The sequence below is a fragment of the Pseudomonas sp. WS 5503 genome (assembly GCF_012985385.1).
GTDB classification, from domain to species: domain Bacteria; phylum Pseudomonadota; class Gammaproteobacteria; order Pseudomonadales; family Pseudomonadaceae; genus Aquipseudomonas; species Aquipseudomonas paracarnis.
Genome location: NZ_JAAQWI010000011.1, coordinates 170754 through 268696 on the forward strand (window position 1 = coordinate 170754; position 97943 = coordinate 268696).

At 60.7% G+C, this 97943-nt stretch carries 81 protein-coding genes and 2 riboswitches (1 of these 83 only partly in view); of the genes, 49 read left to right on the plus strand and 32 right to left on the minus strand.

The genetic code is table 11. The features are described from left to right. Positions 1–469, plus strand: partial view of a serine/threonine-protein kinase gene (locus HBO10_RS25705; RefSeq protein WP_080757681.1) — the 3' portion only. Its footprint begins 374 nt before the window's first position; only the last 469 of its 843 coding nucleotides appear in the window; its start codon lies beyond the left edge, outside the window; it ends in the stop codon at positions 467–469. Between the two features lie 8 nt (positions 470–477). Here the strand turns inward: HBO10_RS25705 and HBO10_RS25710 are convergent, their stop codons facing one another. Together HBO10_RS25710 and HBO10_RS25715 are read right to left on the minus strand one after the other, a co-directional pair. Then, positions 478–807 (minus strand): DUF6388 family protein, encoded by a 330-nt coding sequence (locus tag HBO10_RS25710; RefSeq protein ID WP_034126094.1) that lies wholly within the window; start codon positions 805–807, stop codon positions 478–480. An 11-nt stretch (positions 808–818) separates the two neighbouring features. Further along, positions 819–1097, minus strand: coding sequence for a hypothetical protein (locus HBO10_RS25715; RefSeq protein WP_034126093.1), 279 nt, complete (start codon positions 1095–1097; stop codon positions 819–821). Between the two features lie 320 nt (positions 1098–1417). Here HBO10_RS25715 and HBO10_RS25720 point away from each other — a divergent pair, with 320 nt between their 5' ends. From HBO10_RS25720 to HBO10_RS25765, 10 genes are all read left to right on the plus strand, one after another. Next, entirely contained in the window at positions 1418–3487 is a 2070-nt protein-coding gene (locus tag HBO10_RS25720; RefSeq protein WP_034126092.1) for an EAL domain-containing protein, read from the plus strand. A gap of 363 nt (positions 3488–3850) precedes the next feature. Beyond that, a complete protein-coding gene (locus HBO10_RS25725; RefSeq protein ID WP_164919364.1) occupies positions 3851–4882 on the plus strand; it encodes an HOASN domain-containing protein in 1032 nt (343 codons plus the stop codon). A 39-nt stretch (positions 4883–4921) separates the two neighbouring features. Then, on the plus strand, positions 4922–5908 hold the full coding sequence (locus tag HBO10_RS25730) for an HOASN domain-containing protein (protein ID WP_034126090.1): 987 nt from the start codon (positions 4922–4924) through the stop codon (positions 5906–5908). Positions 5909–5937: 29 nt separating this feature from the next. Continuing rightward, positions 5938–7371, plus strand: coding sequence for an adenylosuccinate lyase (gene purB, locus HBO10_RS25735; protein WP_034126089.1), 1434 nt, complete (start codon positions 5938–5940; stop codon positions 7369–7371). Then, positions 7371–8819, plus strand: a complete 1449-nt coding sequence (locus HBO10_RS25740) for an adenylosuccinate lyase family protein (protein ID WP_034126088.1) — start codon at positions 7371–7373, stop codon at positions 8817–8819. The genes purB and HBO10_RS25740 overlap by 1 nt, the downstream gene beginning before the upstream one ends. A 38-nt stretch (positions 8820–8857) precedes the next feature. Next, entirely contained in the window at positions 8858–9931 is a 1074-nt protein-coding gene (locus tag HBO10_RS25745) for a class I SAM-dependent methyltransferase (protein WP_014718237.1), read from the plus strand. Positions 9932–10041: 110 nt separating this feature from the next. Continuing rightward, positions 10042–10371: a hypothetical protein gene (locus HBO10_RS25750; RefSeq protein WP_003191756.1), complete on the plus strand. Its 330-nt coding sequence runs from the start codon at positions 10042–10044 to the stop codon at positions 10369–10371. 96 nt (positions 10372–10467) lie between these two features. Continuing rightward, on the plus strand, positions 10468–10914 hold the full coding sequence (locus HBO10_RS25755) for a GNAT family N-acetyltransferase (protein ID WP_034126087.1): 447 nt from the start codon (positions 10468–10470) through the stop codon (positions 10912–10914). 4 nt (positions 10915–10918) lie between these two features. Next, the gene (locus HBO10_RS25760) at positions 10919–11179 is read left to right on the plus strand and encodes a hypothetical protein (protein WP_034126086.1); all 261 of its coding nucleotides are present in this window, start codon (positions 10919–10921) and stop codon (positions 11177–11179) included. Between the two features lie 401 nt (positions 11180–11580). Further along, complete coding sequence (locus HBO10_RS25765; protein ID WP_034126085.1) at positions 11581–11829, plus strand: DUF1652 domain-containing protein; 249 nt, start codon at positions 11581–11583, stop codon at positions 11827–11829. Positions 11830–11844: 15 nt separating this feature from the next. Here HBO10_RS25765 and HBO10_RS25770 read toward each other — a convergent pair whose 3' ends face one another. Continuing rightward, positions 11845–12207 carry an NUDIX domain-containing protein gene (locus HBO10_RS25770; RefSeq protein WP_034126084.1) on the minus strand — a complete coding sequence of 121 codons (363 nt, stop codon included), beginning with the start codon at positions 12205–12207 and terminating at the stop codon, positions 11845–11847. Positions 12208–12333: 126 nt separating this feature from the next. Between HBO10_RS25770 and HBO10_RS25775 the strand changes: the two genes are divergently transcribed. The 3 genes from HBO10_RS25775 to HBO10_RS25785 all read left to right on the plus strand — a co-directional run bounded on the left by HBO10_RS25775 (position 12334) and on the right by HBO10_RS25785 (position 15166). Beyond that, on the plus strand, positions 12334–13311 hold the full coding sequence (locus tag HBO10_RS25775; RefSeq protein WP_034126083.1) for a Gfo/Idh/MocA family oxidoreductase: 978 nt from the start codon (positions 12334–12336) through the stop codon (positions 13309–13311). 45 nt (positions 13312–13356) lie between these two features. Further along, a complete protein-coding gene (locus HBO10_RS25780; RefSeq protein WP_034126082.1) occupies positions 13357–13986 on the plus strand; it encodes a ribonuclease T2 in 630 nt (209 codons plus the stop codon). A gap of 592 nt (positions 13987–14578) precedes the next feature. Continuing rightward, entirely contained in the window at positions 14579–15166 is a 588-nt protein-coding gene (locus HBO10_RS25785; protein WP_054897493.1) for a LysE family translocator, read from the plus strand. Here HBO10_RS25785 and HBO10_RS25790 read toward each other — a convergent pair. From HBO10_RS25790 to gloB, 8 genes are all read right to left on the minus strand, one after another. Next, positions 15108–16001, minus strand: coding sequence for an AraC family transcriptional regulator (locus HBO10_RS25790; protein ID WP_034126080.1), 894 nt, complete (start codon positions 15999–16001; stop codon positions 15108–15110). The two genes, HBO10_RS25785 and HBO10_RS25790, sit on opposite strands and share 59 nt — an antisense overlap. 35 nt (positions 16002–16036) lie before the next feature. Beyond that, entirely contained in the window at positions 16037–17638 is a 1602-nt protein-coding gene (locus HBO10_RS25795) for an ABC transporter ATP-binding protein (RefSeq protein ID WP_034126079.1), read from the minus strand. Between the two features lies 1 nt (position 17639). Beyond that, entirely contained in the window at positions 17640–18659 is a 1020-nt protein-coding gene (locus HBO10_RS25800; RefSeq protein ID WP_003190688.1) for an ABC transporter permease, read from the minus strand. A gap of 1 nt (position 18660) precedes the next feature. After that, positions 18661–19734, minus strand: coding sequence for a microcin C ABC transporter permease YejB (locus HBO10_RS25805; RefSeq protein WP_034126078.1), 1074 nt, complete (start codon positions 19732–19734; stop codon positions 18661–18663). Continuing rightward, complete coding sequence (locus tag HBO10_RS25810; RefSeq protein ID WP_034126077.1) at positions 19735–21567, minus strand: extracellular solute-binding protein; 1833 nt, start codon at positions 21565–21567, stop codon at positions 19735–19737. Further along, positions 21564–23393 carry an extracellular solute-binding protein gene (locus HBO10_RS25815; RefSeq protein ID WP_034126076.1) on the minus strand — a complete coding sequence of 610 codons (1830 nt, stop codon included), beginning with the start codon at positions 23391–23393 and terminating at the stop codon, positions 21564–21566. The genes HBO10_RS25810 and HBO10_RS25815 overlap by 4 nt, the downstream gene beginning before the upstream one ends. Positions 23394–23629: 236 nt before the next feature. Further along, positions 23630–25030, minus strand: a complete 1401-nt coding sequence (locus HBO10_RS25820; protein ID WP_003190692.1) for a transglycosylase SLT domain-containing protein — start codon at positions 25028–25030, stop codon at positions 23630–23632. A 98-nt stretch (positions 25031–25128) separates the two neighbouring features. After that, on the minus strand, positions 25129–25896 hold the full coding sequence (gloB, locus tag HBO10_RS25825; RefSeq protein ID WP_034126075.1) for a hydroxyacylglutathione hydrolase: 768 nt from the start codon (positions 25894–25896) through the stop codon (positions 25129–25131). 65 nt (positions 25897–25961) lie between these two features. Here gloB and HBO10_RS25830 point away from each other — a divergent pair, with 65 nt between their 5' ends. Together HBO10_RS25830 and rnhA are read left to right on the plus strand one after the other, a co-directional pair. After that, the gene (locus HBO10_RS25830; RefSeq protein WP_034126074.1) at positions 25962–26720 is read left to right on the plus strand and encodes a methyltransferase domain-containing protein; all 759 of its coding nucleotides are present in this window, start codon (positions 25962–25964) and stop codon (positions 26718–26720) included. Positions 26721–26751: 31 nt separating this feature from the next. After that, positions 26752–27204, plus strand: a complete 453-nt coding sequence (rnhA, locus tag HBO10_RS25835; RefSeq protein ID WP_003173571.1) for a ribonuclease HI — start codon at positions 26752–26754, stop codon at positions 27202–27204. Positions 27205–27339: 135 nt separating this feature from the next. On the opposite strand, the gene HBO10_RS25840 is transcribed toward rnhA, so the two are convergent. Next, entirely contained in the window at positions 27340–27645 is a 306-nt protein-coding gene (locus tag HBO10_RS25840; protein WP_014718258.1) for a DUF2388 domain-containing protein, read from the minus strand. A gap of 202 nt (positions 27646–27847) precedes the next feature. Here HBO10_RS25840 and dnaQ point away from each other — a divergent pair, with 202 nt between their 5' ends. The 3 genes from dnaQ (at position 27848) to HBO10_RS25855 (ending at position 32030) form a co-directional block, all read left to right on the plus strand. After that, the gene (gene dnaQ / locus HBO10_RS25845) at positions 27848–28588 is read left to right on the plus strand and encodes a DNA polymerase III subunit epsilon (RefSeq protein ID WP_164692278.1); all 741 of its coding nucleotides are present in this window, start codon (positions 27848–27850) and stop codon (positions 28586–28588) included. Between the two features lie 596 nt (positions 28589–29184). Beyond that, positions 29185–31440: an Orn/Lys/Arg decarboxylase N-terminal domain-containing protein gene (locus tag HBO10_RS25850; RefSeq protein WP_034126073.1), complete on the plus strand. Its 2256-nt coding sequence runs from the start codon at positions 29185–29187 to the stop codon at positions 31438–31440. Between the two features lie 20 nt (positions 31441–31460). Beyond that, positions 31461–32030 (plus strand): GNAT family N-acetyltransferase, encoded by a 570-nt coding sequence (locus HBO10_RS25855; protein WP_019820276.1) that lies wholly within the window; start codon positions 31461–31463, stop codon positions 32028–32030. A 99-nt stretch (positions 32031–32129) separates the two neighbouring features. On the opposite strand, the gene HBO10_RS25860 is transcribed toward HBO10_RS25855, so the two are convergent. Further along, complete coding sequence (locus tag HBO10_RS25860; protein WP_034126072.1) at positions 32130–33038, minus strand: LysR substrate-binding domain-containing protein; 909 nt, start codon at positions 33036–33038, stop codon at positions 32130–32132. 183 nt (positions 33039–33221) lie between these two features. Here HBO10_RS25860 and HBO10_RS25865 point away from each other — a divergent pair, with 183 nt between their 5' ends. Then, positions 33222–33560 (plus strand): hypothetical protein, encoded by a 339-nt coding sequence (locus tag HBO10_RS25865; RefSeq protein ID WP_034126071.1) that lies wholly within the window; start codon positions 33222–33224, stop codon positions 33558–33560. Positions 33561–33609: 49 nt separating this feature from the next. On the opposite strand, the gene HBO10_RS25870 is transcribed toward HBO10_RS25865, so the two are convergent. Continuing rightward, entirely contained in the window at positions 33610–33846 is a 237-nt protein-coding gene (locus HBO10_RS25870; protein WP_032874044.1) for a hypothetical protein, read from the minus strand. 227 nt (positions 33847–34073) lie between these two features. Here HBO10_RS25870 and HBO10_RS25875 point away from each other — a divergent pair, with 227 nt between their 5' ends. Beyond that, positions 34074–34631, plus strand: coding sequence for an NAD(P)H-dependent oxidoreductase (locus tag HBO10_RS25875; protein WP_003190705.1), 558 nt, complete (start codon positions 34074–34076; stop codon positions 34629–34631). 123 nt (positions 34632–34754) lie between these two features. Here the strand turns inward: HBO10_RS25875 and poxB are convergent, their stop codons facing one another. The 8 genes from poxB to metH form a co-directional block, all read right to left on the minus strand. Then, positions 34755–36479 carry a ubiquinone-dependent pyruvate dehydrogenase gene (gene poxB, locus HBO10_RS25880; RefSeq protein ID WP_034126070.1) on the minus strand — a complete coding sequence of 575 codons (1725 nt, stop codon included), beginning with the start codon at positions 36477–36479 and terminating at the stop codon, positions 34755–34757. A gap of 78 nt (positions 36480–36557) precedes the next feature. After that, positions 36558–37790 (minus strand): NADH:flavin oxidoreductase/NADH oxidase family protein, encoded by a 1233-nt coding sequence (locus HBO10_RS25885; protein ID WP_034126069.1) that lies wholly within the window; start codon positions 37788–37790, stop codon positions 36558–36560. A 208-nt stretch (positions 37791–37998) separates the two neighbouring features. After that, positions 37999–38493, minus strand: a complete 495-nt coding sequence (locus HBO10_RS25890; protein ID WP_034126068.1) for a DUF934 domain-containing protein — start codon at positions 38491–38493, stop codon at positions 37999–38001. After that, entirely contained in the window at positions 38477–40135 is a 1659-nt protein-coding gene (locus tag HBO10_RS25895) for a nitrite/sulfite reductase (protein WP_034126067.1), read from the minus strand. Before HBO10_RS25895 ends, HBO10_RS25890 begins: the two co-directional genes overlap by 17 nt. 178 nt (positions 40136–40313) lie before the next feature. Further along, positions 40314–40589, minus strand: coding sequence for a hypothetical protein (locus HBO10_RS25900; RefSeq protein WP_169922147.1), 276 nt, complete (start codon positions 40587–40589; stop codon positions 40314–40316). Positions 40590–40632: 43 nt separating this feature from the next. Beyond that, positions 40633–40851: a DUF2970 domain-containing protein gene (locus HBO10_RS25905; protein WP_034126066.1), complete on the minus strand. Its 219-nt coding sequence runs from the start codon at positions 40849–40851 to the stop codon at positions 40633–40635. Between the two features lie 52 nt (positions 40852–40903). Further along, positions 40904–45748, minus strand: coding sequence for a DUF6543 domain-containing protein (locus HBO10_RS25910; protein WP_034126065.1), 4845 nt, complete (start codon positions 45746–45748; stop codon positions 40904–40906). A gap of 138 nt (positions 45749–45886) precedes the next feature. Further along, positions 45887–49597: a methionine synthase gene (gene metH / locus HBO10_RS25915; protein ID WP_034126064.1), complete on the minus strand. Its 3711-nt coding sequence runs from the start codon at positions 49595–49597 to the stop codon at positions 45887–45889. Positions 49598–49764: 167 nt separating this feature from the next. Between metH and HBO10_RS25920 the strand changes: the two genes are divergently transcribed. From HBO10_RS25920 to nfuA, 3 genes are all read left to right on the plus strand, one after another. Continuing rightward, positions 49765–52056: a fatty acid cis/trans isomerase gene (locus HBO10_RS25920; protein WP_034126063.1), complete on the plus strand. Its 2292-nt coding sequence runs from the start codon at positions 49765–49767 to the stop codon at positions 52054–52056. Between the two features lie 85 nt (positions 52057–52141). Then, a complete protein-coding gene (locus tag HBO10_RS25925) occupies positions 52142–53167 on the plus strand; it encodes an acyltransferase (protein ID WP_034126062.1) in 1026 nt (341 codons plus the stop codon). 59 nt (positions 53168–53226) lie between these two features. Beyond that, a complete protein-coding gene (nfuA, locus tag HBO10_RS25930; RefSeq protein ID WP_034126061.1) occupies positions 53227–53811 on the plus strand; it encodes a Fe-S biogenesis protein NfuA in 585 nt (194 codons plus the stop codon). 191 nt (positions 53812–54002) lie between these two features. Here the strand turns inward: nfuA and cobM are convergent, their stop codons facing one another. The 4 genes from cobM to HBO10_RS25950 form a co-directional block, all read right to left on the minus strand. Next, positions 54003–54749 carry a precorrin-4 C(11)-methyltransferase gene (cobM, locus tag HBO10_RS25935; protein WP_034126060.1) on the minus strand — a complete coding sequence of 249 codons (747 nt, stop codon included), beginning with the start codon at positions 54747–54749 and terminating at the stop codon, positions 54003–54005. Between the two features lie 70 nt (positions 54750–54819). Next, the gene (locus HBO10_RS25940) at positions 54820–55212 is read right to left on the minus strand and encodes a cobalamin biosynthesis protein (RefSeq protein WP_169922155.1); all 393 of its coding nucleotides are present in this window, start codon (positions 55210–55212) and stop codon (positions 54820–54822) included. Beyond that, positions 55209–55913: a CbtA family protein gene (locus HBO10_RS25945; RefSeq protein WP_034126058.1), complete on the minus strand. Its 705-nt coding sequence runs from the start codon at positions 55911–55913 to the stop codon at positions 55209–55211. Before HBO10_RS25945 ends, HBO10_RS25940 begins: the two co-directional genes overlap by 4 nt. Before the next feature lie 11 nt (positions 55914–55924). Next, positions 55925–56113 (minus strand): CbtB-domain containing protein, encoded by a 189-nt coding sequence (locus HBO10_RS25950; protein ID WP_003190735.1) that lies wholly within the window; start codon positions 56111–56113, stop codon positions 55925–55927. 96 nt (positions 56114–56209) lie between these two features. Then, a riboswitch (cobalamin riboswitch) is annotated at positions 56210–56424 on the minus strand. A 41-nt stretch (positions 56425–56465) separates the two neighbouring features. Next, positions 56466–56666: riboswitch (cobalamin riboswitch) on the plus strand. A gap of 92 nt (positions 56667–56758) precedes the next feature. On the opposite strand from HBO10_RS25950, the gene cobW reads away from it, so the two are divergent. The 4 genes from cobW (at position 56759) to HBO10_RS25970 (ending at position 63410) form a co-directional block, all read left to right on the plus strand. Beyond that, complete coding sequence (gene cobW, locus HBO10_RS25955; protein WP_034126057.1) at positions 56759–57820, plus strand: cobalamin biosynthesis protein CobW; 1062 nt, start codon at positions 56759–56761, stop codon at positions 57818–57820. A 2-nt stretch (positions 57821–57822) separates the two neighbouring features. Beyond that, complete coding sequence (cobN, locus tag HBO10_RS25960; protein WP_034126056.1) at positions 57823–61584, plus strand: cobaltochelatase subunit CobN; 3762 nt, start codon at positions 57823–57825, stop codon at positions 61582–61584. A gap of 165 nt (positions 61585–61749) precedes the next feature. Continuing rightward, on the plus strand, positions 61750–62754 hold the full coding sequence (locus HBO10_RS25965) for an AAA family ATPase (protein ID WP_034126055.1): 1005 nt from the start codon (positions 61750–61752) through the stop codon (positions 62752–62754). A 53-nt stretch (positions 62755–62807) separates the two neighbouring features. Continuing rightward, on the plus strand, positions 62808–63410 hold the full coding sequence (locus HBO10_RS25970) for a VWA domain-containing protein (protein ID WP_034126054.1): 603 nt from the start codon (positions 62808–62810) through the stop codon (positions 63408–63410). Positions 63411–63650: 240 nt separating this feature from the next. Here HBO10_RS25970 and HBO10_RS25975 read toward each other — a convergent pair whose 3' ends face one another. Further along, on the minus strand, positions 63651–64598 hold the full coding sequence (locus tag HBO10_RS25975; protein WP_034126053.1) for a DUF1853 family protein: 948 nt from the start codon (positions 64596–64598) through the stop codon (positions 63651–63653). Positions 64599–64742: 144 nt separating this feature from the next. Here HBO10_RS25975 and HBO10_RS25980 point away from each other — a divergent pair, with 144 nt between their 5' ends. The 6 genes from HBO10_RS25980 to pepN are packed head-to-tail and all read left to right on the plus strand — an operon-like array spanning position 64743 to position 71243. Next, the gene (locus HBO10_RS25980; RefSeq protein WP_003217892.1) at positions 64743–65633 is read left to right on the plus strand and encodes an NAD(+) kinase; all 891 of its coding nucleotides are present in this window, start codon (positions 64743–64745) and stop codon (positions 65631–65633) included. Then, positions 65630–66604: a metallophosphoesterase gene (locus tag HBO10_RS25985; RefSeq protein WP_161793215.1), complete on the plus strand. Its 975-nt coding sequence runs from the start codon at positions 65630–65632 to the stop codon at positions 66602–66604. The genes HBO10_RS25980 and HBO10_RS25985 overlap by 4 nt, the downstream gene beginning before the upstream one ends. Next, positions 66601–67470: a rhomboid family intramembrane serine protease gene (locus tag HBO10_RS25990; RefSeq protein ID WP_034126052.1), complete on the plus strand. Its 870-nt coding sequence runs from the start codon at positions 66601–66603 to the stop codon at positions 67468–67470. Before HBO10_RS25985 ends, HBO10_RS25990 begins: the two co-directional genes overlap by 4 nt. Before the next feature lie 14 nt (positions 67471–67484). After that, a complete protein-coding gene (locus tag HBO10_RS25995; RefSeq protein ID WP_005788688.1) occupies positions 67485–67745 on the plus strand; it encodes a DUF1315 family protein in 261 nt (86 codons plus the stop codon). Then, the gene (locus tag HBO10_RS26000) at positions 67742–68572 is read left to right on the plus strand and encodes a DUF2797 domain-containing protein (RefSeq protein ID WP_003190752.1); all 831 of its coding nucleotides are present in this window, start codon (positions 67742–67744) and stop codon (positions 68570–68572) included. The genes HBO10_RS25995 and HBO10_RS26000 overlap by 4 nt, the downstream gene beginning before the upstream one ends. A gap of 13 nt (positions 68573–68585) precedes the next feature. Then, on the plus strand, positions 68586–71243 hold the full coding sequence (gene pepN / locus HBO10_RS26005) for an aminopeptidase N (RefSeq protein WP_034126051.1): 2658 nt from the start codon (positions 68586–68588) through the stop codon (positions 71241–71243). Between the two features lie 137 nt (positions 71244–71380). Here the strand turns inward: pepN and HBO10_RS26010 are convergent, their stop codons facing one another. The 3 genes from HBO10_RS26010 to HBO10_RS26020 are packed head-to-tail and all read right to left on the minus strand — an operon-like array spanning position 71381 to position 74664. Then, positions 71381–72223, minus strand: coding sequence for a metal-dependent hydrolase (locus HBO10_RS26010; RefSeq protein ID WP_034126050.1), 843 nt, complete (start codon positions 72221–72223; stop codon positions 71381–71383). Between the two features lie 15 nt (positions 72224–72238). Beyond that, entirely contained in the window at positions 72239–73129 is an 891-nt protein-coding gene (locus tag HBO10_RS26015; RefSeq protein WP_034126049.1) for an SDR family NAD(P)-dependent oxidoreductase, read from the minus strand. Then, a complete protein-coding gene (locus tag HBO10_RS26020; RefSeq protein ID WP_034126048.1) occupies positions 73126–74664 on the minus strand; it encodes an NAD(P)/FAD-dependent oxidoreductase in 1539 nt (512 codons plus the stop codon). The genes HBO10_RS26015 and HBO10_RS26020 overlap by 4 nt, the downstream gene beginning before the upstream one ends. A 287-nt stretch (positions 74665–74951) precedes the next feature. Here HBO10_RS26020 and HBO10_RS26025 point away from each other — a divergent pair, with 287 nt between their 5' ends. The 10 genes from HBO10_RS26025 (at position 74952) to HBO10_RS26070 (ending at position 88586) form a co-directional block, all read left to right on the plus strand. Then, the gene (locus tag HBO10_RS26025; RefSeq protein ID WP_034126047.1) at positions 74952–75950 is read left to right on the plus strand and encodes an alpha/beta hydrolase; all 999 of its coding nucleotides are present in this window, start codon (positions 74952–74954) and stop codon (positions 75948–75950) included. 307 nt (positions 75951–76257) lie between these two features. Further along, on the plus strand, positions 76258–77538 hold the full coding sequence (locus HBO10_RS26030; protein ID WP_034126046.1) for an alkane 1-monooxygenase: 1281 nt from the start codon (positions 76258–76260) through the stop codon (positions 77536–77538). A 125-nt stretch (positions 77539–77663) separates the two neighbouring features. Continuing rightward, a complete protein-coding gene (praA, locus tag HBO10_RS26035; protein WP_034126045.1) occupies positions 77664–78158 on the plus strand; it encodes an alkane oxidation protein activator PraA in 495 nt (164 codons plus the stop codon). Positions 78159–78292: 134 nt separating this feature from the next. Then, positions 78293–78796 (plus strand): alkane oxidation protein activator PraB, encoded by a 504-nt coding sequence (gene praB / locus HBO10_RS26040; RefSeq protein ID WP_034126044.1) that lies wholly within the window; start codon positions 78293–78295, stop codon positions 78794–78796. A 125-nt stretch (positions 78797–78921) separates the two neighbouring features. After that, entirely contained in the window at positions 78922–80331 is a 1410-nt protein-coding gene (locus HBO10_RS26045) for an outer membrane protein transport protein (RefSeq protein ID WP_034126043.1), read from the plus strand. Between the two features lie 249 nt (positions 80332–80580). Continuing rightward, the gene (locus HBO10_RS26050) at positions 80581–83091 is read left to right on the plus strand and encodes an acyl-CoA dehydrogenase (protein ID WP_169922156.1); all 2511 of its coding nucleotides are present in this window, start codon (positions 80581–80583) and stop codon (positions 83089–83091) included. A gap of 227 nt (positions 83092–83318) precedes the next feature. After that, complete coding sequence (locus HBO10_RS26055) at positions 83319–84662, plus strand: 3-oxoacyl-ACP reductase (RefSeq protein WP_034126041.1); 1344 nt, start codon at positions 83319–83321, stop codon at positions 84660–84662. Positions 84663–84665: 3 nt separating this feature from the next. Continuing rightward, entirely contained in the window at positions 84666–85556 is an 891-nt protein-coding gene (locus HBO10_RS26060) for a MaoC/PaaZ C-terminal domain-containing protein (RefSeq protein ID WP_034126040.1), read from the plus strand. After that, a complete protein-coding gene (locus HBO10_RS26065; protein WP_034126039.1) occupies positions 85553–86851 on the plus strand; it encodes an acetyl-CoA C-acetyltransferase in 1299 nt (432 codons plus the stop codon). The genes HBO10_RS26060 and HBO10_RS26065 overlap by 4 nt, the downstream gene beginning before the upstream one ends. A gap of 31 nt (positions 86852–86882) precedes the next feature. After that, entirely contained in the window at positions 86883–88586 is a 1704-nt protein-coding gene (locus HBO10_RS26070; protein ID WP_034126038.1) for an AMP-binding protein, read from the plus strand. Positions 88587–88699: 113 nt separating this feature from the next. On the opposite strand, the gene HBO10_RS26075 is transcribed toward HBO10_RS26070, so the two are convergent. Next, positions 88700–89815: a Gfo/Idh/MocA family oxidoreductase gene (locus HBO10_RS26075; protein ID WP_034126037.1), complete on the minus strand. Its 1116-nt coding sequence runs from the start codon at positions 89813–89815 to the stop codon at positions 88700–88702. 431 nt (positions 89816–90246) lie between these two features. Here HBO10_RS26075 and HBO10_RS26080 point away from each other — a divergent pair, with 431 nt between their 5' ends. From HBO10_RS26080 to HBO10_RS26100, 5 genes are all read left to right on the plus strand, one after another. Further along, the gene (locus HBO10_RS26080; RefSeq protein WP_080757686.1) at positions 90247–91284 is read left to right on the plus strand and encodes a YCF48-related protein; all 1038 of its coding nucleotides are present in this window, start codon (positions 90247–90249) and stop codon (positions 91282–91284) included. A gap of 18 nt (positions 91285–91302) precedes the next feature. Continuing rightward, complete coding sequence (locus HBO10_RS26085; RefSeq protein WP_034126035.1) at positions 91303–93678, plus strand: RND family transporter; 2376 nt, start codon at positions 91303–91305, stop codon at positions 93676–93678. Between the two features lie 490 nt (positions 93679–94168). Continuing rightward, positions 94169–94456 carry a DUF5629 family protein gene (locus tag HBO10_RS26090; protein WP_034126034.1) on the plus strand — a complete coding sequence of 96 codons (288 nt, stop codon included), beginning with the start codon at positions 94169–94171 and terminating at the stop codon, positions 94454–94456. After that, positions 94446–95618, plus strand: coding sequence for a lactonase family protein (locus tag HBO10_RS26095; protein ID WP_034126033.1), 1173 nt, complete (start codon positions 94446–94448; stop codon positions 95616–95618). Before HBO10_RS26090 ends, HBO10_RS26095 begins: the two co-directional genes overlap by 11 nt. A gap of 156 nt (positions 95619–95774) precedes the next feature. Beyond that, positions 95775–95954 carry a hypothetical protein gene (locus HBO10_RS26100; RefSeq protein WP_034126032.1) on the plus strand — a complete coding sequence of 60 codons (180 nt, stop codon included), beginning with the start codon at positions 95775–95777 and terminating at the stop codon, positions 95952–95954. Positions 95955–96011: 57 nt separating this feature from the next. Here HBO10_RS26100 and HBO10_RS26105 read toward each other — a convergent pair whose 3' ends face one another. Continuing rightward, positions 96012–97571, minus strand: a complete 1560-nt coding sequence (locus HBO10_RS26105; RefSeq protein WP_034126031.1) for a hypothetical protein — start codon at positions 97569–97571, stop codon at positions 96012–96014. Positions 97572–97943 lie beyond the last annotated feature (372 nt).

Genomic DNA, 97943 nt, shown 5'->3' on the forward strand with positions numbered 1-97943 from the left:
ACCCATCGCCGTGCAGTTGCTGGATGCCTTGGTCTACACCCACCAGCAAAACGTGCTGCACGGTGACGTCAAACCAGCCAATGTCATGGTGGGCGAGGAGGGCGTGCGCTTGTTCGACTTCGGGCTGGGCCATGCCGCCGGGCAGGCTGGGGTGGGTTTGCCGAGTGTCAGCCGCAGTCGTTTCAATGCCTGGACACCTGCCTACGCAGCCCCGGAACTGTTGGCCGGCGGGGCGTTGACCGCGGCCGCCGACTTGTACGGCGTGGCCTGCATCCTATACGAACTGGCCCATGGCAAGCGTGTTGGCGAACGTTGCGCAATGGACCGACTGTCCCGGCCTGCGCAGTTGCCCAGGCATTGCTGGGCGGCGTTACAGGCTGCGCTCGCGGTGGACCCGCAGCACCGAAGCATAACGGTCGCCGAGTTGCGCCAAGTCATGGGGCGCAACCGGCCACGCTGGCGCTTGTAGGGTAGAGGTCAAACGGCCAATCCGTGCAACTGGCAGTACTCCAGCCAGTCCATGCCCGCCATCTGTGCGACTTCTTTATGCACTTCACGGCGCTGGGCCTCGAAGGCTTCGGTGGAATCGGCCGTCAGCTTGAGGGTCAATTCCCAGGCGAACAGCTGTTGCTGTTCAGCGTGTGCCTCGAAAGCCTCATGCAGGCGTTCTGCGCGATACTGCGCCAGGGTTTCGCCCCTGGCCTGGGCTACCAGCGGGTTAAGACTGTCCAGCTCGGCAGCGACCTGCGGTTGTTCGCGCAGAAACCTGTCCAGTGCAAGCTGATAAGTATCGTTAAGCGTCGACACAGGTAGACACCTTAACGAGAAGGATGAGAGCTGCTATCGGACGTGCGTGCGTTGAGGTGATGGCGGGCACGCTTGCGCGACCTGCGTCGCATCCAGTTCTGCAACGGCGCCAGCAAGAAAAACATCAGATAGGCGATCAGCACCAGCGTCAGGTCTACCCAGGTTTCAGCCACAGGCCCGGTAAACAATTCAATGATGTTCTTGATCACAAACAGCAACACCACGCTGCACAACCACAGCACAATGGTGACGAATAGAGGACGCATGTTACTTGAGCGCTTGTCTTGCATAGTGAGGTTCTCTCCTTTGGCCTGTTGTCGTTCCAGGCAAGATTCCCTGAGTGCGTACCCATTATCAGACAGGTTGTAACATCGTTTAACACGCACAAACCGTGCGGATGATACCGACTCAGACAGCCTTAGGGGATGATTCAAGTCAGAAAGTTCGATAAATCTGTAGGGATTTAGTCTAGCAGCCAGGCATTCACTGGTAAAAAGCCGGGCTGGGGCGGGGATAAAGGCTTTCGCTTCGGCTATCAGGGCGTGTAGCGTTAGCGGTGTTTCCGGCCGCTGATCTTCAGCGGCAGTCGGTGACAGGCAGAGGACGGCCCATGGCGCACACCCTGTTCAAACTTTTCCTGACCCAGCGCCTGGCGGTCCTGGCCAGCACGGAGTCGTTGCGTGCGATTCGTGAGGGGCTGCTGTGGATTCTGCCGTGCCTGTTGGTGTCCGCCGGCTTCCTGATTCTGTCCGAATGCGCCCTGGCGCTGGGGTTCGATCCCCAAGTGGTGAGTTTCCTGGCGGGGTTGCATAAACAGATCAGTTCGGTGATCCCACTGCTGGTCGCGGCCTCCATCGGTTATATGTTGGCGATTCAACACCGTCTGCCACAGCTGCCGGTTGCCTTCCTGTGCCTGGCCCATGTGGTGGTCGCCACCTTCGTGCTGCGTGATTACCCGCGTGCTTCGGCCACGTTCCTGCTGTTTATTGCCATTGCTTCGCCCTTGATCAATGTGCCGGCCATTGCCTGGCTGCACCGCTTTCGCTGGACACGCCTGGTCAACCAAGACCTGGTCGGCCATAACCTCAAGGGCACCATCAACATGGTGATACCCGGCGCACTCACGGCCTTGTCGTTGGTGACGGTGTTGTCGTTGCTGCTGTTGATCCCCCATGTGGCGCAAATCCAGGGTCCGCAGGTGCTTGATGCGTTGCAGACGCCTTACGGCAGCGGGTTGTTTGTGACACTGATGAATTCGCTGCTGTGGTTCTTCGGCATTCACGGCGTGTATGCCATGCAGCCGTTATTCGATGCCCTGGACCAGGCAGTGGCGCTCAATGGCGCAGCGTTGGCGGCGGGGGAGCCGGTGCTGTACTTGCTCAATAACGGCTTGCTGGGCAGTTTTGCGTTTATCGGTGGTTCGGGGGCAACCTTATGCCTGCTGCTGGCGATCCTGCTGTTTTCCAAAAGCCAGTCCATGCGCTTGCTGGCGGTAGCGAGTTTGCCGTTGTCGTTATTCAATGTCAGCGAGGTGCTGTTGTTCGGTTTGCCGATCATCCTCAACCCGCGCCTGTTTATACCGTTTCTCTTGGTACCGGCGTTCAACGCGATGGTGGCGTTGATGGTGGTACAACTGGGCTGGGTGTCGCCGGCGGTGGCCAGCGTGCCGTTTACCGCCCCGGTGCTGCTCAATGCATACCTCAGCACCCATGGCGACGTGGCGGCGGTGGTGTTGCAGATCGTTCTGCTGGGGGCCGGGACGCTGGTGTATGCGCCCTACGTGAGAGCGATTCATCGCCAGTCCAGCGATGGCGGCACGGTGTATCTCAAATCTTTGGACATGACCTTTCGCGGCCTTGAGGAAAAAGGCCGTCTGCTAGAGTTCGACCCGGTGCTGGCCACCCACCAGACATTGGCCCGCCAGGCGGCTGAGTTGAACCGCATCCAGCAGATCAGCGATTACGAGTTCTATCTTGAGTTTCAACCCCAAGTCTCCACCCGCACCGGTTTGTGCACCGGGTGCGAGGCGCTGATGCGCGCCCGGGACAGCCAGGGCACGGTGCATTCGCCGTGGGAGTTCCTGCAATGGCTGGCGCACGCCAGGCTGATGCCGGACGTGGATGTGTGGGTGGCATCCCAGGCCGTGCGCCAGTATCAGAAATGGCAGAAGATGGGTTTTGAACTGCCGATGACCATCAATATTTCCAGTACCACACTGAAGGACGCCGCCTATGGCGACCGCCTGGTGGAAATTCTTGGCCAGGCCCGTGGGCAAGTTTCAGTGGAAATTACCGAAGACGCGCTGGTCAGCGACATCCCGGCCACCCGCCAGACCATCCAGAAGTTGCAAGCCATGGGGGCCAAGGTCTATCTGGATGATTTTGGCACTGGGTTTTCTGCGTTGAGCTATCTGCACCAGTTTCCTGTGGATTTCATCAAGATCGACCGCAGTTTTGTGGTTGCCCAGCACGACCCTAAAGGCGCCCAGGTGCTCACCGGTATGTTGCGCTTCTGCGAGGCCCTGGACCTGGGCGTGGTAGTGGAAGGGGTCGAGACGGCTGAGCAATTGGCCTTTTTGAGTAACGGGCCTGAGTTGTTTATCCAGGGCTGGTATTTCAGCAAGGCACTGCCTGGGGATCAGTTGCCGCGCTTTGTGCTTGAGCGCAGGGCGTTGGTCTGATGACCGACCCTATCTACCTGGCACCCCGATCCAACCGTGGGCGCTGGCTCGCCGGCGATGGCCATAGGTAACTACACAACTTTGGTGCGACGCTAGACCTGTGGCGAGGGAGCTTGCTCCCGTGACGGACTGACAGCCGACGCTGATCTAACTGACGCACCGCGATCTAAATGTGGGAGCTGGCTTGCCTGCGAAGACGGCCTGACAGCCGATACAGTTGGATCGTGTACATATCCATTCTTGCGGTAACGGCTACTTAGGGCTCCGCCCTGACGCCATCACCTCCCATCGCCAAGCCTTGAAAGAATTTTCCTACAGGTGTTGACCTTGCCACTACGGGAACCTTTAGGCTTTTTTCCGAGTATGTCCAACCACAAAAACAAAATTCAGGGGTTATCAATGGATACTGCTGCCCTGCAACAACGCTCGGATTCCGATCTGTTCACCACCGCCTCGCGGCTGATGACGAATGCCTTGGAACCCGGCGCCAACTACACCCAGGTCACCCGCGCGCTGGAAGCGCTGCTCGCACTGACTCGGCAAGGCCTGGCGGGAGACGCTGGCGCCTACGCGCACTACCAGTCAGCCCTGCTGCAACTTCACATTCCAGGTGACCCGCGCACCGAGCCGACCCGGCGCTGGATGGCCAGCGAGGTCTACCGCGTCGAAGATGAGTTCGCCGCCGACGTGCCGGGCTTCACCGCGTTGCCGGTGGAGGAGTTCCGTCAACAGGTCGACGCTGAAATCGCCGCACGCAGCCGGGTCAACCACCCGATGTCGGTGCACCTGTTCCAAGGTACGCCGCCGGTGCAGGATGTGCGCTTCTTCCTGGAGCATCACTGGACCCGTTCCTACAACTTCTACAGCCTGCTGGCCGAACTGGCTTTTCGCTTCGAAGCCATCGAGGACGCCTCGGTGTTTTACCGCAACCTGTACGGCGAAGCAGGGGCTGAGACACCGGAGCGTTCGCACCCGGCGATGCTCGCCCATCTGATGGAGTATTTCGATATTCCGCTGGCCATCGACTTTCCCGCGCTGCATCCGCTGGAAAAGGCCTACCTGAATAATCGTATTCGCTGTGTGCGCCACACGGATGTCGCCTGGGGCCTTGCGCTGCTGTATGCGGTGGAGTCTGTCAGTTGCGTCAACCATCGGCGCATCTACGAGCTGTTGCAGCGCCTCGACGTTCCAGAGCAGCCCAGCGAATTCCACCGCTTGCATGGCACCCAGGATGAAATCGACACCGAGGAAATGTGGGCACTGATTGCCAAGTTTGCCAGCGAGGAGGGCTTTCAGCGCACGTTCATGCGCGCACTCAAGCGCCACTTCGAAATCAACAAAGCCTACTTCGACAGCCTGTGGCAGCAGATGCAGGCCCAACGCCTGTCTGCCTGAACGACCTGCGATCCGAAAACAAAAATAATGGAGCACATGATGAGCCCACGTAATTTTTCCCTGCCGCAATTGCAGAATATTCACACGGCCGAAGCCCGTCTGTTGGCGGAAGCCTTGAAGCCGGACGCGACGTTCAATCGCATCGAAATTGCTGCCAATATGCTGCGCGCCCTGTGCGAGACCGGCCAACGTGGCGACGCCGCGAATGCAGCGCAGTGCCAGCAATTGCTGTACATCCTGTCGCTGAGCGATGACGTGGCCACCGCCTCGACCCGGCGCTGGCTGGCCAATGCCGTCTATAGCGTACAAGAGCGTTTCATGCCGTCAGCCGACCTGGCATCACCCTTGTCCGAGGCCGGTTTCCAGCAACGCCTGGAAGAGCAGATTGCCGCGCAGTCGCGGGAAAACCATCCGATGTCGCAGTATGTATTTGAAGGCAAAGCCTCTCGCGAGCAACTGCAGGTGTTTTTGCGCCATCAATGGTTCCGCACGTACCGCCTGTACCGGGATGCCGCCGACCTGCTGGTCAACCTGAGCGACGTGGACGAAGCGGCCGCCCTGGCGCGTTATCTCTACGGCGAGTTGGGCGAAGAAGACGAGCGGCGCTCCCACCCCCGCCTGTTAGCCAAGCTGCTTGCCGCCGTGGGCCTGAATGCCGATTTCGAGGCGCTCTCGACGATGCCCGAGGAAATCGCCTACCTCAACAACCGCGCACGCTGTTTCCGCAACCCCGATGTCGGCTGGGGCCTGGCGGTGTTCTACATCACCGAACTGGTGGTGCCGGGCAACCACGGCAAGCTGTACAACGCCCTGCGCAACGCGGGCTTGAGCCAGGATGACGCGGAGTACTACGAAGTGCATATCAGCCTGGTGCCGCCGCGGGCCAAGCGTGAATGGGCGCTGATCTCACGGCGTATTCCGGACCTCGGGTTTCAGAATGCGTTCCTGACGTCTTTGGCCGAGCACTTCCGGCTGGAGCGGGCTTATTACGATGCAGTCTGGGAAGAAGTACAACGCGTGAAGTAGCCCTCCCTGGACAACCCGAGTAACCCGACATGCCAAGTCATATCACTGAATCCCGTATCCACGGGGGCGCTTACTCGTCCCCGGAATTTGCTGCGATCTTCTCTGATGCCAATCAGGTGCAGAAGTGGCTCGATGTTGAAACAGCGCTGGCGGCGACCCAGGCGCAGATGGGCCTCATCCCCCACGAGGCCGCCCGGGAGATTGCCCGGGTAGCCAGCGTGGAACTGCTGGACCTCGACGCGTTGGGGCGCGAAGGCCTGGAAACCGGGCATATCCTGGTGCCGACCCTGCGCGCATTGCAGGGGTTATGCGCCGATGGGCTGGGCGAATACGTGCATTACGGCGTGACCACCCAGGACATCCTCGACACCGGGCTGATCCTGCAAATCCGCGATGCCTGGGGCCTGGCGGTGCAGCGCTTGCGCGGGATCCGTGGGCATCTGCTCACGCTCGCCCTGCGCCATAAGCACACGCCGATGGTCGCCAGGACCCATGGTCAACACGCACTGCCCACCACGTTCGGCTACAAGGTGGCGGTGTGGGTCGATGAGATTGATCGACACCTTGAACGCTTTGACGAAGCCTACGCCCGGGTGATGGTCGGCAACCTGACCGGCGCCGTGGGCACCCTGGCCGGGCTTGGCCCGCAGGGTTTGGAAGTGCAGCGCCGCACCCTGGAAAGCCTCGGCCTGTCGGCACCGTTGAGCAGTTGGCACAGCGCCCGCGACCGCATCCTGGAAGCAGCGTGGTTGCTGGTGCAGGCGTCGGCGACGTTAGGTCGTGTCGCCAATGAGATCTACCACCTGCAGCGCACCGAGATCGACGAAGTGCGCGAGGGGCGGCGAGCAGGGCAAGTGGGAAGTAGCACCATGCCCCACAAGCAAAACCCATCGACGGTGGACCTGATCAGCGCGCTGTCGCGGCTGGTGCGCGCGCAGATGGTTGCGCTGACGGACGCCGCTTTCCAGATGCACGAGCGTGACGGCACCACCTGGCGCATCGAATGGGCGGCCTTACCCGAGCTGTTCATTTACGCCGGTGCGTTGCTCGCTCGTATGGAAGGCTTGCTGCAGGCTGGGCTGCAGGTGCGTGAAGCGCGCATGCGCAGCAACCTGGACTTGCTGGGCGGGCTGATCCTGTCGGAGCGCGTGATGCTTGCGCTGGCGCCTCGGTGTGGCAAGCAGACGGCCCATCATCTGGTGCACGACATCGCCCTGCAGGCCCAGGACGCGGGCGTTTGCTTTCGCGATGCGCTGCTTGGCGACCCTCGGCTGCGCGGTTGTTTCAGCGCGCAAACGCTCGATGACTTGCTTGACCCGACAGCCTACACAGGGCTGGCGGCCGAGATGGTCGATCTGGTGGCAACTAAAGCAAGACCTCGCGCTTCAGGCGATGGCGCTGAAGCGGTGATGGCAACCCAAGGCAATACCAGTCAGTCCCTGTACGCTACGGAGGGTATGTGATGGATGCGCAAACATTGGAAGTGACAGCCCGTGCGTCTTGCACCGCACGTTCGGACCACCCGGGCTTTGATCATGACGGCGAGCAATGCCGCCACGAACACAGCCACATCCTCGATTCGAAAACCCACGGTTCGGGTTATGCCGGCCCGCAGAGCCGCAAGATCTTCTGCAGTCATTGTCGCCTGCAACGTTGGCTGGATGTGGAAGCTGCGCTGGCCATGGCCCAGGCCGATGTCAACATCATCCCGCGCGAGGCGGCCCTGGAGATCGAAAAGGCCGCGTTGCTATCGGGCATCAATGTGCGCCAACTGGCCGAGGGCGTGGCTGCCACTGGGCATTCGCTGATGCCATTGCTGAGCGCCCTGCAAAAAAATTGTAGCCCCAGTGCCCGTGAATACGTGCATTACGGCGCTACCACCCAAGACATCCAGGACACCGCCCAATCCCTGGAGATGCGCGATGTGCTTGATGCGATGGATCAGGCCCTGGAGACTTTGCTGGGCAAGTTGTCGACCCTGGCCGATGCGCACCGTGACTCGCTGATGGTCGCCAGGACCCACTCGATTCCCGCTTTGCCGACCACCTTCGGGCTGAAGGTCGCCGGCTGGATCGATGAGCTGTTGCGCCACCGGCAGCGCTTGGCCGAAGCCCGCCAGCGTGTACTGGTGGTGCAACTGTTCGGCGGGGTCGGCACCATGGCGGCGTTCGGCCCGGACGCCATGCCGATGCTGGAGCGTTTTGCCCAGCGCTTGTCGCTGCAAGTGCCCCTGACGGGCTGGCATGTGTCCCGTGACCGCGTTGCGGAGTTCGTCAGCACCCTGGCCATGGTCACCGCCTCGTTGGCCCGCGTAGCCGATGAAATCCGTACGCTCAATCGTTGGGAAATCGCTGAAGTGGAAGTGGGCTGGAGCGACCAGCAGATCGGCAGCAGCACCATGCCGCACAAACGCAACCCCGAAGGCTGCGAGCAGGTGGTGGTGTTGGCACGGCTGGCCAAGGCCCAGGTCATGCTCGCGCTGGACGCGATGATTCTTGAGCATGAGCGCGATTACCGCGGTACGCGGTTGGAGTGGTGCGCGGTCGCGGACGTTTCCCACTATGCACTGATGGCGCTCTCGATTCTGACCGAGACCATCGATGGGCTCACCGTGAATGTGCAGAAAATGGAATGCACCGCCCAGGCCTATGGCGATGCCATCTGCACCGAAGCGGTGGTGTTCGAAATGGCGCGCAAGCTGGGCAAGAGCAGCGCCTACCAGATCATCTTCGAGGTATCCCAGGCCAGCCAGCGCAACCACGTGTCGATCCGCGAGGCGATCGAGGCCGATGCGCGGGTGCTTGCGGTCATGAATGACGGCGCCCTGGCCCGACTGTTCGAACCTCGGACTCACCTGGGCATGTCCGAACGCATCGTTGACAACGTGCTGGCCAAACTCGCCGGCCACTGATCCCTTAACAGATTTGCATATTCATCAAGGAGCGACAGATGTCCAACGTTATGGAAGTTGATAAAGCCAAGGTCCAGCAATTTTCGGCGCGCATCATGGAGGATTACGGCAACACGCTGCGCGGCGCCATGCTCTACATCGGCGACCAGCTCGGTTTGTTCAAGGCTTTGGCCGACGGCCAGGCGGTGACCCTGGAAGAGTTGGCGCACAAGACCGGCTACAACGCACGTTACTTGCGCGAATGGCTGGGCAGCATGGCCACCGGCAATTATGTGACCTACGACGCGCAAACCCGCCGTTACCAAATGCCCGCCGAGTTTGTGCCGGTGCTGGCCGATGAAGATTCGCCGTATTTTGCCGGTGGCATTATCCAGCTGAGCGTGCCGTTCGTGAGCATGGCGCCCAAGGTCATCGAGGCCTTCCGCCATGGTGGTGGTTGCGCTGAAGAGGCGTTCCCGCTGGAAACCTGGAAAGGCATGGAGCGCATGACCATGCCCTGGTACAAGCACTACCTGGTCCAGCACTGGATTCCATCCCTGGACGGCGTCGAAGAGAAGCTCAAGACCGGCGGCAGTGTGCTGGATTTCGGCTGTGGTGCTGGCCTGGCGGCGATCACCATGGCCAAGGCCTATCCTGAGGCGCGCATTGTCGGCTGCGACTTCCACCTGCCTTCCATCGAGTTGGCGCGGGCCAACGCCGAGGCGGCTGGTGTGGGTGACCGGGTGCAATTCGAGGTGAACGACTCCGATGCGTTGCGCGGCCAGCAATTCGACTTCGTGACCACCTTTGTGGTGATCCACGATGCCACCGACCCTCAGCAGATGCTCAAGGATTTGCGCGCCGCCACGGCCGAAGACGGTACCTACCTGATGGTGGAGCTCAACCTGTCCGAGGAATTGCACGAGAACATGAACCTGTTCGGGCGCGTCATGTACCCGCAGAGCACCCTCTATTGCATGACCTGTTCGCTGTCCCACGGTGGGGCAGGGCTGGGGGCGTTCATGGGCGAGAAGCGTGCCCGCCAGATGGCTGAGGCAGCCGGGTTCAGCCGCTTTCGTAAAGTGCCTTCGCAGTGGCCACCGATGCCGGCGCTGTTCGAACTCAAGCCTTGATAGGAAGCATCCGCGAGTCGCTTTGCGCAGTAAGGCAATTTAATGGCCCCTTTGTAACAAAATCCTCGCCAAAATCACTTTTATTTTCAGGTGGTTAGGTGAGGATGCAAATGCGCTCTGTGGGAATGATGCTGATTGCCTGCTCCCTGGCCGGCGGCGCGACTGTCGCGCAGGCCAGGGAATTGCGCGAGGGTGACAAGTACATGTGCAGTTGGGGCGCAGGCACGGCCGCCAGGGCCCAGGAGCTAAAGTTATCCGGCGTTTCGCTATACGCGGCCCGGCAGAAGATCCAGACCCTCAAGTTCAGCAAATCGTGGATGCGCATGATGGCCATGGGCATCACCGAGCAGACCTATGACAGCCGCTCAAGGCTCAAGCCCGAGGCGATTCGTCAAAGCTTTTACCAGGATTGCCTGCGCTACAAGGTCGCGCGCAAGTAATCCGTAGCCCGCACCAGCCGTGGGGCCTTTACAAATCCACGACAAACCCCATGTGAGTATTTGCATACAATTGCGCACTTCTTGATGGAGGCGGGTATGCAAGTGCTGATTCGAACGGCGACACCTGATGACGTCGACACGCTGTGCGCGATTCGCACCTCGGTGGTGCAAAACCACCTGAGCCTTGAACAGATGGCTGGCCTGGGGATTACCCCGCAGGTATTGAGCGATACGTTGCGCGCAGCACCTTGCGGCTGGATCGCGGAAGTGGACGGCCAGGCGGCGGGGTTTTCCATGGTCGACCTGGATGAAGGTGAAGTGTTCGCAATGTTCGTGCTGCCCTCGCACGAGAAGCTTGGGCTGGGCCGTCAACTGATGGCGGTGGCCGAGGCGGCTCTGTTTGAGCACCACGACACGCTCTACCTGGTGACTGATGGGCGTGATGAAATCCGCGCCAATGGGTTCTATCAGCGCCTGGGCTGGTCCGTAGTGGGGCCGGTCGATGGTGATGACGTTCGTTATGAAAAGAGCAGGGCGCCATAAGGCCATGAATGCCCCAGAGCCTCCATCGTCCAACGGCTTGCGCTACCTCGCGGTGGGTGTGCTGGGCATCGCGGTGCTGCTGGGGTTCTATTTCATTCAACTCAACGCCAAGGTCGACCGCCAGCGCGAAGAGGCGGCTGAACGCCTGACGCTGTGTCGTCATCTGGAGGCCGTGGTGGGCGCCACTGCTTCCAGTCGAGAGGCCCTTCAAGAAACATGCAGGCAGTTAAGTGAACAGTTACTTGAAAGCGCTACGCCCGATTAATAACCATTTTTAATACAGGGACTTACTGTCGTTACTTGCACCAAAAAGTAGCACGACTACTGCCTTCTACCTTAAAAAATATGTGGTTATTGAATGACTTACGACGCTTTCAATCCGACGAAAGGATTAAAATAATCTTGTTACATGTTTTTACAATCGCTACTATAGCTGGGCGTTCACCTCCCACGGTTTATGCATTTTTAAATCCCAAGTTTCCATCAGCTACTTGGGATTTTTTTTGCCCGCGATTTAATCTCGGCCTGTCGTTCATTGCCGGTGACGCCCTACTAAAGTGAGGGCTGGCTAACACTTTTGCATTAATTGTCCGGCGGCCGGCAAAACCTTATCTATGCTGCTTGCATCACCTCAATCGGGTAGAACCCAGGGACGGGGGGCTGATCATGATTTCCATCACCGAATTCAACCGCATCATGGCCTCAGGCTTCCTGCCGCTTGCGTGTGAGTGCTGCCTCAATAGCGACGGCTCGCTGCGCATCAGCGTGTTCGAGCCTGCGTCCGGTCGTGTCGACTTGCTGCTGACCCGCGTATCACTCGAAGGCCTGGACAGCATCCGTGCCATCTCCAACCTGATTGGTGAGTTGCGTACCGAGATAAAGGCCGGGCGCCGTGGGTTTGCTGCGGTAGGTTAGCGGCCGTCCAGCGCGTCAGAGGCGCCGCAGGAAGGATTTGACGATGTGGCGGGTGGCGTCTGTGGTGTCCAGCTTGTCCAGGGCGCTGTAGGCATACCACTGGCAATCGACAATCTCGTTGCACGGCCGCGCCTCGTCGATATTGACCACCGAGGCCTCGAACACATGGTGGACGGTGTCGCGGGCCTTGAGCTCCTGCAGGTACAGCAAGCCGTCCACGTTTAAACCGGTTTCTTCTTCCAGCTCGCGTTCCGCCGCGCCTACCGGGCGCTCGTGCGCTTCTACTTTCCCGCCGGGCAATGCCCATTTTGATCTGGCCTTGCGTACGAAGAGGATATGCCCCTCATGTTCGCAAATGACGGTCGCCCTAATTTTCATCGAATGTGCCCCCGCGCCGGATGAATGTCATAAAAGTGTAATGCAATTGTCATGCTAAGTGGTTATGGCGCGCCAGGGCCTGTATGTGGATACTGCCCGATTGACGAATACGACCGAGGACATTAGATGAAGACCATACGCTGGGGCATGATCGGCTGTGGCAGTGTCACTGAATTGAAGAGTGGACCGGCTTTCTATAAAGCGCCAGGTTCGGCATTGGTCGCCGTGATGGGGCGGCGTGCCGAGGCGGTGTGCGATTATGCGGCGCGCCATGGCATTGCCCGTTGGTATACCGATGCCCAGGCCTTGATCGATGACCCCGAGGTGGATGCGGTCTACATCGCCACTCCGCCCGACAGTCACCTTGAGTACGCCCTGAGAGTGGCCGCGGCGGGCAAACATTGTTGCGTCGAAAAGCCGATGTCGCTGAATGCTGAACAGAGCGCGTTGATGCAGCGCACATTCGAGCGCGCCGGGCTGCACCTGTTTGTCTCCTACTACCGGCGTTCTTTGCCGCGCTTCCAGCAAGTGCGCACCTGGCTGCAGGAAGGCCGTATCGGTGAGTTGCGCCACCTGACCTGGACCTTGTGCAGACCCGCTGCCGTAACAGACTCCGACGCCACCAATTGGCGCACCGATCCGGCCATTGCCGGTGGCGGTTACTTTGCCGACCTGGCGAGCCATGGGTTCGACCTGTTCCAGTACCTGGCCGGGGACATCGTCGAGGTCTCAGGCTTTTCGGCGCGACAGGCTGGGCGCTACGCGGCAGAAGATGCCGTGACGGCCTGCTGGACATTTGCCAGCGGTGCATTGGGCATGGGCTGCTGGAATTTTGTGGCGGACCGACGCGAAGACCGGGTCGAACTGATCGGCAGTCGCGGTCGTATTCAGTTTTCGGTGTTCGAGGACCAGCCGCTGCGTCTTGAAGGCGAGACCACCGAGGTGTTGGACGTGCCGTGTCACACCCATATTCAATGGCACCACGTCCTGAACATGAACGCGCATATTCGTGGCGAGGCCGAGCATCCGTCGCTGGGCATCGAAGCGCTGAAGACCGATATCATCCTGGACAAGGTGTTACACCGTTACTCCCAGCATCCCTAGGCGTGGCGATAGCGTAAGGCTTTACTTTTTTAAAGGAATACCGGGATGAAATACTGGATGGTGGTGTGGCTGCTGATGGCCACCGCGGCAACGGCGGCGCCACGCAGCCAAGGGCAGGCGGGTGAGTTTGATTTCTATGTGCTATCGCTCTCGTGGTCACCCACGTTTTGCCTCACGCACCCAGGCAACGAGCAATGCTCAGGTAAAGGCTACGGCTTTGTGCTGCATGGTTTGTGGCCGCAATACGCGCGGGGAGGGTGGCCGGCGTCTTGTACACCGCAGACGCGCTTGAGCGAGGCAGAAATGGACAAGGGCGCGGCGCTGTTTCCCACCCGCACGCTGCTCAAGCATGAGTGGGCCAAGCATGGCACCTGCAGTGGGCTGGAGCCGTTGGAGTATCTGGAGAAGACCGATGTGGCGCTCGGTGCGGTTGCCATTCCGCAGCAACTGCAGCCGTTCAATACGCCGCCGTCATTGCAGGCCAACGAGATCGAGGCGCTGTTTCGCGAGAGCAACCCACGCATGGGCAACCACGGTATGGCGGTGATCTGCAAGGGCAAGGTGCTGTCGGAAGTGCGGGTGTGCCTGACCAAGGATCTCGCGTTCGCCGGTTGCCCGCGCAGTGTGAAGAGCCAGTGTCGGGGGGGCGATATTCGTATTCCCACCCAGCGCTGAGAGGTGCCCTGGATCCCACTATGAAAGCTGGCTTGTTGGGTCGCCGTATCGCTGCGATGGCGACGTGCCAGCCGATGGCTATCTACCTGACGCCCCCGCGATCCAACTGTGGGAGCTGGCTTGCCTGCGAAGACGGCCTCACAGTCGACACAGTTATACCGAGTACATATCCATTCCTGCGGTAACGGCCACTTAGGGTTCCGCCCTGACGGCGTCTCACTTTTGAAAAGCCGGAATGCCTGCCCAGACAAAAGTAAGCAAAACGCTCTTGCCCCACCACGTTACCCACGAATTCAAGCCTGCGTTCGGCCAGCGTGGTTTAACGGGGCGCCTGAGATCAAGATCACAAGCAGATCAAGATCAAGAGCGGCTGGCTCGCTTCGCATCGTGGTTACCTGTGGGCGGCACATTCGACATCTCTGTCGATTGAACGGCCGCCATCGCAGGCAAGCCAGCTCCCACAGTTGATCGCGGGGCACTAATCAGATAAGCGTCCGTTTCTGAAGTACCCAGGGGCATTTTCTTCAATACCCTCGTGTCCCTGCGCGGTACCGTGATCTAAAGATCGTTTGGGATCACAAAAGGAACTGCAATGAGCTTGATTCTCTCCATGGCCGCCTTTGCCCTGGCCACGTCCATCACGCCGGGACCGGTGAATGTGGTCGCTTTAAGTTCTGGCGCACGTTTTGGTTTCGTCGCCAGCCAGAAACATGTCTTTGGCGCCGCCGTGGGTTTTACCTTGTTGTTGGTGTTGATCGGCCTGGGTTTGCATGAAGTATTGGTGCGCTGGCCGATCCTGATTCAATTGATCCGCTGGGGCGGCGTGGCGTTCTTGTTGTATATGGCTTGGAAGCTGGCGGTGGATGATGGCCGGCTGGACGCTGACGGTGCGCACACAGCGCCGTCGATGCTGTATGGCGCGATCATGCAGTGGCTCAACCCGAAAGCCTGGCTGGCGTGTGTGGCAGGCATGGGGTTGTTCGTGGCCGATGGCGATGCGGCGCAGGTATGGTTGTTTGCCGCGCTTTACCTAGTGATCTGCTACCTGTCGGTGGCGTGCTGGGCGTATGCGGGGACGTTTTTGCGCCGCTACTTGAACAACCCCAAAGGTGTGCGCCTGTTCAACCGCTCAATGGCCGCGTTGCTGGTGGCCAGTGTGGGTTATTTGCTGATGGCTTGAGGTTCTCGCGGTATTGCCCCGGCGTGGCCGCGAAGTGTTGTTTGAAGGTGCGCTGGAAGTGTGCCTGGTCGGCAAAGCCCGCGGCCAGGGCGACGTCTGCAATCAGTGCGCCATTGCGCAGTTGGCTGCGGGCGAACTGGATGCGTCGGTTGACCATGAAGGCGTGGGGCGTCAAGCCGTAATAGTGCTTGAATGCGCGGATCAGATAAGACGGCGACAGTTCGGCGGCCTGGCAGATGTCTTCGAGTTTCAAGGCCTGCGTGCAGTGGGCGCGGATGTAGTCGGCGGCGCGTTCCAGTTTGTGGTTGACCTCGCGTACCGGCGTCAGCGAAGGGTTCAGGCGCTGTTGCACCTCGGTGAAGTAACTCACTAGCGCGCTCTGTTTTTGCAGCAGTTCGGCCTGTTCATCCACTAGCGTGCGGTACAGGTCGAGCAAGCCGTGGTACAGCCCGGTGTCGCGAGTATGGGGAGTGTCGAATGGCCGGTAGCCCTGGTCGGTACTGAACCCCAGCTGGTATTGCAGGTCGGTCAGCCAGGGCGTGTCGAGGTACAGCATGTGGTAGGACCAGGGCTGGTCATGGATGGGGTTGCACGCATGCACATCGCCGGGGTTCATCAGCACCACGGTGCCGGCGCTGATTTCGAAGGTGTGCGCGCCGTAGTGGTAATAGCTGCAGCCCGTGGTGATCGCGCCGATGGAAAAATGCTCATGGGCGTGTCGGGTATAGGTGACCTTGCGCCCGTCGGCGATGCTGCGGGCTTCGATGAACGGCAGGCGTTCGTCGCGCCAGAAGCGCGGCGTGTCTGCGGGACGGGTGATCGGGCTGAGCGACATGGCGTTATTTCTCCTGCATTCTCACCCGCGTTACCTCAGGCCGGTACCAAAAAAGCGGCCTTGAGCAACTGCCGGGTATAGGCATGTTGCGGGTCGGCAAAAATAGCCTGGGCATCGCCTTGCTCCACCACCTGGCCTTGCTTGACCACCATCAATTGGTGACTCAGCGCCTTCACCACCGCCAGGTCATGGCTGATAAACAGGTAGGTCAGGTTGTACTTGGCCTGCAAGCCGCGCAGCAACTCTACCACCTGGCGTTGTACCGTGCGGTCCAGGGCCGAGGTGGGTTCGTCCAGCAGGATCAGGCGCGGCTTGAGCACCAGCGCTCGGGCGATAGCGATGCGTTGGCGCTGGCCGCCGGAGAATTCATGGGGGTAGCGATGCCGGGATTCGGGGTCCAGGCCCACTTCCTTGAGCGCCGCGATAATCGCCGCTTCCTGTTCGGCGGGCGTGCCCATCTTGTGGATACGCAGGCCTTCGCCAACGATCTCGCTGACGCACATGCGCGGGCTCAGGCTGCCGAACGGGTCCTGGAACACCACCTGCATTTCCCGGCGCAACGGGCGTACCTGTTGTTGGCTCAGGCGATCCAGTTGCTGACCTTCGAAGCGAATCCCGCCCTGGCTGCCGATCAGGCGCAAAATTGCCAGGCCCAGGGTGGACTTGCCCGAGCCACTTTCACCAACGATGCCCAGGGTTTGGCCCTGAGGCAGGCTGAAGTTGATGCCGTCCACGGCCTTGACGTAATCCACGGTATTGCGCAAAAAGCCTTTCTTGATCGGAAACCAGACTTTCAGGTCGTCCACTTCCAGCAGCGGAGGGCCGACATCATTGTTGGCTGGCCCACCGCTGGGCTCCGCCGCGAGCAACTCCTGGGTATAGGGATGCTGGGGCGACTGGAACAGTATCTCGCAATCGGCCTGTTCAACGATGCAACCTTGCTGCATCACACACACACGGTGGGCGATGCGCCGTACCAGGTTGAGGTCATGGCTGATCAGCAGCAGCGCCATGCCCAGCCGCGCCTGCAGCTCCTTGAGCAATTCCAGGATCTTCAACTGCACGGTGACATCCAGCGCCGTGGTCGGCTCGTCGGCAATCAACAACTCCGGCTCGTTGGCCAGGGCCATGGCGATCATCACCCGCTGGCGCTGGCCGCCGGACAGCTCGTGGGGCAACGCCTTGAGGCGTTTGTGTGGCTCGGGGATACCCACCAGCTCCAGCAATTCCAACGTGCGCTGGGTGGCGACCTTGCCGGTCAGGCCCTTGTGCAGGCCGAGCACTTCGTTGATCTGTTTTTCGATGGAATGCAGCGGGTTCAACGAGGTCATCGGCTCCTGGAAGATCATCGCAATGCGGTTGCCGCGTATATGCCGCAGGGTTTTCTCTTTGAGCGTCAGCAGGTCTTGCCCTGAATACTCGATAGTGCCAGACGGATGCCTGGCCAACGGGTAGGGCAGCAGGCGCAGGATCGAATGGGCGGTGACCGATTTGCCTGAACCGCTTTCACCCACCAGCGCCAGGGTTTCGCCGCGCTTGATGTCGAAACTGACGTGGTTGACCACGCGGTGATGATGCTCGCCGGTGACGAACTCGACACTGAGGTCGCGGATTTCGATCAGATTGTCCGGATTCATCTCATTTCCTCGGGTCGAACGCATCGCGAGCGGACTCGCCGATAAACACCAACAAGCTCAACATGATCGCCAGCACCGCAAAGGCACTCATGCCCAGCCACGGCGCTTGCAAGTTGGATTTGCCCTGCGCCACCAGCTCACCCAGCGACGGCGAACCTGCCGGCAGCCCGAAGCCGAGAAAGTCCAGGGCGGTCAGGGTGCCAATGGCGCCGGTAAGGATGAAGGGCAGGAAGGTCATGGTCGAAACCATCGCATTGGGCAGGATGTGGCGGAACATGATCGCGCCGTTCTGCATCCCCAGCGCCCGCGCCGCGCGCACGTACTCCAGGTTGCGCCCGCGCAGGAACTCGGCGCGCACCACATCCACCAGGCTCATCCAGGAAAACAGCAGCATGATCCCCAGCAGCCACCAGAAGTTGGGTTGCACGAAGCTGGCCAGGATGATCAGCAGGTAAAGCACCGGCAAGCCGGACCAGATCTCCAGGAAACGTTGCCCGGCCAGGTCGACCCAGCCGCCATAAAAGCCCTGCAAGGCGCCGGCAATCACGCCGATGATCGAGCTGAGTATGGTCAGGGTCAGGGCGAAGAGCACCGATACACGAAAGCCGTAGATCACCCGCGCGAGCACATCGCGCCCTTGGTCATCGGTGCCCAGCAGGTTGACCGAGGACGGCGGCGCCGGGGCCGGGACTTTCAGGTCGTAATTGATGCTCTGGTAGCTGAACGGAATCGGCGCCCACAAGGTCCAGGCGTCCTTGGCCTTGAGCAGTTCCTGGATGTACGGGCTCTTGTAGTTGGCTTCCAGCGGGAATTCACCGCCGAAGGTAGTCTCCGGGTAGCGCTTGAGCGCCGGGAAGTACCAGCCGCCGTCGAAGTGCACCGCCAGGGGCTTGTCGTTGGCGATCAACTCGGCGCCCAGGCTCAGCACGAACAGCACCAGGAACAGCCACAGCGACCACCAGCCACGCTTGTTGGCCTTGAACCGCTCGAACCGGCGGCGATTGAGGGGGGACAGGTTCATCTCAATGCTCCCGGCTGGCAAAGTCGATACGCGGATCGACCAGGGTGTAGGTGAGGTCGCCGATCAGTTTCACGATCAGCCCCAGCAGGGTGAAGATAAACAGCGTGCCGAACACCACCGGGTAGTCACGGTTGATCGCCGCTTCAAAGCTCATCAGGCCCAGGCCGTCGAGAGAGAAGATCACCTCCACCAGCAACGAGCCGGTAAAGAAGATGCCAATGAAGGCCGAAGGGAAACCGGCGATCACCAGCAGCATGGCGTTGCGGAACACGTGGCCATACAGCACGCGGCGGTTGGTCAGGCCCTTGGCCTTGGCGGTGACCACGTACTGCTTGTTGATCTCGTCGAGAAAGCTGTTCTTGGTCAGCAGGGTCATGGTCGCGAAGTTGCCGATCACCAGGGCGGTGACGGGCAGCGCCAGGTGCCAGAAGTAATCGAGGATCTTGCCGCCCCAGCTCAACTCCTCGAAGTTGTTGGAGGTGAGCCCGCGCAGGGGGAACCAGTCGAAATAACTGCCACCGGCAAACACCACGATCAGCAGAATCGCAAACAGGAACGCCGGTATCGCGTAGCCGACGATGATCGCCGAGCTGGTCCACACATCGAAATGGCTGCCGTGGCGCGTGGCCTTGGCGATCCCCAGGGGGATGGACACCAGGTACATGATCAAGGTGCTCCACAACCCGAGGGAAATGGACACCGGCATCTTCTCCTTGATCAGGTCGATGACCTTGGCGTCTCGGAAAAAGCTGTCACCGAAGTCCAGTTGGGCGTAGTTCTTGACCATGATCCACAAGCGTTCCGGCGCCGACTTGTCGAAGCCGTACATCTTTTCGATTTCCTTGATCAGCGCCGGGTCCAGGCCCTGGGCGCCACGGTAGCTGGAACCGGCCACCGCGACTTCGGCGCCGCCGCCAGCAATGCGGCTGGTGGCGCCGTCGAAGCCTTCGAGCTTGGCGATCATCTGCTCCACCGGGCCGCCGGGAGCGGCCTGGATGATGACAAAGTTGATCAACAAGATCCCGAACAGCGTGGGAATGATCAGCAACAGGCGGCGAACAATATAGGCCAGCATTTAATCGCCTCCGCTCGCCGCATCGGCGCGTGTGTCCAGGGGGACGGCAGGTGTGACGTCGGGTTTGCTCCACCAGGTCGCGGTGCCGACGTCGTAGCGTGGCGAGACCTTGGGGTGGCCCAGGTGGTCCCAGTACGCGACGCGAAAGGTCTTGATGTGCCAGTTGGGAATCACGTAGTAACCAAACTGCAGCACACGATCCAGCGCCCTGGCGTGGGCGATCAGGCTTTGCCGCGAACCGGCGTCGATCAGCTCTTCCACCAACTGGTCGACCGCGGGGTCCTTGAGGCCCATGTAGTTGCGGCTGCCGGGCTTGTCGGCGCTGGAGGATTTCCAGAACTCGCGCTGCTCGTTACCCGGCGAGGTGGATTGCGGGAAGCTGCCCACCAGCATGTCGAAGTCGCGCGAGCGCAGGCGGTTGACGAACTGCGAGACGTCCACGCGACGAATCACCAGGTCGATGCCCAGGTCTGCCAGGTTGCGCTTGAACGGCAGCAGGATGCGCTCGAACTCGGTCTGGGCCAGCAGGAACTCAATGGTCACTGGCTTGCCGGTGCTGTCGACCATTTTGTCGTCAACAATCTTCCAGCCCGCTTCCTGCAGCAGTTGGTAGGCCTCGCGTTGCTGGGTGCGGATCATGCCGCTGCCGTCGGTGTGGGACGGTTCGAATGCCTGGGTGAAGACTTCGCCAGGGATCTTGTCGCGCAGCGGCTCGAGAATCGCCAGCTCGTCCGGACCGGGTAGGCCGGTGGCGGCCATTTCCGAGTTTTCGAAATAGCTGCGGGTACGGGTGTAGGCACCGTTGAACAGTTGCTTGTTGCTCCACTCGAAATCCAGCAGCAGGCTGATGGCCTTGCGCACCCGCACGTCCTGGAACATCGGCTTGCGCATGTTGAACACAAAACCCTGCATGCCGGTGGGGTTGCCGTTGGGAATTTCTTCCTTGATCAATCGGCCTTCTTTCACCGCTGGAATGTTGTAGGCATTGGCCCAGTTCTTGGCGCTGAACTCCAGCCAGTAGTCGAACTGCCCGGCCTTCAAGGCTTCCAGGGAGACAGTGCTGTCGCGGTAGTAATCGGTGATGCGGGTATCGAAGTTGTAGAAGCCCTTATTGACCGGCAGGTCCTTGGCCCAATAATCCTTGACCCGCTCGTAGCGAATCATGCGGCCCGGCTTGACCTCGGTCACCTGGTAAGGCCCGCTGCCCAGGGGAATTTCCAGGTTGCCCTTGGAAAAATCCCGGCTGGCCCACCAGTGTTTGGGCAGTACTGGCAGCTGCCCAAGGATCAACGGCAACTCGCGGTTGTTGGTGCGCTTGAACTTGAACAGCACGCGCAACGGGTCTTCGGCCACCACCTCATCGACGTCGGCGTAGTAGTTGCGGTACAGCGGGTTGCCTTCCTTGATCAGGGTCTGGAAGGTAAACACCACGTCTTCGGCGCGTATCGGGTGGCCGTCATGGAAGCGCGCTTCGGGGCGCAGATAGAAGCGCACCCAGCTGTTGTCCGGGGCTTTTTCGATCTTGCCGGCCACCAGGCCGTATTCGGTGATGGGTTCGTCCAGGCTTTGCATGGCCAGGGTGTCGTAGATCAGTGGCAGGTTGTCTGCCGGTACGCCCTTGCTGATATAGGGGTTGAGGCTGTCGAAGCCGCCCATGGCCGATTCGCGGAAGATTCCGCCCTTGGGGGCGTCGGGGTTTACATAGTCAAAATGCTTGAAGTCGGCGGGGTACTTGGGGGGCTCGTTGTAGAGAGTCAGCGCATGCTGAGGCGCGGCGTGCGCCGCGGTGCACAGCAACAGGCTGGCGAGCAGGGTAGTACGCAAGGACATCATTGGGCTTTCTCCGAAGCTTTCAGCCACCATGCGCTCAGGCCCAGGCTGTAGGGCGGCGTGGTGACGAAGGCGAACCGGTTGCGGTACGCCAGGCGATGATAGTTGAGGTACCAGTTGGGGATGCTGTAGTGCTGCCACAGCAGCACCCGGTCCAGGGCGCGGCCGGCAGCCAGTTGTTCTTCGCGGGTCTGCGCCGCCAGCAGTTGGTCCAGCAGGTGGTCGACCACCGGGTTGGCGATACCGGCGTAATTCTTGCTGCCTTTGATTGCGGCCTGGCTGGAGTGGAAGTACTGCCACTGCTCAAGGCCGGGGCTCAAGGTCTGGTTGAGAGTCATCAGAATCATGTCGAAATCGAATTGATCGAGGCGCTGTTTGTACTGTGCGCGGTCAACGGTGCGCAAGCGGGCGTCGATGCCGATGCGGGTCAGATTTTCGACATAGGGTTGCAGGATGCGCTCAAGGTTCGGGTTGACCAGCAGGATTTCCAGGCGCAGCGGTTGCCCGTCCTTATCGAGCAGGCGCTGCCCCGACAGTTTCCAGCCGGCCTCGCTGAGCAGGGCCAGGGCCTGGCGCAGGGTTTCGCGAGGGATGCCGCGACCATCGGTGTGCGGCAGGCTGAACGGTTGGGTAAACAGCGCAGCCGGCAGTTGGTCGCGGTAGGGCGAGAGCATCAACCACTCATGGCCCACGGGCAGGCCGGTGGCCGAGAATTCACTGTTGGGGTAATAGCTCATCGAACGCTTGTAGGCGCTGCTGAACAGCGTGCGGTTGGTCCATTCAAAATCGAACATCAACCCCAGGGCTTCACGCACTTTGGCCTGGCTGAATGCCGGTCGCCGGGTATTCATGAACAGGCCCTGGCTCTGGGTGGGGATCTGATGGGCGATCTGCGCCTTGATCACATCGCCTCGGTTGACCGCCGGGAAGTTGTAGCCGGTGGCCCAGTTCTTGGCCTGATGCTCGATATAAATGTCGAATTCACCGGCCTTGAAGGCTTCAAAGGCCACGTCGCTGTCGCGATAGAACTCCACTTCGACCTTGTCGTAGTTATAGAAACCCTGGTTGACCGGCAGGTCTTTGCCCCAGTAATCCTTGACCCGTTCAAACACCAGTTGCCGCCCAGGCGCAACCTTGGTGATGCGGTAAGGCCCACTGCCCAGGGGCGGCTCGAAGGTGGTTGCCTTGAAATCACGGTTTTTCCAATAGTGCTGGGGCAGCACCGGCAACTCGCCCAGGCGCAGGATCAGCAAGGGGTTGCCGGCGCGCTTGAACACAAAGCGGATACGGTGAGGGTTGAGGATATCGACCCGGGCCACTTCCTGCAGGTTGGTGCGGTACTGCGGGTGGCCTTCGGTCAGCAGGGTGCGATAGGAAAACGCCACGTCAGCGGCGGTGATCGGCTTGCCGTCGTGAAAGCGTGCTTCGGGGCGCAGGTTGAACACCACCCAACTGCGGTCTTCGCTGTATTCCACCGATTGGGCAATCAGGCCGTAGCTTGAGGTGGGTTCATCGCCCGACGGCGCGTATTGCCCGGTGCCCACCATCAAGGGTTCATTGAGCTCGTTGACGCCGTACTGCAGGAAGTTGGCGGTGGAAACCGGGCTTGAACCTTTGAAGGTGTAGGGGTTGAGCGTATCGAAGGTGCCAAATGCCATCACCCTCAATGTCCCGCCTTTGGGCGCTGCAGGGTTTACCCAATCGTAATGGGTGAATTTGGCCGGGTACTTGAGTGTGCCGAACTGCGCATAACCGTGGCTTTCGGTGATCGTCGCGTTCGCCGCAAAGCTCAAGGCCAGACTTATTAGTAGAAGGAGGGGACGCTTCAAGTCAGAGATCCGATCCAGGCGGCTTGGGCTTTATGATCGGTACAGTAACAGCTTGTTCCGGTTGGAAAAAGGCTGTCGGGAAGGCCATTTTGCGGACTGCAAGCTATTGGACGGTGTGAAGGTCAAATGTGGGAGCTGGCTTGCCTGCGATAGCATCACTGCGGTCTGACTGATAGACCGAGGTGCCTGCATCGCAGGCAAGCCAGCTCCCACACAAGCCAGCTCTCCCCGAGGTATTAGCGCGGCCCGGAAACCACCAGCATCTGCCCTGGTTTCAATGCCTGGCCGGTGCGCGGGTTCCAACGCTTGAGATGTTGCATCTCGACGTTGAAGCGTTTGGCCACCATGTACAGCGAGTCACCTTTCTTGACCTTGTACTGCACCGGTTTTTTCGCCGCGACTTTACGCGTGTCCTGCATCACCAGGGTCTGGCCGACCTTGAGGGCCTGGCCGTTGAGCTTGTTCCAGCGCTGCAGGTCATGCACATCGACCTTGTTGGCCTTGGCGATCAGCGTGAGGTTGTCGCCACTGCGTACCTTGTAGCTTCGGGTACGCCCTGCGACCGCCTTGGTCTCGACTTCGTCGAATACCGGCTTCTTGGGGCGCATGCTCAGCAATTCTTCCGGCTTCATCGTCGAAAGGGTGCTGGTCAGCAGTTGGGCCTTGGAGGTCGGCACCAGCAGATGCTGGGGGCCGTCCAGGGTGGTGCGTTGTTTCAAGGCCGGGTTGAGCTGAAACAGTTCGTCTTCGTCGATCTCGGCCAGCGCGGCAACCCGTGACAGGTCCATGCTTTGCTTGACTTCAACGACCTCGAAGTACGGCGTGTTGGCAATCGGGTTCAGGTTGACGCCGTAGGCTTCGGGCGCCAGTACCACCTGGGACAAGGCCAGGAACTTGGGCACATAGTCCTTGGTTTCCTGGGGCAGGGGCAGGTTCCAGTAGTCGGTGGGCAGGCCGAGCTTTTCGTTGCGCTCGATCGCCCGGCTGACGGTGCCTTCGCCGGCGTTATAGGCCGCCAGGGCCAGCAGCCAGTCGCCGTTGAACATGTCATGCAGACGCGTCAGATAGTCCAGGGCGGCGGTGGTGGAGGCGGTGATGTCGCGGCGGCCATCGTAGGCGCGGGTCTGGCGCAGGTTGAAGTAGCGCCCGGTGGAGGGAATGAACTGCCACAAGCCCACCGCATCGCTGCGCGAATAGGCCATCGGGTTGTAGGCACTTTCAATCACTGGCAGCAGCGCCAGTTCCAGGGGCATGTTGCGTTCTTCAAGGCGTTCGACGATGTAATGAATGTAGAGGCTGCCGCGTTCGCCGGCATTCTCCAGAAAGGAGGGGTTGCTGGCGAACCACAGGCGCTGTTGCTCGATGCGCGGGTTGACGCCGACACCGTCCTGCAATTGAAAGCCCCGACGCATGCGTTCCCAGACGTCCTGGGGTACTTCGGGGCTGGGCTTCTCTGATAGCCAAATAGGTTTTTGCTTGATCTTGGCAGCAAGATTCGGTTTGGGTTGCACGGTGGATTGTGCAGCGTAATGAGTCGATTGGCAGCCCGCCAGAGTTGCGGAAACGGCCACCGCCACGGCTTGAGCCAGGCGGGTCAATGCGTCTGAAGAAATGGATTTACGAATAGATGACGACATTGGCTGGAAGTAAGTTCCGGGCAAAAATGTCGGGCGATTCTAGAAAGCGCTTTGGTTCCGGTCAACCATTCAGAAATTACGTATCAGATTGCATCTGGTTAGAACTTATCTTTCCAAGCCCTCAAGCTAGCAAACACCTCGGCCCCAGAGCGGTTGTCGCGGCCGTTCCGTTCGTCCGCTTTTTGTTTAACGGATGTTTCAGCGGTGCGCAGAAAAGGGTTAGTACGTTTTTCCAGGGCCAGGTTGGAGGGCAGCGTCATCTCGCCACGGGCGCGAAGTTGGGCGACATTTTCCACACGTTCGGCGATGTCGGCATTGTGCGGTTCCACGGCTTGGGCAAATTTCAAGTTACTTTGCGTGTATTCATGGGTGCAGTACACCTGCGTATCGGCGGGCAGGGCGGCCAGGCGTTCCAGAGAGTTGTACATCTGTTCGGGTGTACCTTCGAACAGGCGACCGCAACCGGCGGCGAACAAGGTATCGCCACACAGCAATACGCCTTGGTGATAAAAGGCGATGTGGCCGAGGGTGTGGCCTGGCACGGCGTACACGTCGAAGTCCCAGCCCAGCACGCGGATATGGTCGTTATCGTGCAAGGCCACATCCCGCGCCGGGATCTTTTCGTTGGCAGGGCCATAAACCTTGGCGCCGGTGGCATTTTTCAGTTGCTCGACACCGCCTACATGATCATGGTGATGATGGGTAACCAGTATGTCGCTGAGGCGCCACTCGGCATTCTGCTTGAGCCAGGCCAGCACTGGCGTGGCATCGCCGGGGTCGACCACGGCGCAGCGCTGGGTCGTAGGGTCTTGTAACAACCAGATGTAGTTGTCGGTAAAGGCGGGTAGGGCACTGATCTGTATCATTCTTCGATTCGCCAAGCTGAACACATTGGTGCATCTTAGAACGTCTAGGCGAGTTGGAGAATGCAATGACTGATAAAGCGTTCGCCCAGGCCGATCCTGAGTGGCTGGCCCTGATCAGCGCGGCCCGCGAATGGTTGTCCGGGCCGATTGGGCAGTTTTTGCTGGAAGAAGAGCGGCGCATGCTCGAAGACGAGCTGGGCCGGTTCTTTGGTGGCTACCTGGTGCATTACGGACCGTCGGCCGACACGCCTCCATCGGCGCCGCAGGTGCAACGCAATGTGCGCCTGGGTGCACCGTTGCCGGGCGTGGAGATCGTCTGCGAGGAACAGGCCTGGCCCTTGAGCGAACACGCCGCCGATGTGGTGGTGTTGCAGCACGGCCTGGATTTCTGCTTGTCACCCCACGGTTTGTTGCGCGAAGCGGCGAGCAGCGTGCGCCCTGGTGGCCATTTGCTGATTGTCGGCATCAACCCCTGGAGCAGTTGGGGCCTGCGCCGTGTGTTCGCCCATGACGGACTGCGCCAGGCGCGTTGCATCGCGCCATCGCGTGTGGGCGACTGGCTCAACCTGCTGGGCTTCGCGCTGGAGAAACGCCGCTTCGGGTGCTATCGTCCGCCGCTTGCGACTGCCAAGTGGCAGGGCCGTCTGGCCGGTTGGGAACGCCGGGCAGGAGCCTGGCAGCTGTCGGGTGGCGGCTTCTATTTATTGGTCGCACGCAAGATCGTGGTCGGGCTGCGACCGTTGCAGCAAGTGCGCCGCGAGCCGATCGGCAAGCTCGTGCCGATGCCGTTGGCCAAGGTCAACCGCGAACAAGGCGAACCGTAAAACCTCTTTTTGATTTCAGGCCGAATAACCGATGACCGATAGCGTAGAACTCTTCACCGATGGCGCCTGCAAAGGCAACCCGGGCCCAGGCGGCTGGGGCGCCTTGCTGGTGTGCAAGGGCGTGGAGAAGGAACTGTGGGGCGGCGAAGCCAATACCACCAATAACCGTATGGAATTGATGGGCGCCATTCGCGGCCTCGAAGAACTCAAGCGGCGTTGCAACGTACTGCTGGTGACCGACTCGCAATATGTGATGAAGGGCATCAACGAGTGGATGGTCAACTGGAAAAAACGCGGCTGGAAAACGGCGGCCAAGGAGCCGGTCAAGAACGCCGACCTGTGGCAATTGCTCGATGAACAGTGCAACCGTCACGACATCACCTGGAAATGGGTACGCGGGCACATCGGCCATCCTGGCAACGAGCGCGCCGACCAGTTGGCCAACCGTGGCGTGGATGAAGTACGCGGCTACAAGCAGAGCTGAGTCAGCGACACCGCAGCGGCCCTTCGAGCCGCTGCTTCACTGCCGCCATCGCGTGGGGCGAATCTACCAGCACGGCATTGAGCTTCAGGCAGGCAGACGTTGGCCTGATCACAAACATCCCGTGATTGTTGACGCTTACAGAGCCAGGATCGCACGGGCGAGTTGTTCGTCCGTGTATCGCAGATCCACTCTCGTCTGGCGAATATGCCGCAAGGCTGACTCTAGTTGAGCACCGCGTATTGCACCTTCGCTTGCGACAAACGATGCGGCATCGGCCTTGGCCGCCAGCACAATCTTGTCGTCCTTGAAGCTGCTGCTGGTGCCGCCCGTGGCACTCATCGACAGGCTCACCAAGGCGTCAGTGGTCATCACGAAACTGGTGGCTTGCGCACCGGCAGCGCTGAACAGGCAGGGGATGAACAGCCATTTCAGGTTGAACATGAGTCAGTGAATTCCGTATCTGGAGGAGGCGCGCAGGTTAGCGACGAGGGACGTAGAAAACCGCAGCAAGTTTGCGAAACGTTGTAAATAACTGTTGGGTGTCCACCGGTGATTGGGTGCCATGGGCGCTTCGTTTACAGAGCGTGCTAATATCCCGCCCCTTGAACTGTACCGAACCGTTGAGAGCTGAACCCTGATGGCCATCCGATCTGTTGTACTCGATACCGAAACCACCGGCATGCCGGTGACCGATGGTCACCGGATCATCGAAATCGGCTGTGTCGAACTGATGGGGCGCCGCCTGACCGGCCGCCACTTCCACGTCTACCTGCAACCGGACCGCGACAGTGACGAGGGCGCGATTGGCGTCCACGGCATCACTGACGAATTCCTCAAGGGCAAGCCGCGCTTCGCCGAAGTGGCCGATGAGTTCTTCGAATTCATCAATGGCGCCCAGTTGATCATCCATAACGCGGCGTTCGACATCGGTTTCATCAACAACGAATTTGCCCTGATGGGGCAGACCGACCGTGCGGACATCTCCCAGCACTGTACGATCCTCGATACCTTGATGATGGCCCGCGAGCGTCACCCGGGCCAGCGCAACAGCCTCGATGCCTTGTGCAAGCGCTATGGCGTCGACAACTCCGGCCGTGAACTCCACGGCGCCTTGCTTGACTCCGAGATCCTGGCCGACGTTTACCTGACCATGACCGGCGGGCAGACCAGCCTGTCCCTGGCCGGTAATGCATCCGATGGCAGCGGTTCGGCGGAAGGGTCGGGCAACCGCCCTTCGGAAATCCGCCGCTTGCCAGCTGATCGCAAGCCGACGCCGATCATCCGTGCCAGCGAGCAGGACCTGGCCGAGCATGCGGCAAGGCTGGAGGCGATTGCCAAGGCAGCCGGTGCGCCGGCGTTGTGGACTCAACTCACTCAGCAATAACCGCTCATGTAGGAGCAGGCTTGCAGCCATGGGTACTTACACAGTTGCATCTGTGGCGAGGGAGCTTGCTCCCGGCCAGCCAACACCTATCTACCTGACGCTGCGCGATCAAACTGTGGGAGCTGGCTTGCCTGCGATAGCGGCCTGCCAGCCAACGCCTATCGACCTGACGCCCCGCGATCAAATTGTGGGAGCGGGCTTGCTCGCGAATGCGGCCTGACAGTCAACACGGTTGGATTGAGTACATATCCATTGCTGCGGTAACAGCCATTTAGCGTTCCGCTTTTACAGCGGGTCACTTTGGAAAAGCCGGAATGCCGGCCCAGCCCACCCACATTTGGATTGCGGAGCCTCAGGTAGATAAGTGTCGGCTGGCAGGCCGTCATCGCAGGCAAGCCAGCTCCCACAGTTTGATCGCGGGGTGTCAGGTAGGTATGGCCCGGCAGGCGGGCCGTCACAGGAGTAAGCTCCCTCGCGACAGGTTCAGCCCCGTACCGAAGTTATATAAATACCTCTCGACCACCTGTGAAATCTTCATTCGCCACTTTTGCTTCCAGCTTCTACCCTTGTGCAAAGCCTCCGGAGTAAGAGTGCTCATGTACAAAGACCTGAAGTTCCCCGTTCTGATCGTGCACCGTGACATCAAGGCCGACACCGTTGCCGGTGACCGGGTTCGAGGCATCGCCAGGGAGTTGGAACAGGAGGGCTTCAGTATTTTTTCTGCGGTGGACTACGCTGAGGGGCGGCTGGTGGCCGCTACCCATCACGGTCTGGCCTGCATGCTGATAGCCGCCGAAGGCGCCGGGGAAAACACCCATCTGTTGCAGAACATGGTGGAGTTGATTCGCTTGGCGCGCCTGCGCGCACCCAACCTGCCGATCTTTGCGCTGGGCGAGCAAGTCACCCTGGAAAACGCGCCCGCCGATGCCATGAGCGAGCTCAACCAGCTGCGCGGCATTCTTTATCTGTTCGAAGACACCGTGCCGTTTCTGGCGCGCCAGGTCGCCCGCGCCGCACGCACGTACCTGGATGGCCTGTTGCCGCCGTTCTTCAAGGCGCTGGTGCAACACACCGCCGATTCCAATTATTCCTGGCACACCCCCGGTCATGGCGGTGGCGTGGCCTATCGCAAAAGCCCGGTGGGGCAGGCGTTTCATCAGTTCTTCGGGGAAAACACCCTGCGCTCTGACTTGTCGGTATCGGTGCCCGAACTGGGCTCGCTGCTCGATCACACCGGGCCTTTGGCCGAAGCCGAGGCACGCGCCGCGCGCAACTTTGGCGCCGACCATACGTTCTTCGTGATCAACGGCACGTCCACCGCCAACAAGATCGTCTGGCATTCCATGGTGGGGCGCGATGACCTGGTGCTGGTAGACCGCAATTGCCACAAGTCGGTGTTGCATTCGATCATCATGACCGGCGCGATCCCGCTGTACCTGTGCCCGGAGCGCAACGAGCTGGGGATCATCGGCCCGATCCCCCTGAGCGAATTCAGCCCTGAGTCGATCCGCGCCAAGATCGACGCCAGCCCCTTGACCCGTGGGCGACCACCGAAAGTGAAATTGGCGGTGGTGACCAACTCCACCTATGACGGCCTGTGTTACAACGCCGAACTGATCAAGCAGCAACTGGGCAACAGTGTCGAGGTGCTGCATTTTGATGAGGCCTGGTATGCCTACGCCGCCTTTCACGAGTTCTTCGCCGGGCGTTATGGCATGGGTACCTCGCGCACGCCGGACAGCCCCTTGGTGTTCACCACCCACAGTACGCATAAGTTGCTGGCGGCATTCAGCCAGGCGTCGATGATCCACGTACAGGACGGCGGCGCACGGCAACTGGACCGTGACCGCTTCAATGAAGCCTTCATGATGCATATCTCCACCTCGCCGCAATACAGCATCATCGCGTCGCTGGATGTGGCCTCGGCAATGATGGAAGGCCCGGCCGGACGCTCGCTGCTCCAGGAAATGTTCGACGAGGCCTTGAGTTTCCGTCGCGCCCTGGCCAACTTGCGCCAGCATATCGCGGCCGAAGACTGGTGGTTTTCCATCTGGCAGCCACCTTCGGTCGCGGGCATTGACCGGGTCGCCACTGCGGATTGGCTATTGCACCCTGGGGATGAGTGGCATGGCTTTGGCGACGTGGTAGAGGACTACGTGCTGCTGGACCCGATCAAAGTCACGCTGGTGATGCCTGGCCTCAACGCCGGTGGGGCATTGAGCGAGTGTGGGATTCCCGCTGCAGTGGTCAGCAAGTTCCTCTGGGAGCGCGGGCTGGTGGTGGAGAAGACTGGGCTGTATTCGTTTCTCGTGCTGTTTTCCATGGGCATTACCAAAGGTAAATGGAGCACCTTGCTCACCGAGCTGCTGGAGTTCAAGCGTAGCTACGATGCCAATGTCAGCCTGGCCACTTGCTTGCCGTCGGTGTATGCCCAAGGCCCGGCACGTTATCAAGGCCTGGGGCTGCGCGACCTTTGCGACCAGTTGCACAGCTGTTACCGTAGCAATGCAACGGCCAGGCACCTCAAGCGTATGTACACGGTATTGCCGCAAGTCGCGATGAAACCCGCCGATGCCTACGACCAGTTGGTCAGGGGCGAGGTGGAGGCGGTCTGCATCGATGCCTTGGCAGGACGCATCGCCGCTGTAATGCTGGTGCCTTACCCGCCGGGCATACCACTGATCATGCCCGGCGAACGCTTCACCGAGTCAACACGTTCCATCATCGATTACCTGGCATTTGCCCGCACGTTCGATAGCAGTTTCCCCGGTTTTGTCGCGGATGTGCATGGGCTGCAACACGAAGATGACGGCAGTGGCCGTCGTTATACCGTCGACTGCATCAAGGGTTAAGGAAGTCTATGCAAGCTGTAATGAACCCGAAGTATCCAGGGCTCAGTGTGCGAGTCGCCGACGAAGGTTTTGACGCCTATGTGTGGGGCAATGATTTCAGCTTTGAAGTCAGTGCCTATGGGGTGCCGCAAATGGGCCAGCGCGTCGAACAATGGCCGGTGGAAAAAGTGCTGCCGTACCGCAAGTGCTATGGCATCGACCCGGAAGAATTCGCCAGTTTTCGTGATGCCGCCGACAGCTCGATCTTCATGGCGTACCTGGATGACCGCGCAGTGGGGCATATCGTGGTCAGCACCAACTGGAACGGTTTTGCCCATGTTGACGAGTTGGCGGTGGCGTTACCGGCGCGCCGACATGGCGTGGCCAAGTCGTTGTTGGACGTGGCGCAGTTCTGGGCCCGCAAGAAGAACCTGCCGGGCATGATGCTTGAGACCCAGAACAACAACCTCGGCGCCTGTCGCCTGTATGAGCGTTGTGGCTATGTAATGGGCGGCATCGATCAACTGCGTTATCGCGGGATTGACCCGCAAACCCGCGAGGTCGCGATTTTCTGGTATCGGTTGTTCAAGGCGCAAGTGGAGGCTGTCTGACCCCTGTAGGCGCGAGCTTGCTCGCGAAATACGCCAAGGCGCCGCGTTGCATCAGGATGAGCGTGTGATCGTTCACGTTCTTCGCGAGCAAGCTCGCTCCTACGGGGACTTGGTGTCGTTGCCAAGCAGGCTTTCGGCTTTCTGGATGACGATTTCCAGCAGCGCATTCAATGCCGGGGAGGGCGCAGCGTCTTTCAAGGTCAACGCATACAGGCTGACCACTATCGGTGGTGACACCGGGCACGCATCAAGCCCGGACTCTCGTGCACCCAAGGCGGTGAACGGGTCGACAATCGCCAGGCCTTCTCCGGCCTCCACCAAGCCGCGCATCATCGGGTAGGTTTGCACCCGCGTCTGCACCACGGGCAGCGGCCGCAGGGCGTGCAGCTTGGCATCCAGCAAGCGGCTGAGCGGGTCATGGCCTTCAAGGCCGATCAACGACTGGCCGGCCAACTCCTGCAGCGCAATGTATTTTTGCTTGGGCTTGAGCCAGCCATGGGGGGCCAGCAACTGCAATTTGCCTTGGGCCAGCACCGTGCTCTGGATCTGTGGATGTTCTGGGTCATGCAGGCTCAGGCCCACATCGGCTTCATGCAACAGCAGGCTGTTGATGATCTCGCCAACTGGCTGGCTCGACAGGTTGCACGGCATGTCCTGGAAGCGTCGACGCAGTGCAGCAATGCTCTGGGGCAACAGTTGGTTGGCCAACGGCGGCGTGCAGAGGGCGCGCAGGGGCGGCGCATGATGGTGTTTCAAGCGGCTGGCAAGGCGTTGCAACGGCTCCAGGGCTTCATACAGAGCAGTGATTTGTGCCTGCAATTCCAGGGTTTCCCGGGTGGCCTGCAAACGCCCGCGCACGCTGGCGAACAGCATGAAGCCCAATTGCTGCTCAGCGTCCTTGAGGATGGTGTCTACTTCGCCCACGGGGAGTTGCAACCACTCGGCGGCGGTGCCGAGGTGGCCGGTCTGCAAGATGGCCTGAATCACTTCGATATGACGTAAACGCATGGCCGGAGTCTATGTGCAGTGCGCAGGGGATTCAATGGCGCAGGCCTTCGTGCGCAAAAAAGACTGCCGGGGTCGTCCCGGCCTATGGCGCTCAGCCAGGACCCCATTAGAATGGCGGGTCTGATCAGCAACGACCCCTGCCGGTTTCCCGGTACTTAAAATAAAAAACAGGTCTGGTCTCATATGCCTCTACCCTCGACGTTCTTCGGGGTAACGGCCAAGCAACTCGTGGTCCTGGTGACCTTGGGAGGCCTGGCGGCTTACTTCTTCAATCATCAGGATGAACCGACGCCGGACAATCTCGCACTGGAGGCCTTTATTCGCTCCCAGCAACAGGTGGGCGAGCAGGTGGGCACAGTCGTGGGGATCACCCTGGTCAGGGAGGTGGAGGCTTACCCCGCGTACAATGCGGCAGGTTACAAGCGCTCGATGTTTACCGTGCAAGGGGAGCACGGCCAGGTGCTGGTGACGCTCAAGCAAGACGAGCAGGGCATAGAGGTGACGCAGATCCGCCGCCCATGAACGTCCCCAGCCCAGTCCCCAGGACTGAGCAGGTGAACAAGGCAAGCGCTTACGATGCCAGAGTGGTTTCAGACTCGCGCACGAGAATAGTGCCCGACTGGATCAGTTTGAATTCATCACCTTCCAGCTTTTCTACACGGTCGCCAATGGCCAGCTTGTAGGTCGTGGTGGGCGTCGATCCGGCCAGGTCGCCTTGCGCCGGGTTGGATTCCTGAAACTCATGCACCGAATAAACGCGGCCTTCCGCGTCTCTGGCATGAAACTGTCCAACAAGTACTGCAGCCATCTGTTTAGAACCTCTGGAGATAAACACTCGATTTGCGGTTCTGTAGACCGTCAGGGAGCGGGGTAGTTTACCTATAAGAAAAAAATACTATTCGCTGATATTTTCAGACGCTTCCTACGCAAGTGCTTGCACGGAAAACGGCGAGGGAATCCGCACAACCCTCTGGTGGACGCGTCGCGAAGCCTCTATAACTACAAGCTCCTTTATTCAGAAGTCGGGAAACCTCAATGAGCAAGGTCTACACGATTGCCGTCCTGGTGGGCAGCTTGAGAAAAGAGTCGATCAACCGCAAGGTCGCCCTGGCCCTGGCCGAACTGGCCCCAGCCAATCTCAAGTTGAACATTGTTGAAATCGGCGACTTGCCGCTCTACAACGAGGACATCGACGGTGCAACTCCGCCCGCAGCCTACAGTACTTTCCGCAAACAAGTGAGTTCATCCGACGCGGTGCTGTTCGTCACCCCCGAATACAACCGCTCCGTGCCGGCGGCCTTGAAAAATGCCATTGACGTGGGCTCGCGCCCATACGGGCAGAGCGCCTGGAGTGGCAAGCCGGGGGCGATCATCAGCGTGTCGCCGGGTGCCATTGGCGGCTTTGGCGCCAACCACCATTTGCGCCAGTCCCTGGTGTTCCTGGATGTGTGGTGCATGCAACAGCCGGAAGCCTATCTGGGCGGGGCAGGCAGTGTGTTCGATGAGGCGGGGAAGGTGTCGGACAAGACCAAGCCGTTCCTGCAGGCATTCATCGATGCCTACGGCAAGTGGGTGGAAAAGCAGAAAGGCTGAAATTAGCCCGGCACCTGTAGGAGCGAGCTTGCTCGCGAAAAACTCGACGACAACGCGTTCATTCAGGATGTCAGCGTTACCGTTAGCGATCTTCGCGAGCAAGCTCGCTCCTACAGTAGGGGGTTATCGCAACCAGTTGGTGCGTGCCAGTTCGATAACCTCATCGCCACGCCCGCTCATCACCGCCTTGAGCATGTAAAGGCTGAACCCCTTGGCCTGTTCCAGCTTGATGCTCGGCGGCATCACCAGTTCCTGAGTCGCGGTCACCACATCCACCAACACCGGGCCATCGTGGGCCAGGGCTCGGCGCAGTGCCGGCTCCAAGTCTTCGGATTGCTCCACACGTATGCCCAAAATGCCCATGGCATTGGACATGGCCGCGAAGTCCGGGTTTTTCAGCTCGGTGCCGGTGTCCAGGTAACCCGCAGCCTTCATCTCCATCGCGACAAAGCCCAGGGACGAATTGTTGAACACCACGAGTTTGACCGGCAATTGCAGTTGCGCCAGGGAAATGAAATCCCCCATCAACATGGTGAAACCACCGTCCCCGGACATCGAGATCACCTGCCGTCCAGGGAACGCCGCCTGGGCGCCGATAGCCTGAGGCATGGCGTTGGCCATCGAGCCATGGTTGAACGAGCCGATCAGCCGGCGCTTGCCGTTCATCTTCAGATAACGCGCCGCCCACACGGTGGGTGAGCCGACATCGGCGGTAAAGATCGCATCATCATCGGCCAGTTCGCTGAGCAAGCGCGCCACATACTGGGGATGAATCGGCCGGCCGGCCTTGGACGGTTGCGCCAGGTCATCCAGGCCTTGGCGGGCTTTTTCGTAGTGCTTGAGGGAGGTTTCGAGGAAGCTGCGATCGGTCTTGCGGGTCAGGCGCGGCAACAGCGCGTCGATGGTTTCACTGACATCGGCGGCGATGCCCAGGTCCAAGGTCGCACGGCGCCCCAGGGCTTGAGGGTTGCGGTCCACCTGGATGATCCTGGCGTCGGTCGGGTAGAACTGGCGATAAGGGAAGTCGGTGCCGAGCATGACCAAGGTGTCGCAATCGAGCATGGCGTGGTAGCCGGAGCTGAAACCGATCAGGCCGGTCATGCCGACGTCGAACGGGTTATCCCACTCCACGTGCTCCTTGCCCCGCAGTGCGTGAACCACCGGCGCGCCGAGGGCGTCGGCCAGCGCCACCACTTGATCGTGGGCACCGGCACAGCCGCTGCCACACAGCAGGGTGACTTTCTCGCTGCTCTGGAGCATGTCGGTGAGGCGCTGCAAGTCCTGCTCAACCGGCAGGGTGCGCGGTGCGTGCAAGGCCGGCCAAGGCTTGAGCTTATCTTCCACCTCCAGCAGCGAAACATCTCCCGGAATCACCACCACCGCCACGCCTCGGTTGAGAATCGCCGAACGCATGGCACGGTGCAGCACCTGAGGCATCTGCTCGGGGTTGCTCACCAGCTCGATAAAATGGCTGCACTCCTTGAACAGTTCCTGGGGATGGGTTTCCTGAAAGTAATTCAGGCCAACCTCCGAGGACGGAATTTGCGCGGCAATCGCCAGCACCGGCACATGGTTGCGATGGCAATCGAACAAACCATTGATCAAATGCAGGTTACCCGGCCCGCAACTGCCGGCGCACACCGTCAACTCGCCGGTGGCCGCCGCTTCGGCACCGGCAGCGAAGGCGGCGACCTCCTCGTGGCGCACATGCATCCACTCGATGCTGTCCATGCTGCGCAGGGCGTCGGTCAGGCCATTGAGGCTGTCGCCGGTGAGCCCCCAGATACGCTTGATACCCGCTTGTTCCAGGGTGGTCGCCAACTGCTGGGCCAGGTTGATTTTCGCCATGAGGAACTCCAATCGTCAGTGAGGTTGAAAAACTGCTGATCAGTAGGGGACAGTTCAATCACGGCGAATGCTCCGCCATTAATGTGAAGATTGCGTCATGCTCGCGCGATACTGCCGCGTACGCCGCGCGATAAACCACTGGTCACAGGCCAATGCCAGCCAGGGCGCAACGTTGGGGTTGGGCAGACGGCCGCGGCTCAGGCGCCGCATCTGGTCGCGCACCACGGCGAGGGTGGCGAGGGCGGCCAGCGGTTTGCGCTTCCATTCCATGGGCCGCAGTTGTGGGTTGAGGTCGCGACCTTCACGCCACTGTTTGATCAGTTGCGGCTCCAGGGTCAGGGCGGTGGCGATGCCGGCCATGGCGATGCCGCTGTCCAATACTTGCTGGACCACCGGCAAGCGGCGAATACCTCCGGTCACCATCAGTGGCATGGTGGCGATGCTCGCCATTTGCGTGGCGAAATCCAAAAAGTAGGCTTCACGGGCCAAGGTGCGGCCGTCCCGCGCTTCACCTTGCATGGCCGGCGCTTCATAGCTGCCGCCGGACAACTCAAGCAAATCGATCGGCAGTGTATTGAGCATTTCCACTACAGCGCGTGCATCGGTCTCATCGAAGCCGCCGCGCTGGAAGTCTGCGGAATTGAGCTTTACCGACACACAAAATGAAGGGCTGACATTGGCCCGCACGGCACGGATGACTTCTAGCAGCAGGCGTGCCCGGTTTTCCAGGGAGCCGCCCCAACGGTCGGTGCGATGGTTGCTCAAGGGCGAGAGGAACTGACTCAACAAATAGCCATGGGCGCCGTGGATCTGCACCCCGGTGAACCCGGCTTGCTCGGCCAGGCGGGCGCTGGTGGCGAAGCGCTTGATGACGTCCTGGATGTCGTCTTCGGTCATGGCCTTGGGTTTGGCGAACATCTTGGAAAAACTGCCCACATCCAGCGCAATAGCCGAGGGTGCCAACGCTTGTTGACCGAGGTTGGCCATGGTCTGGCGGCCCGGATGGCTGAGCTGTACCCAGAAGTGCACACCTTTGGCCCGGGCTACGTCGGCCCATTCACGAAAACTGGCCAGGTGTTGCTCGTTTTCCAGCGCGACACCGCCAGGGCCGGTCATGGCGCGGCGGTCGATCATCACGTTACCGGTCAACAGTAAGCCGGGCTCGCCGTCGGCCCAGGTCTTGTATAGCTGCTTCAATGCTTTGGACGGTGCCTGATGCAGGTCCGCCATATTCTCTTCCATCGCGGCCTTGGCGATGCGGTTGGCGATGACTTGGCCGTTGGGCAGTTGCAGCGATTCGAACGGTGACATGGGTTAACTCCTGAGCAGGGGAGGCCTCAGGCTAAGCTTAAAGTTAACTTTAATGTCAAGCGGCAGTCGATCACACAGGATTGACGGGGCGATGGAACTGTAGGAGCGAGCTTGCTCGCGAAGAACGCGAGGGCGCCACTACAGCCAGGCGACCTGCGTTATCGTTCAGGTTTTTCGCGAGCAAGCTCGCTCCTACAGGGACAAGGTGTCAGCGGCGGCGGAACAGCGGCAGTGGTTCATCGGTGGCCGCTTGATAGGTCACCGAGAAATCCTTGAGACTTTCCAGCGCTTCGTACGGGTCTTTGTCAGCGCGCAAGGCGAAGGCATCGAACCCGCAGCGGTGCAGGTAGAACAACTGGTCACGCAGCACGTCGCCAATGGCCCGCAGTTCACCCTTGTAGCCATAACGGTCACGCAGCAGGCGGGCGTTGGAGTAGTTGCGCCCGTCGGTGAAGGCCGGGAAGTTCAGGGCGATGACCTGAAAATACTGCACGTCATCACCGATTTCTTCGGCTTCTTCATCGGCGTCCAGCCATACACCCAAACCGCCGTCGCGGGCCTTGAGGGCGTGGCCGTGCTCACGCCACAGGGCCAGCGGCACGATCAGGTCGTCGCAGTTGGAGATGCCGTCGAAGCTCGCGTCCTTGGGCAGCAGGTGCCAGGTTTCGTCGACGACTGCGTTGTTCTTAATGATTCGCTGCATAGACACGCTCCTTGAACAGGTCGATGCCAATGCGCTGGTAGGTGTCGATGAAGCGCTCATCTTCGGTACGCTGTTCGATATACACGTCGATCAGCTTGCCGATCACCTCTGGCATGGCTTCCTGGGCGAAGGATGGGCCGAGGATCTTGCCCAGGCTCGCATCGCGGCTGGCGCTGCCACCCAGGGACACTTGGTAGAATTCTTCGCCTTTCTTGTCCACGCCCAGGATGCCGATGTGGCCGACGTGGTGGTGACCACAAGCGTTCATGCAACCGGAGATGTTCAGGTCCAGCTCGCCGATATCGAACAGGTAATCCAGGTCGTCGAAACGGCGTTGGATCGACTCCGCAATCGGGATCGACTTGGCGTTGGCCAGGGAGCAGAAGTCGCCGCCCGGGCAGCAGATGATATCGGTCAGCAGGCCGATGTTCGGCGTAGCAAAGCCGCCTTCGCGCAGTTCGCCCCACAGGGTGAACAATTGGCTCTGTTCAACGTCCGCGAGAATGATGTTCTGCTCGTGGGAGGTGCGCAGTTGGCCAAAGCTGTAGCGCTCGGCCAGGTCGGCGACGGCATCCAGCTGCTTGTCGGTGATATCGCCAGGTGCAACGCCGGTGGGCTTGAGCGACAGGGTCACTGCCACGTAGCCGGGCTTCTTGTGCGCCAGGGTATTGCGCGTGCGCCAGCGGGCGAAGCCTGGGTGTTGCTGGTCGAGTGCGGCCAACTCGGCGTCCTGATTGCTCAGGCCCTTGTACTCAGGGTCGACGAAGTGCTTGGCGACGCGGTGCACTTCGGCTTCGGTCAGGGTGGTCTGGCCGCCGCGCAGGTGTTCCATTTCGGCATCGACTTTCTGGGCAAACACCTCAGGGGTCAGCGCCTTGACCAGGATCTTGATCCGGGCCTTGTACTTGTTGTCGCGACGGCCATAGCGGTTGTAGACCCGCAGGATGGCGTCGAGGTAGCTCAACAGGTCCTGCCACGGCAGGAACTCGTTGATGAACGCACCGACCACCGGCGTACGACCAAGGCCGCCACCCACCAGCACACGGAAGCCCAGCTCGCCTGCAGCGTTGTACACCGGCTCCAGGCCGATATCGTGGACTTCGATGGCGGCGCGGTCCGAGGTCGAGCCATTGATGGCGATCTTGAACTTGCGTGGCAGGTAGGCGAACTCAGGGTGGAAGGTAGTCCACTGGCGCACGATTTCGCACCACGGCCGTGGGTCGATCAACTCGTCGGCAGCGACGCCGGCAAATTGGTCGGTGGTCACGTTGCGCAGGCAGTTACCGCTGGTCTGAATGGCGTGCATCTGCACGGTAGCCAGTTCAGCCAGGATATCCGGCACATCTTCCAGGGCCGGCCAGTTGAACTGCACGTTCTGGCGGGTGCTGATATGGGCATAGCCTTTGTCGAAGTCGCGGGCGATCTTGGCCATCATTCGCGTCTGGCGCGACGTCAGTTGGCCATAGGGCACGGCCACCCTCAGCATCGGCGCAAAGCGCTGAACGTAAAGGCCATTTTGCAGGCGCAGAGGGCGGAACTCTTCTTCGCTCAGTTCACCTGCTAAGTAGCGTCGGGTCTGATCACGGAACTGCTTGACGCGGTCCTCGATGATGCGCTGATCGTATTCGTCGTATACGTACATATAGGTCCTGTTCTCGGCAAATCTGCGCGCACGGCCGCGCACTCCCAACGGAGCCGGCGCACGATACCAGTTTGCGTATATGCGCAAAAGTGATGTTTGGGTATATGCACATAACCAAACTGACTAATGAGAACAGTTATCGCGATACCCACATTTGTCATGGGGGCAAGACTGGTCTTTACTGTGGACGAGTCTTAGTGCAGTCACCTATAAAACCGACAAGAGGCGATGCGATGAGTAATTCCACCAAAGCCCGTAAACCTGACAGTACCGTTGATGCCTGGGCCATTTTGTTTCTGATTATTCTCGTGGTCGGCACCGCTGTATTTTGGGTCAGCCACCAGTAATAAAACCGTTGATTGAGCAGCGATCGATATTCAATGTTCATCTGAGCGCCTGCGTTTATCAGCGCCGCCAGCGCCGGTGGATTCCGTGCGCTGGCGGTCGTTGGCAAACCGGCGTCCTGTTTATGCGTTCAGTCTGCATTGGCGGCGGCGTTAAACACCGGCCAGGTACAGCACCAGCTTGACGATGCCAAACAGCGTCAAGGCAAACACCACCGTGAACGCAACGCCCAGGATCACAAAGTGGCTGGGTTTGCCATGGGTGAAATCGCGGGCGCGATTCTTGCCGCTTTGCACACCGAACGCGGCGGCCGTCACGCTGTGCAGCATCTGCCGGAAGGTCGGTGGTTTGTCATCGATTGGATCGTCCATAAACCCCTCGTCAACAAGGTTCTCATGCAGAGTATAGACAGTCTGTCGAGGCTCATTTGGAACCCAGTACCTCCAACCCCAGGAATAGGCGCTGATCAAGCGGTGGCTTGATCTCGGCTTTCTCCAGGTTGACCACGGCGCGGTTGTCGGCACGCGCCTGTTCAATCAGTTCCCGGCGCGTATATCGCTGTTCACTCGGGGTTTTAAGGTGACCGAAATCAGGTTGGGAGGGCGCTTGATCGACGGCCGAATAATGAAAATGCGCGTACCACAAAACATTGTCCTTTCCCTTTATACCCGCCCTGATTTTGCTTTTATCGCGTACTGCATACTCGGTGAGAAAGTCACCGGCCTTCAACGGCACGCGGCTCTTCACCAGGTTGATATCGACAAAACCGTGTTTCCACAAGTAATCGACGTGGGAGGCTTTGGGGCGTTGCAACTTGTACCCTTCGCTGCAACGCTCACGTGCCTGTTGCGTTGCCTCGGCCGCCAGGCTGCGGTACTGATCGATCAACGTGCGAGCGCCGGGATCGTTGGCGTGATCGCGCTGGAGTTCTTCGGCAAGGGTTGTGAATTTCGCTGCGTGCTGGGTCAGTATCACATCCCACTCAAGGGGATCGAGGCTTTCCAGTCGGCCCGGGTCGCGTAACTTTCGTTGTTGGAAGGCGATGCTGCTGTCAATGCCGGTGCGCTCGTCCCTGACGGTTTGCGCCTGTGCTTCTATGGTTTTCAGCGAACGCTTGATTGCCGTCGGCGCGGGCGCTGAGGGCCCGACCTCTTCAACCACGTTCCATACACCTTCGCCGGGGTGTTCAAGGTAGGTGGCGAGGGTTTTTCCGGTAAGCGGGTCCTTGATATCGACGAAGTTACCCGGTGTGTCGCGCTGGGCAGGGCGCACTTCACCCACCAGGGTCCTGCGGTCACGGGTCTTGATCACTCTTCGGTTCGGTGCTTTCTGCCGTGTGATGCGCTCGGGCGTTGGCAGTGGCGCGAAGCCTTCTTCCACCAGAATCAAATTGGCCAACTGCGCTTCAAGGCTGGTGCGGGCATAAGCCAGATAGTCCAGAAAAGGTTGGCGATGCTCCTCGCGAATGAAGCCGGAATTCATTTCAGCCAGCGACGTGACAGCATTTTCCAATTGCTCATATCGCTCCAGAACGTCCTTGAGAACGTCGATCTGCTCTCGGGCCGAATAGCCGGTAGTGGTGAGCATTTCCGTATGCGCCATCAAGCTGGTTGCGGTTCTCTTGTCGGTCAGCTCGCGTACGAATGGAAATTCCGTTGGGTTGCGCGAGTCATTCATGCGATTGAACACCAAGTCCATGAACACCAGCAGGGCGTGCTGTTTGATCGCGACCGAGCGGATGTTTTGATCAGAGGGCTTGCCTTGCAAGAGTATCTGGCGCAGGGCCGGGTCTGCCTCTTTGAGTAACGTCTCGATCTTTTCAGCGGGCTCGACCATTTCCGTAAGCGCGGCAAGCTGGCGTTTTTTGGTGATGATGTAGTCGTCGTAGGCGCCGCTGATGTTTTGCGGCAGCTCCCGTGATGCGCGGGCGCTGAGTTCAGCGTCGGTTTCTCCACGATCGGTTTCCAGGGCGTCTGCCATTTTTTGCGACACCGATTCGTAGATGCCTGCCCAGAAGTCAAAATTGCTTTTGCTTGCCCTGTTTCGCTCCCTTACATAAGTGGGGTCAGTCCTGTCGACAGCCATCAGTTCGCTGGTCTTGGCTTCGACTTTTTTCATCAGCGTCATTACCTCGCGGCCGTACTGCTGGAAGTTATCGAGGGCGATATTCCACTGCGTCCTGGCTTGGGCCGCCGCGACGCGCCGTTTCTCATGACGGATAAGAACTTCTGCGTGCAACTTCGGTATGTTCGCGGAACTGGCCAGCAATAACCAATCCTTGCGCAGGCTTTTGCTTTGTTCAACAAGTTGGGCACGGGCTGCGTTCAGAGTGCTTTGTAGCGAAAGCGAAGTGGGTATCAGCGAGAATATTTCGGCATTCAGTGCTTGCAATTCGGCCTTTAATACACCCAGTTTTTCGGCACGTTCCTTCTGCCATTTACTCAAGCGTTCCCGGGGCATTCCGCCCTCCAGCCTGGCGTGAGTGTCCAGGCGCCAGTGCCCCTGGTGGTCGCTTATCAGCTTGAAACCGGGGTGTTGCGGATATTGCGGGTGTACCAGATAGACCTCGTTGAATCCGGGCACGACATTGACCTGGAACAGCAACCCGCCGAGGCTGGCGTGCCAGGTGCCATTTATGCGGTAAAGGCCTTTGAGCGGGCCGCTGCCTTGCGCAGTCGGCAAGGGTTCAGGCCACGGCACATTGATGTCCAGCATCGCCCTCAGTCGTTCGCTTGCGTGTGGGCTTGCCAGCGAGCGAATGAAGTCCAGGGCGGTGTGGCCTGATGCCGGGGGTTCTCCCGGCAATGACACTGCGCCAGAACGTATCACTGGCGCATCCTGTGGTGGCGGCAGGCCTGGTGCACGGCGCCAGGTTTCAAGGCGCAACGCGCTGTCGGTTGCACTCGGTGGCGACAACGGTTTGGCAGAAGGCGATGCGCCATGCAGCAACACCATCGCAGTATTGAGCAGCAAATCAATCAGCGCCAACTCGCGGGTGGTGGGATCGTTGCTGTCCAGGCCTGCCAAGTCCTGCTCCAGGCTGGCAACCAGCACCAGGAACCAGCCGGCCAACATGGCTGGGCCCTGTATCAAGGGCAGCAGCAGTGTATTGAACAACAGCCAGGCACCCTCCATCACAATGGCCCATCGGCTTTCGGTGTTGGAGATCGACTCGCGGTCCGCCAGGTCGACCAGTGCCCGTGCGGTGCTGCCAAACAGATGGTTGGGCAGTTGGCCGTTGAGCTGGGACTGGAGCCATTCACCGGCGCCGTCATCGACGGCCAGGGTCGCGGGCGCTGGTTTCTCGGGTCGGTTGAACTCGTCGCCGGGCAAGAAGCGGATGATGTGCGGCTCTTTGATGCCGCCGTGTGCATAGATGGGGCGCGCCTTGTCCGACAGCCAGGTCAGCACGCTGTCCTGCAACGCACCCGGTTCGGCGATGGCCTCCAGCAGCGCCTGGCGCGTGGGGTATTCGTTGAGGGACTCGGCGTACAGCGGTCGGTACAGCAAGTGTGGGCCGACCTGGGAGTCGCGAGGCTCGATGATAAACATATTATTTACTTCGTCCGGTGTGGCCCCGGCTTTGCGGCACAACGCCAGTGGGCGCAGGACGATTTCCTGATCGTTGACGAGTCTGAGCGAAGGCGTTTCTCCCATGAGTGCCTTGACATACTGGTAACCCGTCACGGTCATGCCATGCTGCTGGCGGACCTTGAATTCCAGCGCCTGCATCGGCAGATGAGCCTTCAGTTCGCGAGTAAACAGCAACTCGCGGCGACGCGCCTCGACGGTATCGGACAGCAGCAGATCTTTGAGGGCATTAGGGTAGGTGGTGCCGATATCGACGCGCTGGATCAGGCCGTTGCTGCCCATCAGATAGTCTTCATTCAACCAGCCAGGCAGTGGCGTGGCTGTTGTGGAAGACAGCTTCAACGTACCTTTGGGCTTGCCGGCCAGATTCTTCAGGGCCAGCTCCGTCAGCGACATGCGCACGTGTTCGATGATTCCCGCGCCGCCCGGATAACCTGCCGCTACCGCAAAGTCCAACAGCACCGCATCAGGGTCGAAATCGCCGTGATCGGCTTGCATCTGCTTGCGCAATGCGCTGCGGCTGAATGTGTGGATGTTTTCAATACCCTCGTTGAACGATCGCCCCTGGTTTTTTTGCAGAACATGCGCCATATCCTGCAAGTGGCGGTGATAGGCGAAACGATCCGCGGGCTCGGCTTGCTTGAGCCATTGCGGCAGTTGCTGGCTCACGATGCCAAGGCGCTCGGTGTCGGGCAACTTGATGTCGGTAAAATACCTGGCCGGGTTGGTGATCATGTCCAGGCGTTGATCGAGTTCTTTTTCGTCTTGCCCCTGGAACGATAGGGCTGCCAGGTCTTCGAGTTGTTGGTTGAGGATCAGCCCGGCCTGTTGTTCAAATACGTTGGCGGCAGTTTCGTTGCGTTGCCAAGTGAGGCTGTCGAACTGAAACTCGCGTTGCATCCTGCTCCCCCAGGCCTGGCTGAACGCCTCCAGCGAATCAAACGCCTGGATTGCGCCGGCTACGCTGTAGAGCAACACCTGTTTATCGCGTACCAATAACAGGTCCGGGGTCAATACCCGCACCGTCTTGCCGAGGCGGGTGAGTGTGCTCTCGATGAAATATACATAGGTGGCGGGTGAGGAACGGGGCAGGCGCTCACGTTGCGCTGGCCAGGCGGCGACTACCGCCAGCATATCGCGCTGCACGTCGCTCAGCGGTGACTGGCTGGCCGCAGTGGCAATCATCTGACCATTGAGAAACTCTGCAAGCCACTGCCAGCGGCTGTTGCCATGATTGTCGACCTGGCTCCAGTAGTCGGCCAGATCGTGTTGCATGTACAAGTAAAGGGACGCGGGAAATTCGTCAAGAATCTGGGCGACCACCTGCATGTCGAGCGGCTGGCCATCCCCGGTCTTGAGCGCGGCGGGGGGCTGTGTCGTGAGGAAGTACGGACGCTCGCGTACGGCGCGCAGGTCAAGTAACTGTGGGTTCAGTACATGGGCGACAGCCACCTCCATGAGTGCGGGGTAGGTGTATTCGCCATTGGGCTGAGGGCTGGCCAGTTTGACCGCAAGCCAGTCGAGGTCCAGCGACGGGTAGTGCTCCAGCATCCGACTGCGCAATGCCTTGAAGACGACGGAATACAGCGCCGGCCGCGTAGCGAAGCGCTCATGCACTGCCTGGGCGGGCAGTTGGCGAAAGGCTGAGTTTGACGAGGGAGTATTGGGTTCGGTCATGATGACATGCGTTTCCTGTATAAAACCGGTTGTGCTGAGCTGCCGGTTCAGCGGACCGAGAATCGGTCCGACACAGGAAATCGCATTGAGTCATCGTAGGTGCGGTAAACGGTTACCGCAGCCAGTAGCAGCGTTACCTCAGTTGTCGTAGCCCAGGTTCGGCGCCAGCCAACGCTCCGTCACGCTCAGGTCCTGGCCTTTGCGTGCCGTGTAGCTGGTGACCTGATCCTTGTCGACCTTGCCCACGGCGAAGTACTGCGCCTGTGGGTGGGCAAAATACCAGCCGCTGACCGCTGCCGCCGGGAACATTGCGTAGTGCTCGGTGAGGAACACGCCGCTGCGACCAGCGTGCATTTCGCGGGCTTCGGGGTCGAGCAGTTGGAACAGCTGGGCTTTTTCGGTGTGATCCGGGCACGCCGGGTAGCCGGGGGCAGGGCGGATGCCGCTGTATTGCTCCTTGATCAGCGCCTCGTTGTCCAGTTGCTCGTCCTTGGCGTAGCCCCAGTGTTCTTTACGCACTTGCTGGTGCAGCCATTCGGCGCAGGCTTCGGCCAGGCGGTCGGCGAGGGCCTTGACCATGATCGAGTTGTAGTCATCGCCCGCGTCCTGGTAAGCCTTGGCCACTTCCTCGGCACCGATGCCCGCGGTGGTGATGAACCCACCGATGTAATCGGTCACGCCGCTGTCCTTGGGGGCGACGAAGTCGGCGAGGGAGAAGTTCGGTTTGCCGTCGGTCTTGATGATCTGCTGGCGCAGGTGGTGCAGCCTGGCAATAGGCTGGCCGTCGTCGCCGTAGACTTCCAGGTCGTCATCCTGCACTTGGTTGGTCGGCCAGAAACCGAACACCGCCCGGGCGCTGATGAGTTTCTCGTCGATCAACTTCTTGAGCATTTCCCGGGCATCGGCATACAGCGCGGTAGCCGCTTCACCTACCACCTCATCGGTGAGGATGCGCGGGAACTTGCCGGCCAGGTCCCAGGAGATGAAGAACGGCGTCCAGTCGATGTACTCGGCCAGGACGTTGAGGTCGATATTGTCCAGTACCCTGGCGCCGGTAAAGGTTGGCACCACCGGGGTGTAGCTGTTCCAGTCGAACTGCGGCTTCTTGGCGATTGCCGCCGGGTAGCTCAGGCGCTCGGTGCGCGCACTGCGGTTGGAGGTGCGCTCACGTACGTCGATGTATTCCAGGCGGGTCTTCTCGACGAAACCGGCCTTCAATTCCTTGGACAGCAACTGGGTGGCCACGCCCACGGCGCGGGAGGCGTCGGTGACGTAGATCACCGCGTCGTTGCTGTACTTGGGCTCGATCTTAACCGCCGTGTGCGCCTTGGACGTGGTGGCGCCACCGATCATCAGCGGCAGGTGGAAATCCTGGCGCTGCATCTCGCGGGCCACATGCACCATTTCATCCAGGGACGGGGTGATCAGACCGGACAGGCCAATGATGTCGCATTTCTGCTCCTTGGCCACCTGCAGGATCTTCTCCGCCGGCACCATCACGCCCAGGTCGACAATGTCATAGCCGTTGCAACCCAGCACCACGCCGACAATGTTCTTGCCGATGTCATGCACGTCGCCCTTGACCGTGGCCATCAGGATCTTGCCCTTGGCTTCGGGTTTGTCGCCTTTTTCCAGCTCGATGAACGGAATCAAGTGCGCCACCGCCTGCTTCATCACCCGGGCGGATTTCACTACCTGGGGCAGGAACATCTTGCCGGCGCCAAACAGGTCGCCAACGATGTTCATGCCCGACATCAACGGGCCTTCGATCACTTCGATCGGGCGTGCGAACGACAGGCGCGACTCTTCGGTGTCTTCGACGATGTGCGTGGTGATGCCCTTGACCAGCGCATGTTCCAGGCGCTTGTTGACCTCCCAGCCGCGCCATTCCTCGGTCTCGGCTTCCTTGACGCTGCCGTCGCCCTTGTACTTGTCGGCAATCGCCAGCAGGGCGTCGGTGCCCTCGGGTGTGCGGTTGAGTACTACGTCTTCGACGGCGTCACGCAGCTCGGCGGGGATCTGGTCGTAGATCTCCAACTGGCCGGCGTTGACGATACCCATGGTCAGGCCCGCACGGATCGCATGCAGCAGGAACACCGAGTGGATCGCTTCGCGCACCGGGTTGTTGCCGCGGAACGAGAACGACACGTTGGACACGCCACCGGAGGTCAGCGCATACGGCAGTTCGTCGCGGATATAGGCACAGGCGTTGATGAAATCGACGGCATAGTTGTTGTGCTCTTCGATACCGGTGGCGACCGCGAAGATGTTCGGGTCGAAGATGATGTCTTCCGGTGGGAAGCCGACTTCGTTGACCAGGATGTCGTAGGAGCGTTTGCAGATTTCTTTCTTGCGCGCTTCGGTGTCGGCCTGACCGGCTTCGTCAAAGGCCATCACCACCACCGCCGCGCCGTAGCGCTTGCACAGTTTTGCGTGGTGAATGAACTGCTCCACGCCTTCCTTCATGCTGATGGAGTTGACGATGCCCTTGCCCTGGATGCATTTGAGGCCGGCTTCGATCACTTCCCACTTGGAGGAGTCGATCATGATCGGCACGCGGGAGATGTCCGGCTCGCCGGCGATCAGATTGAGGAAGGTCACCATGGCCTTCTTCGAATCCAGCATGCCTTCGTCCATGTTGATGTCGATCACCTGGGCGCCGGCTTCCACCTGCTGCAGGGCGACTTCCAGGGCTTCGGTGTAGTTGTCTTCGCGGATCAGGCGGGCGAACTTGGCCGAACCCGTGATGTTGGTACGTTCGCCGACGTTGACGAACAACGAACTGCGGTCGATGGTGAACGGCTCCAGGCCCGACAGGCGGCAGGCCTTGGGAATGTCCGGGATCGGGCGCGGCGCATAACCGGCCACGGCCTTGGCGATTGCTTCGATATGCCCCGGCGTAGTACCGCAGCAACCGCCGACGATGTTCAGGAAGCCGCTTTGGGCGAATTCTTCGATGACCTTGGCGGTTTCTGACGGCAGTTCATCGTACTCGCCGAACTCATTGGGCAGGCCAGCGTTCGGGTGCGCCGACACATGGGTGTTGGCCTTGTTCGACAACTCCTCCAGGTAGGGGCGCAGTTCACTGGCGCCAAGGGCGCAGTTCAAACCGACCGAGATCGGCTTGGCGTGTGCCACGGAGTTCCAGAACGCTTCGGTGGTCTGGCCCGACAGGGTACGGCCGGACGCGTCGGTGATGGTGCCGGAGATCATGATCGGCAGTTCCACGCCCAGTTCCTCGAACACCCCTTGCACGGCGAAGATCGCGGCCTTGGCGTTAAGGGTGTCGAAGATGGTTTCGATCAGGATCAGGTCGGCGCCGCCTTCGATCAGGCCCTTGGTGGCTTCGGTGTAGTTTTCCACCAGCTCATCGAAGGTCACGTTGCGGTAGCCGGGGTTGTTCACGTCCGGCGACAGCGAGCAGGTGCGGCTGGTCGGGCCCAGCACGCCGGCCACGAAGCGCGGTTTGGCCGGGTTCTCGTGGGTTTTGGCGTCGGCCACCTTGCGCGCCAGGCGTGCGCCTTCCACGTTCAGTTCATAGGCCAGTTCTTCCATGCCGTAGTCGGCCATGGAGATACGCGTGGCGTTGAAGGTGTTGGTTTCAAGAATGTCGGCGCCGGCGTCCAGGTAGGCTTTTTCAATGCCGCCGATCACGTCCGGGCGGGTCAGCACCAGCAGGTCGTTGTTGCCTTTGACGTCGCTTGGCCAATCGGCGAAGCGTTTGCCACGGTAGTCCTGCTCCTCAAGCTTATAGCTCTGGATCATCGTGCCCATGCCACCATCAAGGATCAGGATGCGTTCCTTGAGGGCTTGGTGAAGGGCTTGCAGGCGAGCGCTACGATCGGGCATGGGACTACTCTGGTCAGGCATTACGGAGGGCGTGAATCATAGCAAACCTGTGCCGATTTGGAGCATGTCCGGGTTGTGCATGAATATCGCTCATGTTGCTGGCGGTCATGGCCCGGTAGAATCACCGCCATTTCACAGACCGCACGCCTTGAATCGGGACCCGATACATGTCACTTCGTTTGATCGTCAGCGCCGTCCTGGCCTTGATAGCCAGTACTGCGCAGGCAGGGGGTCCCGCTTCGGCGATTTCCTATACCCGCGATATCCAACCGATCTTCACCGAGAAATGCGTGGCCTGCCACGCCTGCTACGACTCCGCCTGCCAGCTCAACCTCGGGAGCGCCGAGGGCGCCGCACGCGGGGCAAGCAAAATGCCGGTGTATGACGGCGAGCGCAGCCAGGCCACGCCAACTACGCGGTTGTTTTATGACGCATTCGGTAAGCAGGCGTGGCAGCAGAAGGGCTTCTATTCGGTGCTGGACGCCCAGGGCAGCCAGGCTGCGCTGATGGCGCGCATGCTGGAGCTGGGGCACAACGCGCCGCTGGCGCCCAATGCCAAGCTGCCCGACAACATTGTGCTGGGGCTCAACCGCGAAAATATGTGCGCAACGCCCGGCGAGTTCAATGCCTATGCCGGCGCTCACCCCAAGGAAGGCATGCCGCTGGCGGTCACCGGCCTGACCGATCAGCAGTACCAGACTTTGCAACGCTGGCTGGCCTCCGGCGCGCCGATTGACGAGCAGGGCCTGGCGCCGAGCGCCAGGGAAGCGTTGCAAGTGCAACAGTGGGAAAACCTGTTCAACCAGCCGGGCGCCCGGGAAAGCCTGGTGGCGCGCTGGCTGTTCGAGCATTTGTTCCTGGCGCATATCTATTTCGAGAACGGCGAGCCGGGGCATTACTTCCAGTGGGTGCGTTCGCGTACGCCCAGTGGCCAGCCGATTGACCTGATCGCCACCCGCCGCCCCAACGACGACCCCGGCACCCAGGTGTACTACCGCCTGTGGCCGGTGCAGGGCGTGATCGTGCATAAAACCCACATCACTTACCCCTTCAGCGCGGCGAAGATGGCGCGGATCAAGGCATTGTTCTACGCCGCCGACTGGCAAGTCACGGCCTTGCCAGGCTACGGCCCCGGCAGCCGCGCCAACCCGTTCGCGACATTCGAAGCCATCCCGGCTAAAGCGCGTTACCAATTCATGCTCGATAACGCTGAGTACTTCGTGCGTACCTTCATTCGCGGGCCGGTGTGCCGTGGGCAGATCGCCACGGACGTGATCCGCGATAACTTCTGGACGCTGTTCCAGGACCCCGACCACGATCTGTACGTCACCGATGCGCGTTATCGCGGCCAGGCCACGCCGTTGCTGGCCATGCCCGGGCAGAATGACGACGTGGGCAGTGTGCTGAGCCTGTGGCTGGCCTATCGCGACAAGCGCAACCAGTACGAAGCCTTGCGCCGTGACAACTATGCAGACCTGCCGGCGCCGAGCTGGTCGACATTGTGGGCGGGCAATGACAATGCCTTGTTGAGCATTTTCCGCCATTTCGACAGCGCCTCGGTGACCAAGGGCCTGATTGGCGAGGTTCCGCAGACGATGTGGCTGTTCGACTACCCACTGCTGGAACGCACCTATTACCAGTTGGCGGTGAATTTCGATGTGTTTGGCAACGTCTCGCACCAGGCCCAGACCCGCCTGTATTTCGACCTGATCCGCAACGGTGCCGAGCAGAACTTCCTGCGCCTGATGCCCGCCGACACCCGCGAAGACTTCATGGACGACTGGTACCAGAACAGCGGCAAGCTCAAGCTGTGGCTGGACTACGAAGCGATTGACGATGACAAGGCCAGTGGTTTGCACCTGAGCGAAAAAGACCCCAAGCGTGACTTCGCCAACCAGTTGCTGACCCGCTACGGCCATTTGAACGCCAGCCCCGACCCGATCAACCGCTGCAGCGGCGCGTTCTGCTCCCGCGACGGCATCGACCCGGCCTTGCAGGATGCCGAACAAGCGCTGAGCCGCCTGACCTCGCGGCCGGCCGCGGGGCTCAAGGTGATCGAGCAATTGCCCGAAGCCACGATGCTGCGCATCGAAACTGCCAGCGGCAAGCGCGAGGTCTACAGCCTGCTGCGCAACCGTGCCCACAGTAACGTGGCGTTTCTGCTGGGTGAGGCGTATCGCTATCAGCCGGGCCTGGACACTGTGACCATTTACCCTGGCGTGCTCAGCAGCTACCCGAACTTCATGTTCAATATCCAGGCCCGGCAAGTGCCTGAGTTTGTGGCGCAGATGGAGCAGGCCAAGGACGCCAAGAGCTTCGAAAAAATCGTCGACCGCTGGGGTGTGCGCCGCAGTCACCCGCTGTTCTGGCAGTACTTCCATGATTTGTCGCGGTACATCCACGAAACCACGCCGGTGGAAGAGGGTGTATTGGACATGAACCGCTATGAGAACCTATAACTATCGTTATTGATCCAGTCATCTCTCCAATCAGGTGCTGAAGCGGTCGGATATTTACCAACAGACTGGAAAAGGTTCTCCGACGATGTTGATTTCAGTGCAGGCGCTACGTGCCTTGGCGGCGTGGATGGTGGTAGGCCACCATTTCATGCAGTTGTTTTTCGACTTTGAAGCCCACAACGCGCTGGAGTATCTGCTCGCCGATAAAGGCGGTATCGGGGTGGATGTGTTCTTTGTGATCAGCGGCCTGGTGATTTTCCTGGCGAGCGCTGACAAGGCACTGACCCCCTGGCGTTTCATGCTGATGCGCGTGGCCAGGATCGCTCCGGCGTACTGGTTTTACACCTTGCTCTTGGCCCTTCTGGTGTCAGCGGTGCCCTCGATGTTTCCAGAGGTGCGACTGGAACTGAGCCACGTACTTCTGTCGATGCTCTTTGTGCCTGCGCAGAACCCCGGTGGGTACGGCATCTATCCGCTGTTGGATGTGGGGTGGACATTGAACTTCGAGATGCTGTTTTACGTGCTGTTCGCCTGTGCCTTGCTGGTTCACCGGGACTATCGGCTATGGATGGTAGCGGTGCTGTTGTACCTGGTGTGTGACCTCATCGGGCCGGCCTTCGACCTGGCCGGTGGTTTTTACCGCGATGACATTGTCATCGAGTTTCTGATGGGTATCGGGATTGGCATGCTGTATCGCCGCGGCCTGTGTCGGGCCAAACCGTGGCTGCCGTTGCTGGGGATCATGGCTGCCCTGGCGGCGATTTATCACGGGGCCGATGTTCCCCGCGCGTTGGAGTGGGGCGTGCCCAGTGCACTCTTGGTCATCAGTTGCGTGACATTAGAGCCCTGTTTCAAGGGTTCCAGGGTATTGAAGATGCTCGGCGATTGCTCTTATTCGGTGTACTTGATCCATGTGCTCGTACTGGTCGCCGGGCGATGGGTTGTCGAGCGAACGGGTATGGATCCCTACGCAGTCCTGGCGGTTTGCATCGTACTGATACTGTTGGGTTCCTATGGCAGTTACCAATGGTTGGAGAAGGGAACCTATCGGATGCTCAAGCGTTGGTGGGGTATTGAGGGCCCGGAAATAATTTCCCGACAAAAATACTAGGACTTTGTACCTCTGTAATGATTTGGCGTAAACTGCGGGCAAGCCTGTGAGGAGTTTCCATGACTGCCATAACCATTACCGACGCCGCCCACGATTACCTGGCTGACCTGCTGTCCAAGCAGAACACCCCAGGTATCGGCATCCGCGTCTTTATCACCCAGCCCGGCACCCAGTACGCCGAGACTTGCATTGCCTACTGCAAGCCCGGCGAAGAAAAGCCTGAAGACACTGCTCTGGGGCTCAAAAGCTTCACCGCGTATATCGACGCCTTCAGCGAAGCCTTTCTGGACGACGCCGTGGTCGACTACGCCACCGACCGTATGGGCGGCCAGTTGACCATCAAGGCCCCCAACGCCAAGGTGCCGAACGTCAACGCCGACAGCCCGGTCAATGAGCGCATCAACTATTACCTGCAAACCGAGATCAACCCGGGGCTGGCCAGTCATGGCGGCCAGGTGAGCCTGATCGACGTGGTGGATGACGGTATCGCCGTACTGAAGTTCGGCGGCGGCTGCCAAGGCTGCGGCCAGGCGGACGTAACCCTGCGCGCAGGTATCGAGCGCACCCTGCTCGAACGCATCCCGGAGCTCAAGGGTGTACGTGATGTGACCGACCACACGCAGAAAGAAAACGCCTACTACTGAGTAAGGTGTTCACTGCGAGCATAAAAAACGGCGCCCCGTGAGCGCCGTTTTTTTATGCGCTCTTTGTAGGAGCGAGCTTGCTCGCGAAAAGCGTCAACGATAATGCATGCTTGCTGAATAAGCGCGGCGCCTATGGGGTTTTCGCGAGCAAGCTCGCTCCTACGGGGATTAGGGCAAGCCACCCCACATAATCAGGGTCTGTAAAGGTGGGCATGCCCGGCCCGATACAGCGACGACTCGCCGAAACTGTCGCTGGCCAGCACCCGGCCCACCACAATCAGCGCCGTGCGCCGGAACCCCTTGGCTGTGACCTTGGCGGCAATATCTGTCAGGGTGCCGACAACCCAATCCTGATCCGGCCAGGTCGCTCGGTGCACCACGGCAATTGGGCAATCAGCGCCATAGTGGGGCAGCAGTTCGACGACGATCTTTTCCAGGTGATTGACCCCCAAGTGAATCGCCATGGTCGTACCATGGCGGGCCAGGCTGTCGAAGCTCTCACCGGGCGGCATGTTGGTTTTGTCGGCGTAGCGGGTCAGGATCACGCTCTGGGCGATGTCCGGCAGAGTCAGCTCGGTTTCCAGCAACGCGGCGCAGGCCGCTACTGCCGTAACCCCGGGAATGATCTGAAAAGGAATACCCACTTCCCGCAAGTGGCGGATCTGCTCGCCAATCGCCCCATACAGGCTGGGATCGCCGGAGTGCACCCGCGCCACATCCTGGCCTTTGGCATGGGCCGTCTTGATCAACTCCATGATCTGTTCCAGGTGCAGCTCGGCACTGTTGACCACCTGGAACGCCTGATGACCTTCCAGTACGGCGGCGGGCACCAGCGAGCCGGCGTAGATGATCACCGGGCAACTGCGGATCAGTCGCTGGCCTTTGACGGTGATCAATTCCGGGTCGCCGGGGCCGGCGCCGATAAAGTAGACGGTCATGGAGAAGTCCTGTTCAGAAACGGGTGAGCATGAACACGGCTCATGCTCAAAAGCGGCAATTATCGGGATTTTAGCCCGCGCAGGCCAATGCAAGGGTGGCCTGTGCGCTTTTCTGGCGGGTGATCAGCAGGCGCGCGGGGCCGTTGGACAGGTGCTCGGCCAGGGCCAGGGCGGCGCTTTCGGCCACCCCATAACAGCCGGTATGGGCAAACGCCAGCGTTGAGAGATGACTTAGCCGATGCTCATAGTCCGCCAGTCGCTCGGCGCTGAAGCACTGCAAGGGCAGGTTCAACCGCTGGGCCAGCGCCAGCAGCCCAGGTTCATCGCGCTTGCGATCAATGCTTGCCAGCGCAGTTATGCGTGAGCGATCAATGCCTGCCGCGACCAGGGCTCCGTCCAGCAACGCCAGCAGGCTGTGAACCTCACAGCCACGCTGGCAGCCCAAACCGACAACCAGCATCATGCCGAGTATTGGTCGTCGCCGTTGCGGCGGAACAACCAGGCGCTGATCAGGCCCAGGGCCAGCCAGAAGGCGACGTTGGTCAACTGCGAGGCGATCTTGAACTGCGCTTCGAGCGCCTCCGGGGCCAGCATTGAATGTACCTCAGGTTGCGGAGCGCCGATGACGTGGGGTACGGCAAGGATCGCCAGCCCAAGGCCTTTCAACAGCCAGTTGCGGCCGAACACGATCAGCGCCAGGCCTGCAGCGGTGGAGGCTGCGGTGCCGATCCACCAGGTCTGGCGTAGCGTCAGGTCAGCCGCCGCAGTGCCGGGCAGTTCCGGTGGCAGGCCCAGGGTGGGTGCCAGTACAAAGGTCGCGTAGCCGGCCAGGCCCCAGAGCAGGCCTTGGGCGGCGCGGGTCGGCGCGCGCAGCGTGTAGAGGCCGGCGAGCATCAGTGCAAAGCCTACGGCCACCACCAGGTTGCCTCCAGTGGTGGACAACACACGCTGCCAGCCATCTTCCGGCTCCCAGGCTTGGGCATCGTGGCTGTGGGCAGCAGCGCCAGCGGCGTGCTCGTGCACCACTTCAGCGGCTGGCGGGGCTTTTTCAAAGCTTTCCGCCTGCAGGATCAGCGGTGCCACCCAGAAACTTTGCAGCAGGGTCAGCAGCAAGGCAGCCAAAAGCCCAGTGAACCCTGCGGTTTGCGCAATACGCTTGATCATGTCGGCAGCTCTCAATGGCACGGGAACGCGGCGCTGTGGCGGGTATCGTGGGCGGCGTTGTGCACCGCCTCGATATGCGAGAACCCGGCGAAATACACCAAACACGCGCCGAGTATCGACGCACCGATGGCGGCGGTCAGGCGTTGGCTGAGGGTGGCGGTGCTAGTAGCGGTGTGCGAAGTGCTGCTGATGATCGACATGGCGCGTCCCTTTCAGGTGTCAGGGTGAAACGAGCGCATGAAAACCCCACGCGCCAGGCACGCAGGGTTCTGAACAGCGCCCGCCCACCGCGGGTTTGTTATCTGAATTTTTCGGGCCGGTCTCCGGGCTTGCGAGGGGCGGCTCTTGAAAGAGTCCTCCTGAAAGCATCGCCTTCCCATGCATAAAGCACAGTGGCCGTGACGCTTCGCTCGCTTACCGTTGCGGGGGCAGCACCGGACTGGTCATAGGTCTATGACGCACCGGTTTCCCGTTTCACCCTGTGAAGGGCACCCGAAACAAGGCGTGTAGGAGAGCATGGGCCGGGACGGTAGTCAAATGCTGCAAGCCACTGTAGCCTTGCACCTTCGAGGTTCTTCGGCCCAGGCCGAAGCTAAGAAGGGAACGCGGTTCAAGCCGCGGCTGCCCCCGCAACTGTGAAGGGTTCAGTTGACTGCCACGCCACTGCCGATAGGGCGGGAAGGCGCAGTCAGCGTTGGTCGCAAGACCTGCACACCCCAAGCCAGGAGACCTGCCTCGCAACCGATTTTCCAATTCAACCGGGCGGGGTGATCCGGTGACGAAATCCGCTGCTGCGCGCTGCCGCAGGGCCTGTCGTCCCGTATGCCCGCCCCAAAGGGCATCCGATGAAAACACTGGCCAAACTTCCCGTCACCATCGTTACCGGCTTCCTTGGCTCGGGCAAAACCACGCTGTTGCGCCATATGCTCGACAACGCCCAGGGCCGTCGCATTGCGGTGATCGTCAACGAGTTCGGCGAGCTGGGCATCGACGGGGAAATCCTCAAGCAGTGTTCTATCGGTTGCACCGAAGAAGAGGCCAATGGCCGCGTCTACGAGCTGGCCAACGGTTGCCTGTGCTGCACCGTGCAGGAAGAGTTCTTTCCGGTGATGCGCGAACTGGTCGCCCGTCGCGGTGACCTGGACCATATCCTCATCGAAACCTCGGGCCTGGCCCTGCCCAAGCCGTTGGTGCAAGCCTTCCAGTGGCCGGAAATCCGCAGCGCCTGCACCGTTGACGCGGTGATCACCGTAGTCGACAGCCCAGCCGTGGCCGCCGGTACCTTTGCCGCCTTCCCGGATCAGGTCGACGCCCAGCGCAAACTTGACCCCAACCTGGACCACGAGTCGCCGTTGCACGAGCTGTTCGCCGACCAACTGGCCAGCGCCGACCTGGTGATCCTCAACAAAGCCGACCTGATCAGCGCCGAAGACCTGGCCCGCGTGCGCCTGGAAGTGGCCGAAGAACTGCCGCCGGCGGTGAAGATCATCGAAGCCAGCAGCGGTCGTCTGCCCCTGGACGTGCTGATCGGCCTGGGCGCCGGTTCCGAAGAGCATATCGACGGGCGTCACAGCCATCACGACCATCACCACGAGGGTGAAGACGACCACGATCACGATGCCTTTGACTCCATCTCCATCGACTTGCCCCAAGCCGATGAGGCGCTGCTGCTCGACGCCCTGACCCAATTGGTGGTGCAGCACGGCATCCTGCGGGTGAAAGGTTTCGCCGCGATCCCCAACAAACCGATGCGCCTGCTGATCCAGGGTGTGGGCACGCGCTTTGACAAACACTTCGACCGTGCCTGGGGCGCTGACGAAGCACGCACCACGCGCCTGGTGCTGATCGGCCAGGAACTGGACGCCGCTGGCCTCGAAGCGCAATTGCGCGCTGCCCTCAGCGTTTAACCATGCACCTGCTCAGGACCCAACCCGGTGGTTTCGTCGCGGACGACAATATTGCCGACCTTGGCCAGACCCCCGCTGAACTGGTGATCCTGTGCAGCGGCGACTCCAGCCTGGCGCTGCTCGCCGAAGCCGCCCAGCAATTGCCCGAGGATTACCCCAGCCTGCGCCTGGCCAACCCGATGCAGGTGCAGAACCATGCCTCGGTCGACCTGTACGTGGACGAGGTATTGCGCCACGCCAAGGTCATCCTGCTGTCATTGCACGGCGGTATCGGGTATTGGCGCTACGGCATCGAGCGCCTGGTGGAGTTGGCCGAACGCGGCGTCACCCTGATCCTGGTGCCGGGTGACGACCGTCCGGACCCGGAACTCAGCGGCCTGAGCACTGTTGCTGCCGAACACCGCGAGCGCCTGTGGCACTTCCTGCGCCAAGGTGGCCTGGGCAATGCCCTGGATTTTTATCACTGCCTGGCCAGTGCCCACCTGGGCCGCGACTATGCCTGGGCCGAGCCGCAAGCGCTGCCGCGCACGGCGATCTATCACCCGCACAACGCCAATGCCCGCCTCAATGACTGGCAGGCCGATTGGCAGCCCGATTGGCCTGTGGCTGCGGTGCTGTTCTACCGCTCCCATTTACAGGCTGCCAATACCGGTTTTATTGATGTGTTCTGCCAGCGCTTACAGGCGGCGGGCCTCAACCCCTTGCCTATCGCGGTGGCCAGTTTGAAAGAACCCGGCTGCCTCTCGGTGGTCGAGGACCTGTTGGATGACGTGCAAGCCGCGGTAATTCTGAACACCACCGGCTTTGCCCAATCGAGCCCGGAAGCGCCGCATTTGCGCCCGTTTCGCCGCAATATCCCGGTGATCCAGGCGATCTGCGCCCAGGACAACCAACCCGGCTGGCAGGCCAGCGAACAAGGCCTGGGGCCCCGCGACCTGGCGATGCACATTGCCTTGCCGGAGCTTGACGGGCGCATCATCAGCCGGCCGATCAGTTTCAAGGACCTGGCCTGGCGCAGCGAGCGCAGCCAGTCGGACGTGGTGTGCTACCGCGCAGCGCCCGAACGCATGGATTTTGTCGCTGAGCTGGCACGCCGTTGGGTCGAGTTGGCGCGGGTGCCCAATGCCGAGAAACGGATTGCGTTGATCCTCGCCAACTACCCGACCCGCGACGGTCGCATCGGCAACGGCGTAGGCTTGGACACCCCTGCGGCAGCGCTGAATATCCTGCGCGCCTTGCAAGCCGAGGGCTACCCGGTGGCGGAGCGGCTGCCCGACAGCGGCACCGCGCTGATCCATGAACTGCTCGGCGGCGTCACCAACGATCTCGACAGCCTCGACCTGCGCCCCTGCCATCAAAGCCTGAGCCTTGTGGAATACCAGGCGATGTTTGATCGTTTGCCGGCCTCCAATCGCCAGGCCGTGCTGGAGCGTTGGGGCGCGCCGCAAAACGATCCGATGTGCCGCGATGGCCGCTTGATGGTCGCCGGCCTGCGCCTGGGCCTGACCTTTGTCGGCATCCAGCCGGCCCGGGGTTACCAGGTAGATGCCAGCGCGGTGTACCACGACCCGGACCTGGTGCCGCCCCATGGCTACCTGGCGTTCTATTTCTGGCTACGCCATACCTACCGCGCCCACGGCGTGATCCATGTGGGCAAGCACGGCAACCTGGAGTGGCTGCCCGGCAAAGGCGTGGGCCTGTCGGAGCACTGCTGGCCGGATGCATTGCTGGGGCCGCTGCCGAATGTCTACCCGTTTATCGTCAACGACCCGGGTGAGGGCGCCCAGGCCAAGCGGCGCACCCAGGCGGTGATCATCGACCACCTGATGCCACCGCTGACCCGCGCCGAAACCTACGGCCCGCTGCGTGACCTTGAGTTATTGGCCGACGAATATTACGAGGCGCAATTGCTCGACCCGCGCCGTGCGCTGGAGCTGCAAAAAGACATCCTCAAGCTGGTGCGCGAAACCCGTATCGACCAGGAGCTTGAACTGGGCAGTGAGGCGGATGCGGCGGTGTGGCTGCCGCGCCTGGATACCTACCTGTGCGACTTGAAGGAATCGCAGATCCGCGATGGCCTGCATATCTTTGGCGAGTCGCCCGAGGGCCGTTTGCGTATCGACACCTTGCTGGCGCTGTTGCGCATTCCCCGTGGCGATGGCCGGGGCCCGCAGTCGAGTCTGCTGCGTGTGTTGGCCAAGGCATTCGACCTGGGGTTTGATCCGCTCGATTGTGCACTGGCCGAGCCCTGGACGGGGCGGCGCCCGTTGGTGTTGCAGAAGATTGACGATCAGCTGTGGCGTACGGCCGGGGATACCCGTGAACGTCTGGAGTTGTACGCGGCGCGCTTGATCGAGCAGGCATTGGAAGGCCCCATCGAACAGTTGGAAGAGCCCGGCTGGCAGGAGGTGAAGTCGGTGATCGAAAGCCTGCGCATTGTCGTCGCGCCACGCCTGGATGCTTGCGGCCCCGCAGAGATGCGCGGCTTGCTCGATGCCTTGAATGGGCGTTTCGTCCCGGCCGGGCCCAGCGGTGCGCCGAGTCGCGGTCGGCTGGATGTGCTGCCTACGGGGCGTAACTTCTTTACCGTGGACGTACGCAACCTGCCAACCACCACGGCGTGGCGTCTCGGTTTCCAGTCGGCCAACCTGATTCTTGAGCGGCACCTGCAAGACCATGGCGACCACCTGCGCCAGCTCGGCCTGTCGGTATGGGGCACCGCGACCATGCGCACCGGCGGTGACGATATCGCCCAGGCCATGGCACTGATGGGCGTGCGCCCGGTATGGGCCACTGGCAGTCAGCGGGTGGACGATTTCGAGATCCTGCCGATCAGCTTATTGGACCGCCCGCGGGTGGACGTGACCCTGCGCGTATCCGGGTTCTTCCGCGATGCGTTTGCCAACCTGATCCGCCTGTTCGATGCGGCGGTGCAGGCGGTGGCCGCCCTGGATGAACCCGACGACATGAACCCGCTGGCCGCCAAAGTACGCAGTGAACGCCAAGCATTGCTTGAGGCGGGCCTGGATGAAGGTGCCGCGGCCAAGCAGGCCGGCTGGCGCATTTTCGGCGCCAAACCGGGTGCCTATGGCGCGGGCGTGCAGGGCGCGATTGACGGGCGCTTGTGGCAGAGCCGCGAGGACTTGGCCGAGGTCTACCTGAACTGGGGTGGCTACGCCTATGGTGGCGCTGACGAAGGCACTGCGGCCCGCGAGCAATTTGCCCAGCGTTTGAGCCAGGTGAAGGCGGTGTTGCAGAACCAGGACAATCGCGAGCACGACTTGCTCGACTCCAACGACTACTACCAATTCCAGGGCGGCATGCTGGCCGCCGTGGAAACCCTGAGCGGCGAAAAGGCCGCCAGCTACCATGGCGACCACAGCCAGCCGGACGTGCCGAAAATCCGCACCTTGAAGGAAGAGCTCAACCGGGTGATCCGTTCCCGTGCGGCCAACCCCAAGTGGATCGAAGGCGTGAAGCGCCATGGCTATAAAGGCGCGTTTGAAATGGCCGCGACTGTGGACAACCTGTTCGCCTTCGACGCTACCACCGCGCTGATTGACGATCACCAATACGCCTTGCTCGCCGATGCCTACCTGTTGGACCCTGACACCCGTGCCTTTGTGCAACAGCACAACCCCGATGCCCTGCGCGACATGACCGAGCGCATGCTCGAAGCCCAGCAACGTGGCTTGTGGCAGGCACCGGGGGCGTACCGCGAAGCCTTGGAAAACCTGTTGCTGGACATAGAAGAAGACAGCTGAGTGCTCGTTCCCGCGCTCCGCTGATCATTCCCTCGCTCCGCTGACCGTTCCCACGCTCCGCGTGGGAATGCAGCCCGTGACGCTCTGCGTCACAAGAACGGACGCCGAGCGTCCAGCGAAGCGTTCCCACGCGGGAGCGTTTGAACGCGTTATTAAGAGTTGACTATGACTGATATTCCCCATTTTCCGCTGGCCGCCGTGGTCGGCGCTGATGACTTGAAGCTCGCGCTGTGCCTGGCCGCCATCGACCCGAAGATCGGCGGCGTGCTGATCGAAGGGCCACGCGGCATGGCCAAGTCGACTCTGGCCCGTGGGCTGGCAGACCTGCTGGCCAGCGGGCAGTTTGTAACCTTGCCCCTGGGGGCGACCGAAGAGCGCCTGGTCGGCACCCTGGACCTGGATGCCGCGCTGGGCGAAGGCCGTGCGCAATTCTCCCCCGGTGTGTTGGCGAAGGCTGACGGTGGGGTGTTGTACGTGGATGAAGTCAACCTGCTGGCCGACCACTTGGTGGACCTGCTGCTGGACGTAGCCGCCAGCGGCACCAACTTGATCGAACGCGACGGGATTTCCCATCGCCATGCGGCGCGCTTTGTACTGATCGGCACCATGAACCCGGAGGAGGGCGAGTTGCGCCCGCAGTTGCTCGACCGCTTCGGCTTCAACGTGGCCTTGAGCGGGCAGACTCTGCCCGCCGAGCGCGGGCAGATCATCCGGCGTCGCCTGGATTTCGACACTGACCCGGCTGCGTTCTGCGCGCAGTGGGCGCCAGCGCAAGCTGCCTTGCGCGAACGCTGCACCCTGGCACGGGCACGGCTAGACAGGATCGCCCTGGATGACCAGGCGTTGGCCCGCATCACCGAGCGCTGCTTTGCCGCTGGGGTCGACGGCCTGCGTGCCGACCTGGTCTGGTTGCGTGGCGCCCGTGCCCATGCGGCTTGGCGTGGCGCCGCTGCTATCGAGCAGGAAGATATCGACGCGGTGGCGGAGTTTGCCTTGCGCCATCGACGTCAGCAGCAAGCGCCGGCAGGCGCGCCGCCCCCGCCGAATGACGGGCCGTCGTCGTCACCTTCTGAAACCTCGCCCGGCCAAGGCCAGTGGGGCGATATGCCCGCCCCCGCCTTGCCCACGGGCGCACGCCGCGATGTACCCACCTGGCCAAAAAAGCCCTAGGCATCCGCCCCCGACCTGACGCGGGGGCGGATGCCCGGCCCCAGGCGGGGCGATTGAACACCGGCCGGCAGGGCAAGGCCCGCAGCGCACAGCGCGGGGCGATCAATTGGCCGGGCACGTTGCTGGGTGGGCGGCCGCAATGCCGTGAGGACCTGCTGTTCCACCTGCGCAGCCGGTCGGCTCCTGAACTGTGGCTGGTGATTGTCGATGCCTCGGCGTCCACGCGGCGCCATCGGGCACTGACCGATGCCAAGGGGCTGCTGGCCCAGCTGTTTGATGATGCTTATCGCCAACGGGCGCGTATGGCGTTATTGACGGCCAGCGGGCAATCGCCGAAGTGGCAGGTGCAAGGTTTGAAGGCGGCGAAAGGCTTGTCCGATTGGTTGGAGCAGTTGGGAGCGGGCGGCGGGACGCCGTTGCTGGCTGCGCTGACCGAGGCGGGGCATTGGTTGGCGGCGCGACGCAAGCGCTATCCTGCCGAGCAACAGAAGTTGCTGGTGGTGACCGATGGGCGGCTAAAGGCGATGGGCGCGCTGCCGCGATTGGAGTGTCCAGGCATGTTGATTGACATCGAGCGTGGGCCGATCAGGTTGGGGCGGGCTGAGGAATTGGCGGTGGGTTTGCAGTTGGAGTATCAGCACATCGATAAGCTGTAGCGCCTGGGCTATCGCCATCGCAGGCAAGCCAGCTCCCACATGGAATCGGCGCTGCGGTCAATTCTGTAGGAGCGAGCTTGCTCGCGAAAAACGTCAACGATAACCCGTGTTTGCTGAATGAACGCGGAGTCAGTGAGTTTTTCGCGAGCAAGCTCGCTCCTACAAAAGGCAAGCCAGCGGCGCGGTCAAACTGTGGGAGCTGGCTTGCCTGCGATGAGGCCCTCAAACACCCCACACCTATCAGCCTGTCCCCGGCACATTCGGCCAAAGATCGGCCACCAGAAACAACCGCTCGGCTTCCTCCCACTCCTCACCGTTCGGCACCATGCGCACCAGCAACTGCGCCGGGGCCATTGGGTCTAGCTCTGCCAGCCAGTCTTGCATCTGCACCTCACTCCACACTTCATCGGCCGGGTAATGCGCGGGCGCCAGCCAGGCATGGCGGGGCAGGGGTTGCCAGCGACCCTCTGGGCGGGTGCTGACAAAGTCCGTCCAGTCGCGCTGATGCAACCAGCGCCCACGCAGATGCTGCGGGTGAGCGCCGAGGGGGGAGTGCGCCGCGCCGGGCCAGGGGTAGAGCAGATAGCCGCCGAGCCACAAGTGCGCATCGAACGCTTGGATATCCAACGCCGCCAAGGCTTCGCGGCTTTCTGCCCGCGCGGAGATCGGCAGTTGATGCTGGGCAAGGTGCGCGAGTTTGCGGTCCAGCCGATCATGGCAGCCAGGCCCCAGCCATTGCGTAGCGTCCTGGCCGTTGCCGTCCTGCGGGCCGAGGTAGAGTTTGATCGCCAGTTCCAGGTGATGCACCCCATCGCGGTCGCGCAGCAGCATGTCCAGTTCGCCCAGCGTGTGCCCGGCACGGCGGATCGGCAGGTTGGCGGCCAGCAACTCCACACCCGGCGCATGCTGCACCGCAAATTGCCACAAGCGCTCGTAGTACAGGCCCAGGCGCCGGGTACGTGACAGGCTCAGCCACTGCTGCAACGCGCTGCTGTCCTGGTCCAGCTGGCGCAGCCAGGCTTCGAGTTGGTGAGGAGCTTGCACCCAGTCACTGCCCGCCAGCGGATGGCGCTGCGGCCAAGGCGTCTGCGCCAGCATCGGCGGCGCGAGCATCACCCACGCCAGGTCGCGCACCTCGGGATGGCGCAGTTGGCGGGGCAGGGTGTGCAAGTCGGGGAATGGGGTCATGGTCCGAGCATAGCCTTTTCAGCGTGCAGAAGGTGCCTGAGAACCATTGTCATCAAGGCTTGGCGGCGACAAAGGATTTTGCCTGAGGCGGCCTTTCGCCCATAATCGCTCTTTTTGCCTCACCCCAGATCCCGCAGGAGCCCCATGGAGCAATTTCGCAATATCGGCATTATCGGTCGCCTGGGCAGTACCCAGGTGTTGGACACCGTCCGCCGGCTGAAGAAGTTTCTGCTCGAGCGCCACCTGCATGTGATCCTCGAAGACACCATCGCTGAAATCCTCCCTGGCCACGGCCTGCAAACCTCGTCGCGCAAGATGCTCGGCGAGGTGTGCGACATGGTCATCGTGGTCGGTGGCGATGGCAGCCTGCTCGGCGCTGCCCGGGCGCTGGCGCGGCATAACGTGCCGGTGCTGGGCATCAACCGTGGCAGCCTGGGCTTTCTGACCGATATCCGCCCCGATGAGCTGGAAGTCGAAGTGGCCAAGGTGCTCGACGGCCATTACCTGGTGGAGAACCGCTTCCTGCTGCAGGCCGAAGTGCGCCGCCATGGCGAGGCGATCGGCCAGGGCGATGCCCTTAACGACGTGGTGCTGCACCCCGGCAAGTCCACGCGCATGATCGAGTTCGAGCTGTACATTGATGGCCAGTTCGTCTGCAGCCAGAAGGCCGACGGCCTGATCGTCGCCACGCCCACCGGCTCTACCGCCTACGCGCTGTCGGCCGGCGGCCCGATCATGCACCCCAAGCTCGATGCCATTGTGATCGTGCCGATGTACCCCCATATGTTGTCCAGTCGGCCAATTGTGGTCGATGGCAACAGTGAGCTGAAAATCGTGGTGTCCAAAGACATGCAAATCTACCCGCAAGTCTCCTGCGACGGGCAGAACCATTTCACCTGCGCCCCCGGTGACACCATCACCGTGAGCAAGAAGGCACAGAAGTTGCGCTTGATCCACCCGCTGGATCACAACTACTACGAAGTGTGCCGCACCAAGTTGGGCTGGGGCAGCCGCTTGGGAGGTGGAGGCGACTGATGCTCGATCCCGCGCGTAGCTACGACCTGATTGGTGACGTGCATGGTTGCGCTCATACCCTTGAGCACTTGCTCGACCAATTGGGTTACCACAAGCAGGGCGGCACTTGGCGCCATCCGTCACGCATGGCTGTGTTCCTGGGCGATATCATCGACCGTGGCCCACGCATCCGTGAGGCGCTGCATATCGTCCACGATATGACCGAGGCCGGCCAGGCGCTGTGCATCATGGGTAACCACGAGTTCAATGCGTTGGGCTGGACCACGCCGGCACCGCCGGGCAGTGGCAAGCAGTTCGTGCGTGAGCACAACCCGCGCCACGCCCGCTTGATCCAAGAGACCCTGACCCAGTTCGAACACCACCCGGCCGACTGGCACGACTTCCTCGGCTGGTTCTACGACATGCCGCTGTTTGTCGACGCCGGGCGTTTTCGCGTAGTGCACGCGTGCTGGGACGACAGTTTTATCCAGCCGCTGCGCGCCACCTTCCCGGACGGCTGCATCGACCAACACTTCCTGCAAGCCGCCGCCGTACCGGGCAGTTTCGCCTGCAATGCATTCGATCGCCTGTTGCGCGGCACCGATATGCGCCTGCCCGATGGGCTCACCCTGACCGGTGGCGATGGCCTGACGCGGTCGTTCTTTCGCACCAAGTTCTGGGAAGACGACCCCAAGACCTACGGCGACATCGTGTTCCAGCCCGACGCCTTGCCAGAGCCGGTGGCACGCACGCCGTTGTCGTCCACGCAAAAGAATTCCCTGCTGCGCTATGGCGTCGATGAACCGCTGTTGTTCGTCGGCCACTACTGGCGCAGCGGCAAACCGGCGCCGATCCGCCCGAACCTGGCCTGCCTGGACTACAGCGCGGTGCTGTACGGCAAGCTGGTGGCGTATCGGCTGGACCAGGAAACCCAGCTGGATCCGCGTAAATTCGTATGGGTCGACGTTGAGCGACCAGAGGCCATTCCATGAGTACCGTAGCTGTATTGCGCTTGCCCCTGAGCGTTGACCTGGGTGGTTTCGTCAAGTTGCTGCACCGCATGCAGGTGCCGCACCGCGTCAGCGAGGAGGCCGGTGAACAGGTGCTGTGGGTGCCCGAGGCCATCAGCGACGATGTGCGCGTGTTGTATCAACGCTTCCCCGCTGGCGACCCCGACCAGCAACTGGATATTCCCGAGCAGGCGCCGGTTACGCGGCCAGGTTTTGTCCAGCAGGTGCGCCACAGCCCAGTCACCGCACTGGTGCTGTTGGCCAGCCTGATTGTGGGTGCGGTGACCCTGCTGGGTGAAAACCTGCAAACCATGGCCTGGCTGACCTTCCTGCCGTTCCGGGTGCTGGGCGAGTACATCCAGTTCACGCCGTTGGCCGACACGCTGGCCTCGGGGCAGTGGTGGCGCCTGGTCACGCCGATGCTCATCCACTTCGGCACCCTGCATCTGGCCATGAACGGCATGTGGTACTGGGAGCTGGGTCGGCGCATTGAAGCGCGCCAGGGCAGCATCAACCTGCTGGGCCTGACCCTGTTGTTCAGCCTGGTCTCCAACTACGCGCAATACGCCTACGGTGGCCCCGGCTTGTTTGGCGGTTTGTCCGGCGTGTTGTACGGCCTGCTCGGGCACTGCTGGATCTTTCAATTATTGTCGCCCAACCCGGCCTATCGCCTGCCCCGTGGGGTGCTGGTGATGATGCTGGTGTGGTTGCTGCTCTGCCTGTCGGGGCTGGTCTCGATGATCGGTTTCGGCGAAATCGCCAACGCGGCCCATGTGGGCGGGTTGGTCATCGGTTGCTTGACGGGTTTGCTCGGTGGTTTGTACAACCGTCGCAAAGCGTCTCTTTGATAAGGAAGAGCCTTATGTCCTCTTTTGCTGAAATGATCGAAAACATCACCCCGGACATCTACGAGAGCCTCAAGCTCGCGGTAGAGATCGGCAAATGGTCCGATGGCCGCAAGCTCACCGCCGAGCAGCGCGAATTGTCGTTGCAAGCGATGATCGCCTGGGAGATCCAGAACCTGCCCGAAGAGCAGCGCACCGGCTATATGGGCCCGCAGGAGTGCGCGTCCAAGTCAGAACCGGTGGCGAACATCCTGTTCAAGTCGGATGCGATCCATTGATTGAAATTGGTCGCGGTGCAGTCAGCAAAATGTCGGCGCAACTCGGTGAGCCGACCGTTCAATACGCCTTTCGCCTGGGCGACACCGAGGTGCCGGTCAATCCGTTGATCGGCACCCATGTACGCCTGGAATACCTGGGCGCGATTCATTGCAGCCATTGCGGGCGCAAGACCAAGACCAGCTTCAGCCAGGGCTATTGCTACCCGTGCATGACCAAGCTGGCCCAGTGTGACCTGTGCATCATGAGCCCCGAGCGTTGCCATTACGACGCCGGCACCTGCCGCGATCCGGGTTGGGGCGAGACATTCTGCATGACCGACCACGTGGTGTACCTGGCCAACTCGTCGGGGATCAAGGTCGGTATTACACGCGCTACACAGTTGCCCACCCGTTGGCTGGACCAGGGCGCCAGCCAGGCGTTGCCGATCATGCGCGTGGCGACGCGCCAGCAATCGGGCTTCGTCGAAGATCTGTTTCGCAGCCAGGTGGCCGACAAGACCAACTGGCGTGCCTTGCTCAAGGGCGACGCGCAATCGGTGGACCTCAAGCAGGTGCGTGATGAGCTATTTGCCTCTTGCGCCGAGGGCTTGCTGGGTTTGCAGGAACGCTTTGGCCTGCAAGCCATCCAAACTATTGCTGACATCGAGCCGATTGAAATCCGCTACCCGGTCGAGCAGTATCCGACCAAGATCGTCAGCTTCAACCTGGACAAGAACCCGATTGCCGAAGGCACGCTGCTGGGGATCAAGGGCCAATACCTGATCTTCGACACCGGCGTTATCAACATTCGTAAATACACGGCCTACCAGCTCGCCGTGCATCAGTAGAAGGATCCCAAGCATGCGCACCGAACAACCGAAGATGATTTACCTGAAGGACTATCAGGCGCCGGACTACCTGATCGACGAGACGCACCTGACCTTCGAGTTGTTCGAGGACCACAGCCTGGTCCACGCGCAGTTGGTGATGCGCCGCAACCCCGAGCGCGGCGCCGGTTTGCCTCCATTGGTACTCGATGGCCAGCAACTTGAGCTGTTGAGTGTCAACCTGGCCGACCAGCCGCTCACGGACGCTGACTACCAGCTGACCGACAGCCACCTGACGGTGCAGCCAAAGAGTGAGACTTTCACCCTCGACACCACCGTCAAGATCCACCCGGAAACCAACACCGCCCTGGAAGGCTTGTACAAATCCAGCGGTATGTTCTGCACCCAGTGCGAGGCCGAAGGTTTCCGCAAGATCACCTATTACCTCGACCGCCCGGACGTGATGAGTGTGTTCACCACCACGGTGATCGCCGAGCAACACAGCTACCCGGTGCTGTTGTCCAACGGCAATCCGATTGCCAGCGGCCCTGGCGAAGACGGCCGGCATTGGGCGACCTGGGAAGATCCATTCAAGAAGCCGGCGTACCTGTTTGCGCTGGTGGCCGGTGACCTGTGGTGCGTCGAAGACAGCTTCACCACCATGACCAACCGCGAAGTCGCGTTGCGCATCTACGTCGAGCCGGAAAACATCGACAAGTGCCAGCACGCCATGACCAGCCTGAAAAAATCCATGCGCTGGGACGAAGAAACCTATGGTCGCGAGTACGACCTCGACATCTTTATGATCGTGGCGGTCAACGATTTCAACATGGGCGCCATGGAGAACAAGGGCCTTAACATCTTCAACTCCAGCGCCGTGCTGGCCCGCGCCGAAACCGCTACCGATGCCGCCCACCAGCGCGTCGAAGCCATCGTCGCCCACGAATACTTCCATAACTGGTCGGGCAACCGCGTGACCTGCCGCGACTGGTTCCAACTGTCGCTCAAGGAAGGCTTCACCGTGTTCCGTGACTCGGGCTTCTCTGCCGACATGAACTCGGCCACGGTCAAGCGCATCCAGGACGTGGCGTACCTGCGTACACACCAGTTCGCTGAAGATGCCGGCCCCATGGCCCACGCGGTGCGCCCGGACAGCTTTATCGAGATCTCCAACTTCTACACCCTGACCGTGTATGAAAAGGGCTCGGAAGTGGTCGGCATGATCCACACCTTGCTCGGTGCCGAGGGCTTTCGCAAAGGCAGCGACCTGTATTTCGAACGCCATGACGGCCAGGCCGTGACCTGCGATGACTTCATCAAGGCCATGGAAGACGCCAATGGCGCCGACCTCAGCCAGTTCAAGCGCTGGTACAGCCAGGCAGGTACCCCGCGCCTGGCGGTAAGCGAGGCCTACGATGCGGCGGCCAAGACCTACAGCCTGACCTTCCGCCAGAGCTGCCCGCCGACTCCGGACAAGGTCGAGAAATTGCCCTTCGTGATCCCGGTGGAGCTGGGCTTGCTGGACGGGCAGGGCGCCGGCATTGCCTTGCGCCTGGCCGGTGAAGCGACGGCGGGCGACACTTCGCGGGTAATCTCGGTGACCGAAGCGGAGCAGACGTTTACCTTCGTCGACATCGCTGAAAAACCCTTGCCTTCGTTGCTGCGTGGTTTCTCGGCGCCGGTGAAGCTCAGCTTCCCGTACAGCCGCGATCAACTGATGTTCCTGATGCAGCACGACAGCGACGGTTTCAACCGCTGGGATGCTGGCCAGCAGTTGGCGGTGCAGGTATTGCAGGAACTGATCGGCCAGCACCAGGCGGGCCAGCCGCTGAAGCTTGATCAGCGCTTGATCGACGCGCTGCGCACGGTGTTGAGCGATGAAAGCCTGGACCAGGCCATGGTCGCCGAAATGCTCTCGCTGCCGAGCGAAGCCTACCTCACGGAAATCAGCGAGGTGGCGGACGTGGACGCTATCCACGCTGCCCGCGAGTTTGCCCGCAAGCAACTGGCCGACAACCTGTTCGAAGGCTTGTGGCTGCGCTACCAGGCCAACCGCGAGCTGTCCAAGCAAACGCCTTACGTGGCAGAGGCCGAGCACTTCGCCCGCCGTGCGCTGCAGAACATCGCGCTGTCTTACTTGATGCTCAGCGGCAAGCCAGAAGTGGTGGCGGCCACCCTGGATCAGTTCGACACCAGCGATAACATGACCGAACGCCTGACGGCGTTGGCGGTGTTGGTGAACTCGCCGTTCGAAGCAGAGAAAGCCCAGGCCTTGGCGGTGTTTGCCGAAAACTTCAAGGACAACCCGCTGGTCATGGACCAATGGTTCAGCGTACAGGCCGGCAGCACCTTGCCGGGCGGGCTGGCGCGGGTCAAGGCGTTGATGGAGCACCCGGCGTTCACCATCAAGAACCCCAACAAGGTGCGCGCACTGGTGGGCGCATTTGCCGGGCAGAACCTGATCAACTTCCATGCGGCGGATGGCTCGGGCTATCGCTTCCTGGCGGACCTGGTGATCCAGCTCAATACGTTGAACCCGCAGATCGCCTCGCGCCAACTGGCGCCGCTGACACGCTGGCGTAAATACGACAGCGCACGGCAGGCGCTGATGAAAGCGGAGCTGGAGCGCATCCTGGGCGCGGGTGAGCTGTCCAGCGATGTGTTTGAGGTGGTCAGCAAGAGCCTGGCGTAAACCTTATTGCTTTATGTAGGAGCGAGCTTGCTCGCGAGGAACTCACAGGCGCCGCGTTCATTCAGGAAGCACGCGTCATCGTTGACGTTTTTCGCGAGCAAGCTCGCTCCTACAGGCGGCAGGGTTGATCCCTGGCACTAGGCCGATTCATAGCTGCGGCGCGTGCGCTCTATCTCTTCGACCAACCGGTCAATGCCCGCCAACCGTGCTCGGTTGTCATGATCCCAAGGATGAAAGCCCGGCTTGAAATAATGCAGCCACGGCCGGAACATCCGTGGAAACACCCCCTTGGGCCCATACAAGAACTTCACCATGCGCCACAAGCCCTTCAGCGTGCCGCCCGAAGTGCGGTCGGCAATCAACAGGCGCACGTGAAAATCCAGCACCACCACCCAGAACAGCACGCTGGTGGTCAGCATGGTCCCCGTGCGCAGCAGGTAACGTGCAGGCCCTGGTTTGATCACCCTGTTCCACACATCGAACGCCACGGCTTTGTGTTCGGTTTCTTCCAGGGCGTGCCAGTACCACATCTGCTGGTAACCCTTGAGTGAGTCGCCAAAGCGCGACGGGTCGCTCAGCAGGATTTCTGCGAGCATGGCGGTGTAGTGTTCCAGGGCGATGGTCACCGCCAGGTTGAACGATGGCGGCAGGTGTTTTTTCTGCAGGTCGAGGAAGAACTTCAAGCGTCGGTCAAGGGTGTGCGCCGGCAGGCCGGCCGCTTGCAGCAAGTCGTTGTAGGCCACGTGCTCACGGCTGTGCATGGCCTCCTGGCCGATAAACCCCTGGATCTCTTTTTTCAGTTCGGCATCGTCGATCTGCCCACGGTAGTGGCGCACGCTGTCCATGAAGAACAGCTCGCCCTGGGGAAACAGCAACGACAGGGCATTGAAGAAATGGCTGACTACAGGCCCTTGTTCGTGCCAGTTCTTGATGCGCTCGGCAGGCAAGGCAAAACGGATATCGCGACGGATCGGCAACATGGTGCGTGCTCCTGTTCAGAGTCGGGGCTCGTCGTTGGTTTCAAACACTGGCGTGCGCGGCTTGGGCGCCATGCGCTTGCTGGCAAACACCACCAGGGCCTGATAGGCCGCCGGCAGGCAACGGGCGAGCAGATCGAGGAAATAGGCATCGCGGCCAATCAGCACGCGGCGCTTGTTTTTGCGTACGCCTTGCAAGATCACTTTGGCGGCCTGGTCGGCGTCGGTGATGAAGAGTTTTTCGAAATCGGCGCGGGCTTGTTGCTCGCTGTGGATGAGAAAGCCGGTCATGTTCGCGTCGATGCGGCTGCTGCGGCAGATATCGGTACGAATGCCGCCGGGGTGTACACAGGTGGCCGACACGCCGCAGCGTTGCAGGTCGAGTTCCTGGCGCAAGGCTTCGGTGAAACCGCGCACGGCGAACTTGGTGGCGTTGTAGCCGCTCATGCCGGGCTGGGCGAACAGGCCGAACACGCTGGACGTATTGATGATATGCCCGTCGCCGCTGGCCTTGAGGTACGGCAGGAATGCCTTGGTGCCATGCACCACTCCCCAGAAGTTGATGCCGACGATCCATTCCAGGTCGGTGTAATCCATGCCTTCGACGGTGCTCGACAGCGCCACCCCGGCATTATTGAAGACCAGGTTGACCTGGCCGTGCTCGGCCGCGCAACGCGCCGCCCAATCGAGCATGGCCTGGCGGTCGGACACGTCCAGCACTTGGGTGGTGACAGTGACGGGCGACAAGGTCGAGGTGCGGATCAGCGCCAGGGTCTGTTCCAGGCCCTGGCTGTTTTTGTCTGCCAGCGCCAGGTGACACCCTTCCCGCGCCAGCGCCAGGGCCAGTGCGCGGCCCATGCCGGAAGCCGCGCCGGTGATCGCCGCGACGCGGCCGTTGAATGACTTCATGACAGGCTGCCTTCTGTGGTGGAGTGGGGCGTTGCAACCGCTCGAGGAAGGGCGGGCGCCGGCGCCTGGCTAACGCTGTAGTCCTTGAGGGCAAAATGCCGGGTGACCTGTTTGAAGCGCCAGGTTGAGCCGGGCCACAGCGTGGTGTTCTTGCCGGTGCGCGGGTCGAGGTACCAGCTCTGGCAGCCGCCGGTGTTCCAGATGGTGCGCTTGAGCTTGTCCTGCAACTGCTGGTTGTAGGCGTGCTCCACGGCGGGCTTGATCTCTACCGTGGTAAGGCGCTGGCGCTGCATGTGTTTCAGGGCGTCGAGGATGTACGCGACCTGGGCCTCGATCATCAGGATCATCGAGTTATGCCCCAGGCCGGTGTTGGGGCCCACGATCAGAAACAGGTTCGGGTAGCCCGGCACGGTGGTGCCTTTGTAGGCATGGGCGCCATCGCGCCAGGCGTCCATCAGGTCGATGCCGTCACGGCCGATGATGCAGCCACGGGGCAACGGGTCGCTGGCCTGGAAACCCGTGCCGAAGATCAGGCAATCGGCGGGGTGCTTGATACCGTCGGCGGTAATCACGCCGTCGGCTTCGATGCGCAGTACGCTGTCGGTGACCACCTCGACATTGCTGCGCGAGAGTGCCGGGTAGTAATCGTTGGAGATCAACACCCGCTTGCAGCCGATGGTGTAGTCCGGCGTCAGGGTTTTGCGCAGGGAAGGGCGGGCCACTTGTTTGCGCAGATGACGCAGGGCGATTTTCTGCACCATTTTCATCAGGCGTGGATGCAGGGCAAAGCCCACCACACGGCCTTCCAGCGCCCAGTAAAGCGTAGCGCGCACCAGCTTTTGGGTGAGTGGTACATGCTTGAACAACCAGCGCTCGAACGCTGAAATCGGCCGATCAGGCTTGGGCATGATCCACGGCGGTGTGCGCTGGAACAGGTCCAGGTGCGCTACCTGCGGGGCGATCTGTGGCACGAACTGGATGGCGCTGGCACCGGTGCCGATCACCGCCACGCGCTTGCCCTTCAAGGAGTACTCGTGATCCCACTGCTGGGAGTGGAAGCGCTTGCCCTTGAAACTGTCCAGCCCTGGGATGTCCGGCATTGCCGGGCGCGACAAGCCCCCCATGCCCGACACCAGCACCCGTGCGCTGACCTGGCGGCCGTCGCTGAAGGTCAGTTGCCAGCGCTGCTGCTGTTCATCAAACACCGCATGTTGCAGGCCCATGCCAAAGCGCAGATAGGGCGCCAGCTCGAAGCGCCTGGCGCAGTCTTCCAGATAGGCGCGGATCTCGGGTTGCGCCGCGAACTGTCGCGTCCAGTTCGGGTTGGGCGCAAAGGAAAACGAATACACATGGGACTGCACGTCGCAGGCGCAACCTGGGTAGTGGTTGTCGCGCCACGTGCCGCCGAGGGTCTGGGCCTGTTCGGCGATAAAGAAGTCGGTGAGCCCGGCTTCCTTGAGTTTGATCGCCATGCACAGGCCCGCGAACCCGGAGCCAATGATGGCGATGTCGATTGAGTCACTGGGGGCATTCATAGGGCTGCCTCGTCAATAAAGCGCTTGGGCATCGGATGTGCTCCTGTTTTTGTTTTGTCTTTTAGATAGAACACCATTGCAAAGGAAAATTGAATTATTTATTTTAAAAAAGATTTTAAATAATCTACCTGAAAAATTCGCCTACGCTAGGGCCTTGTTACGCATGAGCGATTTGTCCGACGGACGAACGTGGTATGCATGAAGTCTAGGTCCAGGGTGTGGACGATGGCTGGGGCCAGATCAATTCCGGTCGGGTCGCCAGCAGCAGGGAAGCAGAGGACCGAGCTATGGCTGTCGAATGGGTTGTCGCTGCGGGAGTGCTGGCAGGCGCCAGTGCTGCGTTGTGGGGCTTGAGTGCCTGGATGACGCGGCGCATTGAAGCGACTGTGCCGATCAACGGGCGCTTCGTCGAGGTGGATGGCGAGCGCTTTCATTATGTCGAAGAGGGCAAGGGCCCGCCGCTGGTGATGATTCACGGGCTGATGGGCAGTAGTCGCAACCTGACCTATGCCTTGTCCGGTCAGTTGCGTGAGCATTTTCGGGTCATCAGCCTCGACCGGCCGGGCTCAGGCTATTCCACCCGGCACAGCGGCACGCCGGCAGACTTGCCGGCCCAGGCGAGACAAATCGCGGCCTTCATCAATACGCTGGATCTGGGTAAACCGCTGGTACTGGGGCACTCCCTGGGCGGCGCGATTGCCCTGGCGCTGGCCCTCGACCATCCCCATGCCGTATCCGGGCTGGTGCTGGTTGCGCCCTTGACTCACCCCCAACGCATGCTGCCGCTGGTGTTCCTGTCTCTGGCCGTGCGCCCGGCCTGGCTGCGGCGCTGGGTAGCGCACACCTTGACCCTGCCCATCGGCCTGCTGACCAAAGACTCGGTGGTGAAGGGCGTATTTGCCCCCGATCCTGCGCCGCCGGACTTCGCCACCCGTGGCGGCGGTTTGCTGGGCATGCGACCCGACAATTTCTACGCGGCGTCCACCGAGATCAACCGGGCCAACGACCATCTGCCGGAGATGGTCAAGCGCTACTCCCGATTGACCCTGCCCATCGGCCTGATCTACGGGGCGCAGGACAAGGTGCTCGACTTCCAGAAACACGGCCAGGCCCTGGCCAGCAAGGTGCCAGGGCTGAAAATGCAGGTGATTGAAGGCCGTGGGCATATGTTGCCGATCACCGCCACCGAGCGCGTGGCGGCGCTGGTGGAGCAGGTGGCCAAGCGGGCTCGACCCGGCGAGAGCGTCCGGCCGATAAACCCACCTGTCGCCCTGGCGAGCCAGTAACAGTGCCACCTGACTGCGGCGCCTGGCGTTGACGCCTGCCCCTGAGTACCTGACCAAACGGCTGAAAAGAGACTGCTCGGTCACGGAAAAAAGGGCTGGAGAAACTAGTTGACGACCTAACGATTCCGCGCTATTTATTTAAAAAAATTATTTCAATGTGTAATTTGAAATTATTTTTGAAATGCCTAAGAGCGAATAAAATAATGAAAAAAACGCCTTTTATCGCATGGTTGATTTCCCGGAGCAGTCAACGCTCCGTATACCTGTCGTCTGTCTCGTTGCCCACCGAATGCGTTCGGAGGCTGCCATGAACCAGACTCTGGCAGCCCCGCATGTCTGGGCCGACGGCAAACGCCACCTGTGGTGGCTCGGCATCATGCCGCTGGCGACGCCCTTGCTCTCCGGCGCCCTTGCCATCACCACAGGCGTGCAACAACTGTGGTGGGTGGGCGTGCTGGTGATCTTCGGCTTGATCCCGCTGATTGACGGCCTGCTCGGCGAAGACGTCAGCAACCCGCCCGAATCTGCGGTCAGCCACCTTGAATCCCAACGCTACTACCGCTGGATCGTCTACACCGGCGTGCTGTTTGTGATTGCCTCGGTGGTCATCACCGGTTGGCTCGCTGCGGGCGGTATCGACTGGATCATCAACGGCGGCCTGTTGCACGCCACGGCCACCCTGGAACCTTCTAACTGGCTGGCCAGGACCGCCGCGTTCATCACCGCACGCACTGAACTTCACGGTGCAGTCAGCTGGTCGACTTATGTGGGCATGGCCATGTCCACCGGTGCCGCCACCGGCATTGCCATCAATACCGCCCATGAACTGGGGCACAAACCCAAACCCCTGGAAGTGTTCCTGGCCAAGGTCACCCTGGCGCCGACCTTCTACGGTCACTTCTACACCGAACATAATCGTGGCCATCACGTACGGGTCGCCACTCCGGAAGACCCAGCCAGCTCGCGCCTCGGTGAAAGTTTCTGGGCATTCCTGCCGCGTTCGGTGTGGTTCAGCGCTGTGTCGGCCTGGAACCTGGAGCGCGAACGCCTGCGCAAACTCGGCCTGCCGGCCCTGCACTGGAAGAACGCCGTGCTCAGCGCCTGGATGTACAGCGTGGTGTTGTGGGGCGCGATGATTGCCTGGCTGGGGGCGGCGGTAATTCCGTTCCTGATTATCCAGGGCATCTACGGGTTCTCGTTGCTGGAAGTGGTGAACTACGTCGAGCATTACGGCCTCAAGCGTCAGAAGTTGCCCAATGGCCGTTATGAACGCTGCTCGCCGCGTCACTCGTGGAACAGTAATCGAATTGTCACCAATATCTTTCTGTTCCAGTTGCAGCGCCACTCCGATCACCATGCCAACCCCACGCGTAGTTATCAGTCGCTGCGTCACTTTGATGAATCACCGCAACTTCCGTATGGCTACGCCAGCATGATTGTCTGGGCTTATGTGCCGTACTTGTGGCGGCGTCGCATGGACCATCGTGTACTGAATCACTATGCCGGCGATATCAACCTGACCAATCTTCAGCCGTCAAAGCGCTTGAAGTACCTGGAGAAGTACAGCGGCACTGCCAAGCCGTTTTGAGATGAAGTAAGCCTTCAGGGTGTACTCGGGATCTGTGTATCGCGCAGGTCCCTGTCGCCCGGCGTTTTGAGTGCAAGAACCTGGTTTGACCCTACAACAATAATTTCAAGGGAAGGACGTACACCATGCAAAGTTCTGCCAAGTTCACCGCCCACATCCTGTTGGCGGCCATGGGCCTGATTGCTTACCACCAGGCCCAGGCTGCGCGTATCGAACCCCCTGGCAGTGCCTTCACCGCCCAAGGACCTATCAGCTTTTCCAAAGGCAAGCTCATCAGTGCCGACTGCACCATCAAGGTAGCCGGCAAGGTTGCAGCCGATGGTTCATCGGTGAATGTCGACAAAGTCGAGTTCGACGGTGGCCTCAAGTGCAGCCGTGTCGAAGCCATCAACTTGCCTTGGGTGTTAATCGCCAAAGATACAAAAAGCGGCTCCATGTCGAAGATCAGCGTGGACGTGCATGCCTTTGGCCTGGGCGGCAAGTGTGGGCCGTCGACGGCCGACGGAACTTGGGATAACGCCACCGGCAAGTTGGAAGCCGTTGATGTTGCGATTGGCGAAGACTGCAAGATCAAGACGGTGTCGATCAAGATGCCGCCCAACTTCAAAGTTGTCGAATAACACGTTCCGACAGTTGTAGCGGTAAATGCATTGAAATTTGGCTGGAAAGGGAAGTTCTGCAGTTTCACCGTGACCTCTCGATCATGGCCATTACCCCTGGCGAAATGAATCGCCATAACATGTGAGGAAAAACAATGAAAAGCTTGAAAACCCTCGTTTGTGCAACTTCGTTTGCTCTGTGCTTTGGCGCTGTTTCAATGGCCAATGCGGCAACTATTGCGCCTGCCGGTAAGGGATTCACCACTGCGGGGTCCATCACGGTCACGTCGCCCGCTTCGTTGAACCTGCCGGTGACGTGCAACATCGTATTTACTGGCTCGGTCGCCGCCAACGGGGCGAGTGCCTCGATTACCGGCGCGCAGGTCAGCGGTTCCAACGCGCTCTGTGGTGTCCCTCAGTTGCTGGGCTTGCCATGGACATTGAACGTGGCAAGTGGCGGTCCTGATGCCTTCAACGGTACGGTTTCAGGTGTGAACTTCAAAATTCTCAACAACTGCTCCGCCTCGCCAGTGACCATCAATGTCGGCTTCAAAAACTCCACCAATACCCTGACCGTACCCAGCGCCCAAACGGTTGGCTCCTGCAAAATTACCGCTCTGACCGCTACCCCAAGCCCGGCCTTTACCGTGACCCCGTAAGTGCCGTGAGTGGTTGACGTGATGATCACACGTTGAAAACACCAGTGCCTCGCAAGAGGCACTGGCTGCGGGAACCCAGGTCGGGAAAACCGATCCTGGAGGATAAAAACAATAAGGAGTGGAGCATGAATAATAAGAAACAGCAGGCACGCACGTTATTGAGCCTGGCGATTCTTGGCGGCCTGATCACGGCAACGGGACACGCACACGCGGGCGGTTTTTCGACGCCGACCTTTGGTGCTCCAGGATGGGGGCGTGCCTTCGGCGGTGGCTCACTGTTCCAGAATGACCCCTCCGCGGCTTACAACAACCCGGCCGGCATGGCATTCATTGATAACACGATCTCCCAATTTACCGTCGATTACGCTCGTATCAATGTCAAATACAAGGGCACGGCGAAGGATTACGCAGGCAACGCGCCTGTGGCCGTCGACCCAACGGATTTAAGTTCTACGCCGCGCACCGGCGATGGCGGGCAAGGTGGCTTCACCGCTTGGCTCCCCACCGGCTTCATGGTGATACCGCTCAACGACCGTTTTGCGTTCGGGCTCAGCCAAGTGGTGCCGATGGGCGCACGCACGACCTGGGATGACGACTGGATCGGTCGCGACTTTGCCGTCGATACGCGCATTGAAACGGTAGGGGTGACAGGCTCCTTGTCGTTCAAGGTCAATGATGAGTTTTCGGTGGGGGCCGGCGCGATTCTCCAGCACACCAAAGGCTTTGTAAGCCAGAATCTCGACTTGTATTCCGCAGCAGCGTTGTCACCTGAAATCGGCATACCGTTCCCCTCGGGAGTGGGCTCATCGCTGATGCGGGTCAAGGTGGATAACACCTCGGTCGGCTGGTTTGCGGGCGTGGTCTGGAAACCCACCGAGTTCGATACCCTGGGCTTGAATTATCACGCGAAGATCAAGAACAAACTGGAAGGCAAGTACAGCATTTATGCTGACGAGGCCAACAAGTCACTTATCGAAGGTGGCCTGCCAGCCTTGGCATACCCGGGGCTGGACCTCAACGTCAATGGTGCCAAGGCGTCAACGCAACTGGATGTGCCAGCCAACGCTTCCATCGACTGGGTCCATCAGTTCAACGATCGCCTCACGCTGGGCGCCAGCGTCACCTGGACCCAATGGTCCTCGTTCAAGGCGTTGACATTGAAGTCAGAGGGGACGCAAATCGTGTCGATTCCCTACAACTACAAGGACGCCTGGATGGTGTCGCTCGGCGGTGACTACAAATTCACCGACGACTTTACCTTCCGTGCGGGTGTCGCAACCGACCAGACGCCCACGCGCAATTCCACACGTGACCCACGTATCCCAGACGGTGACCGGATTTTCGCCTCCCTGGGGTTTGGCTACAACATTCGCGCGATTCCAGGTTTGAGTATCGACGGTGCCTACTCACGGCAATTCGTTGAGAAAGCCAAGCTCAGAACCCACAACCAGGATCGCCTGGGTGGGGCCACGCTCGATGGAAAAGCCGATGCCAAAGGCGAAGTAGTCAGTCTCTCAGCGACTTACGCGTTCTGATCCAGTGCGAGCGCAAGATGGCTTGAAGGCTGGAAGCGGGGTCGCATAGGCGACCCTGATTGATCCCATCCAATCATGACGACCGAGGCGGGCCTGTTCAGCCGCTATTTTTTTCGCTCAGCGATTAAATAAAAATTTCAAAACAAAATTTGAATTTACGCTTTGAAGTTTGTAGTGTGATTTTTAGCCGCAGTTCATGTCGAGCTGCTCATGCGTTTGCCACACCCTGAATCAAGTAGAGGTATCCCCATGCTTATCTGGTTATTGGTGGGTCTCGCCGCCGCGATTACCCTGGCGTATCGACAAGGCGCCGCTACCTTGTGGCTGGGCGCTGGCCTGGTCTGGTTGGTGGTGGGTTACCTGTTCAACGCAGTGGCCGTGCCAGGCATTGCCTTGGCGGCAGTGTTGGTGGTGCTGCCCGCCTTGGTGCTGGCAATCAAACCCCTGCGCCGCAAGCTGCTGACCACCAAGGCTCTGGGCCTGTTTCGCACGATCATGCCGGCGATGTCCGATACCGAGCGTGCGGCCATCGAGTCCGGCACCGTGTGGTGGGATGCCGAGCTGTTCAGCGGCAAGCCCGACTGGCAGCGTCTGCTGCAAGCCGCGCCGGCCAGCCTGAGCGCGGAGGAGCAAGCCTTCCTCGACAACGAAGTCGAAACCCTGTGCGACATCGCCAACGACTGGGAAACCACGCAGGTCTGGCAGGACATGTCCCCCGAGGGCTGGCAGTACACCAAGGATGCCGGGTTCCTCGGCATGATCATTCCCAAGCAGTACGGCGGCAAAGGCTTCTCCCACTACGCCCATTCCCAGGTGGTGATGAAGCTGTCGACACGCTGCTCGGCGGCAGCGATTTCGGTGATGGTCCCCAATTCCCTGGGCCCGGCCGAGCTGCTGCTGCATTACGGCACCGACGCCCAGCGCAACTACTACCTGCCGCGCCTGGCACGCGGTGACGATATTCCGTGTTTCGCCCTGACCAGCCCCTATGCCGGCTCCGATGCCGGCGCGATCCCTGACCTGGGCATCGTCTGCAAAGGCATGCATGAGGGCGAGGAAGTACTGGGTTTCAAAGTGACCTGGGACAAGCGCTACATCACCCTCGGCCCGATTGCCACGGTGCTGGGCCTGGCGTTCCGCGCCGAAGACCCGCAGGGCTTGCTTGGCGCGCCTGGTTCCCTGGGCATTACCTGTGCGTTGATCCCCACCTCCCATCCAGGGGTAAACAGCGGCCGGCGTCACTGGCCGTTGAATGCGGTTTTCCAGAACGGTCCTACTACCGGCAAGGATGTGTTCATTCCCTTGGAGTGGGTGATCGGTGGTCGCGAACAAATCGGCAACGGCTGGCGCATGTTGATGGAATGCCTGGCGGCAGGCCGGGCGATTTCCCTGCCATCGGCCAACGTCGGCCTGGGTAAAGTGGCGGTACGCGGTACCACAGCCTATGCGGCGATGCGCAAGCAATTCGGCCTGCCCATCGGCAAGTTCGAAGGTGTACAGGCGCCGCTGGCGCGCATGGCCGGGCATCTGTATGCCTGTGATGCGGTGCGCAAGGTGTCGGTGGCATCCCTGGACGCCGGCGAGAAACCGTCGGTGATCTCGGCCATTGCCAAGTACCACGTCACAGAGCGGGCGCGCATCATCGTCAACGACGGCATGGACATCGTCGCCGGCAAAGGCATCTGCATGGGCCCCAATAACTTCCTCGCCCGTGCCTACCAGCAAAGCCCCATCGCCATTACGGTGGAAGGTGCGAACATCATGACCCGCTGCCTGATCATCTTTGGCCAGGGCTTGATTCGTTGCCATCCCTACGTGTTCCGTGAGATGGAAGCGGCGCACAACCCCGACCGGCGCAAGGCCCTGGAAGACTTCGACAGCGCAATGTTTGGCCATGTGAGTTTTGTCGTGGCCAACACCGTACGCGCAGCGGTGCATGCCCTGACCGGCGGACGCCTGATTGCGTCCCCGGCCAAGACCGACTCGGCGCTGGCTGCCTACTACCGCCAGGCCAATCGGCTGTCGGTGGTGCTGGCGCTGATCTCGGATATTTCCATGGGCGTGCTGGGAGGTGCCCTCAAGCGCAAGGAAAGTATTACCGGGCGCCTGGGGGATATTTTGTCGCAGTTGTACATCCTGTCTTGCGTGCTCAAGCGCTTCGAGGATGACGGCAGGCCCCAGGCGGACTTGCCGCTGGTGCACTGGGCGGCCCAGGACGCCTTGTTGCGCGCCCACGAAGCCTTGGCCGAAGTGCTCGACAACTACCCTTCAAAACCCGCAGCAGCAGTAGTGCGCACCTTGAGCTTTCCGTTTGGCATCCCGCTGCGCAAACCGTCGGACCGCCTGTTGGCGCAGGTGGCGGAGGTGGTGCAGACCCCTGGCGAGACCCGCGACCGTTTGCTGGCCAACTCCTACATCCCACATCCGGAAGTCGACAAGCTGGCCTACGGCGAATTGGGTTTCCGTTTGCTGCCACAAGTGGAGCTGATCGAGGCGCGGCTAAAGCCCGCCATCAAGCAAGGTCTGCTCGGCCCGCTGCCGATTTCTGCCACGGCCTTCACCGATTGGCGCGTGAAGGCGCGGGCGCTGGATTTGATCAGCGACGACGAAGACGCCTTGCTGGCGCGCTATGTGGAATACGCCGACCACGGTATCCAGGTGGACGACTTTCCCCAGGACTTTGGTTTGCTGGAGGCTCTGCAGCAGCGTAAGCAGGCGCTCGAGCCGGTGGCCAAACGGCGCAGCGTCCCGGTCAATTAAGAGAAAACCCGGTCCACAGGTGGGAACTGCTTGCCTTGAATACCAGGCAGAAGGCTTTTTGTAGGAGCGAGCTTGCTCGCGAAGAACTCACAGGCGCCGCGTTGATTCAGGAATCCAGCGTTATCGTTGACGTTTTTCGCGAGCAAGCTCGCTCCTACAGAGGGCGATCCAGTTCCCCACATTTGACCGGTTTATCAGGCAAGAACTGTGTTGTGAGTGGACTCCTTATGAGTGACAGCTACCTTTCGTTCGTCAATTCCCCCTGGGGCCGGCGTCTGGCCCAGGCGGTCGGCTTGCCGCAACCCTTGCCCCTGCAACGGCATCGCAGCGGCCAGGCCGGCCTGGCTAATCCTGTGATCATCGCCGGGGCAGGGCGCCTGGTGGCCTCGGTGCAGCGCGTGTTCAGCGCCACCGACACCGTCGCCGCGAGCCCGGCGACGCTCAAGGCACCGTCCACGGTCAAGGTGCAAGGCGCGGTGTTCGACGCCAGCGGCGTGACCGACCTGCAACAGTTGGATGAGCTTTACCTGTTCTTTCACAGCAATGCCAAGCGCCTCAGCCAGCATGGCCGAGTAGTGGTGCTCGGCACGGCACCCGAGCATTGCGACGACTTGCCCCAGGCCATCGCCCAACGCGCCCTTGAAGGCTTGGTGCGTTCGCTGGCCAAGGAACTGCGCCGCGCGATCACCGTGCAACTGCTGTACGTGGCGCCGGGCGCGGAAGACGCGCTGGACAGCAGCCTGGGGTTTTTCCTGTCGCGCCGTTCCGCCTATGTCTCGGGGCAGGTGGTGCGCCTGGAAAAACCGGTCGATGGCCATGCCGCCATCAACTGGGACAAACCCTTTGCCGGCAAACGCGCCCTGGTCACCGGCGCCTCCCGTGGCATCGGCCTGGCGATTGCCCAGGTGCTGGCGCGGGACGGTGCCCATGTGGTGTGTGTGGACGTGCCCCAGGCCCAGGAAGCCTTGCAGCAGGCGGCGACCAGCGTGGGCGGTTCGGCGTTGCCTCTGGATATTACCGCCGCCGACACCGCCTCACTGTTGCAAACCCACGTCAGCCAATACGGCGCCTTTGATGTGGTGGTGCACAACGCCGGGATCACCCGCGACAAGACCATCGCCAAAATGACAGAGGGCGCCTGGCGCAGTGTGCTGGCGGTCAATCTCGAAGCGCCGTGGCAGCTCAGTGAGGCCTTGCTCGACAGTCAGGGTTTGAACCCTGGTGGGCGCATTGTGTGCGTGTCGTCGATTTCCGGTATCGCCGGCAACCTGGGGCAGAGCAACTACGCCACGTCCAAGGCCGGTGTGATAGGCCTGGTACAGGGCCTGGCACCGCGTGCGGCAGCCCGGCAGGTCACGGTGAACGCGGTGGCGCCCGGCTTTATCGAGACCCAGATGACCGCGAAGATCCCGCTGATGATCCGCGAAGCGGGGCGGCGCATGAATTCGTTGTCCCAGGGCGGGCAACCCATCGACGTGGCCGAGACCATCGCCTGGCTGGCGCATCCGGCGTCGGGCGGCGTCAATGGCCAGGTGGTGCGGGTGTGCGGCCAAAGCCTGTTGGGAGCCTGACCGATGGACTACTTGACGCAGATTATCGACCCACCGCCGTCGCGCACGCAGTTGTTGCTCGACGGCCTGCGCGCCTTGCGCAAACCCAAACTCGACGGTGCGCCGCCATTGCCTGCAGCACGCCTGGTGCGCAGCGCGGTGGAGCTTTCGTCGGCCGGTATCGCCGCTTACGCACGGGCGTGCGGTTTTCGTCGCGAGCAGGGCGTGCCATTGTCCTATCCCCATGTGCTGGCGTTCCCACTGCACCTCATGCTGCTGACTCGGCCAAGCTTCCCGTACCCGGCCAGTGGCATGGTGCACCTGGCCAATCGTATTCGTCAGAACCAGCGCTTGCACGAGGGCCAGGCGCTGCGCCTGGAGGTGTATTGCGAGCGCTGGGTGGCCCATCCAAAAGGGCAGGCCTTGAGTATCGCCACCCGTGCCTACAGCCAGGAAACCCTGGTGTGGGAAAGCGACAGTCTGTATTTGCGCCGTGACGTCAGCAATCCGGTGGGTGAACCCTGGAATGACCCTCTGCCGCTACAGGAAGACGGCCTGTTACGCACCCAGCGCTGGGTACTGCCCGCCGACCTGGGGCGACGCTTTGCCAAGGTGTCGGGGGATTTCAATCCCATTCACACGTCGGTCATCGGTGCCAGGCTGTTCGGCTTTCGTCGCGCCATCGCCCATGGCATGTGGACCCTGGGCCGCGCATTGGCAGCGCAACAGCCGCCCGGTGGCCTGGACCAGGCCGAGGCCCATTGCGACTTCAAATTGCCGATCTTCCTGCCCGGCCAGGTAGTCCTGTGGGGCCACCCCGTAAGCGGGCCACGGCGCGAGTTCGAAGTGCGCAATTTCGCCGGAGACAAGCCCCATATGCGCGGGCTATTCATTTGGAAAGAGAGCCAGCAATGAGTGACTACAGTTTTACCCCAGCCCCGTCCCGCCGCGTGGCGATTATCGGCGGCAACCGTATTCCATTTGCGCGCTCCAACACGGTGTATGCCCACGACAGTAACCAGGACCTGCTGGTCGCCGCCCTGCAAGGATTGGTGGAGCGCTACAACCTGCACGGCCAACGCCTGGGTGAGTTTGCCGCCGGAGCGGTGATCAAGCACTCACGGGATTTCAACCTGGCCCGCGAGGCGCTGTTGTCCACCACGTTGTCGGCGCAAACCCCTGCCTATGATGTGCAACAAGCCTGTGGCACAGGGCTTGAAGCCGCGCTGCTGGTGGCAAATAAAATCGCCCTCGGCCAGATCGAAGTGGGCGTTGCCGGTGGTGCCGACACCACCTCCGACGCGCCCATTGGCATCAACGAATCCTTGCGCCATACCTTGCTTGCGGCCAATCGCGCCAAAAGCCTGGGCGGCAAGCTCAAGGCCTTGATGAAAGTACGCCCATCGATGCTGTTCAAACCGTTGCTGCCGCGCAATGGCGAGCCGCGCACCGGCTTGTCCATGGGCGAGCACTGCGAAGAAATGGCCAAGCGCTGGCAGATCAAGCGCCTGGCCCAGGACGAGCTGACCCTCACCAGCCACCAGCGCCTGGATGCGGCTTATAAACGCGGCTTCTTCGACGACCTGATCAGCCCCCATCGCGGCTTGGCCCGTGACAACAACCTGCGTGCCGATATCAGCCTGGAAAAGCTCGCCGGCTTGTCGCCGGCCTTCGACCGCCAGAACGGCACGCTCACCGCCGGCAACTCCACGCCCCTGACCGATGGCGCCTCGGTGGTGCTGCTGGCCAGTGAAGAATGGGCCGCCGCCAATGGCTGGCCGGTGTTGGCCTACTTGCGCACCGGCGAAACGGCTGCGGTGAATTTTGTCGACGGCACCGAGGGCCTGCTGATGGCGCCGGCTTACGCCGTGCCACGCATGCTTGCGCGGGAAGGCTTGAGGTTTGCCGACTTCGATTTCTTCGAGATCCACGAAGCGTTCGCCGCCCAGGTGCTGTGCACGCTCAAGGCCTGGGAAGACCCGCAGTATTGCCGCGAGCGACTCGGCCTTGACGCCCCCCTGGGCGCCATCGACCGGGCCAAGATGAACGTCAACGGCGGCTCACTGGGCTGCGGCCATCCCTTTGCGGCCACCGGTGGCCGGCAACTGGCGGCGCTGGCCAAGGCCATCCATGAACGCGGTGGCGGTCGCGGCCTGATTTCGATCTGCGCGGCGGGTGGGTTGGGCATCACCGCCATCGTCGAAAAGTAGCGCTATCAAAAACAACAATAAGGACACTGCGATGAACGCTATCAGCCTGGAACACACCGAACGCATTTGGTTGAACACTTACCTGCCCGGCGTGCCAGCGGACATTGACGCCGGGATCGAGGATTACCCGTCGCTGCGCGAAGTGTTCCTGGAGCATCTGGAGAAGTTCCGTGAACGGGTGGCCTACGTCAGCATCGGCACGCAAATGACCTATGCCGATTGGCGCACCCAGGGCATTGCCTTTGCCGCCTGGCTGCAGAACCAGGGCGTGAAGAAGGGCGACCGCGTGGCCCTGATGATGCCCAACTGCTTGCAGTACCCGATCTGCCTGCTGGGCACGATCCTGGCCGGAGCAGTAGTGGTCAACGTCAACCCGTTGTACACCGCCCACGAACTCAAGCACCTGCTCAAGGACAGTGGCGCCGAAACAGTGGTGATCTTCGAAAATTTCGCGCATACCCTGGAAAAAGCCATGGTAGGCAGCAGCGTCAAGCGAGTGGTGGTCGCGGCCATTGGCGACTTGCTGGGCACCTTCAAGGGCGCGGCAATGAACTTCATCCTGCGCAGCGTGCAGAAGCAGGTACCGGCCTTCAGGCTGCCCGGTTCGCTGCGTTTCAACCAGGTGCTCAAACAGGGCAGGGCCATGCACCATTTGCCGGTCAGCCTGCACCGCGATGAACTGGCCTTCCTGCAATACACCGGCGGCACCACCGGCGATGCCAAGGGCGTGATGCTCAGCCATCGCAATATCATTGCCAACCTGCTGCAAGCCAAGGCCTGGGTCGGTGACCAGTTAAACCTGCACAAGCAGGAAACCAACGTGACCTTGCTGCCGCTGTACCACATCTTCTCACTGACGGTGAACTGCCTGATGTTCATGTGCCTGGGCGGGCGCAATATCCTCATCGCCAACCCTCGGGACGTGAAGCGCGTGCAAATGATCCTGCGCAAGGAACGCTTCAATGGCATCGCCGGGGTGAACACGCTGTTCAATGGCTTGCTGGAAAACAAGGAGTTCTGTGCACGGGACTTTTCCGACCTGCGCCTGGTGATTGCTGGCGGCATGGCCACCCACACCGCGGTGGCCAAGCGCTGGAAGGAAGTAACCGGGCTGCCGATCATCGAAGGCTACGGGCTGACCGAATGCTCGCCCGTGGTGAGCATCAGCCCCATTGATATTTCCCGCATGCGCGAGATGGAATTCACCGGCAGCATTGGCGTGCCATTGCCCTCTACCTGGGTGCGCTTCGTACGCGAAGACGGCGAACTGGCGGATATCGGCGAGCAGGGCGAGTTGCAAGTACGTGGCCCGCAAGTGATGCAGGGCTACTGGCAACGGCCGAAGGAAACCGCCGAGGTGCTGGATGCCGAGGGCTGGCTGTCCACCGGGGACATCGGCGTGATGGACGCACGCGGGTATATCCGCCTGGTGGACCGCAAGAAGGACATGATCCTAGTCTCGGGCTTCAACGTGTACCCCAATGAAATCGAGGACGTGGTGGCCATGCACCCTGGGGTTGCTGAAGTGGCGGCCATTGGGGTCGAAGACCCAGTGACCGGGGAGAAGGTCAAGATCATCGTCGTGCGCAAGGACCCGACCCTGACACAGGAGCAGATTCTTGCGCACTGCCGGGAGTACCTGACGGGGTACAAGCTGCCAAAATATGTGGAGTTTCGCACCACGGAACTGCCCAAGACCACGGTGGGCAAAGTGCTGCGTCGGGCCTTGCGCTGATTGAATGGTTCAGATGACCAAATGTGGGAGCGGGCTTGCTCGCGAATGCGGCGGTTCAGGCACTGAAGGTGCCGACTGACACAGCGTATTCGCGAGCAAGCCCGCTCCCACTTTTAAACCGTGTCCACTTTGACCCAGCGTTCCTCAAGGGCGGCCACTCGAATCGCCGTCGCCAACCGCTCCACCTCCCACGCCGCCTCAAAGTCCGTCCCCTGGGCCCCTTGGCCGGCCAGCGCCATGATCAACTCCTGCACTTCCAACGTCTTCAATTCGTTGTAACCCAACTGATGCCCCGCCGCCGGGCTGAATGCCGCATAGCCGGGCAGGGCAGGGCCAGCCAGCACGCGCTGGAAGCCGTCCTGGCCGATGCGGTACAGGCGCAGTTCATTCAAGCGTTCCTGGTCAAACGCCAGCGTGCCTTGGGTGCCGCTGATCTCGAAACTCAGATGGTTCTTGTAGCCGTGCTTGAGCCAACTGCTGCTCACCGTGCCACGGGCGCCGTTGGCGAAGCGCAACAGGGCATGCACCTGGTCATCCACGGCAATGGCTTTTGAGGTTGGGCTGCCGGCGGTGGCGGGGCGTTGGTTGTGCACGGTCTGGGTATCGGCACAGACATGGGTCACGTCGCCCACCAGGTAGCGGGCCATTGACAGCAAATGGCTGCCCAGGTCAGCCAGGGCGCCGCCAGCATGCTCCACTTCGCAGCGCCACGACCAAGGGGAGGCCGGGTCCGCCATGAAGTCTTCGCTGAACTCACCTTGGAAACTGATGATCTGGCCCAGTTCGCCTTGGGCAATCATCTGCCGGGCCAACACGATCATGGGGTTGTGCTGGTAGTTATAGCCGACACGCGTCACCACCCCGGCGGTATGGGCTGCGCGGCGCATGGCGTCGGCTTGTTCGAGGCTGACGGCCAGGGGTTTCTCGCAATACACGGCTTTGCCGGCCGCAATCGCGGCCATGGCCATGGAGTAATGCAAATGGTTGGGGGTGGTGATGGCCACGACGTCGACCTTTGGGTCGTTGATCAGCGCTTGCCAGTCACCATGGGCCTGGGCAAACCCCCAGGCGCTGGCGCAACGCTGGGCGCGTTCGGTGTCGGCATCGGCCAGGGCGGCCAGCTTGAGCTGCACCGGCAGTTCAAATACCGCCCGGGCGTTGTTGAACGCCAGCGCGTGGGCGCGGCCCATGAAGCCTGTGCCGATCAAGCCGATTCCGAGTTCACGCATCGTCGTGGTCCTTTGGATTATTGTTTTCAGGAAAGCTATTAATGGAATAAAAATTCACTAAATTCAATAGATAGAATAAAAATTCATTTCTCCTGATCGTTCCCACGCTCCGCGTGGGAATGCCGCCCGGGGCGCTCTGCGCCCCGCTGTTTGCGCGGTGAGGACGCAGAGCGTCAGGGGATGCATTCCCACGCGGAGCGTGGGAACGATCACGTGGGGCCATCATTTCAGCTGATATAGCTATATTCAGCACATGGCCAAACGCCGCCAGTTAACAAAAGATAACGTAGCGCCGATTGTCAGACGATTCCAAAGCCCGATAGGATGGCTCCTGCTTCCTCCAGGCGCTCTAGATTGCAGGTTTCAAGGTCCTGGCAGAGAAGACGACCTAACAATAATAAATGGGAGAAAGGTCTATGAGTGAGCCTGTCATGGGTTGGGTTGTTTGCCGCCCACGCGCCGCACGCAGGGTTGCGTTGCTGGCCACAGCGCTCTCGCTGCTTGCTGGCAGCGTATTGTCGCTGCCGGTTCTGGCCGCCAGCGATACCTCCGCCGCCGCAGTCTTTGCAATTGAATCCCCCAAGGCCGCCAAAGGCTTGATGATCGACGTGGTTCACGCGGGCAAGCGCCTGGTGGCGGTCGGTGATCGGGGGCATATCCTTTATTCCGATGATCAGGGCAACACCTGGGCCCAAGCCAAAGTACCCACCCGGCAACTGCTCACGGCGGTGTTTTTCGTTGATGATCAGCACGGTTGGGCCGTCGGCCACGATGCGCAGATTCTTGCCAGTACCGATGGCGGCGCCACGTGGACCCAGCAATATCAAGACCTCAAACGCGAAGCGCCGTTGCTCGATGTGTGGTTCAACGACGCCAACCACGGCCTGGCCGTGGGCGCCTACGGTGCGTTGATCGAGACCACCGACGCCGGCAAAACCTGGAACGATGTCAGCGAGCGCCTCGACAACGAAGACCAGTACCACCTCAACGCCATTGCACACGTCAAGGGCGCCGGCCTGTTTATCGTCGGTGAGCAAGGCAGCATGTTTCGCTCCAGCGACGACGGCCAGACCTGGGAAAAACTCGAAGGCCCCTACGAGGGTTCGCTGTTTGGCGTGATCAGCACCGCACAGCCGCAAACCCTGCTGGCGTATGGGTTGCGCGGCAACCTCTACCGCTCCACCGATTTCGGCAGCACTTGGGAACAGGTCCAATTGAACGCAGCGCGTGGCGCGTTGGAGTTTGGCCTGTCGGGGGCGACCTTGCTGGAGGACGGTTCCATTGTTGTGGTCGGCAACGGCGGCAGCGTGGTGGTCAGTCATGACGACGGCCAGACCTTCAGTGTGTTCAATCGCCCGGACCGTATTTCACTCTCGGCGGTCACGGCGGCCGGCAATGGCAATTTGATCCTCGCGGGGCAGGGTGGCGTGCGGGTTGCCACATCGGCCGGCGCAGAGCTCTCACAATAATAAGAAGGCGGGGATTCAATGAGCAGTCATCACAACGATAAAGCGACCTTTCTTGAGCGTCTGATCTTCAACAATCGCCCGGCGGTGATCGTCATCTGCCTGCTGGTGAGTATCTTCCTGTTCTGGCAGGCGACCTTGATTCGCCCGTCCACCAGCTTTGAAAAGATGATCCCCCTCAAGCACCCCTTCATTGAAAAGATGATGGAACACCGCAACGACCTAGCCAACCTGGGCAACACCGTGCGTATTTCGGTAGAGGCCAAGGACGGCGACATCTTCACTAAGGAGTACATGGAGACCCTGCGCCAGATCCACGACGAGGTGTTCTACATCTCCGGTGTGGACCGCTCGGGCCTCAAGTCGCTGTGGAGCCCCAGCGTGCGCTGGACCGAGGTGACCGAAGAAGGTTTTGCCGGCGGGGAGGTCATCCCGCAGAGCTACAACGGTTCGCCGCAGAGCCTCGACCAGTTGCGCAATAACGTGCTCAAGTCCGGCCAGGTCGGGCGGCTGGTCGCCAATGACTTCAAGTCGAGCATCGTTGATATTCCGCTGTTGGAGTCCTACCCGGACCCGCAAGACCAGGGCAAGTTGCTGGCCCTGGACTACCGCAAGTTCTCTCATGAACTCGAAGACAAGATCCGCGACAAGTTCGAAACCCAGAACCCCAACGTCAAGATTCATATTGTCGGCTTTGCCAAAAAGGTCGGCGACCTGATCGATGGCCTGGTGATGGTGGTGCTGTTCTTCGGCGTTGCGTTCGTCATCACCCTGATTCTGCTGCTGTGGTTCACCAACTGCCTGCGCAGCACCATTGCGGTGTTGAGCACGACATTGGTGGCGGTGGTCTGGCAACTGGGGTTGATGCACTTCTTCGGTTTCGGACTGGACCCGTATTCGATGCTGGTGCCGTTCCTGATCTTCGCCATCGGCATTTCCCATGGCGTGCAGAAGATCAACGGCATTGCCCTGCAATCCAGCGAGGCAGACAACGCCCTCACCGCCGCGCGGCGCACCTTCCGGCAACTGTTCCTGCCGGGGATGATCGCCATTCTGGCGGATGCTGTGGGCTTCATCACGCTGCTGATCATTGACATCGGCGTGATCCGCGAACTGGCTATCGGCGCGTCCATCGGCGTGGCGGTGATCGTGTTCACTAACCTGATCCTGCTGCCGGTCGCGATTTCCTACGTGGGCATCAGCAAGCGCGCCATCGCCAAGAGCAAGAAAGACGCGAACCGCGAACATAGCTTCTGGCGCCTGCTGTCCAAATTTGCCAGCCCGAAAGTCGCGCCGGTTTCGGTGTTCCTGGCGTTGATCGCCTTTGGTGGCGGCCTCTGGTACAGCCAGAACCTGAAGATTGGCGACCTGGACCAAGGCGCACCGGAACTGCGCCCGGATTCGCGCTACAACAAGGACAACAACTTCATCATCAGCAATTACTCCACCAGCTCCGACGTGCTGGTGGTGATGGTCAAGACCAAGGCCGAAGGCTGCTCGCGCTATGAAGCCATGGCGCCCATCGACCAGTTGATGTGGAAGATGCAGAACACCGAGGGCGTGCAGTCGGCGATCTCGTTGGTGACCGTGTCCAAGCAAATGATCAAGGGCATGAACGAGGGCAACCTGAAATGGGAAACCTTGTCGCGCAACCCGGATGTGCTGAACAACTCCATCGCGCGTGCCGATGGCTTGTACAACAACAATTGCTCACTGGCGCCGGTGCTGGTGTTCCTCAACGACCACAAGGCCGAAACCCTCGACCGTGCCGTGCATGCGGTGCAGGAGTTCGCCAAGGAAAACAACAAGGACGGCCTGGAATTCATTCTCGCAGCGGGTAATGCCGGGATCGAAGCAGCCACCAACGAGGTGATCAAGGAGTCGGAACTGATCATCCTGATCCTGGTGTACCTGTGCGTGGCGACCATGTGCATGATCACCTTCCGCTCTTGGGCGGCGACCCTGTGCATCGTGTTGCCGCTGGTGCTGACCTCGGTACTGGGTAACGCACTGATGGCGTTCATGGGCATTGGCGTCAAGGTCGCAACCTTGCCGGTGGTAGCCCTGGGTGTGGGGATTGGCGTGGACTACGGCATCTACATCTACAGCCGCCTGGAAAGCTTCCTGCGCGCTGGCTTGCCTTTGCAAGAGGCCTATTACCAGACGTTGAAGTCCACCGGTAAGGCCGTGCTGTTTACCGGCTTGTGCCTGGCCATTGGCGTGTGCACCTGGATCTTCTCGGCCATCAAGTTCCAGGCCGACATGGGTTTGATGTTGACCTTCATGTTGCTGTGGAACATGTTCGGCGCGCTGTGGCTGTTGCCGGCGCTGGCGCGATTCCTGATCAAGCCTGAAAAGCTGGCAGGGCAGAAGGGCAACTCGTTGTTCGCGCACTGATCCTGCTTCCAAAAGGCGGGAGCAGGCTTGCCTGCGATAGGCATAGCTATCTACACAACGTTGGCGCAAAGCTGGACCTGTGGCGAGGGAGCTTGCTCCCGTGACGGCCTGACAGCCGAAGCTGATCCAACTGACGCACCGTGCCAAGTGTGGGAGCTGGCTTGCCTGCGAAGACGGCCTGGCAGCCAACTGGGATGTTGGATCAGAGCGCGTAGATGTCTGTTACCGCAGGAATGGATATTTACCCGGTATAACTGCGTCGGCCGTCAGGTTGCCATCGCAGGCAAGCCAGCTCCCACAGTTTGATCGTGGGGGTGTCAGGTAGGCGGGCGTTGGCTGTCAGGCCGTCACGGGAGCAAGCTCCCTCGCCACAGGTTTAGCGTCGTACCGAAGTTGTAGAGACCTATGCTGCGATAGCATCACCGCAGTGTTCAACCTCTAGGTTACAGCCTGGGCTATCATTGCGGCTTTCCCCAAAATGATTACTGCCATGACTGCCGACACCCTGACCTGCGTCCTTGCCACCAGCGATATGCTGATCATCAATGGGCTGCACGCTTTTGACTTCGAGCTTGATCAGCAACTGCAGATCCAAAGCATGGATGGCCGGGAACTCAAGCGTTGGACCTTCAGTCCAGAACAATTGCAGGCGGCTACCTTTGACGAGAGCTTGCAAAGCTGGTTGCTGATCAACGACGACGGTGAACACCGTCTGGTCTGCTTGAGCGCCATCCAGGGCGACAACAATAACGACGAGGACGAAGCAGATGATGCGTAAATTCTGGCCCCTGCTGATGGCAGGCAGTGTCGGTGCGATGTCGGTGCAGGCCGCGCCGGCCGATATCCATGAACTGTTGGTCGGCAGCTATACAGCCGGCACCAGTGAAGGGATCTACCGCCTGCAATTCGACAGTAGCACCGGGCAGTTCAGCGGCAAGCCAGTGCTGGCGGCGAAAACCGCCAACCCTTCCTGGCTGACGATCTCCAAAGACCAGAAGCAGTTGTTTGTGGTCAATGAGAACGGCCCCGGCCAGGCAGACCCGGTGGGGCGTGTCAGCAGCTATAGCATCGACCCCCAGAACCACCAGCTGACCCTGATCAACCAGGTGCAGAGCCTGGGCAATGAGCCGACCCATTCCAGTGTGGCCGCCGATGGGCGCTACCTGTTCGTCGCCAACTATTCGGTGGTGGAAGACCCGGGTGGCAGCCTGGCGATCCTGCCGGTGGATGCCAGCGGCAAGCTGTCGGCACCGGTGCAGTTGAGCGGGCACCCGGCCAGCCGTGTGAACCCGGAGCGCCAGGCGTCCAACCATGTGCATTCGGTAGTGTCGTCGCCGGACGGCAAGTATGTATTCGTGCAGGACCTGGGCGCGGACAAGGTGTTTGCCTACCGCTACGACCCCAAGGCCAATCACGAGCTGCCACTGACAGCGGCCGACCCGGCGTTGGTGCAGTTGCCACCGGGCAGCGGCCCGCGTCACTTGCTGTTCAGCGCGGACGGCAAACACGCCTGGCTGACCACTGAGATGAGCGCCCAGGTAGCCGTGTTCGATTACAACGAGGGCAAGCTGACGCAAACCCAGTTGCTCGACTATGCCGCCGGCCAACCGGTGTCCGACAAGGCCGGTGCGGCGTTGCATGCGTCAAACGACGGCAAATTCCTGTACGTGAGCAACCGTGGCACGGCCAATCAGATGCTGGTGTTCAGCATCGATCCAGCCACCGCGCACCTCAAGGAAATCCAGCGGCGTTCTGTCGAAGGCGACCATCCGCGTGAGTTCAGCCTCGACCCTAGCGGAAAATTCCTGCTGATCGCCAACCAGAAAAGCAATGAAATTGTCGTCGTCGAGCGCGACCCCAAGACCGGCCTGCTGGGTAAAACCGTGCAGAAATTGCCGATCGATGCCCCCAGTGACCTCAAGTTCCTGGTGCGTCAATAAGCCACAGGCCCCGCACTGCGGGGCCTGAGCCTTTGTATTAATCGCAGTGATAACGGCTACTGTTTCAAAGCATTTCTAAGGTTCAACCCTCGGGCGTAAGTTGGGTTCCAAGGCCTTCCCAGGCCACCCAACCAAACGAACACAAGGGTTACCGCCATGAATTTCAATCTCTTCTCGATCATCGCTGCTTCTGCTGTTTCCGCCACCGTGGCCTTGCCTGCCGCCGCCAGCGTGGAAGTCACCGGCAAAAAATCCAATGTCACGGCTTATACTCAGAAGTACCTGCAACAGAGTGCCAACTTTTATGCGGCGCTGGATCACAAGATTCAAAACTGATTGTCGAGCGACTCAAACCCCAAGCCACTCGCGAGAGTGCCTTGGGGTTTGACGTATCTAGCTGATGGTCAACATCCGACGCAAGGATTCATTCAGGTCTATTGCGCGCGCGCGGGTGAAGCTGCTTGAGATCACGTAATAGAACTCGAAGCTGTAGCCTTTGAACTGGCGCAATTGTTCCCAGTAAAACACCTGCTTGACCGGCGCACCGACGGGCCAGGATTGGCCGACGATTTGTGTCTCGGTGTGGAGGATCACCTCGTTCAACCCTTTTACAAGTCGAAAGATCCACAGAATCTCGTCGGTGGGTTGCCGCCAGGCATAGTAGGGGCAGCGTGCGATGACATGCGCCGGGTCGTTACTGATGTGATCGTCTGGGTAGCCCTCAAGGTCCGGTGGCTCCAGGCGAACCACTGAGCCTCTGACCTCGGCCGCGGTTTTCTTGGAGTACACCTCGTAGGGCGGGCCGGACTTTCTCAATACGAAGCTGGTCTCCACCCGGCCTTCAGCGGCCATCCGTACATCCAGGTAATCGATGAACACTGAATAGACCTGACCACCTCGCCTGATCTCGACAAATTTGTGAATGATTTTGACGCCACCTTTAGGCGGGTAGATGCGGAACATCACATCATAAATATCACCCACACCGCCCACGCTAGACGGCGTGCGAACCTGCAGCTCCAGGGGGTTTTCCCCCACGACTTCAAGGTCGATATAGCCAGGTGGCCCGCCATTGACAATGACGGGGCCATCCGTAAGGTGCTGGCCCAGGTTCACCGAGACCTCCACGCTGGCCGAGCCGGGCGTCGAGACATTCCCCACCAGGTCCCGCACCTCCAGCCAGACGTACCGAAGATCACTGTCGCCGGCTTCAAGCAAATCCGCATAGGTCACCAGGATCACTGTGGGCTTGAGAGCCCCCGCAATGTTTTGCGTCTTGATTACCGATCCCCAGTGAAGATCGACTTCATCGGTTGGGTTGGTGTTTGGGGGCGGCTGGAGCGTGATAGTGACGCCTTTGCTGGCATTGCCTGGGACGATGACCGTCTCGGATACGCTGAATTTCAGTCCTGAATGCCCGGGTACTGTAGGGCCGTCGTCGTCGTTACCGGCGGGAAGGTCGGTCTTGACCAGCGTCAGCAGCGGGTAAGACCTGTCGTAGTCCGTGCCTCCGGCATAGTGGACCACATACACCAGGGCATACGGGCCGTCGGGCAGATCCTTCTGTTCGGCGGCGAAAAAGTAGGCGTTGTTCAGCTCCTCGCCAGGTTTGAGCTGCTTGGTGGCGAGTACCGACACGGTGCCGTCGTCGAGTAGTTTACCGACCGTGATGACATCGCCCGGGGCCGCGGCCCAGCCTTTGTCTACCTGAATCGTCATGCCTGACTCAAACAACCACTTCGGGACGCCAGCGTCGTAGCCTTTGACGTTCTCACTCATGCCGGGAATGTAAAGCCGGTCGAGGTACTTGGGCGCCTTCTTTTCCTCCAGCGTCATGATGGTGTGTGATAGGGCCGGAACCTTCTGTTTGGCAGAGGCTTTGGTTTTGGTCTTTCCCTCTGCCGCTGCTGGCTTGGTCGCAGGCGCGGATGTCTGGTTTTTTTTGGCTGGCATGGCTGTTCTCCTGTTCCTGCGAAGTGTGCTGTTGGCGCTATCAAACACCTGAAACCGGGCATTGCCTACTGTCAGAATTAACAGGTACCGATCCAGGGGCATCCCGCACGACCTGTTAATTCTGACAGTAGGCACGCCGCGATTTAAGGCGTTTGATAACGGTAAGCCAACAGCGCACGACCGTGAGGACTCTCGCCATGCCCAAGGACAAAACACTTAACCCCCTCCTGCCGCCCATCGTTGTTCCGCTGATGGAACCGGCCATTGATGGTGATATCGAAGGGGCGCATGGCGGTATCGGCCTGCGGCATACCGAGGTGCCGTTGGTGGTCTACCTGATCAACCCCAAAGATGGCGTCACTCCGGGCAGTG

Excerpts from the sequence above, each read along its gene's own strand:
- HBO10_RS25715 (WP_034126093.1), bottom strand. The coding sequence starts at position 1,097 with ATGCAAGACAAGCGCTCAAGTAACATGCGTCCTCTATTCGTCACCATT.
- HBO10_RS25720 (WP_034126092.1), top strand. The coding sequence starts at position 1,418 with ATGGCGCACACCCTGTTCAAACTTTTCCTGACCCAGCGCCTGGCGGTC.
- HBO10_RS25725 (WP_164919364.1), top strand. The coding sequence starts at position 3,851 with ATGTCCAACCACAAAAACAAAATTCAGGGGTTATCAATGGATACTGCT.
- HBO10_RS25730 (WP_034126090.1), top strand. The coding sequence starts at position 4,922 with ATGAGCCCACGTAATTTTTCCCTGCCGCAATTGCAGAATATTCACACG.
- purB (WP_034126089.1), top strand. The coding sequence starts at position 5,938 with ATGCCAAGTCATATCACTGAATCCCGTATCCACGGGGGCGCTTACTCG.
- HBO10_RS25740 (WP_034126088.1), top strand. The coding sequence starts at position 7,371 with ATGGATGCGCAAACATTGGAAGTGACAGCCCGTGCGTCTTGCACCGCA.
- HBO10_RS25745 (WP_014718237.1), top strand. The coding sequence starts at position 8,858 with ATGTCCAACGTTATGGAAGTTGATAAAGCCAAGGTCCAGCAATTTTCG.
- HBO10_RS25750 (WP_003191756.1), top strand. The coding sequence starts at position 10,042 with ATGCGCTCTGTGGGAATGATGCTGATTGCCTGCTCCCTGGCCGGCGGC.
- HBO10_RS25755 (WP_034126087.1), top strand. The coding sequence starts at position 10,468 with ATGCAAGTGCTGATTCGAACGGCGACACCTGATGACGTCGACACGCTG.
- HBO10_RS25760 (WP_034126086.1), top strand. The coding sequence starts at position 10,919 with ATGAATGCCCCAGAGCCTCCATCGTCCAACGGCTTGCGCTACCTCGCG.
- HBO10_RS25765 (WP_034126085.1), top strand. The coding sequence starts at position 11,581 with ATGATTTCCATCACCGAATTCAACCGCATCATGGCCTCAGGCTTCCTG.
- HBO10_RS25770 (WP_034126084.1), bottom strand. The coding sequence starts at position 12,207 with ATGAAAATTAGGGCGACCGTCATTTGCGAACATGAGGGGCATATCCTC.
- HBO10_RS25775 (WP_034126083.1), top strand. The coding sequence starts at position 12,334 with ATGAAGACCATACGCTGGGGCATGATCGGCTGTGGCAGTGTCACTGAA.
- HBO10_RS25780 (WP_034126082.1), top strand. The coding sequence starts at position 13,357 with ATGAAATACTGGATGGTGGTGTGGCTGCTGATGGCCACCGCGGCAACG.
- HBO10_RS25785 (WP_054897493.1), top strand. The coding sequence starts at position 14,579 with ATGAGCTTGATTCTCTCCATGGCCGCCTTTGCCCTGGCCACGTCCATC.
- HBO10_RS25790 (WP_034126080.1), bottom strand. The coding sequence starts at position 16,001 with ATGTCGCTCAGCCCGATCACCCGTCCCGCAGACACGCCGCGCTTCTGG.
- HBO10_RS25795 (WP_034126079.1), bottom strand. The coding sequence starts at position 17,638 with ATGAATCCGGACAATCTGATCGAAATCCGCGACCTCAGTGTCGAGTTC.
- HBO10_RS25800 (WP_003190688.1), bottom strand. The coding sequence starts at position 18,659 with ATGAACCTGTCCCCCCTCAATCGCCGCCGGTTCGAGCGGTTCAAGGCC.
- HBO10_RS25805 (WP_034126078.1), bottom strand. The coding sequence starts at position 19,734 with ATGCTGGCCTATATTGTTCGCCGCCTGTTGCTGATCATTCCCACGCTG.
- HBO10_RS25810 (WP_034126077.1), bottom strand. The coding sequence starts at position 21,567 with ATGATGTCCTTGCGTACTACCCTGCTCGCCAGCCTGTTGCTGTGCACC.
- HBO10_RS25820 (WP_003190692.1), bottom strand. The coding sequence starts at position 25,030 with ATGTCGTCATCTATTCGTAAATCCATTTCTTCAGACGCATTGACCCGC.
- gloB (WP_034126075.1), bottom strand. The coding sequence starts at position 25,896 with ATGATACAGATCAGTGCCCTACCCGCCTTTACCGACAACTACATCTGG.
- HBO10_RS25830 (WP_034126074.1), top strand. The coding sequence starts at position 25,962 with ATGACTGATAAAGCGTTCGCCCAGGCCGATCCTGAGTGGCTGGCCCTG.
- rnhA (WP_003173571.1), top strand. The coding sequence starts at position 26,752 with ATGACCGATAGCGTAGAACTCTTCACCGATGGCGCCTGCAAAGGCAAC.
- HBO10_RS25840 (WP_014718258.1), bottom strand. The coding sequence starts at position 27,645 with ATGTTCAACCTGAAATGGCTGTTCATCCCCTGCCTGTTCAGCGCTGCC.
- HBO10_RS25850 (WP_034126073.1), top strand. The coding sequence starts at position 29,185 with ATGTACAAAGACCTGAAGTTCCCCGTTCTGATCGTGCACCGTGACATC.
- HBO10_RS25855 (WP_019820276.1), top strand. The coding sequence starts at position 31,461 with ATGAACCCGAAGTATCCAGGGCTCAGTGTGCGAGTCGCCGACGAAGGT.
- HBO10_RS25860 (WP_034126072.1), bottom strand. The coding sequence starts at position 33,038 with ATGCGTTTACGTCATATCGAAGTGATTCAGGCCATCTTGCAGACCGGC.
- HBO10_RS25865 (WP_034126071.1), top strand. The coding sequence starts at position 33,222 with ATGCCTCTACCCTCGACGTTCTTCGGGGTAACGGCCAAGCAACTCGTG.
- HBO10_RS25870 (WP_032874044.1), bottom strand. The coding sequence starts at position 33,846 with ATGGCTGCAGTACTTGTTGGACAGTTTCATGCCAGAGACGCGGAAGGC.
- HBO10_RS25875 (WP_003190705.1), top strand. The coding sequence starts at position 34,074 with ATGAGCAAGGTCTACACGATTGCCGTCCTGGTGGGCAGCTTGAGAAAA.
- poxB (WP_034126070.1), bottom strand. The coding sequence starts at position 36,479 with ATGGCGAAAATCAACCTGGCCCAGCAGTTGGCGACCACCCTGGAACAA.
- HBO10_RS25885 (WP_034126069.1), bottom strand. The coding sequence starts at position 37,790 with ATGTCACCGTTCGAATCGCTGCAACTGCCCAACGGCCAAGTCATCGCC.
- HBO10_RS25890 (WP_034126068.1), bottom strand. The coding sequence starts at position 38,493 with ATGCAGCGAATCATTAAGAACAACGCAGTCGTCGACGAAACCTGGCAC.
- HBO10_RS25895 (WP_034126067.1), bottom strand. The coding sequence starts at position 40,135 with ATGTACGTATACGACGAATACGATCAGCGCATCATCGAGGACCGCGTC.
- HBO10_RS25905 (WP_034126066.1), bottom strand. The coding sequence starts at position 40,851 with ATGGACGATCCAATCGATGACAAACCACCGACCTTCCGGCAGATGCTG.
- HBO10_RS25910 (WP_034126065.1), bottom strand. The coding sequence starts at position 45,748 with ATGACCGAACCCAATACTCCCTCGTCAAACTCAGCCTTTCGCCAACTG.
- metH (WP_034126064.1), bottom strand. The coding sequence starts at position 49,597 with ATGCCCGATCGTAGCGCTCGCCTGCAAGCCCTTCACCAAGCCCTCAAG.
- HBO10_RS25920 (WP_034126063.1), top strand. The coding sequence starts at position 49,765 with ATGTCACTTCGTTTGATCGTCAGCGCCGTCCTGGCCTTGATAGCCAGT.
- HBO10_RS25925 (WP_034126062.1), top strand. The coding sequence starts at position 52,142 with ATGTTGATTTCAGTGCAGGCGCTACGTGCCTTGGCGGCGTGGATGGTG.
- nfuA (WP_034126061.1), top strand. The coding sequence starts at position 53,227 with ATGACTGCCATAACCATTACCGACGCCGCCCACGATTACCTGGCTGAC.
- cobM (WP_034126060.1), bottom strand. The coding sequence starts at position 54,749 with ATGACCGTCTACTTTATCGGCGCCGGCCCCGGCGACCCGGAATTGATC.
- HBO10_RS25940 (WP_169922155.1), bottom strand. The coding sequence starts at position 55,212 with ATGATGCTGGTTGTCGGTTTGGGCTGCCAGCGTGGCTGTGAGGTTCAC.
- HBO10_RS25945 (WP_034126058.1), bottom strand. The coding sequence starts at position 55,913 with ATGATCAAGCGTATTGCGCAAACCGCAGGGTTCACTGGGCTTTTGGCT.
- HBO10_RS25950 (WP_003190735.1), bottom strand. The coding sequence starts at position 56,113 with ATGTCGATCATCAGCAGCACTTCGCACACCGCTACTAGCACCGCCACC.
- cobW (WP_034126057.1), top strand. The coding sequence starts at position 56,759 with ATGAAAACACTGGCCAAACTTCCCGTCACCATCGTTACCGGCTTCCTT.
- cobN (WP_034126056.1), top strand. The coding sequence starts at position 57,823 with ATGCACCTGCTCAGGACCCAACCCGGTGGTTTCGTCGCGGACGACAAT.
- HBO10_RS25965 (WP_034126055.1), top strand. The coding sequence starts at position 61,750 with ATGACTGATATTCCCCATTTTCCGCTGGCCGCCGTGGTCGGCGCTGAT.
- HBO10_RS25975 (WP_034126053.1), bottom strand. The coding sequence starts at position 64,598 with ATGACCCCATTCCCCGACTTGCACACCCTGCCCCGCCAACTGCGCCAT.
- HBO10_RS25980 (WP_003217892.1), top strand. The coding sequence starts at position 64,743 with ATGGAGCAATTTCGCAATATCGGCATTATCGGTCGCCTGGGCAGTACC.
- HBO10_RS25990 (WP_034126052.1), top strand. The coding sequence starts at position 66,601 with ATGAGTACCGTAGCTGTATTGCGCTTGCCCCTGAGCGTTGACCTGGGT.
- HBO10_RS25995 (WP_005788688.1), top strand. The coding sequence starts at position 67,485 with ATGTCCTCTTTTGCTGAAATGATCGAAAACATCACCCCGGACATCTAC.
- pepN (WP_034126051.1), top strand. The coding sequence starts at position 68,586 with ATGCGCACCGAACAACCGAAGATGATTTACCTGAAGGACTATCAGGCG.
- HBO10_RS26010 (WP_034126050.1), bottom strand. The coding sequence starts at position 72,223 with ATGTTGCCGATCCGTCGCGATATCCGTTTTGCCTTGCCTGCCGAGCGC.
- HBO10_RS26015 (WP_034126049.1), bottom strand. The coding sequence starts at position 73,129 with ATGAAGTCATTCAACGGCCGCGTCGCGGCGATCACCGGCGCGGCTTCC.
- HBO10_RS26020 (WP_034126048.1), bottom strand. The coding sequence starts at position 74,664 with ATGAATGCCCCCAGTGACTCAATCGACATCGCCATCATTGGCTCCGGG.
- HBO10_RS26025 (WP_034126047.1), top strand. The coding sequence starts at position 74,952 with ATGGCTGTCGAATGGGTTGTCGCTGCGGGAGTGCTGGCAGGCGCCAGT.
- HBO10_RS26030 (WP_034126046.1), top strand. The coding sequence starts at position 76,258 with ATGAACCAGACTCTGGCAGCCCCGCATGTCTGGGCCGACGGCAAACGC.
- praA (WP_034126045.1), top strand. The coding sequence starts at position 77,664 with ATGCAAAGTTCTGCCAAGTTCACCGCCCACATCCTGTTGGCGGCCATG.
- praB (WP_034126044.1), top strand. The coding sequence starts at position 78,293 with ATGAAAAGCTTGAAAACCCTCGTTTGTGCAACTTCGTTTGCTCTGTGC.
- HBO10_RS26045 (WP_034126043.1), top strand. The coding sequence starts at position 78,922 with ATGAATAATAAGAAACAGCAGGCACGCACGTTATTGAGCCTGGCGATT.
- HBO10_RS26050 (WP_169922156.1), top strand. The coding sequence starts at position 80,581 with ATGCTTATCTGGTTATTGGTGGGTCTCGCCGCCGCGATTACCCTGGCG.
- HBO10_RS26055 (WP_034126041.1), top strand. The coding sequence starts at position 83,319 with ATGAGTGACAGCTACCTTTCGTTCGTCAATTCCCCCTGGGGCCGGCGT.
- HBO10_RS26060 (WP_034126040.1), top strand. The coding sequence starts at position 84,666 with ATGGACTACTTGACGCAGATTATCGACCCACCGCCGTCGCGCACGCAG.
- HBO10_RS26065 (WP_034126039.1), top strand. The coding sequence starts at position 85,553 with ATGAGTGACTACAGTTTTACCCCAGCCCCGTCCCGCCGCGTGGCGATT.
- HBO10_RS26070 (WP_034126038.1), top strand. The coding sequence starts at position 86,883 with ATGAACGCTATCAGCCTGGAACACACCGAACGCATTTGGTTGAACACT.
- HBO10_RS26075 (WP_034126037.1), bottom strand. The coding sequence starts at position 89,815 with ATGCGTGAACTCGGAATCGGCTTGATCGGCACAGGCTTCATGGGCCGC.
- HBO10_RS26080 (WP_080757686.1), top strand. The coding sequence starts at position 90,247 with ATGGGTTGGGTTGTTTGCCGCCCACGCGCCGCACGCAGGGTTGCGTTG.
- HBO10_RS26085 (WP_034126035.1), top strand. The coding sequence starts at position 91,303 with ATGAGCAGTCATCACAACGATAAAGCGACCTTTCTTGAGCGTCTGATC.
- HBO10_RS26090 (WP_034126034.1), top strand. The coding sequence starts at position 94,169 with ATGACTGCCGACACCCTGACCTGCGTCCTTGCCACCAGCGATATGCTG.
- HBO10_RS26095 (WP_034126033.1), top strand. The coding sequence starts at position 94,446 with ATGATGCGTAAATTCTGGCCCCTGCTGATGGCAGGCAGTGTCGGTGCG.
- HBO10_RS26100 (WP_034126032.1), top strand. The coding sequence starts at position 95,775 with ATGAATTTCAATCTCTTCTCGATCATCGCTGCTTCTGCTGTTTCCGCC.
- HBO10_RS26105 (WP_034126031.1), bottom strand. The coding sequence starts at position 97,571 with ATGCCAGCCAAAAAAAACCAGACATCCGCGCCTGCGACCAAGCCAGCA.